Origin of the sequence: Klebsiella sp. CTHL.F3a (genome assembly GCF_019890895.1) — a bacterium.
Lineage (GTDB): Bacteria > Pseudomonadota > Gammaproteobacteria > Enterobacterales > Enterobacteriaceae > Klebsiella > Klebsiella grimontii.
The window spans coordinates 623,357-736,114 of record NZ_CP082360.1; the positions used below are offsets into that span (position 1 = coordinate 623,357).

At 56.4% G+C, this 112,758-nt stretch carries 106 protein-coding genes, 1 tRNA gene, 1 other RNA gene and 1 pseudogene (2 of these 109 only partly in view); 35 read left to right on the forward strand and 74 right to left on the reverse strand.

Annotation, left to right across the window (positions count from 1 at the left end):
• From mdcE to ubiU, 9 genes are all read right to left on the reverse strand, one after another.
• On the reverse strand, positions 1-667 hold the 5' portion of the coding sequence (mdcE, locus tag K7H21_RS02980) for a biotin-independent malonate decarboxylase subunit gamma (RefSeq protein ID WP_223035561.1). 215 nt of this gene lie to the left of the window's left edge; only the first 667 of its 882 coding nucleotides appear in the window; its start codon is at positions 665-667; its stop codon lies off the left edge, out of view.
• On the reverse strand, positions 667-1,596 hold the full coding sequence (locus K7H21_RS02985) for a biotin-independent malonate decarboxylase subunit beta (RefSeq protein WP_049112248.1): 930 nt from the start codon (positions 1,594-1,596) through the stop codon (positions 667-669). Before K7H21_RS02985 ends, mdcE begins: the two co-directional genes overlap by 1 nt.
• Positions 1,589-1,921, reverse strand: coding sequence for a malonate decarboxylase acyl carrier protein (gene mdcC / locus K7H21_RS02990; RefSeq protein WP_004125618.1), 333 nt, complete (start codon positions 1,919-1,921; stop codon positions 1,589-1,591). The genes K7H21_RS02985 and mdcC overlap by 8 nt, the downstream gene beginning before the upstream one ends.
• Before the next feature lie 11 nt (positions 1,922-1,932).
• On the reverse strand, positions 1,933-3,600 hold the full coding sequence (gene mdcA, locus K7H21_RS02995; protein ID WP_049112250.1) for a malonate decarboxylase subunit alpha: 1,668 nt from the start codon (positions 3,598-3,600) through the stop codon (positions 1,933-1,935).
• A 12-nt stretch (positions 3,601-3,612) separates the two neighbouring features.
• Positions 3,613-4,821, reverse strand: a complete 1,209-nt coding sequence (gene madB, locus K7H21_RS03000; RefSeq protein ID WP_004125613.1) for a Na+-transporting malonate decarboxylase, carboxybiotin decarboxylase subunit — start codon at positions 4,819-4,821, stop codon at positions 3,613-3,615.
• Between the two features lie 155 nt (positions 4,822-4,976).
• A complete protein-coding gene (locus K7H21_RS03005) occupies positions 4,977-5,867 on the reverse strand; it encodes a triphosphoribosyl-dephospho-CoA synthase (protein WP_223035562.1) in 891 nt (296 codons plus the stop codon).
• Positions 5,868-6,069: 202 nt separating this feature from the next.
• Positions 6,070-7,077: a luciferase-like monooxygenase gene (locus K7H21_RS03010; RefSeq protein ID WP_223035563.1), complete on the reverse strand. Its 1,008-nt coding sequence runs from the start codon at positions 7,075-7,077 to the stop codon at positions 6,070-6,072.
• A gap of 143 nt (positions 7,078-7,220) precedes the next feature.
• Complete coding sequence (locus K7H21_RS03015) at positions 7,221-8,099, reverse strand: U32 family peptidase (RefSeq protein ID WP_004125600.1); 879 nt, start codon at positions 8,097-8,099, stop codon at positions 7,221-7,223.
• An 8-nt stretch (positions 8,100-8,107) separates the two neighbouring features.
• On the reverse strand, positions 8,108-9,103 hold the full coding sequence (gene ubiU, locus K7H21_RS03020) for a ubiquinone anaerobic biosynthesis protein UbiU (protein WP_004125598.1): 996 nt from the start codon (positions 9,101-9,103) through the stop codon (positions 8,108-8,110).
• Positions 9,104-9,324: 221 nt separating this feature from the next.
• Here ubiU and ubiT point away from each other — a divergent pair, with 221 nt between their 5' ends.
• A complete protein-coding gene (ubiT, locus tag K7H21_RS03025) occupies positions 9,325-9,849 on the forward strand; it encodes a ubiquinone anaerobic biosynthesis accessory factor UbiT (RefSeq protein WP_004125595.1) in 525 nt (174 codons plus the stop codon).
• Positions 9,843-10,346 carry a GNAT family N-acetyltransferase gene (locus K7H21_RS03030; RefSeq protein ID WP_223035564.1) on the forward strand — a complete coding sequence of 168 codons (504 nt, stop codon included), beginning with the start codon at positions 9,843-9,845 and terminating at the stop codon, positions 10,344-10,346. The genes ubiT and K7H21_RS03030 overlap by 7 nt, the downstream gene beginning before the upstream one ends.
• On the opposite strand, the gene K7H21_RS03035 is transcribed toward K7H21_RS03030, so the two are convergent.
• Positions 10,333-10,617 (reverse strand): GIY-YIG nuclease family protein, encoded by a 285-nt coding sequence (locus tag K7H21_RS03035; protein WP_004125589.1) that lies wholly within the window; start codon positions 10,615-10,617, stop codon positions 10,333-10,335. The two genes, K7H21_RS03030 and K7H21_RS03035, sit on opposite strands and share 14 nt — an antisense overlap.
• 55 nt (positions 10,618-10,672) lie before the next feature.
• On the opposite strand from K7H21_RS03035, the gene K7H21_RS03040 reads away from it, so the two are divergent.
• The gene (locus K7H21_RS03040; RefSeq protein ID WP_004139879.1) at positions 10,673-11,116 is read left to right on the forward strand and encodes a YhbP family protein; all 444 of its coding nucleotides are present in this window, start codon (positions 10,673-10,675) and stop codon (positions 11,114-11,116) included.
• On the opposite strand, the gene K7H21_RS03045 is transcribed toward K7H21_RS03040, so the two are convergent.
• Positions 11,096-11,614 carry a type 1 glutamine amidotransferase domain-containing protein gene (locus K7H21_RS03045; RefSeq protein ID WP_004125585.1) on the reverse strand — a complete coding sequence of 173 codons (519 nt, stop codon included), beginning with the start codon at positions 11,612-11,614 and terminating at the stop codon, positions 11,096-11,098. The two genes, K7H21_RS03040 and K7H21_RS03045, sit on opposite strands and share 21 nt — an antisense overlap.
• A gap of 128 nt (positions 11,615-11,742) precedes the next feature.
• Between K7H21_RS03045 and K7H21_RS03050 the strand changes: the two genes are divergently transcribed.
• Both K7H21_RS03050 and K7H21_RS03055 read left to right on the forward strand, forming a co-directional pair.
• The gene (locus K7H21_RS03050; RefSeq protein ID WP_004125583.1) at positions 11,743-12,390 is read left to right on the forward strand and encodes an NAD(P)H-binding protein; all 648 of its coding nucleotides are present in this window, start codon (positions 11,743-11,745) and stop codon (positions 12,388-12,390) included.
• Between the two features lie 72 nt (positions 12,391-12,462).
• Positions 12,463-13,503, forward strand: coding sequence for a permease (locus K7H21_RS03055; protein WP_004125581.1), 1,041 nt, complete (start codon positions 12,463-12,465; stop codon positions 13,501-13,503).
• Between the two features lie 106 nt (positions 13,504-13,609).
• Here K7H21_RS03055 and dolP read toward each other — a convergent pair whose 3' ends face one another.
• From dolP to K7H21_RS03075, 4 genes are read right to left on the reverse strand one after another with little or no spacing between them, the layout of a single operon-like run.
• Entirely contained in the window at positions 13,610-14,185 is a 576-nt protein-coding gene (gene dolP / locus K7H21_RS03060) for a division/outer membrane stress-associated lipid-binding lipoprotein (protein ID WP_004125578.1), read from the reverse strand.
• A gap of 9 nt (positions 14,186-14,194) precedes the next feature.
• Positions 14,195-14,785, reverse strand: a complete 591-nt coding sequence (diaA, locus tag K7H21_RS03065) for a DnaA initiator-associating protein DiaA (RefSeq protein ID WP_002918211.1) — start codon at positions 14,783-14,785, stop codon at positions 14,195-14,197.
• Positions 14,786-14,807: 22 nt separating this feature from the next.
• Entirely contained in the window at positions 14,808-15,194 is a 387-nt protein-coding gene (locus K7H21_RS03070) for a YraN family protein (RefSeq protein ID WP_049115747.1), read from the reverse strand.
• A complete protein-coding gene (locus K7H21_RS03075) occupies positions 15,152-17,233 on the reverse strand; it encodes a penicillin-binding protein activator (RefSeq protein ID WP_004125572.1) in 2,082 nt (693 codons plus the stop codon). Before K7H21_RS03075 ends, K7H21_RS03070 begins: the two co-directional genes overlap by 43 nt.
• A gap of 63 nt (positions 17,234-17,296) precedes the next feature.
• On the opposite strand from K7H21_RS03075, the gene rsmI reads away from it, so the two are divergent.
• Positions 17,297-18,157: a 16S rRNA (cytidine(1402)-2'-O)-methyltransferase gene (gene rsmI, locus K7H21_RS03080; protein WP_004125570.1), complete on the forward strand. Its 861-nt coding sequence runs from the start codon at positions 17,297-17,299 to the stop codon at positions 18,155-18,157.
• A gap of 34 nt (positions 18,158-18,191) precedes the next feature.
• On the opposite strand, the gene K7H21_RS03085 is transcribed toward rsmI, so the two are convergent.
• The 9 genes from K7H21_RS03085 to kbaZ all read right to left on the reverse strand — a co-directional run bounded on the left by K7H21_RS03085 (position 18,192) and on the right by kbaZ (position 27,533).
• Entirely contained in the window at positions 18,192-20,081 is a 1,890-nt protein-coding gene (locus K7H21_RS03085; RefSeq protein ID WP_123828728.1) for an alpha-galactosidase, read from the reverse strand.
• Between the two features lie 99 nt (positions 20,082-20,180).
• Complete coding sequence (gene kbaY / locus K7H21_RS03090; RefSeq protein ID WP_004125566.1) at positions 20,181-21,053, reverse strand: tagatose-bisphosphate aldolase subunit KbaY; 873 nt, start codon at positions 21,051-21,053, stop codon at positions 20,181-20,183.
• A 12-nt stretch (positions 21,054-21,065) separates the two neighbouring features.
• Entirely contained in the window at positions 21,066-22,220 is a 1,155-nt protein-coding gene (locus K7H21_RS03095) for an SIS domain-containing protein (protein ID WP_223035565.1), read from the reverse strand.
• A 304-nt stretch (positions 22,221-22,524) separates the two neighbouring features.
• Entirely contained in the window at positions 22,525-23,658 is a 1,134-nt protein-coding gene (gene nagA, locus K7H21_RS03100; protein ID WP_223035566.1) for an N-acetylglucosamine-6-phosphate deacetylase, read from the reverse strand.
• Positions 23,655-24,089: a PTS galactosamine/N-acetylgalactosamine transporter subunit IIA gene (gene agaF, locus K7H21_RS03105; protein WP_004125557.1), complete on the reverse strand. Its 435-nt coding sequence runs from the start codon at positions 24,087-24,089 to the stop codon at positions 23,655-23,657. Before agaF ends, nagA begins: the two co-directional genes overlap by 4 nt.
• 17 nt (positions 24,090-24,106) lie before the next feature.
• On the reverse strand, positions 24,107-24,985 hold the full coding sequence (gene agaE, locus K7H21_RS03110) for a PTS N-acetylgalactosamine transporter subunit IID (RefSeq protein WP_223035567.1): 879 nt from the start codon (positions 24,983-24,985) through the stop codon (positions 24,107-24,109).
• Positions 24,975-25,754, reverse strand: a complete 780-nt coding sequence (gene agaW / locus K7H21_RS03115; RefSeq protein ID WP_004125551.1) for a PTS N-acetylgalactosamine transporter subunit IIC — start codon at positions 25,752-25,754, stop codon at positions 24,975-24,977. The genes agaE and agaW overlap by 11 nt, the downstream gene beginning before the upstream one ends.
• A 10-nt stretch (positions 25,755-25,764) precedes the next feature.
• The gene (gene agaV / locus K7H21_RS03120) at positions 25,765-26,238 is read right to left on the reverse strand and encodes a PTS N-acetylgalactosamine transporter subunit IIB (protein ID WP_004125548.1); all 474 of its coding nucleotides are present in this window, start codon (positions 26,236-26,238) and stop codon (positions 25,765-25,767) included.
• A gap of 26 nt (positions 26,239-26,264) precedes the next feature.
• Complete coding sequence (kbaZ, locus tag K7H21_RS03125) at positions 26,265-27,533, reverse strand: tagatose-bisphosphate aldolase subunit KbaZ (protein ID WP_261365926.1); 1,269 nt, start codon at positions 27,531-27,533, stop codon at positions 26,265-26,267.
• Positions 27,534-27,801: 268 nt separating this feature from the next.
• Here kbaZ and K7H21_RS03130 point away from each other — a divergent pair, with 268 nt between their 5' ends.
• Positions 27,802-28,611 carry a DeoR family transcriptional regulator gene (locus K7H21_RS03130; RefSeq protein ID WP_004125543.1) on the forward strand — a complete coding sequence of 270 codons (810 nt, stop codon included), beginning with the start codon at positions 27,802-27,804 and terminating at the stop codon, positions 28,609-28,611.
• Between the two features lie 59 nt (positions 28,612-28,670).
• Here the strand turns inward: K7H21_RS03130 and garD are convergent, their stop codons facing one another.
• Positions 28,671-30,242 carry a galactarate dehydratase gene (garD, locus tag K7H21_RS03135; RefSeq protein ID WP_112167200.1) on the reverse strand — a complete coding sequence of 524 codons (1,572 nt, stop codon included), beginning with the start codon at positions 30,240-30,242 and terminating at the stop codon, positions 28,671-28,673.
• 518 nt (positions 30,243-30,760) lie between these two features.
• Between garD and garP the strand changes: the two genes are divergently transcribed.
• The 6 genes from garP to K7H21_RS03165 all read left to right on the forward strand — a co-directional run bounded on the left by garP (position 30,761) and on the right by K7H21_RS03165 (position 37,131).
• Complete coding sequence (garP, locus tag K7H21_RS03140; RefSeq protein ID WP_004125538.1) at positions 30,761-32,095, forward strand: galactarate/glucarate/glycerate transporter GarP; 1,335 nt, start codon at positions 30,761-30,763, stop codon at positions 32,093-32,095.
• A gap of 28 nt (positions 32,096-32,123) precedes the next feature.
• Positions 32,124-32,894, forward strand: coding sequence for a 2-dehydro-3-deoxyglucarate aldolase (gene garL / locus K7H21_RS03145; protein ID WP_223035569.1), 771 nt, complete (start codon positions 32,124-32,126; stop codon positions 32,892-32,894).
• A 28-nt stretch (positions 32,895-32,922) separates the two neighbouring features.
• Positions 32,923-33,813: a 2-hydroxy-3-oxopropionate reductase gene (gene garR, locus K7H21_RS03150; protein WP_004105999.1), complete on the forward strand. Its 891-nt coding sequence runs from the start codon at positions 32,923-32,925 to the stop codon at positions 33,811-33,813.
• Between the two features lie 65 nt (positions 33,814-33,878).
• The gene (garK, locus tag K7H21_RS03155) at positions 33,879-35,024 is read left to right on the forward strand and encodes a glycerate 2-kinase (protein WP_223035570.1); all 1,146 of its coding nucleotides are present in this window, start codon (positions 33,879-33,881) and stop codon (positions 35,022-35,024) included.
• A 32-nt stretch (positions 35,025-35,056) separates the two neighbouring features.
• Positions 35,057-35,435: RNase P RNA component class A (rnpB, locus tag K7H21_RS03160), an RNA gene on the forward strand.
• A gap of 1,285 nt (positions 35,436-36,720) precedes the next feature.
• Complete coding sequence (locus tag K7H21_RS03165) at positions 36,721-37,131, forward strand: Spy/CpxP family protein refolding chaperone (RefSeq protein ID WP_004125527.1); 411 nt, start codon at positions 36,721-36,723, stop codon at positions 37,129-37,131.
• Positions 37,132-37,164: 33 nt separating this feature from the next.
• Here K7H21_RS03165 and K7H21_RS03170 read toward each other — a convergent pair whose 3' ends face one another.
• Both K7H21_RS03170 and K7H21_RS03175 read right to left on the reverse strand, forming a co-directional pair.
• A complete protein-coding gene (locus K7H21_RS03170) occupies positions 37,165-37,326 on the reverse strand; it encodes a hypothetical protein (protein ID WP_004125524.1) in 162 nt (53 codons plus the stop codon).
• A gap of 24 nt (positions 37,327-37,350) precedes the next feature.
• A complete protein-coding gene (locus K7H21_RS03175) occupies positions 37,351-38,052 on the reverse strand; it encodes a pirin family protein (protein WP_142445274.1) in 702 nt (233 codons plus the stop codon).
• Between the two features lie 104 nt (positions 38,053-38,156).
• On the opposite strand from K7H21_RS03175, the gene K7H21_RS03180 reads away from it, so the two are divergent.
• Positions 38,157-39,053 carry a LysR family transcriptional regulator gene (locus tag K7H21_RS03180; RefSeq protein WP_049113438.1) on the forward strand — a complete coding sequence of 299 codons (897 nt, stop codon included), beginning with the start codon at positions 38,157-38,159 and terminating at the stop codon, positions 39,051-39,053.
• Between the two features lie 37 nt (positions 39,054-39,090).
• Here K7H21_RS03180 and K7H21_RS03185 read toward each other — a convergent pair whose 3' ends face one another.
• The 11 genes from K7H21_RS03185 to K7H21_RS03235 all read right to left on the reverse strand — a co-directional run bounded on the left by K7H21_RS03185 (position 39,091) and on the right by K7H21_RS03235 (position 46,713).
• Positions 39,091-39,459, reverse strand: coding sequence for a DUF805 domain-containing protein (locus tag K7H21_RS03185; RefSeq protein WP_004105984.1), 369 nt, complete (start codon positions 39,457-39,459; stop codon positions 39,091-39,093).
• A 126-nt stretch (positions 39,460-39,585) separates the two neighbouring features.
• Positions 39,586-40,572, reverse strand: coding sequence for a glutathione S-transferase family protein (locus K7H21_RS03190; protein WP_142468353.1), 987 nt, complete (start codon positions 40,570-40,572; stop codon positions 39,586-39,588).
• A gap of 263 nt (positions 40,573-40,835) precedes the next feature.
• A complete protein-coding gene (locus tag K7H21_RS03195) occupies positions 40,836-41,228 on the reverse strand; it encodes a DoxX family protein (protein WP_004125512.1) in 393 nt (130 codons plus the stop codon).
• A 324-nt stretch (positions 41,229-41,552) separates the two neighbouring features.
• Positions 41,553-41,852 (reverse strand): YqjK-like family protein, encoded by a 300-nt coding sequence (locus K7H21_RS03200; RefSeq protein WP_004125510.1) that lies wholly within the window; start codon positions 41,850-41,852, stop codon positions 41,553-41,555.
• The gene (locus K7H21_RS03205; protein WP_004125508.1) at positions 41,849-42,247 is read right to left on the reverse strand and encodes a phage holin family protein; all 399 of its coding nucleotides are present in this window, start codon (positions 42,245-42,247) and stop codon (positions 41,849-41,851) included. The genes K7H21_RS03200 and K7H21_RS03205 overlap by 4 nt, the downstream gene beginning before the upstream one ends.
• Positions 42,248-42,249: 2 nt before the next feature.
• Positions 42,250-42,555: an ElaB/YgaM/YqjD family protein gene (locus tag K7H21_RS03210; protein WP_004125506.1), complete on the reverse strand. Its 306-nt coding sequence runs from the start codon at positions 42,553-42,555 to the stop codon at positions 42,250-42,252.
• 46 nt (positions 42,556-42,601) lie between these two features.
• Positions 42,602-42,970: a DUF1090 domain-containing protein gene (locus K7H21_RS03215; RefSeq protein WP_004125504.1), complete on the reverse strand. Its 369-nt coding sequence runs from the start codon at positions 42,968-42,970 to the stop codon at positions 42,602-42,604.
• Positions 42,971-43,120: 150 nt separating this feature from the next.
• Positions 43,121-43,498 carry an EnvZ/OmpR regulon moderator MzrA gene (gene mzrA / locus K7H21_RS03220; protein WP_162626098.1) on the reverse strand — a complete coding sequence of 126 codons (378 nt, stop codon included), beginning with the start codon at positions 43,496-43,498 and terminating at the stop codon, positions 43,121-43,123.
• An 8-nt stretch (positions 43,499-43,506) separates the two neighbouring features.
• Entirely contained in the window at positions 43,507-44,169 is a 663-nt protein-coding gene (yqjA, locus tag K7H21_RS03225) for a DedA family general envelope maintenance protein YqjA (protein WP_004125499.1), read from the reverse strand.
• Between the two features lie 338 nt (positions 44,170-44,507).
• Positions 44,508-45,284 (reverse strand): transcriptional regulator ExuR, encoded by a 777-nt coding sequence (gene exuR / locus K7H21_RS03230; RefSeq protein WP_004125496.1) that lies wholly within the window; start codon positions 45,282-45,284, stop codon positions 44,508-44,510.
• A gap of 127 nt (positions 45,285-45,411) precedes the next feature.
• Positions 45,412-46,713 (reverse strand): MFS transporter, encoded by a 1,302-nt coding sequence (locus tag K7H21_RS03235; protein ID WP_004125495.1) that lies wholly within the window; start codon positions 46,711-46,713, stop codon positions 45,412-45,414.
• A gap of 482 nt (positions 46,714-47,195) precedes the next feature.
• On the opposite strand from K7H21_RS03235, the gene uxaC reads away from it, so the two are divergent.
• The 3 genes from uxaC to K7H21_RS03250 all read left to right on the forward strand — a co-directional run bounded on the left by uxaC (position 47,196) and on the right by K7H21_RS03250 (position 50,863).
• Positions 47,196-48,608: a glucuronate isomerase gene (gene uxaC, locus K7H21_RS03240; protein ID WP_087828343.1), complete on the forward strand. Its 1,413-nt coding sequence runs from the start codon at positions 47,196-47,198 to the stop codon at positions 48,606-48,608.
• 18 nt (positions 48,609-48,626) lie between these two features.
• A complete protein-coding gene (locus tag K7H21_RS03245) occupies positions 48,627-50,114 on the forward strand; it encodes a UxaA family hydrolase (protein WP_004125490.1) in 1,488 nt (495 codons plus the stop codon).
• Positions 50,115-50,308: 194 nt separating this feature from the next.
• Positions 50,309-50,863, forward strand: a complete 555-nt coding sequence (locus tag K7H21_RS03250) for a YgjV family protein (RefSeq protein ID WP_049112058.1) — start codon at positions 50,309-50,311, stop codon at positions 50,861-50,863.
• An 18-nt stretch (positions 50,864-50,881) separates the two neighbouring features.
• Here the strand turns inward: K7H21_RS03250 and sstT are convergent, their stop codons facing one another.
• The 6 genes from sstT to K7H21_RS03280 form a co-directional block, all read right to left on the reverse strand.
• Positions 50,882-52,129 carry a serine/threonine transporter SstT gene (sstT, locus tag K7H21_RS03255; RefSeq protein WP_004125486.1) on the reverse strand — a complete coding sequence of 416 codons (1,248 nt, stop codon included), beginning with the start codon at positions 52,127-52,129 and terminating at the stop codon, positions 50,882-50,884.
• Positions 52,130-52,383: 254 nt separating this feature from the next.
• Positions 52,384-53,352, reverse strand: a complete 969-nt coding sequence (locus K7H21_RS03260; RefSeq protein ID WP_004125484.1) for a TerC family protein — start codon at positions 53,350-53,352, stop codon at positions 52,384-52,386.
• A gap of 250 nt (positions 53,353-53,602) precedes the next feature.
• Entirely contained in the window at positions 53,603-54,592 is a 990-nt protein-coding gene (locus tag K7H21_RS03265) for a Gfo/Idh/MocA family protein (RefSeq protein ID WP_049112061.1), read from the reverse strand.
• Positions 54,593-54,661: 69 nt separating this feature from the next.
• Complete coding sequence (locus K7H21_RS03270) at positions 54,662-55,165, reverse strand: M48 metallopeptidase family protein (RefSeq protein ID WP_009651851.1); 504 nt, start codon at positions 55,163-55,165, stop codon at positions 54,662-54,664.
• A gap of 78 nt (positions 55,166-55,243) precedes the next feature.
• On the reverse strand, positions 55,244-56,887 hold the full coding sequence (locus tag K7H21_RS03275; RefSeq protein ID WP_223035571.1) for a glycoside hydrolase family 43 protein: 1,644 nt from the start codon (positions 56,885-56,887) through the stop codon (positions 55,244-55,246).
• 128 nt (positions 56,888-57,015) lie between these two features.
• Entirely contained in the window at positions 57,016-57,882 is an 867-nt protein-coding gene (locus K7H21_RS03280; protein WP_087828347.1) for an AraC family transcriptional regulator, read from the reverse strand.
• A 107-nt stretch (positions 57,883-57,989) separates the two neighbouring features.
• Here K7H21_RS03280 and K7H21_RS03285 point away from each other — a divergent pair, with 107 nt between their 5' ends.
• Both K7H21_RS03285 and rlmG read left to right on the forward strand, forming a co-directional pair.
• The gene (locus K7H21_RS03285) at positions 57,990-59,333 is read left to right on the forward strand and encodes a glycoside-pentoside-hexuronide (GPH):cation symporter (RefSeq protein WP_049112065.1); all 1,344 of its coding nucleotides are present in this window, start codon (positions 57,990-57,992) and stop codon (positions 59,331-59,333) included.
• A gap of 104 nt (positions 59,334-59,437) precedes the next feature.
• Positions 59,438-60,568 carry a 23S rRNA (guanine(1835)-N(2))-methyltransferase RlmG gene (rlmG, locus tag K7H21_RS03290; protein WP_223035572.1) on the forward strand — a complete coding sequence of 377 codons (1,131 nt, stop codon included), beginning with the start codon at positions 59,438-59,440 and terminating at the stop codon, positions 60,566-60,568.
• 65 nt (positions 60,569-60,633) lie between these two features.
• On the opposite strand, the gene K7H21_RS03295 is transcribed toward rlmG, so the two are convergent.
• From K7H21_RS03295 to lsrR, 3 genes are all read right to left on the reverse strand, one after another.
• Entirely contained in the window at positions 60,634-62,655 is a 2,022-nt protein-coding gene (locus K7H21_RS03295) for an NADPH-dependent 2,4-dienoyl-CoA reductase (RefSeq protein ID WP_142468362.1), read from the reverse strand.
• Positions 62,656-62,812: 157 nt separating this feature from the next.
• A complete protein-coding gene (lsrK, locus tag K7H21_RS03300) occupies positions 62,813-64,399 on the reverse strand; it encodes an autoinducer-2 kinase (protein ID WP_049123015.1) in 1,587 nt (528 codons plus the stop codon).
• Positions 64,400-64,436: 37 nt separating this feature from the next.
• Positions 64,437-65,408, reverse strand: a complete 972-nt coding sequence (gene lsrR, locus K7H21_RS03305) for a transcriptional regulator LsrR (protein ID WP_004125457.1) — start codon at positions 65,406-65,408, stop codon at positions 64,437-64,439.
• 219 nt (positions 65,409-65,627) lie between these two features.
• On the opposite strand from lsrR, the gene lsrA reads away from it, so the two are divergent.
• From lsrA to lsrG, 6 genes are read left to right on the forward strand one after another with little or no spacing between them, the layout of a single operon-like run.
• Positions 65,628-67,115: an autoinducer 2 ABC transporter ATP-binding protein LsrA gene (gene lsrA / locus K7H21_RS03310; RefSeq protein ID WP_223035876.1), complete on the forward strand. Its 1,488-nt coding sequence runs from the start codon at positions 65,628-65,630 to the stop codon at positions 67,113-67,115.
• Entirely contained in the window at positions 67,112-68,146 is a 1,035-nt protein-coding gene (gene lsrC / locus K7H21_RS03315; protein ID WP_004125452.1) for an autoinducer 2 ABC transporter permease LsrC, read from the forward strand. Before lsrA ends, lsrC begins: the two co-directional genes overlap by 4 nt.
• Positions 68,147-69,139: an autoinducer 2 ABC transporter permease LsrD gene (gene lsrD / locus K7H21_RS03320; protein WP_049113935.1), complete on the forward strand. Its 993-nt coding sequence runs from the start codon at positions 68,147-68,149 to the stop codon at positions 69,137-69,139.
• A gap of 2 nt (positions 69,140-69,141) precedes the next feature.
• Positions 69,142-70,143, forward strand: coding sequence for an autoinducer 2 ABC transporter substrate-binding protein LsrB (gene lsrB, locus K7H21_RS03325; RefSeq protein WP_004125447.1), 1,002 nt, complete (start codon positions 69,142-69,144; stop codon positions 70,141-70,143).
• Positions 70,144-70,154: 11 nt separating this feature from the next.
• Positions 70,155-71,042 (forward strand): 3-hydroxy-5-phosphonooxypentane-2,4-dione thiolase, encoded by an 888-nt coding sequence (gene lsrF / locus K7H21_RS03330; RefSeq protein WP_004125444.1) that lies wholly within the window; start codon positions 70,155-70,157, stop codon positions 71,040-71,042.
• Positions 71,039-71,335 carry a (4S)-4-hydroxy-5-phosphonooxypentane-2,3-dione isomerase gene (gene lsrG, locus K7H21_RS03335; RefSeq protein ID WP_223035573.1) on the forward strand — a complete coding sequence of 99 codons (297 nt, stop codon included), beginning with the start codon at positions 71,039-71,041 and terminating at the stop codon, positions 71,333-71,335. The genes lsrF and lsrG overlap by 4 nt, the downstream gene beginning before the upstream one ends.
• Positions 71,336-71,437: 102 nt before the next feature.
• On the opposite strand, the gene ygjK is transcribed toward lsrG, so the two are convergent.
• The 7 genes from ygjK to ebgR all read right to left on the reverse strand — a co-directional run bounded on the left by ygjK (position 71,438) and on the right by ebgR (position 82,924).
• Positions 71,438-73,789: an alpha-glucosidase gene (gene ygjK / locus K7H21_RS03340; RefSeq protein WP_049123016.1), complete on the reverse strand. Its 2,352-nt coding sequence runs from the start codon at positions 73,787-73,789 to the stop codon at positions 71,438-71,440.
• A 17-nt stretch (positions 73,790-73,806) separates the two neighbouring features.
• Positions 73,807-74,865 carry a protein YgjJ gene (gene ygjJ, locus K7H21_RS03345; RefSeq protein WP_049114633.1) on the reverse strand — a complete coding sequence of 353 codons (1,059 nt, stop codon included), beginning with the start codon at positions 74,863-74,865 and terminating at the stop codon, positions 73,807-73,809.
• Positions 74,866-74,911: 46 nt separating this feature from the next.
• The gene (locus K7H21_RS03350) at positions 74,912-76,345 is read right to left on the reverse strand and encodes an amino acid permease (RefSeq protein ID WP_087828354.1); all 1,434 of its coding nucleotides are present in this window, start codon (positions 76,343-76,345) and stop codon (positions 74,912-74,914) included.
• Between the two features lie 227 nt (positions 76,346-76,572).
• Positions 76,573-78,006, reverse strand: a complete 1,434-nt coding sequence (locus tag K7H21_RS03355; protein ID WP_004125433.1) for an amino acid permease — start codon at positions 78,004-78,006, stop codon at positions 76,573-76,575.
• 93 nt (positions 78,007-78,099) lie between these two features.
• Complete coding sequence (locus K7H21_RS03360) at positions 78,100-78,549, reverse strand: beta-galactosidase subunit beta (protein ID WP_004125430.1); 450 nt, start codon at positions 78,547-78,549, stop codon at positions 78,100-78,102.
• Positions 78,546-81,638, reverse strand: a complete 3,093-nt coding sequence (ebgA, locus tag K7H21_RS03365; RefSeq protein WP_139529346.1) for a beta-galactosidase subunit alpha — start codon at positions 81,636-81,638, stop codon at positions 78,546-78,548. The genes K7H21_RS03360 and ebgA overlap by 4 nt, the downstream gene beginning before the upstream one ends.
• Before the next feature lie 302 nt (positions 81,639-81,940).
• A complete protein-coding gene (gene ebgR / locus K7H21_RS03370; RefSeq protein WP_004125422.1) occupies positions 81,941-82,924 on the reverse strand; it encodes a transcriptional regulator EbgR in 984 nt (327 codons plus the stop codon).
• 219 nt (positions 82,925-83,143) lie between these two features.
• On the opposite strand from ebgR, the gene K7H21_RS03375 reads away from it, so the two are divergent.
• Positions 83,144-83,476 (forward strand): tRNA-binding protein, encoded by a 333-nt coding sequence (locus tag K7H21_RS03375; RefSeq protein ID WP_004125420.1) that lies wholly within the window; start codon positions 83,144-83,146, stop codon positions 83,474-83,476.
• Between the two features lie 37 nt (positions 83,477-83,513).
• Here the strand turns inward: K7H21_RS03375 and ygjG are convergent, their stop codons facing one another.
• Both ygjG and K7H21_RS03385 read right to left on the reverse strand, forming a co-directional pair.
• Entirely contained in the window at positions 83,514-84,893 is a 1,380-nt protein-coding gene (gene ygjG / locus K7H21_RS03380; RefSeq protein WP_004125417.1) for a putrescine aminotransferase, read from the reverse strand.
• Positions 84,894-85,133: 240 nt separating this feature from the next.
• A complete protein-coding gene (locus tag K7H21_RS03385; RefSeq protein WP_049114550.1) occupies positions 85,134-85,688 on the reverse strand; it encodes a PadR family transcriptional regulator in 555 nt (184 codons plus the stop codon).
• Between the two features lie 238 nt (positions 85,689-85,926).
• On the opposite strand from K7H21_RS03385, the gene K7H21_RS03390 reads away from it, so the two are divergent.
• Positions 85,927-86,700 (forward strand): siderophore-interacting protein, encoded by a 774-nt coding sequence (locus K7H21_RS03390; RefSeq protein ID WP_223035574.1) that lies wholly within the window; start codon positions 85,927-85,929, stop codon positions 86,698-86,700.
• Positions 86,701-87,039: 339 nt separating this feature from the next.
• Here the strand turns inward: K7H21_RS03390 and K7H21_RS03395 are convergent, their stop codons facing one another.
• The 4 genes from K7H21_RS03395 to dhaK form a co-directional block, all read right to left on the reverse strand.
• Entirely contained in the window at positions 87,040-88,689 is a 1,650-nt protein-coding gene (locus K7H21_RS03395; RefSeq protein ID WP_049114274.1) for a glycerone kinase, read from the reverse strand.
• A gap of 67 nt (positions 88,690-88,756) precedes the next feature.
• Complete coding sequence (dhaM, locus tag K7H21_RS03400; RefSeq protein ID WP_004125408.1) at positions 88,757-90,178, reverse strand: dihydroxyacetone kinase phosphoryl donor subunit DhaM; 1,422 nt, start codon at positions 90,176-90,178, stop codon at positions 88,757-88,759.
• A 10-nt stretch (positions 90,179-90,188) separates the two neighbouring features.
• Entirely contained in the window at positions 90,189-90,821 is a 633-nt protein-coding gene (dhaL, locus tag K7H21_RS03405) for a dihydroxyacetone kinase subunit DhaL (RefSeq protein ID WP_004125405.1), read from the reverse strand.
• Between the two features lie 10 nt (positions 90,822-90,831).
• Positions 90,832-91,902, reverse strand: a complete 1,071-nt coding sequence (gene dhaK, locus K7H21_RS03410; RefSeq protein WP_049114281.1) for a dihydroxyacetone kinase subunit DhaK — start codon at positions 91,900-91,902, stop codon at positions 90,832-90,834.
• Positions 91,903-92,498: 596 nt separating this feature from the next.
• Between dhaK and K7H21_RS03415 the strand changes: the two genes are divergently transcribed.
• The 3 genes from K7H21_RS03415 to K7H21_RS03425 all read left to right on the forward strand — a co-directional run bounded on the left by K7H21_RS03415 (position 92,499) and on the right by K7H21_RS03425 (position 96,077).
• Positions 92,499-93,596 carry a glycerol dehydrogenase gene (locus K7H21_RS03415; RefSeq protein ID WP_004125400.1) on the forward strand — a complete coding sequence of 366 codons (1,098 nt, stop codon included), beginning with the start codon at positions 92,499-92,501 and terminating at the stop codon, positions 93,594-93,596.
• Between the two features lie 104 nt (positions 93,597-93,700).
• Positions 93,701-95,614, forward strand: a complete 1,914-nt coding sequence (gene dhaR / locus K7H21_RS03420; RefSeq protein ID WP_432649066.1) for a dihydroxyacetone kinase operon transcriptional regulator DhaR — start codon at positions 93,701-93,703, stop codon at positions 95,612-95,614.
• Positions 95,615-95,753: 139 nt separating this feature from the next.
• Positions 95,754-96,077: a DUF1889 family protein gene (locus K7H21_RS03425; protein ID WP_071988240.1), complete on the forward strand. Its 324-nt coding sequence runs from the start codon at positions 95,754-95,756 to the stop codon at positions 96,075-96,077.
• An 86-nt stretch (positions 96,078-96,163) separates the two neighbouring features.
• Here the strand turns inward: K7H21_RS03425 and K7H21_RS03430 are convergent.
• Positions 96,164-96,239, reverse strand: a tRNA-Ile gene (locus K7H21_RS03430).
• 124 nt (positions 96,240-96,363) lie between these two features.
• Here K7H21_RS03430 and mug point away from each other — a divergent pair.
• The gene (gene mug / locus K7H21_RS03435) at positions 96,364-96,870 is read left to right on the forward strand and encodes a G/U mismatch-specific DNA glycosylase (protein ID WP_004125394.1); all 507 of its coding nucleotides are present in this window, start codon (positions 96,364-96,366) and stop codon (positions 96,868-96,870) included.
• A 63-nt stretch (positions 96,871-96,933) separates the two neighbouring features.
• Here mug and K7H21_RS03440 read toward each other — a convergent pair whose 3' ends face one another.
• The 4 genes from K7H21_RS03440 to rpsU all read right to left on the reverse strand — a co-directional run bounded on the left by K7H21_RS03440 (position 96,934) and on the right by rpsU (position 102,150).
• Complete coding sequence (locus tag K7H21_RS03440) at positions 96,934-97,596, reverse strand: TetR/AcrR family transcriptional regulator (protein WP_123828757.1); 663 nt, start codon at positions 97,594-97,596, stop codon at positions 96,934-96,936.
• Positions 97,597-97,837: 241 nt separating this feature from the next.
• Positions 97,838-99,682 carry an RNA polymerase sigma factor RpoD gene (gene rpoD, locus K7H21_RS03445; protein WP_004125383.1) on the reverse strand — a complete coding sequence of 615 codons (1,845 nt, stop codon included), beginning with the start codon at positions 99,680-99,682 and terminating at the stop codon, positions 97,838-97,840.
• A gap of 273 nt (positions 99,683-99,955) precedes the next feature.
• The gene (gene dnaG, locus K7H21_RS03450; protein ID WP_223035576.1) at positions 99,956-101,701 is read right to left on the reverse strand and encodes a DNA primase; all 1,746 of its coding nucleotides are present in this window, start codon (positions 101,699-101,701) and stop codon (positions 99,956-99,958) included.
• A 233-nt stretch (positions 101,702-101,934) separates the two neighbouring features.
• Entirely contained in the window at positions 101,935-102,150 is a 216-nt protein-coding gene (gene rpsU, locus K7H21_RS03455; protein WP_001144069.1) for a 30S ribosomal protein S21, read from the reverse strand.
• Between the two features lie 441 nt (positions 102,151-102,591).
• Here rpsU and tsaD point away from each other — a divergent pair, with 441 nt between their 5' ends.
• A complete protein-coding gene (gene tsaD / locus K7H21_RS03460) occupies positions 102,592-103,605 on the forward strand; it encodes a tRNA (adenosine(37)-N6)-threonylcarbamoyltransferase complex transferase subunit TsaD (protein ID WP_223035577.1) in 1,014 nt (337 codons plus the stop codon).
• A 46-nt stretch (positions 103,606-103,651) separates the two neighbouring features.
• Here the strand turns inward: tsaD and K7H21_RS03465 are convergent, their stop codons facing one another.
• From K7H21_RS03465 to K7H21_RS03500, 8 genes are all read right to left on the reverse strand, one after another.
• A complete protein-coding gene (locus K7H21_RS03465; protein WP_223035578.1) occupies positions 103,652-105,259 on the reverse strand; it encodes a purine-cytosine permease family protein in 1,608 nt (535 codons plus the stop codon).
• 151 nt (positions 105,260-105,410) lie between these two features.
• Positions 105,411-106,028, reverse strand: a complete 618-nt coding sequence (gene ureG / locus K7H21_RS03470) for an urease accessory protein UreG (RefSeq protein WP_004105899.1) — start codon at positions 106,026-106,028, stop codon at positions 105,411-105,413.
• 8 nt (positions 106,029-106,036) lie between these two features.
• Positions 106,037-106,711, reverse strand: a complete 675-nt coding sequence (locus K7H21_RS03475) for an urease accessory protein UreF (RefSeq protein WP_004125365.1) — start codon at positions 106,709-106,711, stop codon at positions 106,037-106,039.
• On the reverse strand, positions 106,712-107,182 hold the full coding sequence (ureE, locus tag K7H21_RS03480) for an urease accessory protein UreE (RefSeq protein WP_123828759.1): 471 nt from the start codon (positions 107,180-107,182) through the stop codon (positions 106,712-106,714).
• A 9-nt stretch (positions 107,183-107,191) separates the two neighbouring features.
• Positions 107,192-108,895 (reverse strand): urease subunit alpha, encoded by a 1,704-nt coding sequence (gene ureC / locus K7H21_RS03485; protein ID WP_223035877.1) that lies wholly within the window; start codon positions 108,893-108,895, stop codon positions 107,192-107,194.
• Complete coding sequence (locus tag K7H21_RS03490) at positions 108,888-109,208, reverse strand: urease subunit beta (RefSeq protein WP_049112561.1); 321 nt, start codon at positions 109,206-109,208, stop codon at positions 108,888-108,890. The genes ureC and K7H21_RS03490 overlap by 8 nt, the downstream gene beginning before the upstream one ends.
• 9 nt (positions 109,209-109,217) lie before the next feature.
• Positions 109,218-109,520, reverse strand: coding sequence for an urease subunit gamma (locus K7H21_RS03495; protein WP_223035579.1), 303 nt, complete (start codon positions 109,518-109,520; stop codon positions 109,218-109,220).
• Between the two features lie 9 nt (positions 109,521-109,529).
• A complete protein-coding gene (locus K7H21_RS03500) occupies positions 109,530-110,354 on the reverse strand; it encodes an urease accessory protein UreD (RefSeq protein WP_004125353.1) in 825 nt (274 codons plus the stop codon).
• Here K7H21_RS03500 and K7H21_RS28880 point away from each other — a divergent pair.
• Positions 110,344-110,427, forward strand: a pseudogene (locus K7H21_RS28880) (short-chain dehydrogenase); the annotation flags it as partial. The gene K7H21_RS03500 and the pseudogene K7H21_RS28880 sit on opposite strands and share 11 nt — an antisense overlap.
• A gap of 210 nt (positions 110,428-110,637) precedes the next feature.
• Here the strand turns inward: K7H21_RS28880 and plsY are convergent.
• Positions 110,638-111,258, reverse strand: a complete 621-nt coding sequence (gene plsY, locus K7H21_RS03505; protein ID WP_004125351.1) for a glycerol-3-phosphate 1-O-acyltransferase PlsY — start codon at positions 111,256-111,258, stop codon at positions 110,638-110,640.
• A 212-nt stretch (positions 111,259-111,470) separates the two neighbouring features.
• On the opposite strand from plsY, the gene folB reads away from it, so the two are divergent.
• A complete protein-coding gene (gene folB / locus K7H21_RS03510) occupies positions 111,471-111,854 on the forward strand; it encodes a bifunctional dihydroneopterin aldolase/7,8-dihydroneopterin epimerase (RefSeq protein ID WP_004125349.1) in 384 nt (127 codons plus the stop codon).
• A 203-nt stretch (positions 111,855-112,057) separates the two neighbouring features.
• Positions 112,058-112,758, forward strand: partial view of an undecaprenyl-diphosphate phosphatase gene (bacA, locus tag K7H21_RS03515; protein ID WP_004125333.1) — the 5' portion only. The gene runs 121 nt beyond the window's last position; only the first 701 of its 822 coding nucleotides appear in the window; the start codon lies at positions 112,058-112,060; the stop codon falls past the right edge of the window.

A 112,758-nucleotide genomic window follows, 5' to 3' on the forward strand; every position in this document is an offset into this window, starting at 1 on the left:
CTTCAACACCGCCTAGCTGCCAGAAGAACTCTGGTCCCGCCGCAAACACCGGGTTGCTGCGGGCAAGTTCGCTCAGGCGCTCGACGTCCTGACGCGTAATGCGCGCGATGCTGCTGAGCGGCATCACGTGGATCATGGTGCCGAATTCCGAGGTCAGGCTGAGAATATGGTCGGCCTGCAGGCCGTGGCAGAGAAACGCGCCGCTTATTGCGCGACCAATGACCATGGCGACGATCGGGTGCCCTGCATGGCGTGCTTCGGCCAGCGCCAGCTGATATGCGCCGGTGGCCTTATTCATGCCGATAATCTCTTCCAGCTTGCCCGGCCCATTCCCTGGCGTATCGACAATCAGCACCAGCGGACGCTTTTCGGCAGCCGGTTTGTCTTTATCCATCGCCAGCGTACGGTAGACCGCCAGCGCCATTTTATACCCCTCCTCCAGGCCGATAACGCCCGCGTAGACGACGGGGAAGCGGGGGTTGAAGGTCATGGCGTCGTTGGCGATCGTCGTGCAGATTTCGCCGTTAATCCGTGCGCTGCCAACCACCGCGCCGGGGCCGTAGTCGTCGCAGGGGAGATTGAGTCCCGCCAGCGCGTTTTCGGCAAAGCTGCCCTCATCGACAATCAGGTCGATAGCGGCGCGCCCCTGGCCAAGTAAATTTTCCATTATGCTTCCTCCACGGACAGGCGTTGGACATTGCTCAGGAAGGTTTCCAGATCCATATCAACCAGCGATTGCGGCGCTGAATTTCCTGCCGCAGCCCAGACATCGCGCGCATCGACGGGAGCAAGCTCGTTGATTTTTTGCGTCAGCGCCATTTGGGTGCGGACTTTCGCCTCGCTGCCGATCCGGCGCATCGCTTCAATCTCAGACCACGGCAGGTCGGCAATCAGTGAAGCCTGCTGGTGGAAGGCGGCCAGCGAATCGGCAACCAGGTAGTTGCAGTCGCCGACGATATATTTGTGCTTGCCGCCGGTGGTGCGGAACACCAGTGCGCGATCGGAGGCGTCGAATTCGCTTCGGCCCATCTCCTGCTCAATGACTTCCGGGCCGGTAAGTCCGAGACGGCCTGATTCGCTCATGACGATCAGGTCGGTCGCGGCGGCGACAAAGCCCATACCGCCGAAGCAGCCGATCTTGCTGCCGATCAGGGCGACGACCGGTACGCGGCCGCGCAGGGTTTGCAGCATATCCATGCACTCGGCATGCGCCAGCAGCCCGGCGTTGGCCTCGTGCAGGCGTACGCCGCCGGTTTCAAACGAGATAAGCACGATTGGGCGGCGTGCCGGGTCGTGAGTCTGTGCTGCCAGCTTATCCGCCAGCATCAGCGCGCCAACCATCTTTGCGCCGCCAACCTCGCCAACGGAGCCGCCGATAAAACGGCCTTCCTGAGAGATGACGATGGTCGGATGCTGGCCGAGCAGGCCAACTCCGGTGACCATGCCATCATCGAACTCCACGGCTTCGCCCAGTACCGGCAGGTGGGGGCTAATCCATTTTGCCGCCGGGCCGATCAGCTCGGTAAATGTGCCTTTATCCACCAGACCTTTGGCGCGCTCGCGGGCGCTGGCTTCCAGAAAACGCAGATCATTCATAATGGTTTTCTCCCGGCATGGCCTGTTGTAATGCTTGCTGAAGTCGCAGCGCCACGACGGCGGGCGTCGCGCTATTATCGTTAATGCTGACCTGCATATCGCCCAGCGGGCCATTATCGAGAAAACGGGTGAGGACGATTTCCCAGATAGCGTCGAAGCCGGTGACCGGCGTACAAATGCTGATGTCGATTCCGCCTGCCAGGGTTTTCGGTTCCAGTAACACTTCCAGATCGCCGGAACCGACGATGCCGCAGTGCACGGTGCGCGGCAGAGACGGACGGTCGCTTTTGCCGCTGAAATGATGTGATATTTGATGTAGAGCCATTTGCTATTCCCTTACCAGTTACGGAATCGAGCAGGAGGGTTGTACAGGCCGCCGGACCACTCGACCAAATCGCGAATACTCTTCGCCGCCAGCATCTGGCGGTTGGCGCGGCGTCTGTCGATGCCTAAATCCTCCGGCGTTTGCACAATGCCTGCATCGCGTAGCGCTTGTGTTTGCGCTGGGTCGGCGGCGAGGCCGATATCGGTGTAGCCCGCGACGGCGCGAATGGCCGCCATCCGCTGCTCCAGCCCTTCGCAGCGGTGCAGGTGGGCGAGCCCCTCTTCGGTGAGCACGTGGGTAACGTCATCGGCGTAAACCATCACCGGTGGCAGGGCGAGACCGGCTTTTTCCGCCAGTTTCCAGGCATCCAGTTTGTCAACGAAGGCCGGCTGGCGCTTCTCGCGAAAGGTCTCCTGCATCTGGACGACCAGGCGTTTGCCGCGCGGCATCTCGCCAATAAGCTGCTGCTGAGTGGCGTTGAACTCTTCTCCGCACTTAAGCCAGGAGCGGGTTACGTGGCGACGGCCTTTGGCATCGCAGCCCATATTCGGCGCGCCGCCAAAACCGGAAACGCGGCTGGCTGTGGCGGTGCTGCTGTTGCCGTACTTATCGATTTGCAACGTGCCGCCGATAAACATATCCAGCGCGTAGTGCCCGGCGGCCTGGGCGAAGGCGCGGTTCGATCGCAGGCTGCCGTCCTGGCCGATGTAAAACACGTCCGGGCGTTCAGCGACGTATTTTTCCATACCCAGTTCGCCGCCGAAGCAGTGAACGGACTGGATCCATCCGCTCTCGATCGCCGGGATCAGCGTCGGGTGCGGGTTCAGCACCATGTGGGTACAGGCTTTGCCTTTTAACCCCAGCTCTTCGCCGTAGGTGGGCAGCAGCAACTCAATGGCGGCGGTGAAGAAGCCGATGCCATGGTTAATGCGCTCGACGCCGTATTCGGCATAAATGCCTTTGAGCGCCATCATCGCCATCAGCACGTGGGTATCGGTGATCAACGCCGGATCGCGAGTGAACAGGGGTTCAACGTAGAACGGGCGCGGCGCTTCAATAACCGCATTTACCCAGTCGCCGGGAATATCGACGCGCGGTACTTTATCGACAATCTTGTTCACCTGGGCGATGACGATCCCCTGGCGAAAATGGGTGGCTTCGGCGATCACCGGCGTATCTTCGGTGTTAAAACCGGTGTAGAGATTGCCGTCTTTGTCCGCCTCAAAAGCAGTGATTAACGACACTCGCGGCGTGAGATCGACAAAATAGCGGCTGAACAGCTCAAGGTAGGTATGGATGGCGCCGAGTTTGATCTTACCCTGCTGAATAAGCTGCGCGAGGCGGCCATCCTGCGGGCCGGCGTAGGCGAAGTCGAGCTTTTCGGCAATGCCCTTCTCGAACAGATCGAGGTGCGAACTGAGCGGCACGGACGACTGCACCATATGCAGGCCAGAGATTTTTTGCGGGTCGACTTTGCACAGGCATTCGGCGAGAAAGTCGGCCTGCTTCTGATTGTTACCTTCAATATTGACGCGATCAAAGCTGCGGATCGCCGCCTCCAGCACCGCGACGGTATCGTTAGCATCGACGATCTTTCCAGTGCGGAAATACGGAGCCAGCAGCTTCAGGCGCTGCGCCGTGTCATCCTTAAGTTGATGCCAGTTGTGCTCTTTAAGCATGTTTTTACTCCCTTATTTCAGCAGGAATAGCGTGGAGATAAAGACCCCGGTGGCGATGGCCGAAACGATCAGGCCGCTGACGCCTGCGCCCATCGCCAGCGGCAGAATGACGGCATAGGGGTTTTCATGGCTGACTTCTTTCTGCGCGATTTTGGCGGTGGTCGGCAGGCACGAAACCCCTGCGATGCCGATGGCCGGGTTGTAGCGTCCTTTCGAGATAAGCCAGATAAACCAGCCGCCGAGCAGGGCGCCGATTGCCGATATAGCCAGCGCGCCAATACCGAGAACCAGAATGATGCCGACTTTCGGGTCGAGAATGGTTTGCGCTTCGCACAGCGTGCCGAGCAGGAGGCCGAGAAACAGCGTCGCGGTATAAGTCAGGGTGGTCTCAAGCAGCTTCTGGAACGGTTCGATCTCCGCTTCTTTAATCGCGATCCCGAGAAAGAAAGAGAGGATCAGCGGCGCGGCGACCGGCAGCAGCAGACACAGCAGCAGGCAGGCGCAGATGGTGAAGATAAACTTCGCTTTTTTGGATACGGTGGGATATTCGATATCCACTTCCATCCCGCGGTACTTTTTCGGTACCAGCAGACGCACCAGATACGGATAGCCGGCGTAGGTCAGGCTCAGATACAGGTAGGCGATAATGGCGATGGGGACAAACAGATTCGGCGCCAGAATCAAGGAGGCGAAGAGCACCATCGGACCATCCGCGCCGCCGATGGTCGCAATAGAAGCCGCTTCGTTAGCCGGGAGGCCAAATACTTCTATTCCCAGCAGCAGCGCGGCGAAGGTACCCGCTTCGGCGAACAGCGCAACGATGATGCTGGCCCAGGGGCGGAGCAGAATAAAGCTGATATCGCTCATCGCGCCGATGCCGAAGAAAACGATACAGGCGATCAGACCGTTACTGAAGGTCAGGTTATAAACCGGCTGCAGGAAGTTAATCTGCATGATGTTGACCAGCTCAACGGGGTCGCTGACCATCGGGTCGAGAATTAAGGTGCCGGTTTGCCCGCCGGCGAGAAACAGTACCCCGGCGTTAACGGCAATCATGCCTAAGCCCATCGGCACCATAATCAGCGGTTCGAGGGTGCGGCGAAAACCCATCCACGCCAGGATAAAACCCAGAATGATTAATAATATTCGCGCAATGGCTATTTTGGGATCTTCAATAAAAAAGGTACCAATACCCGAAAAGAGCTTAATAAAGATATCCATAAAATATATTCCTGATAACGCATAAACCAAGGCGTATTAGTCGTCGGTAATATTCAGCTTGTTCATTACTCTATTAACGCCAACAATTACTCCAACCACGGCAAACGAAATAAAAATCGTCATGGCATAAGTTAATAATGTATATAAATAGATACTCATATATCTTCCTCGTTAGGGACCTCTTGCAATTGATAGCAAAGAAAATACATCGCCAGGGTCAGCGCTAATAAATCTGCCGACCCGCCCGGACTGACCCATTTGTCCACGCACCATGCATTAAATTCGTTGAGCTCATGTTCTATGCCGGGGTGGCTCATTCCTCCCAGGTTGACCAGGCGCTGCGCGCGATGTTTCATTTCGTGCAGCGCAGGGGGGCCTGCGCGCGAAAGTACCGTCGTATCATCGCAGTGCGCCATTAGCGCGAGCAGCGTATGTACCAGTGCTTCACGCCAGCTAAATCTCAGCGAGAGCGCCTGGCGCAGGGTTGGGAGACCAATACGGCAGACCAGCGGAAAGCCCCGTTCGGCCTCGCCGCGCACGCCTGTGACACCAAACGCCAGATACAGTTTTTCACCGTGGGTTCTCGGTGAACGATGAGCGAGCGCCGCAAAATCGTTGCGGCAGAGATCGAGGCAGAGCCCGGCGACGCACTGACTTAATGAATCGCTGGAAAGCGGCTGTCTCTGACCTTTCAGCCAGCCTGCGGCGGCTGCCAGAACGGCTCCGGCAAAGAGTATGCCGCGCTGAGTATTTATCTGGCGGGTGGATTGCAGCAGCCTGGATTCGTATTCAATACCGATAAGACGTATTTGGGGAAATAAATCTTCCAGCGCACCCTGATGATATTCACCGGCCTGCGCGCAAGCATAAAAACAGGGCGCTATGGCAGAACTACTGGTAATAAAAAGCCATATATCCATATCGTCATGCGCGCCCTGTGAGTGCGGCGTCACCAGGCCGGGTTTCGGCCAGGCGCAAACTTCCATTAATAGCGCTTTTAATAAGCACTCACCGATCCTTATCGCACTGGCAGTTGGTTGGCTCATGGCGGTTCTCTTTGAGGCGTGCATTTATGAAAAGTAAAACAAGAGAGAAAGTAACATCGCTCTTTTTAGAGAACAATTACGCTCGGGGTAACGTAATTACGCTTAACGTAACCAGATGAGGGAAATGGCGCGAGAAGAATGAGGTGGGTCACAGATTGTCATTCAGGCGGAAAAAAATGCGGCAAAAATGCCGCATTGCTCACTATCCGAGAAGCGCTTCTTTCACCTGCATCGCCAAATCAAATGAATGCAGGCGCGCCTGATGATCGAAGATTTGGCCGTTGACCATGATTTCATCGGCCTGGGTTTCCCGCAGGATCGATTCCAGCCCGTGGCGGATTTTGGTTTTATCGCCGACCAGCGACATGCTCAGCGCCTTTTGGACGCCATACTGCTCTGAAGCGGACCACAGTTGATGCATATTTTGCACCGGCGGCGGCAACTGCCCGGTTTCGCCGCGGCGCAGTTTGACGAACGCCTGCTGCATAGAGGTAAACAAAAACTCCGCATCTCTGTCGCTGTCTGCGGCAATAATATTAATGCACACCATCGCGTACGGCTTCTCTAACCGTTCTGACGGCTGGAAGTGGGTGCGGTAGAGGTACAGGGCCTGGAAAAGCATATCCGGGGCGAAGTGCGAGGCAAAGGCGAACGGCAGCCCAAGCTGCGCCGCCAGCTGGGCGCTGTACAAGCTTGAGCCGAGCAGCCAGACCGGGATCTTCTCGCCATAGCCGGGAACCGGGCGCACGTGGGGATTAGGATCGCGGGCGTCGAACCAGTCCACCAGCTCCGCGACGTCGCGCGGGAAGTTATCGACATCGCCGCTCATATGGCGACGCAGCGCGCGCATGGTTGGCTGATCGCTGCCCGGCGCGCGGCCAAGGCCGAGATCGATACGTCCTGGGTACAGCGTATTGAGCGTGCCGAACTGCTCGGCAATTACCAGCGGCGAATGATTCGGCAGCATCACGCCGCCGGAGCCAAGATGAAGAGTGGTGGTATTCGCGGCAAGGTAGCCAATCAGCACCGAAGTCGCGGCGCTGGCGATACCGACCATATTATGGTGCTCGGCCAGCCAGTAGCGGTGATAACCGCGCTTTTCCGCCAGCTGCGCCAGGTCTAAAGAGTGGGAGAAGGCTTCCTTTGCGGAAGAACCTTGCGGGATCGGCGCCAGATCGAGCACCGAGAACGAAACAGGTTTGTCAGTCATAAAGGCTCACTTTGCTACAGCATCGTCATCAGATTGAAGGTCTTCTTCCAGCCAGGCGTATCCGTGATACGCCTGCCAGAAAAGCTGCATCTTTAATAGTGCATTAAAAAGCAGCGATAGCCATTAACAAAGTGAGCGGTTAATCAGCTCTGCAATTCCAGTCCGGCCAGCCGTCGCCAGTAGCCGTTGCAGTCGCTGTTCGCCGTCAGCGGCAGCGGCGCAGCGCCGTTTTCATTGGCGCGGAAGGCCTCCAGCATCGCGAAGGTCTCGCTGCCAAGCGGCGACAGGCGAACCATATCCACCAGCCCGTTCATGGTGCTGAGCTCATTCCCGAGGTTGTAGACGTAGCCGCTCATGGTCTGAATGCCGTTGAGGACGAATACCTGCTGCTGCTCCTGCGAGAGCACGTCGCGCCCATTAGGGTATTTGATGCAGCAGGTTTCACATTCATCTTTAGGCCGGTCTTCCGAGCGCGCGGTAAAGCAGCGGGCGGAGTAGGCCAGCGGCAGGTGGCCATAGCTGAGCACCTCCACTTCAAACTGATGGCGGATGCCCAGGTCGTCACACTGGGTCAGCAAGTTCGCCAGCCAGTCACGGGAAAGCTCAACCGGCATACACCAGCGCACCATGCCTTGCTTGAGCAGCAGGCGCAGGGTGACGGCGTTGTAGCAGTTGAGCGCATGGCCGGCGACGAACGGCAGCTTACGTTCCGCACACAGGTTGACGACCCCGAGATCGCTGGCTTCAATCAGAAACTCGCCGTTATCGACATAGCGTTTAAGTTCGCCCAGCTCAGAGGAGGCCTGCACTAGCGCGAGGGTAGAAAGCACCACCTGTTTACCGCTTCCCGCCAGCGCTTTTGCCATGTCGATCCAGTCGCCGACTTTGGTGGCGCGACGTTTGCTGCATACCGCTTCGCCGAGGTAAATCGTATCCGCGCTGCAGCTTGCCGCCTGCTGATAAAAATTTTCCAGCGTCTCTTTTGGCCAGTAATAAAGCACCGGCCCTAATGAATATTTCATTGCTGTTCTCACTGCCATTTACGGTGATAGGCGCCAAGGGTGGTTTGCGTCCCCTCGGACATGGAACCGAGGGTTTCCATCCACGCGGACTGCGGCACGAAGTTTTGCGGATCGGCTTTGCAGCGATCGATCGCCTGACGCCAGACTTTCGCCACTTGGGTAACGTAGGCCGGGCTGCGCTGGCGGCCCTCGATTTTCACCGAGGCAATATTTGCCGCCATCAACTCCGGCAGCAGCTCCAGGGTATTCAGGCTGGTGGGTTCTTCCAGCGCGTGATAGCGCTCGCCGTCGACCAGATAACGCCCTTTACAAAGAGTGGGATAACCGGCGTTTTCACCATCCCGGTAGCGGTCGATCAACACTTCGTTAAGGCGTGATTCCAGGCCCTGCGGCGTTTGTTGCCAGCGCACGAAGCGCGCCGGCGAACAGGCGCCGACGGTATTCGGCGATTCGCCGGTGAGGTAGGAGGAAAGGTAACAGCGTCCTTCCGCCATAATGCACAGGCTACCGAAGGCGAAAACCTCCAGCGGCACCGGCGTGACGCGCGCCAGCTGTTTGACCTGGTGAATCGACAGCACGCGCGGCAGCACCACGCGGGCGACGTCGAAATTGCGATGATAAAACTTCACCGCCTCTTCGTTGGTGGCCGAAGCCTGAACGGAAACGTGACGCTCAATATGCGGGTAACGCTCGGCGGCGTATTCCAGCATCGCGATATCGGCGAGGATCAGCGCATCGGCGCCCAGCTGCGCCGCCATGTCGACCGCGCGCTGCCAGCGGGCATAACCATCAGGATGAGCGAAGGTGTTAATGGCAATATGCAGTTTGCGACGATGCTGGTGCACAAAGCTGACGGCTTCCTGCAGTTTCTTTTCGGTGAAATTAAGGCCGGCAAAGTGGCGGGCGTTGGTGTCATCTTTCAGCCCGATATAGACGGCATCGGCGCCGTTTTCGATGGCCGCCTTAAGCGCCGGAAGGTTACCGGCTGGGCAGAGCAGCTCCATAATTTTTCCTGAAAAACGCGGCCCGTCAGGGACGCTGGATGGTTAATGAGCTGGGATTTTAGTTAACCTTCTGGTGACAATTTTTGATTTGAGGCAGTTAAAAGCGTATTGGCGGGATCAATACCAGCGGCCCGGCATCGTGATTTTGTTGATTTACGCCGCTATGTCGTTTATTTGATATGGCACAATAGATGAACTATTGCATTCATGGAGTAAAGCTTGTGTTGGATAAACTGCGTTCCAAACTGGTTCACTTTGGCCCGTCGATGATGAGCGTGCCGGTTAAGCTGGCGCCATTTGCCCTCAAGCGCCAGGTGCTGGAACAAGTATTAAGCTGGCAATTTCGCCAGGCGCTGGCGGATGGGGAACTGGATTTTCTCGAGGGGCGCTGGTTAAGTATTCATGTGCGTGACATCGGTCTGCTGTGGTATACCTCGGTGGTTGATGGGCGTCTGGTGGTCAGCCCTGCAGCCGAAGCGGACGTCAGCTTCAGCGCTGACGCCAGCGACCTGCTGATGATTGCGGCGCGTAAGCAGGATCCGGATACGCTGTTCTTCCAGCGTCGCCTGGTTATCGAAGGCGATACCGAGCTGGGACTGTATGTAAAAAACCTGATGGATGCCATTGAGCTGGAGCAGATGCCAAAGGCGCTGCGCATCATGCTGCTGCAGCTGGCGGACTTTGTTGAAGCTGGTCTGAAAGGCCCGCAGAAACCTGAACAGACATCGGTAGGTGAGGCATGCTGATTCGAGTAGAGATTGGGATTGATGCGCCGGGAATCGATGCTTTATTGCGTCGTACCTTCGGCGGCGACGCGGAAGCGCAGCTGGTGCACAGTCTACGTGAAGATGGTCTGATCACGCTGGGCGTGGTGGCGACGGATGACGAAGGTCAGGTCGTAGGCTACGTGGCTTTTAGCCCGGTCGCCGTCGAAGGCGAAGAGCTGCAGTGGGTCGGACTGGCTCCGCTGGCGGTCGATGAAAGCTACCGCGGCCAGGGCATCGGGCGTCAGCTGGTCTATGAAGGGCTCGATTCCCTGAACGAGTTTGGCTATGCCGCCGTCGTGACGCTTGGCGATCCGGCGCTCTATGGCCGTCTGGGCTTTGAACCCGCGGCGCGTTTCTACCTGCGCTGCCGCTGGCCCGATAGCGCCGAGGCTTTCCAGGTTCATCGTCTGGCCGATGACGCGCTGAACGGCGTGAGCGGGCTGGTCGAATATAGCGACCACTTTAACCGCTTCTGAGGCTTTCCAGCAGAGCCTCAAATGATCCGTCCCCGGCAACGAGGCGCTCTTTCTGGCGCTTCGTTAGCTGCTTGATACGATATTCAAGACGCAACGCTAGTGAGCGTTCACCAACTTCTTTGCTAAAGGCCAGCTGAAGCTCTCCTTTGCCACGCAGCGCTTTCGCGCCCTTGCCGTCCTGATGCTGGCAAAAGCGGCGTGCAACATCGGTGGTAATCCCGGTATAGAGGCGATTATCGGCGGTACGAATCAGATAGAGAAACCAGCACACGGTACAGAGATCGCTATGTTAAGGTGTGAGCACCATAACATACTGGAGAGTAAAGATGGATACGCTCGCTGCTATCAGCCGCTGGCTGGGCAAACAGCACGTCGTGACCTGGTGCGTCGCCCGCGATGACGAGCTGTGGTGCGCCAACGCCTTTTACGTCTATGACCCGCAGCAGGTCGCATTTTATCTGCTCAGCGATGAAAAAACGCGCCATGGCCAAATGACCGGGGAAGGCGCCAACGTAGCCGGGACGGTCAACGGCCAGCCGAAGACCGTCGCGCTGATCCGCGGCGTGCAGTTTAAAGGCAAAATTCGCCGCCTGGCCGGGGAAGAAGAGGCGGCGATGCGTAAGCGCTACGTCAGCCGTTTTCCGGTGGCCCGCATGCTATCGGCGCCCGTCTGGGAGATTCGTCCCGATGAGATCAAGTTCACCGATAACACGCTGGGCTTTGGTAAAAAGCTGCACTGGCTGCGTGAATCAGGCGCCGAGCAGGCGTAAGGCCTCACGATTAAACGCCGGCAGGTCGTCCGGGGTTCGGCTGGTCACCAGCTGCTCGTTGTCGATAACCACTTCCTGGTCATAGAATTCGCCGCCGGCGTTTTTCACGTCGACAACGATAGGCTTCACGGCCGTCAGCTTACGCCCGCGAATCACATCGGCGCTAATCAACAGCTGCGGACCATGGCAGATGGCGAAGACCGGTTTGCCGCTGTTGACAAAGTCGCGGGTGAAGGTGACAAAGCGTTGGTCGCCGCGCAGCGAGTCCGGTGAATATCCGCCCGGCAGCAGCAGGGCGTCGAAGTCGGCAGGGCTGACGTCATCAATAGCTTTATCGATAACAACTTCGGCTTCCCCTTTTTTCCCTTTTACCTTCTTCCCCGCCTGTTTTTCAATCGTGACCACCTCGTGGCCGGCCAGACGGTAGGCGTCAGCCGGTGAGGTAAACTCTGAATCTTCAAAGTCGTCGGTAATTAATACGGCTATCTTCTTACTCATTCTTCCTCCAGTGTTTCGGTGTGGAATGAGGCATTTCCTTGATGATGATGGATAATTACCTCGTAGAGTATTAAGTCTGGAACATGAGGCTGGGATCGCAACATAGAAAAGTCTGCAAAGGAGTTTCGATGAGTCAGGTACTGTTAACAGGGGCGACCGGGTTAGTTGGTGGTCACTTACTACGAATGCTGCTTAACGCGCCGGCGATTAAATCCATTGCCGCGCCCACGCGTCGACCGCTGGCCGATATCGCCGGCGTGTTTAACCCGCACGATCCGCAGCTCACGGATGCTCTGGCGCAGGTGATCGATCCGATCGATATCGTTTTCTGCTGCCTGGGAACTACCCGCCGGGAGGCGGGGAGCAAAGAGGCGTTTGTGCATGCCGATTATACGCTGGTTATTGATACCGCGCTGGTGGGGAAAAGGCTGGGCGCGCAGCATATGCTGGTGGTCAGCGCGATGGGGGCGAACGCGCATTCGCCCTTTTTCTACAATCGGGTAAAAGGCGAGATGGAAGAGGCGCTGATTGCGCAGCAGTGGCCGCGGTTGACCATTGCTCGCCCGTCCATGCTGATAGGCGAACGCGAAAAGCAGCGGACCAGCGAGACCCTGTTTGCGCCGCTCTTCCGCCTCCTGCCGGGGAACCTGAAATCGATAGACGCGCGGGACGTGGCGAGCGCATTGCTCGCGGAGGCGCTATCGCCAACGCATGAAGGCGTACAGATTCTCTCGTCATCGCAGCTTCGTGAGAGAGCGGCGCGGTCAGGGGATTAATAATTTCCAAAATTTCCCTGAAAGCGTAGTATTCATGGCCTCAATTTAACATGACACTCCCTGGGGAATGCTATGGCTGGTCAGTCTTCATCTCAGGCGGCAGCACCGTTTCAATGGTGGAAGCCCGCGCTCTTTTTTCTCGTCGTTATCGTCGGCCTGTGGTTCGTCAAATGGCAGCCCTACTATGGCAAAGCTTTTACCGCCGCCGAGACGCACAGTATCGGTAAATCTATCCTCGCTAATGGTGACGCAAATCCTTTCGCTGCGGCCTGGGATTACGCGCTGGTCTATTTTCTGGCGGTATGGAAAGCAGCGGTATTAGGCGTGCTGCTGGGATCGCTTATTCAGGTGCTGATCCCACGTGACTGGCTGCTGCGCACGTTGGGCCAGTCGCGCTTTCGCGGCACGCTGCTAGGGGCCGCGTTCTCTCTGCCGGGGATGATGTGTACCTGCTGCGCCGCGCCGGTGGCGGCGGGCATGCGTAAACAGCAGGTATCTATGGGCGGCGCGCTGGCATTCTGGCTGGGCAATCCGTTGCTCAACCCGGCGACGCTGGTGTTTATGGGCTTCGTGCTGGGCTGGCAGTTCGCGCTAATTCGCCTGCTGGCCGGACTGGCGACCGTACTGGTGGTCGCCACGCTGGTGCAGAAATGGGTGAAAGAAGCGGCGACGCAGCCCGCAGATGTGCCGGAATTGTCTGCGGAAACCGCGCAGGGCGCCTTCTTCAGCCGCTGGCTGCGCGCGCTGTGGACGCTGTTCTGGAATACCATCCCGGTTTATATTCTGGCGGTTCTGGTGCTGGGCGCCGCGCGTGTGTGGCTATTCCCTCACGCTGATGGCGTGGTGGATAATACGCTGTTCTGGGTGATTGCCATGGCGATTGCCGGCTGCCTGTTTGTCATACCGACGGCGGCGGAGATCCCAATTGTGCAGACCATGATGCTGGCTGGAATGGGCGTGGCGCCCGCGCTGGCGCTGCTGATTACGCTGCCTGCTGTTAGCGTACCGTCACTGATTATGCTGCGTAAAGCGTTCCCGGCGAAGGCGCTGTGGCTGACCGGCGGGCTGGTGGCGCTGTGCGGTGCGGTGGTTGGGGGCGTCGCTTTACTCTGATGATCTTACCGGAGGCGGCGCTGCGCGCCTGTCCGGGCTACCGGCCCACAGCCAACGCTGAACCCGTAGCCCGGCTCAGCGTAGCGCAGGCCGGGAGGCAGAACGCTTACTTGATATAGGTAAAGGCGGTGGTGACGCGAGACACGCCGCTCACCCGGCTGGCGATATCCGCCGCCGCGCGACCTTCACGGTCGGTAACCAGCCCCATCAGGAACACTTCACCGTTTTCGGTTGTCACCTTCACGTTAGAGGATTTCACCTGGTCGGTACCCAGCAGTTGGGAGCGGACTTTGGTGGTGATCCAGGTATCCGAAGACGCGGTGCCTAAGCCGATCGGCTGGCCCTGACGCACTTCGTTAAACACCTCCGTTGTCCCTTCTACGCCCATAGCGATTTGCTTCGCGCGCGCGGAGAGATCGGACGTTGGGGACTGCCCGGTCAGCAGGACTTTGCCCTGATAGGCGGTCACGTTGATGCGAGCCTGTTTCTTGATTTGTTCATCTTTCGACAGCGCGCTGTTGACGCGCAGCTCCAGCGTGCTGTCGTCCACCTGAGTACCTACCGTACGCGGGTCCGTCGCGGCTTTAGTGCCGACCGCTGCCGTTCCGACTACCGCGGCAGCAACGCATCCCTGAAGCAGTAGCGCAGACAGCAGAATGGCGAGGGGCGAGAGAGCCTTCATGTGTTCTCCTTAATCGTCCTGGTGTGGAAAAAGCGTGTTATCGATCAAATCGCACAGACAGTTGACGGTGAGCATGTGCATTTCCTGAATTCGCGCGCTGCGATGCGAGGGAATGCGGATTTCGACGTCCTGCTGCCCTAACAGGCCAGCCAGTTCACCGCCGTCATAACCGGTTAACGCCACGATAGTCATATCGCGGGTGACCGCCGCTTCCACGGCTTTCACGATGTCCCGGCTGTTGCCGCGCGTAGAAATCGCCAGCAGCACATCGCCGGCGTGTCCCAACGCACGCACCTGCTTAGCATAGATTTCGTCATGCAGGCGATCGTTGGCAATTGCGGTTAAGACCACATTATCGGTATTTAGTGCAATGGCGGGTAAACCAGGACGCTCTGTTTCAAAACGGTTAATCATACTGGCAGCAAAATGCTGTGCGTTGGCGGCGGAAGTGCCATTACCACAACAGAGGATTTTGTTGCCGTTCAGCAGCGACTGAACGAGCGTCATCGCCGCACGGGAGATGGCGTCCGGGAGTGCTTCCGCTGCTGCAATTTGGGTTTGAATGCTTTCGGTGAAGCAGGCTTTGATTCTGTCGAGCACGGGATCCCTTAATTCGTTTACGCTATTCGCCAAAGGCGTTTTTTAGCCACTGGATGTCGTTTCCGGTGAAGGCTACCACATCGAAACGGCAATCCACAGTCTCAAAGCTCCCATTCTGTCGGCAGAGCCACAGACGCGCGGCTTTGAGCAGTCGTTGTTGCTTTTGCGGCGTGACGCTGGAGGCGGCATCGCCGTAGTTTGCGCTGCGACGATAGCGTACTTCGATAAAGACGGTGATGCTGCCGTCGCGCATGATGAGGTCTATCTCGCCGCCGCGCTCGCGGACGTTGGCGGCGATAAAACGCAGACCCTGGCTCTCCAGCCAGCGGCGCGCCTGGATTTCCCAGGCATCGCCGGTCTGTTTACTTAGTTGGCCGCGACGATTTGCCCACCCTGGTATTTGAGCCATGACAGTTTCCTGTTGATCACGCAATCCTGCGTGGCCGTGAGATCGCCAGTATTGCCGTTCAGTTCAAAGCCGGGAACCTGGCGCATCTGCGAGAAATGGTTGGCCAGCGACCAGGCGTCGGCGCCCATGGCGTACAGACGCGCCAGCGAGTAATCGTTACGAACGGCGGCCAGCGCCTGCTGCTGCAGGGCCGGGTTACTTCCTGCCAGCATCGGGATCTCGCTATATTGCAGGCCTTCCATTTCCAGGCGGAAGTCCGGGCCGGAAGTCCCCTGGGCGCTGCGAGAGCTGGCGTACAGCGTAACGCCGCTCTGGCTGCCGTTACGCAGGGCGATCATCGGCTTGATGTAGGCGATTTGTTCCGGCGTGGCCAGAATATACGCGGCGTCGACGCCGCCAGTGCTGCTGACCGGCATATCGCTCGGGCTGCCCAGGGCGCTGTCCTGCCCTGACGGTAGGGTTGAGACCGGCGTACCGCTTAGCGAAATACCGCTGTTGACGCTGCCGCGCAGCTCGGCGGTGGAGCCCAGACGCTGTTGCAGCACCGTACCGCCCCCCAGCTTCAGCCACTCGTTGGCGAAGGCGGTAACGACCCGATCGCCCAGGGCGCCGCGCGGCACCAGCAGCAGCGGAGTCTGTTTGCCTTGATCGTGAATGTGATGCGCCGCGTCACGGGCTTCATCTTCCGGCGAGAGGGCGAAATAGCAGATATTGGCTCGGCTTTCGACTTTCTCCGGCTGATTGAGCGCCAGCACGTTCAGCGAGGTATTACTCTTGATGACATCTTCGACGTTATCTTTCAGCAGCGGACCGACAACGATGGTCGCGCCGTCCTGCTGCACCTGGGCCAGCAGCTGGCTCATTGGCTGAGTGGTCGTATCGTAGATTTTCAGTTCTGCCGAAGGGTTGGCTGGCGTTGCGGCGACGGCCTGAGCCTGCGGCGCTTCCGTCGGTTGGCTGGTAGCCTCCGGCGTCGGGGCTTGTACTGCAGCTGGCGCGGTGACCGGCGCCGCGGGTTGCGCCTGGTCGGCCGCTGGCGCCTGTACCGGGGTCTGGGCGTTATTGGTCGTCGTCAGATCGGTAACCTCCGCCTGCGATGGGCTGATCACCGTGCTTTCGGCAACATTCGCCGCCTGGGCGACCTGGGCGGGAACCGCGCTTCCTGCAACGGCAGGCGCGCCGTTCTTCGCCGCTTCAAAGCCCTGCTGGATGGTGCGGCCAAAAATCGCCGCCTGGCCGTTTAGCGGCAGCAGCAGGGCGATTTTATTGGTCGATGCGGCCTGGTAGTTCTGCATATTCACTAACTGCGTCGGGAGCATCTTCGCCCCCGGGTTTTGCGGATAGCGGGTCTGCCAGTCTTTCACACCCGCCTTGAGCATCGTCGGGTCGTTGCGGTTATCAAACCACATGCGCTGCAGGTCCAGCCAGCCCTGCAGGACGTTCTCGTCGGCGTTAATGACCAGCGCGTTGGCCTGATCTTTGGTCATGGCGGTGAGCGCTTTCCAGGTCGCGTCGATGTTTTTCTGCTTTTGCGCAGGCAGGCTTAACAGCGACTGCTGGGCAATCAGGGCCCGCAGCAGGTTCAGCGAGGGTTGACCCTGGCTGGCGTCAATTTGCGCCTGCCAGTAGCGGGGCTGCTGATTCTGCTCAAGGCTTGCCGGGTCGAGCTTGCTGAGCAGCGTCTGCGCGCCCTGGAAATCGTTCTGCGCCAGCTTCACTTCAACCGCCAGCAGCGATCTTTCGCGGCTTTGCGCGGCGTTGAGATTAGATGGCAGCTGATTGAATAGATCAATCGCCTGCGGTTTCTTACCTTCCTTCAGCAGTGCACGAATGGCAAGTAATTGCCAGTTGGTCTTGCTATCATTCGCGCTTTGCTGCATCTGTTGCAGATAGTAACTGGAGTCAGCCTGGGCCGTACCCTGCAAATACGCCGTGCTTTGGTCCGGGGTATGGGTACCGCAGCCAGCAAAGATCAGAGCGGCCAGCAGTACGGGCAGACAACGCACGGGTTTAGAACGAAGAAATGTTGACGGTACCATATGTATCCAGTGATATTTTTTTGGCTCAATGCTCAATATTAATTCGGCAATACGGACGAGACAATGAAACAACACGAATCAGCAGATAATTCTCAGGGACAGCTCTTTATTGTACCCACTCCGATAGGGAATCTGTCTGATATCACGCAGCGCGCGCTGGAAGTGCTGCAAGCCGTTGATTTAGTTGCGGCGGAAGATACCCGTCATACCGGTTTGCTGCTGCAGCATTTTGCGATCAACGCCCGATTATTCGCGCTTCATGACCACAATGAGCAGCAAAAGGCGGAAACGCTGGTCGCGAAGCTTAAAGCGGGGCAAAACATCGCGCTGGTTTCCGACGCCGGAACGCCGCTGATTAATGATCCCGGCTATCATCTGGTGCGCACCTGCCGCGAGGCCAATATCCGCGTGGTGCCGCTGCCCGGACCCTGTGCGGCGATTGCGGCGCTAAGCGCAGCCGGCCTGCCTTCGGATCGTTTCTGCTATGAAGGCTTTTTGCCCGCCAAATCCAAAGGGCGTCGCGATACGCTGAAGGCGCTGGAAGAAGAGCCGCGGACGATTATTTTTTATGAATCCACCCACCGCCTGCTGGAAAGCCTGGAAGATATTTGTACCGTGCTGGGCGAGTCCCGCTACGTGGTACTGGCGCGCGAGCTGACCAAAACCTGGGAATCGATTCACGGGGCGCCAATTGGCGAGCTGCTGGCATGGGTGAAAGAGGACGAAAATCGCCGTAAAGGCGAGATGGTGCTGATCGTAGAAGGTTTTAAAGCGCAGGAAGAGGCGCTGCCGGCGGTAGCGCTGCGTACCCTGGCCCTGCTGCAGGCCGAGCTGCCGCTAAAAAAAGCGGCCGCTCTGGCCGCGGAAATCCACGGCGTGAAGAAAAACGCCCTGTATAAGTATGCCCTGGAGCAGCAGGGGTAAGCAGAATGCCCGGGCGATTGCCCGGGCCAATACCTTATTTAGCGGGGGTTGCTTCGAATACAAGCATCTGTAATGGCTGCAACGTGACGACAATTGGGGCCTGGTATTTATCAGGGAATGTCGAATTGCTCCCGTAGATGCTTTTTAACGTGAAGTTTGAGGTTGCCCCATGCGGAAGCTCAAATGCTTTCGTCAGGTCGAGATAGTATTGCTGCGGTTTATCCGATGGGTTACGTATCCCCAGGATAGCTTTTTCTTTGCTCCAGGATGCCCAACCATACACTTCCAGCGCAGTCGGATCGCCGCCCACCCAGTGGGTATCGACTAATATATTGGCGTTAGCGCGGGACCATTTTGCCGCCTGCGCCAGGATATCCCATTTCGCTTTATTGAGCATGGACGGTGTGATGTAAAGCTCTTGTAGCTGGGTGCCGGTAGCGAAATAGCTCCATACTTGATCGGCAAAGTCGCTATCCGTTTGTACCTTCTCAAGCCCGTAATAGGCGTTTTCAGCGCTAACTATGCCGTGGTACATCAGTGAGTTAAGTGGAAATAGTGGACCTTTTCGTACGATAGAGCGCCAGGTTTCTGCATCCCGATAAGTCATCCATTGCTGTACTGGCGTGCCGGGACCGTAGAGATTAATGTCATCACCCTGACGCCAGATAGCGTCAGCATAGAACAGCCATGAGGGGCTGGCGTTGGTCCCGGTGGTTAAATTAATAAACTGATTTGGGTTGGCGCTACGCATATTATGAAGTAGGGCAATTGACGCATCGAAGTCAGATGCGAACTCACTACCTTTAATATGTGAATTTGCGTTCCCCATACCATCCAGTTTAAATGAAGTGATATGCTCTTTTTTAATTAGATTAATAACCTGTGCATTAAAGTTTTTAAAATAGTTAGGGCCGGAGAGCGCAAATTTTCCATCGACGGTTTCGAAGCCATATTCTTTAGCATGGGATACGCGAATATCCCGCGGCTTGTTATATCCGCCCCAGGGAGAAAGCCAGAGTCCGATTGAACTATGCAAACTATCGGCTTTTTCTCTTACCTTACTGAATCCGTTGCTAAAAGCCGGGCCAAATAACCATCTTCCGGTCCGATCATCCCAGCCATCATCTAACAGGAAGGCATCCAGCATTACACCGCGTCCGGTAATGAATTCCTTATTCCATTCATCCATACGCTGTAGCACTTCGGGTTCGGTATAGGTGGTAAAGAATCCAATATCCATCCAGCTGTTGTAGTGCAGATAGGGCTTATAGGGCCGCGGGCGAACCGCATCGATAAACTGGTTGACGCTTCGGCGTAGCTGATTGATTTCCGGGAATGTACCGAACCAGGTGGTATAGCTAACGGCGGTGCCTGGCTGTAAAGGTGTTTTTAGTTCAACATTAAGATTGGTGGTTGCTTCATAAGCCCAGGTGTTCACTACAGGTTTATTCGGCAATATAAAAAATGAATCAGCAATAATCGGCGAGCTATTTATTGAACCTTCTACCCACGGGGCTTGTGACTGTTTTCTGGTGGGGAAAAACGTGATTTTCGAGACCTCTTGCGCCTTCCCGAGGGCGGTAATCGTATAATCAATGCTGGCGTATTTATCTTTAACCAGATTCAGTTTTACCTCGACGTTAAAATCCGGATGAGCATAATCAATGATAATGGTGTTATCTTTCTTATCCACATGCTTTATTTTAAAGTCAGCGGCGTGAATGACCGTTTCATCCGGAAGAGTAAGAAAGAAAAGCTCTTCGGGTGAAAGCTGATGCTGTGATTTAACGTCTTTAAGCGCCATCACAGAATTCGCATCGTTAAATGAAACGGCAAGGTATTCGCTATCCAGTGCATATTGGGCGGCGAAAGCCCCGTTGGAAATAAGCAGAGCCAGTAACGAAACATTGAGCATTTTTTTCATGAGAAAAGTCCTTGTTTTCGTTTTTTTCAGAGGTAAGCAGCGTTAGCCTCCATTGGGTTAACGCTTTGGTAAGGGGGAGGTGCTGGGGGCTGGCTACACTCAGGCTTCGGCGATTTGTAAAAGGCGGTTGGCCGACCCGCATACGGCGATCTTACTGCGTACCACCTCTTTCATCGCGTTCATGCCAACGCGCATGTAATAACGCGGATCGTTACCTTGCGGGTTTTCGGCAAACCATTTTTTCACCGCAGCAGCAAAGGCGATTTTCAGTTCAGTAGCGACATTGACTTTGCACACACCCAGTTCGATGGTGCGGCGAACATACTCATCAGGCACATCGCTTGCGCCATGGAGTACCAGCGGAATATCCACCACTTCACGGATTTCCGCCAGACGCTGGAAGTCGATTTTGGGTTTTTTGGTGTAAAGGCCATGAGCAGTACCAATCGCTACGGCCAGGCTATCTACGCCCGTTAGCTCAATAAAACGTTTGGCTTCTTGCGGATCGGTCAAAAACGCGCTTTCCGCATCCACACTCATGTCGTCTTCTACTCCACCCAGGCGTCCGAGTTCTGCTTCTACGCTACAGTCGCGGGCATGGCAAAAATCCACCACCGATTTTACTAGTTTCACATTCTCTTCAAACGGGAAATGGCTGCCGTCGATCATGGCGCTGCGTACGCCTGCGTCCACTTTCCGGCGAATATCTTCCAGCGATTCATGGTGATCGAGATGCAGAGCCAGCGGAATGCCGAAACTGGTGGAGTAGGCGCGGCATAGCGCGTAGATCTCCTCCAGCGCAATATGCTTAAAAGTACCCGGGGTTCCGGCGAGGATCACGGGTGATTGCATTTCGCTGCACACTTCCAGAATCGCCTGGATCGTTTCGGCGTTATGGATGTTGAACGCGGGTACCGCGTAGCCTTTTGCCTGGGCATCCTGCAGGAGATACTTGGTAGAAATAATGCTCATGATCGGATCCTCTTAAGCCAGCCATGGATGAATAACGACGCCCTGCACTACGCGGTTAACCGTGCCGCTGGCGGAGGGGGTATCCGGCGTATTTCCTACGGCGATCGACTGCGTAAGGGCGAATACCTGGGCGTACATCAGGAAGCAGAAGGCCAGTTCTACATCAACGAAGTGACGCGCTGGCGGCAGAAGGATATGTGGGCCAGCTTCAATAACGGCATCGCTCTCCGCGGCGATGGCCACCACACGTAAGGCCTGCCGATCGCGCCGTAGTTCTGCCAGCAGGTCGAGATCGTATTGGCGGGTGTAAGGGTGGCTAGATATATACACCACAACCAGCGTTTCGTTATCGACCAGTGATTTTGGTCCATGGCGGAAACCGGTCGGTGAGTCATAGAACGCTGCCAGCTTACCCGCCGTTAGCTCCAGGACCTTTAACGCCGATTCACGCGCAGCGCCCTGTAACCCACCGCTGCCGAGATAAACGATCCGCTTCCAGGGCTCGCTGCCAAATACGCCGTGGCTGAAATCGCCGAGTGAGGTCAGTATTGCGTGGCAGCGATCGTCCACATCGCGGAATGTCTGACTGTTAATAACTTCTGGCGCAAAGGCCGCCAGGCAGCTGGCCATCATTGTGGTAATACTGCTGGTCATCGCAAAGCCGCGATCGTGCGTTTCTGCTGGCATCAATAGCGCAAAGGCATTCCCGTTCTCAAGAGCGTTTTGATAAAGGCTACCCGCTTCGTTGCAGGTAATTGAAAGGTGATAGCACTCCGGGACGAACTGGTTTGCCAGCTCAACGGCGGCTACGCTCTCCGGGCTGTTGCCGGAACGGGCGAAGGAGACCAGCAGTAGCGGATGCGCCGGGTTCAGGTAATCCATCGGATTGGTAACCAGATCGGTAGTTGGTACCGCGCTAATGTTTTTGGCGCTGTGATTAGCAAGCCATGGAGCGATGATTTCGCCGATAAATGCCGAAGTGCCAGCTCCGGTCAGGATGATCCGCAGATCGTTTTTACGCAGCAGTGGCGTGAGAAAGTTGTCGATCGCCGGACGAATACTGTCGATGTTTTTCAGTGAGTGCATCCAACAGACAGGCTGCTGACGGATCTCTTCTTCTGTCCAGGTTCCGGTCGCCGCGGCAGCAGGGGTATAAATTTCTGACATAACGTAAGTCCTTATCTTGTGAACTCCACATCAGACGCTGGCAAATTGTCGCTATCTTTCGTTTTGTTTCACTTGTTCATGTGATCGATTGATTAAAATTTATAGGAAAGAAATCGAAAGTTCAATGATGCAAAATGAAATAAAACGAAATTTGTGATCGAGGGAGCGACGGTTTTATATATGTAATTGATAAATGAATAATAAATCCCATGAAAGCAACGTGAGAGTTTTGTTTTACGAAAGGAAAAGAAAGTAAAGGCCTTGCGATCGTAAGTCGAAGGCCACTATGACGTTTAATGAAGGGCTATAGAGGGAAAACCTGGCCCTGAATCCATATCCTTTGTAAATGCAGTCCACCGTTGAGGGCGATGGCGCTGGCGCGTTTACCGGCCTTTAGCGAACCTAACTGATGGTCGATTCCCAGCAGACGGGCTGGGTGTAGTGAAGCCATATGGATAGCATTCTCAGGGGAAATACCGGTGAGTTCGACCATATTACGAACCGCCGTATCTACCGAAAGCGTACTGCCCGCCAGACTACCGGAAGCGGTCCGCACAATACCACCACGCATCTCTACCTTTTGGCCGCATAAGGTATAGCTCCCGTCAGGCATTCCCGCGGCCTGCATAGCATCGGTAATTAGTACTATCCGCTCTTGCGCGCAGCAGCAGCATAGCTTCATGGCAGTGGGGTGAACGTGGTGTCCGTCGGCGATAAGTTCCAGCCATGCACGTGCGTCGGTTAACCCTGCGCCAACCATGCCCGGTTCCCTATGGTGTAATCCCGTCATACCGTTATAGCAATGCACCAGCCCGTCCGCACCGGCATCAAAAGCGCTCCGGGTTTGCTCGCTGGTCGCCGCGCTATGCCCCAACATTACCCGCAGACCTTGATGCTTCAGATGGTTAATCGCCTGAAGTGCTCCGGTTTTTTCCGGTGCCAGCGCAACCACGCGCAGGGTATCGCGAGAAATGGCTATCATTTCATCCAGTTCTACGAGATCCAGTTCGCGGAACCATTCCGCAGGATGAGCGCCTTTGTTCTGCGGCGTAAAATAAGGACCTTCCAGATAGCTTCCCAGCACCTGCGCTCCGGGACCTCCGGAATAGCAGCGTTGCGCTATACGCGCCAGCACTCGGTGTATCGTCTCTAACGGAGCCGTAACGGTGGTGGGGAGCCAGCCGGCAACCCCTTCACGTGCTTTGTGCATGGCTAGTTTATCAAGTACATCCGGAGCATCGTCCATCACATCGACCCCGGCGCCACCGTGGACGTGAGTATCGATGTAAGCGGGAGCGAGTAGCTCAGCATCACGGAGCATGGTTCCCATGGAGATAGGCTCTATTGCCGTAATGACACCCTCTTCAATACGCAGTTGATGATCGTCCAGCCAGCCTTGTTCCGTCAGCAGACGTCTGGCGCGCAGAATTTGTGTCATATCCCTTCCTCGGCGGTGCTCTCTTCGCGACAGCGTCCTAGCTCGTCCACCAGACTGGTCAAGCCACGGTGCCCGCACTCCAGGGCCTGTATGCGAAACGCTTCGCCGCTGAGTTCATCGCGATCCAGCACCATTTCCAGCAGTAGCTGCAGGTTGGTGCCGGTAATCACTTCACGACCGGTTTTTTGCATCGCCAGTGTTGATGCAACGCGGAATGGCGTCCCGCCGAGCAGGTCGGTCAGGAATATGAGGCCTTCTTCGCCGTCCAGTTCTCCAACAGCCTGCTCAAGCTGCGAGGTAAGCAGCGCGGTGGTGGAAGTCTCAGGAAAATCGATAGCGATAAAGTGAGACTGCTCGCCGAGGATCTGCTTCATCGCTTTTTCCATGCCGCTGGCAAATCCGCCATGCCCCGTCAAAATGATACCTAACATCTCTGACCTCTTTTGCTTTACAGGAAGTGACAGAATTTACCGACGACGCCCAGAACCACGGTGATGCCAATAAGGCGCAGCGGACTCCAGCCTCTGCGTACCAGCCAGTACATGGTCAGGGTATAGACCAGCGGCAAAAATGCGGGCATCAATTTATCAATAACGTCGGCCTGCAGTTTAACCACCGCATCGCCGGCTTTGATTTCGAGCGTCGTATTCAGGCGAACATAGGTTGCTACCAGCGCCCCAATGACCGTCATCCCTACGATTGACGCCGCATGACCCACTTTCTTTGTGTTCGCTTTGATAAGAGGAATTGCTGCGACGCCCATTCGATATGCATAGTGAGCCAGACCAAAGCGTAGACCGAGATGGACGAAGTTAAACAACACGATAAAGACTATTGCGCCAAGGATAGAGCCTTGCAGCGCCAGGCTGGCTCCTATCCCGCCGCAGATCGGCAACAGCGTCAGCCAGAACATGGCATCGCCAATCCCACCGAGCGGTGCGCCAACGGCGATTTTGGTGCTTTGGATGCTGTTGACATCCTGCTTGGAGCGTTCCATTGCCAGAATGATGCCAATAACAAACGTCACCAGGAAAGGATGGGTATTAAAAAATCCCATATGGCCTTTCATGGCTCGGGCCAAATCGCGTTTGTTGGTATGGATCTTTTTCAACGCGGGTAGCAGACCGTATAGCCAACCAGATGCCTGCATACGCTCATAGTTAAAAGAAGCCTGCAGCAGCATGGAACGCCAGGCCACGCGGTTAATGTCTTTTTTAGTGAGATCGGCGCCAATATTCTGATCTTCATAGACGTTTTCATTCACCCCGGTGAGCAGCGTTTCTTCATTTTCAGTCGTATTCGACAAGGTATGTTGGTTAGATGCCATCTTCGAATTCCTCTTTCTGTGCCGCTGGTTTAGTCGGTTCGGGAGATTTACGCAGCAGATCGATCAGCGCCATTGCCAGCGCGGCCGCGGCGATAGCCAGAACCGGAAGCTTGAGCCAGGCCGCGGCAACGAAACCGATGATGAAGTAAGGGATGTAGACGTTTTTCATCATGATCTTCAGCAGTACGGCAAAACCGATGGCTGGCATGATGCCGCCTGCAACGCCCAGACCGTCAATCAGGCGCTCAGGCAGAACATCAATGGCGGTTTTCGCGTGTTCCGCTCCGAAGTAAATCGGCAGGAAAGCGCAGAGGAAATAGAAAATACCTAACGCCAGCAACGCCAGATAGTTAACTCGTTCAATACCCGCGGTATCCGCATTTGCAGCCATGCGATCGCAGCGGGACATCACGCCGGACATGACGGAGAACAGGAAGGTAATGCCCATTTGTACGGCGACGGCAAACGGTACGGCGACACCTACGGCGACATCGGGCTTAACGCCGGTGGTTATGGCGAAAGTTGTGCCTACGATGGTGCCAATAATGACGTTTGGCGGCTGAGCGCCAGCTAGTGGCGCCAGACCCATCCACACCAGTTCCAGCGTGCCACCGGTTAAAATACCGGTATGCAGATCGCCCAGAATCAGACCAACCAGCGGCCCAAGCACTACTGGACGGTGCATGTGCGTTAACCCGTTGAACATATCGAGGCCAGCAATAAAGGCGAGAATACCTAATGCAAAAGCCTGCAACAGACTAATTTCCATTGTGAATCCCTCAAAGTAGTTTAAAGAGATCCAAAGCAGGTTCTGTTGGAACGCCCTGAACGAAGCATTCCACTCCTGCTGCTTTCAGACCGTTAAACGCAGAGATATCGTTCGCGTCGACAGAAACCGTTTTGGCAATTTGTTTTTTACCTTCGGCGTAATGCATGTTTCCCACGTTGATGCGTGTGACGGGTACGCCGCCTTCAACCAGCTTGAGAAAATCAGTCGGTGTCCTGCATACCAGCAAAATTTTCTGCCGATCGGCAGCGCGATGAATGTTATCGATCGCTTTCTGCAGCGACCAGAAACGTACGGCAATCCCTTCAGCCAGAACCATTTCCATCAAGTTCTGCTGCACGGTGTCTTCCGCTACTTCGTCATTGGCAACCAGTACCAGGTTTGCCCCCGCAAATCCGACCCACTGTACGCCGACCTGACCATGAATGAGTCTTTCGTCGATACGGCTAAGTACGATATTTGGCATAGCGTTTTCCTCTTAGTTGTTATCCGTTATGGAGTAACGCCCTGACAGGCGGCATGGTACTGCTGCAGTATGTCCTGAATGTGGCTCATGATGAGTTCCCGCGGCGTGGCACTGAGAGCTCCCTCGCGTACTTTTACGTACTGCAAAGGTAAATACTGGCTGATAAGCGGTAGCGGGATTGGCTCACCCGCCAGATTGCGAACCAATCTTTCGAATGCGTCATCAATCTGGCTGTCAGGCCAGTAATAACGAACGCGATCGGAATAGCTGTAGCCGCGGGCCAGACGACGTGCGTTGCCATCGCCGTGATAGTGGCTTTGCCAGTATTCCGGGCGATCGAGCATTACGCTCTCAAGTACGTGACGCAGGCCAGAGCAGGCTTTGGCCGGCAACAGCTCCTCCTCAATGGCTGCTAGCGAGAACAGCGCTTCGCGCAGGGCGAAAGTCAACGCCGGACCAACTTTCAGAATGGCGAAGTGATCTTTCACTAGCTGGCGCAAAGATTGCGGCGTCTGGTAATCCGTGGAGTGTGCTTCGAATACCAACGTGTCGTAAGCTTCAACCATTTTGCTCAGAGCGACGGCTTTTTGCGGTTGATAATCTATGATGTGCGTATGATCGAACTCGACGCCGGGTTGCACAACCAGGGCAATGATGCGGGACCAGATGGCATCCAGACCCAGTTTTTCAAACGCATGGCGATGGGCTTTCAGCGTGGCGCGTGCCGCATCGGGTGTAGTGACCTCTAGCTCGGCTAATGTTTCGTGGGCACCGCCTGGCACAGGCACTTCGGTGCCAATGACGTAGACGAGATCCGATTCGCCGAACTGCTCCACGCAGGTTTCCTCGGCAATCTTTGCCAGACGTGCAGCACGTTCCGCGACGATAGCATCGGTTAGCGGAACCGGATCGCCCAGACAGGACATGCTGCAATCAAGATGGATTTTTTTAAATCCAGAAGCCACGTAGCTTTTGATCAAACCGTCAGCATTGGCCATCGCCTGCTCCGCTGGCAGATGCTGCCAACGATTTGGGCCGAGATGGTCGCCGCCCAGAATTAACTGCTCTTCGGGGAAATCAAGCGAGTTGGCCAGTTGGCAGACAAAGTGGCGAAAATCAGCTGGGGTCATTCCCGTATAACCGCCAAACTGATCAACCTGATTGGAGGTTGCCTCGATTAGCAGAGGAGTTCGGTTAGCATGTGCGTAGCGTATTGCAGACTCCAGAACCAGTGGATGCGCCGAACAAACGGCATATATACCGTTTGCTTTCCCCCGTTTATGCTGTTCCACCATAGTCGTCAGATGTTTCACTTTCCTCTCCAGGTTGGATGGTTATGATGATTATCTTTCGTTTTGTTTCATTTTATACTGCATTATGGTGTTATAAAAATAAAACGAAAGATAATGGTTTTCCGATCTGTTTCACAAAAGAAATATAATGAAAGTGTTTTGCGGCGAGTTTGTGGGCTGAGATACCTATCGCGGGGCTTGCATTCGGGTAAAAGAAAGGCCTTAATAAGGAAAACGAAATAAAACGAAAGAATTAGTTAAAGGATTTCTTATGAGCAACACAGACCATTCTGCAGATAAGCGGGTACCCGGTACCAGCGAAAGACGTGAGCAGATCATCCAGCGGTTGCGGCAGCATGGAAGCGTGCAGGTGAACGATCTTTCTGAATTGTTCGGCGTTTCTACGGTGACGATCCGAAACGATCTTGCGTTTCTAGAAAAGCAGGGGATCGCCGTTCGGGCTTATGGTGGTGCACTGATTTGCGACAGTAATATCCCCGGCGGAGAGCCTTCTGTTGAGGATAAAAGCTCGCTGAATACGGCGATAAAACGGCGTATCGCCGGAGCTGCTGTTGCGCTGATCGGGCCGGGGCATCGCGTTATTCTCGATTCCGGTACCACGACATATGAGATCGCCCGTCTGCTGCGCGAGCATACTGATGTTATTGCTATGACCAACGGTATGAATGTTGCTAATGCATTACTTGAAGCGGATGGTGTTGAGCTGTTGATGACCGGTGGGCACTTGCGCCGTCAATCGCTTTCGTTCTATGGCGACCAGGCAGAACAGTCGTTGCAAAATTACCACTTCGATATGCTGTTTCTCGGTGTTGATGCGATCGATCTGGAGCGGGGCGTCAGCACCCATAATGAAGACGAGGCCAGACTAAATCGTCGGATGTGTGAGGTTGCGGAGCGCATTATCGTGGTCACCGACTCGACAAAATTCAACCGTTCCAGCTTGCATAAGATCGTCGACACTCAGCGGATCGATACCATCATCGTTGATGATGGTATCCCGCCAGAAAGCCTGGAGGGGCTGCGTAAGAGCGGCGTTGAAGTCATTCTGGTGAATGCGTAAATATTGATACGCCGGGGCGATGCTCATTCACCGCCGACCGGCTTTTCTGCTAAGGATTATCACGTCACTGGCGCCGGGTTAAACACCGCCAGCTGATTGTGCAATCCCCACTGATCCGAGAAGGTCTTCTTGCGGCCGCTGGCGACATCAAGAATAAACTCAAACAGCTTCAGACCCACCTCTTCGATGGTCTCTTCCCCGGTGGCGATGGTTCCCGCGTTGATATCCATTAAGTCGTACCAGCGGTTTGCCAGCTCGGTTCGTGTCGCCATTTTAATGACCGGCACGGCGACCAGGCCATACGGCGTACCGCGACCGGTAGTAAACACCTGCACGGTGATCCCGGATGCCACCTGCTGAGTACCGCAGACAAAGTCGCTAGCCGGCGTCGCGGCGTAAATCAGACCGCGTTTGGTCGGGCGCTGCCCCGGAGAGAGCACTTCGGCAATCGCGCTTTTCCCGGACTTGGCGATAGAACCCAGCGCTTTCTCTACGACGTTCGCCAGACCGCCTTTCTTGTTGCCCGGGGAGGGGTTGGCGCTGCGGTCGGTTTTGCCCATATCGAGATAGTTGTCATACCAGGCCATCTCTTCCAGCAGACGTTTGCCCACTTCTTCGTTGACGGCGCGTGGCGTCAGCAGATGGATTGCATCGCGTACTTCGGTGACTTCCGAGAACATAACGGTCGCCCCGCAGCGCACCAGCAGATCGGATGCGTAGCCCACTGCCGGATTGGCGGTGACGCCAGAAAACGCATCGCTGCCGCCGCACTGCATACCGACCACCAGCTCGGAGGCCGGGCAGGTTTCACGTTGGCGCTGGTTTAGCTTCTCCAGATGACGCTCGGCAACTCGCAGAATATCGTCGACCATCGATTTAAAACCGACGTGCTTTTCGTCTTGCAGGCTGACGATGCTGGCGCTATCCACGGGGATGCTTTTCACATCATCGGTACCTTCCAGCAGACGCTCCGGCTGCAGTTTTTCGCAGCCGAGGCCAATTACCATCACTTCGCCGCCGAAGTTTGGATTGAGCGCCAGGTTATGAATGGTACGGATCGGGACAACCGCCGCCGGGGCGTTAATCGCCACGCCGCAGCCATACAGGTGGTTCAGACCCACAACACCATCGACGTTGGGATACTTCGGCAGCAGATCGCGTTCGATGATTTTCACCACATAATCGACGACGCCCGCCACGCAGTGCACGCTGGTGCTAATGCCGAGCAGGTTTTTGGTGCCCACGCTACCGTCGGCGTTGCGATAGCCTTCGAAGGTATAGCCTTCCAGCGGCGGCAGCGGCGCCGGGACTTTGGTCGCCAGCGGTAAGGTATGCAGCGGCGGCGCTTTAGGTAGTTCGACCAGTGATTCGTCAATCCAGCTGCCCTGCGGGATATCGCGTACCGCATAGCCAATCACTTCGCCATAGCGGATGATTTCACCGTGGACGGGAATATCGACCAGCGCGACTTTATGGCCTTGCGGGATATGTTCAACCAGCGTGAGCCCGTCAGGGAAACGCGTTCCGGCCGTTAAACCTCGATCGTTAACAATAATCGCCACGTTATCCGTTTCGTGTACTTTTATATAAAACGCCGTTGGCGATTCTTGTCTAATTTCAATGTCAGCCATTGTCCAGTATTCTCCAGCAAGGTGCGAATAATAAAATAAAACGTTTATACCCGTCATATTTCAAGCTGCATGTGCGTTGGCTTTCCTCGCTCACCCCGGTTACTTACTTTAGTAAGCTCCTGGGGATTCCCTGCGTTGCCGTCTTCATGCAACTCGAAATATTTAGGGTATATTCAATTTCTGATGCTCAGATTTATGGAATTAAGAATGTCAGGTGTTTAGATTTAAAAATGTGATCTAAATCACTCGCTTTTGCGAGAGGGCATCAGGTATAGAAGGAAATCACTGGAATTGTGCATCAGCGCCCACTGATTATTGCATTTGCACAATTAAAATGGTTTTTGTTATCTCTTTGTGGGGGTTATGCACAGTGATTAAATACCATGAGCTGATTATACTGAGTCATGCTTGCAATGCGCCGGATAGGTAAATCGATACTTCCTGATATTGATTTATGAATAATGAAGAATCACGCCAAAATAAATAATGGAAGGTGTGTTGTACCTGAGGAATATTAGATGAGTCTGGATGCAATGATAGAACAGAAAAAGGAAGTGCCAACTCGATATTTAATTCTGTTGATCATTTTCATTGTTACCGCCGTTAATTATGCCGACCGGGCGACGCTCTCGATCGCCGGTACAGAGGTGGCGAAAGAACTGCAGCTGAGCGCGGTCTCAATGGGGTATATTTTCTCCGCATTCGGCTGGGCCTACCTGCTGATGCAGATCCCCGGCGGCTGGCTGCTCGATAAATTTGGCTCGAAGAAAGTCTACTCTTACAGCCTGTTCTTCTGGTCGCTGTTTACCTTCCTGCAAGGCTTTGTGGATATGTTTCCGCTGGCGTGGGCGGGTATCTCAATGTTTTTTATGCGCTTTATGCTGGGTTTCTCTGAAGCGCCATCTTTCCCGGCAAACGCCCGTATCGTCGCTGCGTGGTTTCCAACGAAAGAGCGCGGCACCGCATCGGCGATTTTTAACTCTGCGCAGTATTTCTCTCTGGCGCTGTTCTCGCCGCTGCTGGGCTGGCTGACCTTTGCCTGGGGTTGGGAGCACGTCTTCACCGTCATGGGCGTGATTGGTTTTGTGCTGACCGGCCTGTGGGTAAAACTGATCCATAACCCCACCGAGCACCCGCGCATGACGCAAGAGGAGCTGAAGTTTATCTCCGAGAACGGCGCAGTGGTTGATATGGACCATAAAAAGCCCGGCAGCGCGGCGGCCAACGGACCTAAACTGCACTATATCAAGCAGCTGTTGACCAACCGCATGATGCTGGGGGTGTTCTTCGGCCAATATTTTATCAATACCATCACCTGGTTCTTCCTCACCTGGTTCCCGATTTATCTGGTGCAGGAAAAGGGCATGTCGATTCTGAAAGTGGGTCTGGTCGCATCGATTCCGGCGCTGTGCGGTTTTGCCGGCGGCGTGCTGGGCGGGGTGTTCTCCGACTATCTGATTAAACGCGGTTGTTCCATCACCGTGGCGCGTAAGCTGCCGATCGTCCTCGGAATGCTGCTGGCTTCCACCATCATTCTGTGTAACTACACCGATAACACCGCGCTGGTGGTGACCCTGATGGCGCTGGCTTTCTTCGGTAAAGGGTTCGGCGCGCTGGGCTGGCCGGTGATTTCCGATACCGCGCCGAAAGAGATTGTCGGCCTGTGCGGCGGCGTCTTTAACGTCTTTGGTAACGTCGCTTCCATCGTAACCCCGCTGGTTATCGGTTACCTGGTGAGCGAGCTGCACTCATTCAACGCAGCGCTGGTCTTCGTCGGATGCTCGGCCCTGATGGCGATGGTTTGCTATCTGTTTGTGGTCGGCGACATCAAACGTATGGAACTGCAGAAATAATTAACGGTTAAGTGACAAGGTATAAGTGATGAATAACGATATCTTCCCGAATAAATTTAAGGCGGCCCTGGCGGCGCATCAGGTTCAGATTGGCTGCTGGTCCGCGCTGGCGAGCCCAATTAGCACCGAAGTTTTAGGCCTGGCAGGTTTCGACTGGCTGGTACTGGACGGCGAACATGCGCCGAACGACATCTCCACCTTTATCCCGCAGCTGATGGCACTGAAAGGCAGCGCCAGCGCGCCGGTCGTCCGCGTACCAACCAACGAACCAGTGATCATTAAGCGCCTGCTGGATATCGGTTTTTATAACTTCCTGATTCCGTTTGTCGAAACGGAAGAGCAGGCAGTTAACGCCGTTGCCTCAACCCGCTATCCGCCTGAAGGCATTCGCGGTGTATCCGTTTCGCACCGCGCCAATATGTTTGGCACCGTGCCGGATTACTTCGCGCAGTCGAACAAAAATATCACCATTCTCGTGCAAATCGAGAGCCAGCAGGGCGTGGAAAACGTTGATGCGATAGCCGCCACGCCGGGCGTGGACGGTATTTTTGTCGGCCCAAGCGATCTGGCCGCTGCGCTGGGTCATCTGGGTAATGCTTCCCATCCGGAAGTGCAGAAAGCGATTCAGCACATTTTTGCCAGCGCGAAAAAGTACGGTAAGCCGAGCGGTATTCTGGCGCCGGTTGAAGCCGACGCGCGGCGCTATCTGGAATGGGGCGCGACCTTTGTCGCCGTCGGCAGCGACCTGGGCGTATTCCGCTCTGCCACGCAAAAACTGGCTGATTCCTTTAAGAAATAACCACCACCGAAACTAGAGAGATAAAGACATGACAATGAAAGTTGGTTTTATTGGCCTCGGTATCATGGGTAAACCAATGAGTAAAAACCTCCTCAAGGCAGGTTACTCGTTGGTGGTTGCTGACCGTAACCCGGAAGCAATTGCCGAGGTGATTGCCGCAGGCGCAGAAACTGCGGCATCAGCGAAAGCGATTGCCGAGCAGTGCGATGTGATCATCACCATGCTGCCGAACTCGCCGCACGTGAAAGAAGTGGCACTGGGCGAAGGCGGCATTATCGAAGGCGCGAAGCCAGGCACCGTGCTGATCGATATGAGCTCCATCGCGCCGCTGGCGAGCCGCGAAATCAGCGAAGCGCTGAAAGCGAAAGGCGTCGATATGCTGGATGCGCCGGTCAGCGGCGGCGAACCGAAGGCCATCGACGGTACGCTATCGGTGATGGTGGGCGGTGATAAAGCGATTTTCGACAAATATTACGATCTGCTGAAAGCGATGGCGGGTTCCGTGGTGCATACCGGCGAGATCGGCGCGGGCAACGTGACCAAGCTGGCTAACCAGGTGATCGTGGCGCTGAACATTGCGGCGATGTCCGAAGCGCTGACGCTGGCGACCAAAGCGGGCGTGAACCCGGATCTGGTATATCAGGCCATCCGCGGCGGGCTGGCCGGAAGTACCGTGCTGGATGCCAAAGCGCCAATGGTAATGGACCGCAACTTCAAGCCGGGCTTCCGTATCGATCTGCATATTAAGGATCTGGCGAACGCGCTGGACACCTCCCACGGCGTGGGCGCCCAGCTGCCGCTTACCGCCGCGGTGATGGAGATGATGCAGGCGCTGCGCGCCGACGGTTTGGGTACCGCCGACCATAGCGCGCTTGCATGCTACTACGAAAAACTGGCGAAAGTGGAAGTCACTCGCTAACAAGAAGGGCGCGGATGCGCGCCCTGTAATTCTTGCCTTGCGCGGCACTGTCAGGCTACATAACTATGAAAATCGTAATCGCCCCAGACTCTTATAAAGAAAGCCTCTCGGCTACCGAGGTTGCCCAGGCTATAGAAAAAGGTTTTCGGGAAATTTTCCCCGATGCGCTCTACGTGAAGGTTCCTCTCGCCGATGGCGGCGAAGGGACCGTTGAGGCGATGATTGCCGCGACGCAGGGTACCGAGATGAGCGCCTGCGTGACGGGGCCGCTGGGCGTCCCGGTGGATGCCTGCTGGGGGCTTTCCGGCGATGGCAAAACCGCGTTTATCGAAATGGCTGCGGCCAGCGGGCTGGGGCTGGTGCCGCCTGCTCAGCGTAACCCGCTATTGACGACGTCGCGCGGTACCGGCGAGCTGATTTTGCAGGCGCTGGATCATGGGGCGAAAAATATCATCATTGGCATTGGCGGCAGCGCCACCAACGACGGCGGCGCGGGGATGGTGCAGGCGCTGGGCGCGCGTCTTTGCGATGCCAATGGCGCGGAGATCGGCCACGGCGGCGGTAGCCTGTGTAGTCTGAATTCGATAGATATTACCGGTCTCGATGCGCGGCTGCATGATTGCGCCATTCGGGTGGCCTGCGATGTCACCAATCCGCTGATCGGCGATACCGGCGCATCAAGGATATTTGGCCCGCAGAAAGGGGCTACCGAAGCGATGATCCGCGAGCTGGACAGCAACCTGGCGCACTATGCGGACGTTATTAAGGCCGATCTGCATGTCGATGTGAAGCAGGTTGCCGGTGCGGGCGCGGCGGGCGGTATGGGCGCCGCGCTGATGGCGTTCCTGAACGCTGAATTACGCAGCGGGATTGAAATCGTGACCCAGGCGCTGAATCTGGAAGAGCATATCCTCGATTGTTCGCTGGTGGTGACCGGCGAAGGTCGGCTGGATAGCCAGAGCATTAACGGTAAAGTGCCGGTTGGCGTGGCGAGCGTGGCGAAAAAGTATCATAAACCGGTAATTGGCATTGCCGGTAGTCTGACCCGCGACGTGGGCGTGGTTCACCGGTATGGAATTGATGCGGTATTTAGCGTGCTGACCAGCGTAACAACGCTGGAAGAGGCGTTTCGCGGCGCGGCGGACAATATTTATCGTGCGTCGCGTAATATTGCGGCGACATTGCAGGTCGGAATGGCGACGGAAGGATGACAACCGCTGGCAAACCCTCTATACTGCGCGCCGAAGCTGACCAGACAGTCGCCGCTTCGTCGTCGTCCTCTTCGGGGGAGACGGGCGGAGGGGAGGAAAGTCCGGGCTCCATAGGGCAGGGTGCCAGGTAACGCCTGGGAGGCGCAAGCCTACGACCAGTGCAACAGAGAGCAAACCGCCGATGGCCCACGCAAGTGGGATCAGGTAAGGGTGAAAGGGTGCGGTAAGAGCGCACCGCGCGTCTGGTAACAGTTCGCGGCACGGTAAACTCCACCCGGAGCAAGGCCAAATAGGGGTTCACAAGGTACGGCCCGTACTGAACCCGGGTAGGCTGCTTGAGCCAGTGAGCGATTGCTGGCCTAGATGAATGACTGTCCACGACAGAACCCGGCTTAACGGTCAGCTTCAACTTTTCAGAAAACCCTCGTCAGCGATGGCGGGGGTTTTTGCTTCCTATGGCAGGTTGAAACACAGGACAGATGAATGCCTGTCCACGACGCTATACCCAAAAGAAAGCGGCTTAACGGTCAGCTTCAACTTTTCAGAAAACCCTCGTCAGAAATGGCGGGGGTTTTTGCTTCCTATGGCAGGTTGAAACACAGGACAGATGAATGCCTGTCCACGACGCTATACCCAAAAGAAAGCGGCTTAACGGTCAGCTTCAACTTTTCAGAAAACCCTCGTCAGAAATGGCGAGGGTTTTTTCTTCCTATGGCAGGTTGAAACACAGGACAGATGAATGCCTGTCCACGACGCTATACCCAAAAGAAAGCGGCTTAACGGTCAGCTTCAACTTTTTACATAAACCCTGCCAGCGATGGCGGGGGTTTTTGCTTCCTATGGCAGGTTGAAACACAGGACAGATGAATGCCTGTCCACGACGCTATACCCAAAAGAAAGCGGCTTAACGGTCAGCTTCAACTTTTCAGAAAACCCTCGTCAGAAATGGCGGGGGTTTTTGCTTCCTATGGCAGGTTGAAGCACAGGACAGATGAATGCCTGTCCACGACGCTATACCCAAAAGAAAGCGGCTTAACGGTCAGCTTCAACTTTTCAGAAAACCCTCGTCAGAAATGGCGGGGGTTTTTGCTTCCTATGGCAGGTTGAAACACAGGACAGATGAATGCCTGTCCACGACGCTATACCCAAAAGAAAGCGGCTTAACGGTCAGCTTCAACTTTTCAGAAAACCCTCGTCAGAAATGGCGGGGGTTTTTGCTTCCTATGGCAGGTTGAAACACAGGACAGATGAATGCCTGTCCACGACGCTATACCCAAAAGAAAGCGGCTTAACGGTCAGCTTCAACTTTTTACACAACCCCTGCCAGTGATGGCGGGGCGTTTTGCTTCCTATGGCAGGTTGAAACACAGGACAGATGAATACCTGTCCATGACGCTAGCGGGCATAGGAGGCGGGGGGAGTAGGTCAGGTAAGGCGTTAGCCGCCACCTGACAAGAAAGCGGGCACAAGGTGGGGAAGCAGGCCTGCCATCAACCGCATTATGACTCATGCGGTTATGCGTTATCCTCGCTTATTTTATATATTTTAAATAAATGAATTTAATTATAGCATTCGTGCCTTTTATATATTTCCTGATTTACATACATTTATGCGAACTATTTTTTACATTTCTTCATCTGCTTCTGAAAAATAATGGCCAGCCACATCGGTGATAATTAATCAGGATATAACTAAAATGAAATTAATGACTCGCATTGCAGTGACAACCCTCCTCGCCACGGGCTTCTCAATGGCGGCACAGGCTGCGGATGTTAACGCTGCGCCAGCCCCGGCGCAGGATCCGATCGTCCAGCACTTAAAACTGACCAACGATCAGGTAACGAAAATTAAAAACCTGCATCAACAGCTGGAGAAAAGCGTTCAGCAGATCTCCCAGAAAGATATTAAAGACGGCGTATTATTTGATGTGATCGATTCCGGAAAATGGAATGAAAAAGCGGTCAAAGATCAGCTGGCGGCGTTTAGTAAAGTCGAACAGCAGGTTCGCTATTATCGCGTGAAGTACTATTTTGATGTCAATCAGGTCCTGACGCCAGAACAGCGTAAGCAGGTACAAAAAGATTTAGCTCAGGCGCTGAGTGAGTAAATCTATCGGCCCCGGCTGGGGCCGATATTGACGTCAGGCGACGCTTTCTTCTTCCTGGAGCCGTATCTCCGCTTCTGCGACGATCGCCTCCAGTTCGCTCAACATCTCTTCATAACCAAAGCTAACCGTTGTCATGGTTTCTGGCTGCGGCTGCGACGCTGCTAGCGCCGCTTTTTTTGTTTTCTTCTTGCCCACTGACACACTCCCTTACCGCCGTTGTTACACAGGTAAATCTATCAGCAAAGCGCGCAGCGGCGTATCGGCAACGAGGGTAATGTTAGCTTCGTCACGAATAAACGCGCCATCGCCGCAGGTCAGTGCCTGTTTCTCTTCTTCCTGTACCCGCGCATGCACCGTGCCGTGAATCGACTGCAGGTAGGCCCGTGGGCCGTGGAGCTGCACGCTAAGCTGCTCGCCTTTCGCCAGATTGATATGGTGGATCCATACCTGCTGGCGCAGCTGGAGACTCTTCTGGCTGCCGTCCGGCGAAGCCAGCAGCTGCTGCGCTCCCCCGGCGATAGCGATTTTTTGCACCAGCGGATTTTCATGCTGCGGACAGGCATCCAGCCACAGCTGGATTCGCGTCAGCGAGCGCTCTTTGCTCAGGTTGTACTCGCTGTAGCTCACGCCGGGCTGGGTAGAGATCAGCAGCGCTTCGCCAGCTTTAGCCTGGATATGGTTGCCATCGCTGTCGCGGTATTCCGCTTCACCTTCCAGTATCAGGTTCAGAATGTCGACTTTCGGATAGGTACGCGGCTGGAACGACGCGCCGGGCGCCAGAACTTCCTGGTTGAGCACGCGTAGCGACGCGTAACCTAGCAATTTCGGGTCGAAGTAGTGGCCAAAGGAAAAGGTGTAGCGGGCCTGCAGCCAGCCGAAGTCGGCTTGACCGCACTGTTTGGCTGTTCGGGTTGTAATCATCTTCTTGACCTCTCTTTACACTAAATCAATGGTAAAGGTATGGACGCTGTATTGTTAGCCAGATATTCTGCCCGGTATGTTCAAATTTCCTGAATGAGAGAACGATGGCTAAAGAGAGAGCATTAACGTTGGAAGCGTTACGCGTTATGGATGCGATTGACCGGCGCGGAAGCTTTGCGGCGGCGGCTGATGAGCTTGGTCGAGTGCCTTCAGCGCTCAGCTATACCATGCAAAAGCTGGAAGAAGAGCTGGATGTCGTTCTGTTTGACCGTTCAGGTCATCGAACAAAATTCACCAACGTTGGCCGGATGCTGCTCGAGCGCGGGCGCGTTCTGCTGGAAGCGGCGGATAAGCTGACAACCGATGCCGAAGCGCTATCGCGCGGCTGGGAAACGCACCTGACCATCGTCACCGAGGCGCTGGTACCCACCACCGACCTGTTTCCGTTAATTGAAAAGCTGGCGACCAAATCGAACACTCAGCTGTCGATTATTACCGAAGTGCTGGCCGGAGCATGGGAGCGCCTTGAGCAGGGGCGGGCGGATATTGTCGTTGCGCCGGATATGCATTTTCGCTCTTCCTCGGAAATTAACTCCCGTAAGCTCTACTCGGTCATGAGCGTCTACGTTGCCGCGCCTGACCATCCCATTCACCAGGAACCGGAGCCGCTCTCTGAAGTGACGCGCGTTAAGTACCGCGGCGTGGCGGTGGCGGACACCGCCCGCGAACGTCCGGTGCTGACGGTGCAGCTACTCGACAAACAGCCGCGATTAACAGTGAGCTCGATCGAAGATAAACGCCAGGCCCTGCTGGCAGGACTGGGCGTCGCCACGATGCCGTATCCGCTGGTTGAGCAGGATATTGCCGAAGGGCGCCTGCGGGTGGTCAGCCCGGAGTACAGTAATGAGATCGACATTATTATGGCCTGGCGCCGGGACAGCATGGGGGAGGCGAAATCATGGTGTCTGCGGGAAATTCCGAAGCTATTTATGGCTAGATAAAACAAAATGCGCCCCTTTTTGACGAGGGGCGCATTATTCAGTAGGAGGTCGGTTTGGGATCCGGCCCGAAGCGATTATTGCCGGGAGTGCCGTTCTGACAATTGAAGACCAGGATCACTAGCCAGCCGATCACGGGGATCAGCAGTAATAACAGCCACCATGCCGAGCGGTCGGTGTCGTGCAATCGACGAAACTGCACCGCCCACCACGGTAAGAAGATCAGCACGCCATAGATGGTCGTCAGAATGCCTTCTCCTCCTGCGCGCTGCCATCCGAGCATTTTATCAATAATGCTGAGTACGCCGGTCAGGATGATGTTGACCAGAATAAACATCCAGTACTCTTTGCGCCGGGCGCGGCCGCCAAATCCAATGTAATTTTTTAATACTTTAAGATACCAGTCCATTTTTACGCCTCGATTAGCCGTCAATCACTTGTTTTTAAAGCGATCGAAATAAGAATAGACGTGAATGAAATGGCGGTAAATATTTGTTTTGTGAATTATTGGGCGCGGTAAATCGCGCCCAATCGCTTAGCGGAAGAGAAGATCGCGGCCGTGCGGTTCGTTAAGATCCTGCTGCGGGCCGACGGAGATGATCCCGGTCGGGTTGATCGTCTTATGGCTACGGTAGTAATGGTTGCGAATATGGGCGAAGTCCACCGTTTCCGCGATGCCCGGCATCTGGTAGATGTCGCGCAGGAAGCCATAAAGATTGAGATAATCGCTGATGCGGCGTTTGTCGCATTTAAAGTGGGTCACATACACCGGGTCGAAACGAACCAGGGTGGTCCACAAACGAACATCGGCCTCCGTCAGTTGATTGCCGGTCAGGAAGCGGTGTTGGCCAAGGATTTGTTCCAGACGCTCCAGAGACGTAAATACCCCATCGACCGCTTCGTCATAGGCCTGCTGGCTGGTGGCGAATCCGGCTTTATAGACCCCGTTGTTGACGTTGTCATAGATCCAGCCGTTCAGCTCATCAATTTGCGCGCGCAGCTCAGGCGGGTAGTAATCCCCTGCGCGGGCACCCAGTCCGTCAAACGCGGTATTCAACATGCGGATGATTTCCGCCGACTCATTGCTGACGATGGTTTGCTGTTTTTTGTCCCACAATACCGGCACCGTAACGCGCCCGCTGTAGTGCGGATCGGCATGCAGATAGAGCTGATAGAGAAATTCGTGCTGGTAGAGGGTATCGCCCGTGGCTGCCGGGAAGCTATCGTCGAAAGTCCAGCCGTTTTCAAACATCAGGGGGTTGACCACTGAAACGGAAATAAACGGCTCCAGCCCTTTCAGGCTGCGCAGAATTAAGGTGCGATGCGCCCATGGACAGGCAAGAGAAACGTACAGATGGTAACGGTCTTTTTCCGCAGCGAACCCGGCTTCGCCGCTTGGGCCCGGCGCGCCATCGGCGGTTAGCCAGTTGCGAAAGGCAGAAACAGAACGCTTGAATCGCCCCCCGGTGGATTTGGTGTCATACCAGGTATCGTGCCAGACGCCGTCAACTAATTGTCCCATTATTTCCTCCTTTATACCCGTCATACTTCAAGTTGCTTGTGCGTTGGCTTTCCTCGCTCACCCCAGTCACTTACTAGAGTAAGCTCCCGGGGATTCACTGCGTCGCCGCGTGATTCGCCCCTACGGGACTCACCCTTTCAGGGCCAGCGCAAGCGCTGTTCAAAACGGTTAACCGTTTTGTCCTGCAACTCGAATTATTTAGGGTATAGATAATAAAAGCGAGGAGAAGTCCCCTCGCTTTTTTATTTACTAGTATAGTGCGCTTACCACTTTTTATTCAGTACGCGGTCGATACTAAACGCGCCCGGACCGGTGATAGCCAGCAGCAGGAAGCCGCCTGCGATGCTCAGGTTTTTCATGAACATCAGCGAGTTCACGCCCTCAGCAAAGTTGCTGTGGAACAGAAACGCGGTCAGCACGGTGAAGCCTGCGGTGAACAGCGCGGTGGTACGGGTCAGGAAACCGAACAGGATTGCCAGACCGCCACCGAACTCAAGCAGGATAACCAGCGGCAGCATAAACCCAGGGACGCCCATGGCTTCCATATATTGTTGAGTACCCGCATAACCGGTGATTTTTCCCCAACCTGCGGTGATAAACAGAATGGGCATCAGAATGCGCGCTACCAGTACACCAACATCTTCTAATTTTTTCATTTCTTACTCCAGGAAACCCAAAGGGCGGCGATTTCGTTTTTTGGTGCAATCCTGCGTAGTTACGCGGGCTTGCTGTCGATGGAGAGGATATTAGCGAGGATGAGATGTGATTGTTAGCAAGGAAAACTGTAGATCTTTTTCAAAGTTTCTGAGCAATTATTGATAAACGAAATGAATATAAAGGATGTTATAGCGGCGTAGCGTAAGAGTGATGAGGGCGGCGAGCAGAAGGGAAAATCTGATGGGTACAGCATGACGATATTGATGCCGGGCGGCGGCTGGCACCTGACCCGGCTGACATAACCCAGACGTGAGAAATCAGCCTTAGCGCGATGCGGTCTGCTGCAACAGCTTGCGGGCCATACGCCAGGTGCTCCAGATACCGAGGCCGCGTTTTGTCCAGCGGAGCAAAAAGCGCGGATGGCGAACGGACCATACGGCGACGAGGCCGCTGCCAACCATTGCCCATGAACGCAGGTTGAGCAGGGTGTTCCAGCCACGGTCGATAGGCGCGGTCGCCTCAAGCCAACGGCGGCGACTGGCGTTGAGATCCAGCCGCTGCTGTTGGATTTGACGTAGCAAAAGCGCCTTTTGTCGTTCGCGTTCCTGCTGGTCGCGGCTCATGACTTGTCATCCTCCAGCAATGCCCGGTCATTAGCCAGCTCCTGGCGGGTCAGGCGCAGGAACGTTGAACGACGTGCTTTGCGTAACGTCCAGACCCCGCCAATGAGCGCCGCCAGCAGCAGAATCACGGTGGTAGCGATCATCACGTTTAACCGATATTGCGCATCGACGGCCCAGATGATGAGTACCAGCATGCTCATCAGGCCGAACGCGGCGAACAGCAGCGTCAGCCCAAGCATCAGGAATAGCTGGACGAGATTGGCCTTCTCCTCTTCCAGCTCCACGACGACGAGGCGCAGGCGCGTTTCGACCATTTCGACCAGCAGGGTGACTATCCGCTGGCCAATGCCGAAAACGCTTTGCCCCGGCCCTTGCGTGTTTTGAGAGTTCGCCATAATTAACGACGCGTCAGCAGGACACCCAGCACCAGCCCGACGGCAGCACCAATCCCTACGCCGGTCCACGGGTTTTCACGGACATATTCATCCGCACGCGCAGCGGTTTCGCGCGTTTGCTTCACAATGGCGTCGCTGGTTTCACCCAAGCGAACGCGGCTCTCTTTCAGCGCGCTTTCGGCTTTACTGCGCAGTTTACCAATCTCTTCTTTCGACTTATCCGTGGAGGAGTTCAGCACTTCTTCCAGGGTATCAGCCAGCGTTTTCAGTTCCGCACGCAGGTCTTCTGCAACGTTATCTTTAGCCATGTTTTATCTCCTGTGAAAGTGGTCCATATTGGTCTTGCTTAATCGATTAGTACTCGCGAGACTGTAGCGCTTTCAGTTCTTGCTGCGCTTCATCAAGTTTACGTTGACGCTTGCTGATTTTATCAGCATCGCCTTTCTGTTCGGCTTCGCGCAGGTCATTCTGGCGTTCGCTTATTTCTGCCTGCTGTTTGGCGATTTTTTTCTGGTGATCGGCTTTGAGCTGGCTGTCGCTACAATTTGCCTGCACTTCGCTAAGCGCCCGTTTCAGACCATCAATACGGTGCTGGTTATGATGTTTTTCGGCGTAGCTGATCTCCCGCTGAATATCTTGTTCTTTTTCCTGACAAGGGGAGATGGCAAAGGCACTGGCGCTCAGTGAAGACAGAACCAGGATCAAAGCAATGCGGTGTTTCATGGATAAAACCTTCCATTGTGTGAGGGGATATCTGGAGGATATACCCTATCCAGTTGATTAACGTGAGCCTGGTGACTCCCGCAGACTTAATGATAGTAAGTAAAACGGGAAATCACCAAACAGGGTGAAAATATTCGGAATTTTCGTGCATTAGCCGAATCTGTGCGGGGTATCGCGCAGGCGTGAAATCCAGGCGGTAGGCGAATCATCATCTTCCAGTAACGCGATAATATAGCCATGCGGCAGGGCGCGGCCCAAAACTTCTTTTGCCGCGGCTCCCTGAGCGCTGGAGTCAAACTTGATGATCAAGCCGTCATTTTGCGGCGTAATGCTTTTAAAGCGGATGCCGTTAGCGTCGAGATGATGCCAGACGGAAAAACCGTCCGGCATGCTGATACCCTGGCTGACGGGACGAATAGCCAGGGTCGACTCCTGCTGTTGCACGGTGAGCCAGAGCCAGAACAGGCCGCACAGGAGTAGCGAACCGCCCAGCACCCAACTTATCTGACGCAGAGAGGATCGTTGCATCGCCATTGTTAGCCCCGGCTTCTGTATTTTTTCTTCCACAGGACAATCAGCGAACCAATCAGGCCAAATACCAGCAGCGCGACGGGCAGCAGCATCAGGCAGGACATCAGCTGATCTTCATACTTCAAGAATACCGGCGTTTTCCCCAGCAGGTACCCCAGGGAGGTCAGAATCAGGACCCATAGCAGACCGCTCATCCAGTTAAAAAACTGGAAGCGTGCGCTGCTCAGGCCGGATAGTCCGGCGATGGTCGGCAGCAGCGTACGAACGAAGGCGATAAAACGGCCAATCAGCAGCGCGGAAAGCCCGTGCTTATGGAACAGATGATGCGCGCGCTGGTGGTAGTGCGAGGGGAGGTGCGATAGCCAGTTTTGTACGATTCGCGTATTACCCAGCCAGCGGCCCTGGATATAGCTTAGCCAGCAGCCGAGACTTGCCGCCGCGGTAAGCAGCAGCAGGGTTTCCGGAAAGCCCATCGCGCCTTTGGCAATAAGGACACCGACCAGCACCAGCAGGCTATCGCCGGGCAAAAAGGCGGCAGGCAGTAAACCGTTCTCAAGGAACAAAATCATAAATAAGACAAAGTACAACATGCCAATCATGGATGGATTCGCGAGAGTTTCGTAATCCTGAGCCCACAAGGCATTCAATAATTGAGTTAATAGTTCCATTCACGATTCCTGGTACATCGGTTAACGGCACGTCTGAACGCGGTATATGCACGGCGACATAGCTTTTTATTAGATTAGGGTCGCTGCTGCGCTCTGAACGGTTCCCTGTTTAAAAGTGAAGTAAGCCAAAGCTAACTCTCAGAACGACAAAATGCATCTAATTGTAACAAACCCGCTGACTTTACGTCAGAGAAATTGCAGTTTGTTGCATTCTGATTTTGCTGATTGCGAAGGAGGGTGGCGAGTGTATTTACACAGGCTGACACTATATATGCTTTGCTTACCCTGAGGGCGTTGCGGGCAGTGAAGGAATCGCTGCCCGGTATGAGGATAAGCGTCTATTTTACGCCGTTGGCGGCCGTATCGAGGTGAACCACTGGATTATCGGCAAAGAGGTAGCGATCGGCATTGAATTCAAAGTCATCGCTGGTTTCGTTGAATAACATCAGCTTAGTATTTTCCAGATGCTGCCACATGGCCAGCTTCGCTGCATGCGGATCTTTGCGAATCAGCGCCTTAAGAATTTGGTCATGATCGTCGCACCAGTTATCGACGGTACGCGAGTCGATATGGTCGTGCAGTTTTTTCCAGTACGGGTTATGCACGCGCTGGGTCCACATTTTTTCTACGATCGCGGCTAACGCGGTGTTTTGCGTCGCCAGCGCTACCTGGACATGGAACTGAAGATCCCATTCGGAATCGCGAAAGCACTTCTCTTTACGCGCTTTTTCCTGGATTTCCATCAGCTTCATGATGTCCTGCTTGGTCACCTGAGTCGCCGCGAATTCGGCTATATTGCTTTCTATCAGCTGGCGGGCCTGCAACAGCTCAAAAGGACCATAATTGGCGAATTCCAGCGATTCATCGGCAATTTGCTGATGTTTTGGATGATTGGAGATAACGTGGATGCCGGAGCCTTTGCGAACCTCAACGTAGCCTTCAACTTCCAGCATAATGATGGCTTCGCGAACCACGGTACGACTCACGCTTTTTTCATCAGCGATAAACCGCTCTGCGGGTAGCTTATCGCCCACAAGGTAGACGCCTTGTTCAATGCGCGACTTAAGCTCAGCGGCAAGCTGCTGATACAGACGACGCGATTCAGTGATTTCCATATTCGCTCCCGGGAGATGGCGACAATATTGGATTTGTTATACCACTTTTACGCGCTTCTCACCATAAAAACAGACGAAAAAGCCGCCTGTATCAAGGCGGCTTCGGGTGGAGGCAACTCGCCTGCGTCTAGCTTTGCGTGGCGGGTTTACTCGTCTCGAGCGGCGTACTGTCGTCATCCGCTGATTTATTTTTCAGCACGGTCCAGATAACCACGGCGCCCAGCACATCGAAAACCGCCAGCACGGCGAACAGCGGGCTAAAGCCGATAGTGTCCGCCAGCGCGCCGACCACCAGGGCGAACATGGTGCTCGCCAGCCAGGCGGCCATACCGGTCATGCCGTTCGCCGTCGCCACTTCGTTACGCCCAAATACGTCGGAAGAGAGGGTGATTAACGCGCCGGACAGCGCCTGGTGAGCAAAGCCGCCGACGCACAGCAGGGCGATGGCGACAAACGGGCTGGTGAACAGACCGATCATCCCCGGGCCAATCATCAGCAGCGCGCCCATGGTCACCACCATTTTACGCGAAACGATCAGGTTAACGCCAAACCAGCGCTGGAACAGCGGCGGCAGATAGCCCCCAACGATGCAGCCGAGGTCGGCAAACAGCATCGGCATCCACGCAAACATCGCAATCTCTTTCAGGTTAAAGCCGTAGACTTTAAACATGAACAGCGGGATCCAGGCGTTGAAGGTCCCCCACGCCGGCTCGGCAAGGAAACGCGGTAGGGCGATACCCCAGAACTGACGGTTGCGCAGAATCTGCCACGGCGACATTTTCTTGCCGTTGTTGGTCTGATGCTGAGATTCCTGGCCGCCGATAATGTAGTCGCGTTCTTCTTCCGTTAATTTTTTCTGATCGCGCGGGTGTTTGTAGAAAACCAGCCACGCCATCGCCCAGGCAAAGCTCAGAACGCCGGAGATGATAAACGCCATCTGCCAGCTGTGCATCACGATGGCCCAAACCACCAGCGGCGGGGCAATCATGGCGCCGATCGAGGAGCCGACGTTGAAGTAGCCAACGGCGATAGAACGCTCTTTTGCCGGGAACCATTCGGAGCTGGCTTTCAGGCCCGCAGGGATCATTGCCGCTTCGGCGGCACCCACCGCGCCGCGCGCCAGCGCCAGACCGCCCCAGCTTCCCGCCAGCGCCGTAGAGCCGCAGAACACCGCCCAGGCGATCGCAAAGAAGGCATAGCCGATTTTAGTACCTAACACGTCCAGCACGTAGCCGGCAACGGGCTGCATGACGGTATAGGCAGCGGAATAGGCCGCGATGATATAGGAATACTGTTGGGTGGAGATGTGTAATTCTTCCATCAGAGTCGGCGCAGCTGCCGCCACAGTGTTACGCGTCAGGTACCCCAGCACGGTACCTAACGTCACCAGTGCGATCATGTACCAACGTAACCCTTTAATTTTACGCATGTAAACCTCATCGTTTGTTATATATCCGCAGCGGGTGCGGCTATCTTCCAGCCCTGTAACTGAGGCGAAGAAGGTGAAACGGAGGGTTCAGGAGAGGAAACCTCGTATGGCCCGAACCTTGCCATCAACTGTTGTGTCTAAATTCGGTGTCCATACCGGTAAATCCGACGTGATTATTCGTCGGTAATGCATTCCGTCGGTTTATATGTTTTGACGGCAGCAAGATAACTTGTCATACAACTTCAAAAGTTGAGTGACGTCACAAAAGTGGGAAAGTTTGTGTGGGCATTCATTCTTGCGACAAAGGCCAGAGCTGGCGCGCTTTGGCGGGGAGTTTACTCTTTTGATGGTACTTTTTTTGTCGTCGTTTATTGATCTAACTCACGAAAAATACTTCGGTCTGTGGAAATTGGTGTGATAACTTTGTCAGCATTATAGTCAATCATCTGATGGGCTCCTTCGGGGGCGAAGAGGACACGAAAATGACACCGTTTATGACCGAAGATTTCCTGCTTGATACCGAGTTTGCCCGCCGCCTGTACCACGATTACGCGAAAGACCAGCCGATTTTCGACTATCACTGCCACCTGCCGCCGCAGCAGATTGCCGAGAATTATCGCTTCAAAAATCTGTATGACATCTGGCTGAAAGGCGATCACTACAAGTGGCGCGCGATGCGCACCAACGGCGTAGCAGAGCGTCTGTGCACCGGCGACGCCTCCGATCGCGAGAAATTTGACGCCTGGGCGGCCACCGTACCGCATACCATCGGTAACCCGTTATACCACTGGACCCATCTTGAGCTGCGCCGCCCTTTTGGTATTACAGGTAAGGTGCTCTCGCCGGCAACGGCGGATGAAATCTGGAATCAGTGCAACGATCTGCTGGCGCAGGAGAGCTTCTCCGCTCGCGGCATCATGCAGCAGATGAACGTGAAAATGGTCGGCACCACCGACGATCCAGTCGATTCGCTGGAGCATCACGCCTCCGTGGCAAAAGACAGCTCATTCTCCGTCAAAGTGCTGCCGAGCTGGCGCCCGGACAAAGCGTTCAATATTGAGCAGGCAACTTTCAACGACTACATGGCGAAGCTGGGCGAAGTGTCTGACACCGATATTCGCCGCTTTGCCGACCTGCAGTCCGCACTGACCAAACGTCTGGATCACTTTGCCGCTCACGGCTGTAAAGTTTCTGACCACGCGCTGGACGTGGTGCTGTTCGCGGAAGCCAACGAAAGCGAACTGGATAGTATCCTGGCGCGCCGTCTGGCCGGTGAAACTCTCAGCGAACGTGAAGTCGCGCAGTTCAAAACCGCGGTTCTGGTGTTCCTCGGCGCGGAATATGCCCGCCGCGGCTGGGTACAGCAGTATCACATCGGCGCGCTGCGCAATAACAACCTGCGTCAGTTCAAGCTGTTAGGGCCGGATGTGGGTTTTGACTCCATCAACGACCGTCCGATGGCGGAAGAGCTGTCCAAACTGCTCAGCAAACAGAACGAAGAAAATCTGCTGCCAAAAACCATCCTCTACTGTTTGAACCCGCGCGACAACGAAGTGCTGGGCACCATGATCGGCAACTTCCAGGGCGAAGGCATGCCGGGCAAGATGCAGTTCGGTTCCGGCTGGTGGTTTAACGATCAGAAAGACGGTATGGAACGTCAGATGACCCAGCTGGCGCAGCTTGGCCTGCTGAGCCGCTTTGTCGGTATGCTGACCGATAGCCGCAGCTTCCTCTCCTACACCCGTCATGAATACTTCCGCCGCATCCTGTGCCAGATGATTGGCCGCTGGGTTGAAGCGGGAGAAGCCCCTGCGGACATTCAACTGCTGGGTGAGATGGTGAAAAACATTTGCTTTAACAATGCGCGTGACTACTTCGCCATTGAACTGAACTAAGACCAGAGGTCGGTTGATATGCAATACATTAAAATCCATTCGCACGATAACGTCGCGGTAGCGTTGGCGGATATGGCGGCAGGCTCGGTAGTCACCATTGACGGCGATACGGTCACGTTGGCTCAGGATATTGCGCGCGGGCATAAGTTTACGCTGCGCGGGATTGCGAAGGGAGACAACGTCATTAAGTATGGTCTGCCGATAGGACATGCGCTGGCGGATATTGCGCCGGGGGAACATATTCACTCCCACAATACGCGTACTAACCTGAGCGATCTCGACGCGTATAGCTATCAACCGGATCTTAGCGAGCCCGCCGCGCAGCCGGCGGATCGCGACATCCAGATTTATCGTCGCGCTAACGGCGAAGTCGGGGTGCGCAACGAACTGTGGATCCTACCGACCGTCGGCTGCGTCAACGCCATGGCGCGCCAGATGCAGAACCGTTTTCTGAAGGAAACCAACGACGCGGAAGGTATCGACGGCGTTCACCTTTTCAGCCACACCTACGGCTGCTCGCAGCTCGGGGACGATCACATTAACACCCGCACTATGCTGCAAAACATGGTGCGTCACCCGAACGCCGGGGCGGTATTGGTGGTCGGTCTGGGCTGCGAAAACAATCAGGTTGACGCCTTCCGCGAAACGCTGGGTGAGTTCGACCCTGAGCGCGTTCACTTTATGGTCTGCCAGCACCAGGATGATGAAGTGGAAGCCGGGCTGGAGCATCTGCGTCAGCTATATGACGTCATGCGTCACGACAGGCGCGAGCCGGGTAAACTGAGCGAACTGAAGTTTGGCCTTGAGTGCGGCGGCTCTGACGGTTTGTCCGGCATTACCGCTAACCCGATGCTGGGTCGGTTCTCGGATTATCTGATTGCCAACGGCGGCACCACCGTCCTGACCGAAGTGCCGGAAATGTTCGGCGCCGAGCAGCTGCTGATGAGCCACTGTCGTGATGAAGAGACGTTTGGCAAGCTGGTGACGATGGTTAATGATTTCAAACAGTACTTTATCGCTCATGACCAGCCGATTTACGAGAATCCATCGCCGGGCAACAAGGCGGGCGGTATCACGACGCTGGAGGATAAGTCGCTGGGCTGCACGCAGAAAGCGGGCTCCAGCCAGGTGGTCGATGTCCTGCGCTACGGCGAGCGGCTAAAAGTGCACGGCCTGAACCTGCTGAGCGCCCCGGGCAACGACGCGGTAGCGACCAGCGCCCTGGCCGGCGCGGGCTGCCATATGGTGCTCTTCAGTACCGGGCGCGGCACGCCGTACGGCGGTTTCGTGCCGACGGTAAAAATTGCCACCAACAGCGAACTGGCGGCGAAGAAAAAGCACTGGATCGACTTCGATGCCGGTCAGCTGATTCACGGTAAAGCGATGCCGCAGCTGCTGGAGGAGTTTGTCGATACCATTGTGGCCTTTGCGAACGGTAAGCAGACCTGCAATGAGCGTAATGATTTCCGCGAGCTGGCTATTTTCAAAAGCGGCGTCACCCTTTAATTACTCGTCATCTTTCGCACCACCGCTGTGTTGGCAGCATTTATCCACCCCGGTCACTTACTTCAGTAAGCTCCCGGGGATGTCTAAACTTGCCGCCTTGCTGTGGCGCGAAATCTTTAGAGTAATAAAAGGGCGGTATTCCGGAAGCGGCGTTTCAGATAATGATGCGCCGTTTTGTTTTATAAGGACTTTTCATGACCGCGTATTGGCTTGCCCAGGGCGTCGGCGTTATCGCCTTTCTGATCGGGATTACGACCTTTTTCAACCGCGATGAGCGCCGCTTTAAGCTGCAGCTGGCCGTCTACAGCGCCACCATTGGCGTACATTTCTTTTTGATGGGCGCGTATCCGGCGGGCATGAGTGCTGAGCTCAATACCGTCCGAACCCTTATCTCTATGCATACCCGTAAGCTGTGGGTAATGACCGTGTTTATTGTCCTCACCCTGGTATTGGGGCTGGCAAAGCTGCAGCATGCTATGGAGCTGCTGCCAATTATTGGCACGCTGGCCAGCACCTGGGCGCTCTTTCGCTGCTCGGGGTTAACCGTCCGCTGCGTCATGTGGTGTTCGACCGCCTGCTGGGTTATCCACAACGCCTGGCTGGGTTCGATCGGCGGCACCCTGATTGAAGGCAGCTTCCTGCTAATGAATGGTATGAACATCATCCGTTTCCGGCGGATGCAAAAGCGCGGTATCGATCCGTTTAAAGCGGAAAAGGCGGTGCAGGAAGAGAACCCCTCCGCGCGTTAGCGGAGGGGAGGGGAGAGATTAACTGCGCAGGGCGTTTTTCGCCAGCTGATCGTCTTCAGCGATACAGGCGGCGGCGGTGAACAGCGCATCGGTCGAGGAGTTCAGCGCGGTTTCGCAGGAGTCCTGCAGAACGCCGATGATGAAGCCCACGGCGACCACCTGCATGGCGATATCGTTCGGGATACCAAACATATTACAGGCCAGCGGGATCAGCAGGAGCGACCCGCCCGCCACGCCGGAAGCGCCGCAGGCGCACAGCGAGGCGACCACGCTCAGCAGCAGCGCGGTCGGCAGATCGACCGGAACATTAAGCGTATGCACGGCGGCCAGGGTCAGAACCGTGATGGTAATCGCCGCGCCGGCCATGTTAATGGTCGCGCCCAGCGGAATAGAGACCGAATAGGTATCGCGATCCAGATTCAGCTTTTCGCACAGGGCCATATTCACCGGAATGTTGGCGGCGGAGCTGCGGGTAAAGAAGGCGTATACGCCGCTTTCGCGCAGGCAGGTCATCACCAGCGGATACGGGTTGCGGCGGATTTTCCAGAACACCAGAAGCGGGTTAATCACCAGCGCCACCAGCAGCATACAGCCAACCAGTACCAGCAGCAGCTGGGCGTAGCCCCACAGGGTTTCAAAACCGGTCGTCGCCAGCGTGGAGGCGACCAGGCCGAAGATACCCAGCGGCGCAAAGCGAATCACCACTTTAACAATAAAGGTTACCGCGTGGGACATGTCGTTAATCAGATTTTTGGTGGTTTCATTGCCGTGGCGCAGCGCGAACCCTAAACCGACGGCCCATACCAGAATCCCGATATAGTTGGCGTTCAGCAGCGCGTTAATGGGGTTAGAAACCATGCTCATCAGCAGCCCGCGCAGGACTTCGACGATACCCGACGGAGGGGTGATGCTCTCTGCCGCCGCGCTCAGGTGCAGCGTTGACGGAAAAAGGAAGCTAAACAGCACCGCGGTTAACGCGGCAGCAAAAGTCCCCAGTAGATAGAGGAACAGAATCGGGCGGATGCTGGTCTTTTGCCCCTGCTGATGGTTGGCGATGGAGGCCATGACCAGCATCAGCACCAGCACCGGCGCTACCGCTTTCAGCGCGCCGACGAACAGCGTACCCAGCAGTCCAACCGCCACGGCGGCCGGTTTTGAGACCGTCGCCAGCAGTACGCCGAGTACCAGACCAATTAAAATTTGTTTGACCAGACTGCCCTGAGCCAGTCGCCGTAGCAGGGTCGATCGGGGTGATGGGGTTGCCATAATTCATTCCTTCCAGTGATGTCGCTTTTCGTCCCGGCTACGTGTTATTTGTAACGTTTATGTCCGGATGTAAATAGATGTTTGCCTGGTTGAGTATACGGAAAGAACGCTGTTGTGGAAGGGTAAAATGCTGTTTATCGCGTTGGGATCTTATTTTTTAACTATGTATTAACTATTTTGTGACATGAGTAAGAATAATGCGCGGTGAACGTTGCCGACCGGGTGAAACGGGTCTTCACCCGGCCGTTTATTTCTTACTGCAGCTGTTTTTTCCGATCGTTCTGCTTATTGACCCAGGCGTTGATAAGCAGCGTCAATGTCAGAATACCACCGACCACGCCCAGCGAAATGCCGATGGGAATATGGTAAAAATCGACGATCAGCATTTTGATCCCGATAAACACCAGAATTACCGACAGGCCATACTTCAGCATGGAGAAGCGCTCCGCAACCCCAGCCAGCAGGAAATACATGGCGCGCAGGCCGAGAATCGCGAACAGGTTTGAGGTCAGCACGATAAACGGATCGGTGGTCACGGCGAAGATGGCGGGAATACTGTCGACGGCAAAGATAACGTCGCTCAGCTCAACCAGGATCAGCACCAGCAGCAGCGGCGTCGCGTAGAGCACGCCGTTTTGGCGGGTAAAGAAACGCTCACCCTCGATTTTATCCGTCATGCGCAGATGATTACGGATCCAGCGCACCAGCGGTTTATCGCCGATGCCGGAATCATCCTCTTTCGCCAGCGCCATCTTCACGCCGGTAAACAGCAGGAATGCGCCGAAGACGTAGAGCAGCCACTCAAACTGAGAAATCAGCCAGCTGCCGGCGAAGATCATGATTGTACGCAGTACGATCGCGCCCAGTACGCCATAGACCAGTACTCTGCGCTGTAGCGCAGGCGGAACGGCAAAGTAGCTGAACAGCATCAGCCAGACGAAGACGTTATCCACCGCCAGCGCTTTCTCGATCAGGTAGCCTGTGAGGAACGCCAGCGCTTGCGGGTCGGCCACGGCGCGACCTTCGGTCTGCACCAGGTACCACCAGAAAGCGGCGTTAAACAGCAGCGAGAGGGTAACCCAGAGAATGGACCAGCCAGCGGCCTGCTTCATGGTCATGCTATGCGCACCACGCCGTCCCTGCAGCAGCAGATCGATAGCCAGCATGATGACCACGACCACTGCGAATCCGCCCCATAACAACGGTGTGCCGACAGTATTCATTACGATATTCCTTACATAAAAACAAAACGGCTGACGTCGGAAGACGGCAGCCGCTGCGCTTTTATGCATAGACCTCGCCTTCCGGCAAGGTCTCACTTACAACAAGAATCTGTTGCCCGGCGACCGGATGCGGTTTTTCACGCATCGTAATGACGATCGGCCGGCAAGGAAGTTACTCCCCTTTGCGCGTAACAAAGTATTACAGGTTATAAATGGCGTCAATGGAGGTCGACGGACCATTTACACAGCTTTACGCCACCGATTGACTATCCGCCGGGAAGACCACGCCGGTCTGGCGACGAATTTCGCTCAGCAGCTTCGCCGTGATGCGGCTTACTTCCAGACCCGGATGAGCCACCTCGTTGGCTTCGACCAGACGAGCGAACTCCTCCGCTTCATACAGCATAGTATTGATATGCTGCGGCTGGGTGAGTTCCTGAGACTTGCCGCCCCGCGGCACGAAGCAGACTTTCTGACATTCGGAGATTTTTTCGATCACCAGCGCGCCGGCTTCGCCCTGAATTTCGCTCGGGATGGCCGAATCGCTTACCTTCGAGTGATGTAGGGTGACATCGAAATCTCCGTAGCTCAGAACAACCGTGCCCTGGCCGTCAACGCCGCTCTCCAGCAGGCTGGCGGTTGCGTGCACCGCGCGAGGCTCGCCCCACAGCGCCACCGCGGAGGCCAGGCAGTAAAAGCCGATGTCCATGATCGAGCCGTTAGAGAAGGCCGGATTGAAAGTATTGGGATTTTCGCCATCGAGATAGCGCTGATAGCGGGAAGAGTACTGGCAGTAATTAATAAAGGCTTTGCGCAGCTTGCCGATCTTGTCGAACGACTGTTTAAGCAGCAGGAAGTTTGGCAGGCTGGCGGTTTTGAACGCTTCGAAGAGGACCACATTATTTTCCCGCGCCGTTTTAATCGCGGCTTCGACTTCCTGCAGGTTCGAGGCCAGCGGTTTTTCGCAAATCACGTGCTTTTTATGGCGTAGAAACAGGCGGGTTTGCGGGAAGTGCAGCGAGTTTGGGCTGGCGATATAGACCGCGTCAACGTCAGGGCTTTGCGCTAAATCTTCCAGCGAAGTGAACAGATGTTCGACGGGATAGTCACTGGCGAAGGCCTGGGCTTGCTCAAGGCTGCGGGAGTAGATGGCGGTGAGTTTATATTTGCCGGTTTCATGGGCGGCATCGACAAACTGCTTGGTTATCCAGTTTGTGCCAACAACTGCGAAACGTATCATAAACGTTGACGAACTCCGTAAAAGGGACCTTTCGTCACTGTAGCACGCCATCATGACAAAACCAGTGCGCTATGGCGCAGAACGCTCTAACGAAAGCTGGGTCAGCCACAGGCGAGTATCAAACTCCAGCTGATGGTACTGCGGCTCCATATGGCAGCACAGCTGATAGAACGCTTTGTTGTGCTCTTTTTCCTTCAGGTGCGCCAGCTCGTGCACCACGATCATCCGCAAAAAATCCTCCGGTGCGTCGCGAAAGACGGTGGCGACGCGAATTTCGGCTTTGGCCTTCAGCTTGCCGCCCTGAACGCGGGAGATCGCGGTATGCAGGCCGAGCGCGTTGTTGAGGACGTGGATCTTGTTGTCGTACATCACCTTGTTAATGGGCGCCGCGCCGCGCAGATAGCGCGACTTTAGATCCTGGGTGTACTGGTACAGCGCTTTATCGTTGTTGATATCGTGACCCTGCGGATAGCGCTTTTTCAGCACCTCGCCGAGACGGTTCTGTTCGATTAACGTGGTGACCTGCGCCAGCAGGGATTCAGGGTAGCCCTGGAGATAGGTTAAAGTGCTCATGCAGCCTGTTTGGGTCATTCAGCGACAACTGCCGGGGATTCTAGCACCCCGCGCGGGCAGGATGCCAGAAAGGCGGCGTTACTCGATCATCGCGTCTTCTACCGCCCGGTAGCTAAAGAAGTCAAACAGCGCCTCTTTACGATGCAGCATGCTATCCACGCAGGCCATACCGACAAACGCGCCGGTAAACTCGCCGTAGCCGCTGTATTCATCGGAAAAGCGCGAGGTGTCGTAGACCGCGCCGATATTTTGATATTTCTCGCCATTGACGGACCACGAGCACTGTATCTCCCGGCCGTTAATCGCCATCGCCAGATAGACTTCTCCCTCCGCAAGGCGGATTTTCTGCGGGTCGTCGTGACGCTCGCCGTTATCCATATAAATGATGGCCAGCTGCGCTGCACCGGCGGCCTCATCCCAGGTTTTATGCAAAAACAGATAGTTCATGTTGTCGTAGTAGAGCGTCAGGCCGGCGCTGTGCTGATAAATCTCCGGGCTGAAATCCATCTTCGTAACGATAGTGGCGTATACCGAGGTGAGCTTTTTCGCCAGCAGGCTGACTTTATTGAGCGAGCTCAGCGACTCCTGACCGCGTAAGGCCAGGTAACCCGCCTTACGCTCAAGGCTGGTAAAGCGCTGAAAGCGGATCCGCGGCGCATAGAAGGCGTTATCCAGCGTCTGCCCATCAAAATCATCCCTGGCTGGTTTAGCCGGAAACGGCTGAGAAGGCAGATTCGACTCTTCCACCTGGTACTGAGCGAGGTTCCCCCCGGCCGCCAGCCGCAGCCAACCATCGTCGCTCCATACCATCTTTTGTATCGCCGTCTCGCGGCCTAGCGGGCAGCGCAGCTCCTTGCGGAAGGGTCTGCTGCAAAGATGGGTTAACCAGACTTCGCCCGTTGGGGTCTCGACGTAGCTGCCGTGCCCGGCTTTTTGCAGATAGGTTTGCGGATTGAAGTAGTGTGGTTTGAGATGGCCTGCGTCGTGGCGAGCGTTAAAGTTCTCCGGCCAGGAGGTGATTATGGGGTTTTGCGGATCGCCCTCATAGGGGCCGGCGACCTGCGTTGCGCGCGCCATGGTGACCGCATGGCCGTAGCCGGTACCGCCTTCGGCGACCATCAGGTAGTAATAGTCGCCGCGGCGCGTCAAATGCGGTGCTTCAATACAGCCGCGATCGGTACCACCGCGCCAGATCCGCTGCGGATAGCCGACAACGCTTCGCGTTTGCGGCGAATACTCCACCAGGCAAATGGCGCCCGGTTTTTCGTAACCTTCGCGGGTTTCCCACTCCAGGGAAACGATCCATTTTTTACCGTCGCTGTCGTGCAGGATAGAAGCATCGAATCCGGCAGAGTGGAGATAAACCGGCTCACTCCACGGGCCTGTGATTTCACTGGCAGTAATAAGATAGTTATCTACATCGAAATAACGTGAATTCATGGAATTCATCACACCATAAATAACGTAGAACAGCTTTTCCTCTTCACACCAGGTCAGGCTCGGGGCCCAAATGCCTTTGGCGGAGGGCAGCTTTTTTAAATCCGGATTATTATCATCGGTAAGAACGTGGGTGAGTAATTGCCAATGTTTGAGATCTCTCGAATGGTAAATCGGCAGGGCGGGAAACCATTCAAAGGAAGATACAGCCACATAATAATCATCGCCGCGCCGACAGATACTGGGGTCAGGATTAAAACCTTTAAAAACAGGATTCTGAATCATCGTATTTACCCTTAATGCGCAAAATATAGCGATGATTGTAAATAGGCGAAGGCGACGGGGATATATAGACTCTGGCTATTTATATAATAAACGTCTACTTATCTGGTGATACGGCTCACAAAAACGCGTTATTTCTCCGCCCGACGCCCTACGGCATCGGTGCTTCTGACTTTGTGACGGAAGGCCAGCGGGGTGTCGTTCATCATCTCCTTAAACTTGAGGCAGAAGTAGGCGCTGTCGGTGAAGCCGGCGCTTTGCGAGATATCGCTAATCTTCAGGTCGGTGTTGGTCAGTAGATTGATAGCGATATTCAGTTTGCGCAGCAGCATAAATTTTTTGAAGCTGATGCCGAAGGCGGATTTAAAGGTGCGGGAAAACCAGGATTTCGACCACCGGCAGCGGCGGGCGGCTTCTTCGGTTGTCATCTCAAAATTTTCATTCTCATCAATAGATTGCAGCAGTTCGATCAGCTCGCTCAGATAGCGGTGGTTGGTGCGTTCAGTAATGGGGACGGAATCTTTCAGGCTATTAAAGGCGTGCAGCAGCACGGTCTGCATCAGGGAGCGAAACAGCGAATCGGTAAAGTCGCTGAACTCGCCGCACCAGCTCAGCAGCAGCTCCAGGCGCTCGGCTTCCTCGCCGGAAAGGTAAGCGACCGCGCCGCAGTGGGCGGCGGGGAGCGACAGGTCGTATCCCTCGAGCCACTCTTTTTCGAATTGCATAAGATAACGCTTGTGGCTGGCAGCGGCCGGGAGCGTCATTTCATGGATCAATAAGGCGGGGACGAAAATCAGGGTATTGTTTTTTATCGTAAATTTCTCATCGCCAATCGAATAGCTGCCCTCCGACTCTCTGAACCACATCAGTTCGTCCATCATATGAAAATGAGGGACTACGCTTATGCCGTTGAAATTATTAATGTTATCTACCCGCAGGGTAAATAGCTCGCCGGCGCCCACGGGGATCTTTTCGAAAACGGGAGATTCGTCACTCATCGGGTACACTCTTCTTATATTTAACAGGATGATTTATACATAATTGGTAAGCCCTAAGCAATAACGTACAGAGGACAAATATTAACGATCTTTCTGGCGGAGGCGCGATGAACACTGCCCGTATCAGTATTAAAGAAAAATTTAGCTATGGGTTAGGGGATACCGGTTGTAATTTAGTCTGGCAGACGGTCATGCTGTTTATGGCCTGGTTTTATACCGACGTATTTGGTTTAAATCCGGCGCATATGGGAACCATGTTTCTCGCGGTAAGGGTATTAGACGCGGTGACCGATGTATTAATGGGGGCGGTGGCGGATCGTACCCGGACTAAATATGGGCAATTCCGCCCTTATATTTTATGGTTCGCGATTCCTTTTGGCGTACTTTGCTGCTTAACATTTTATACGCCGGATTTCGGTTATACTGGCAAGCTGATTTACGCCTATGTTTCTTATACCTTATTATCACTGGTCTATACGGCGATTAACGTTCCGTATTGCGCGATGATCAATAATATCTCTAACGATTCCCGCGAGCGCGTTTCGCTTCAGTCCTGGCGCTTTGCGCTCAGTACGCTCGGTGGTCTGATTGTCTCGCTGACCGCGCTGCCGCTGGTGGCCTGGCTGGGTCAGGGTAACGTGCAAAACGGCTATTTTTACACCATGATTGTGATGGGGTGCCTGAGCATCATCCTGTTCTTTATCTGCTTCGGCTTGACGAAAGAGCGCTACACCACGGATATCGCGGTCAACAACCAAAGCAGCATTCTTGACGATCTGAAAACTCTGCTCGCCAATAAGGACTGGCGCATTCTCTTCGCGCTCAACGTTGTTAACCTGATTGCGGTGCTGTTTAAAGGCGGGACCACGCTCTATTACGTCAACAACATTATGGGGCGGGCGGATCTGGGCAGCCTGCTGCTGACCACCACCCTGGCCTCCGGCGTGCTGGGTGCGATGCTCTCCCCGTTTATCTTTAAAAATATTGATAAAGTGAAAGGGTTTAAAATCTCGATGTCCATCGAGGCGGTGCTGCTGATAGGCATGTACTTCGTCCCGGCGGGGAACGTGGCCGCTATCTTTGCGCTGGTAATTATCATCAATATTATTCAGCTGGCCGCCACGCCGCTGCAGTGGAGCATGCTGTCCGATATTATCGATGCGGAAGAGAAACGCAGCGGCAAAAAACTCAGCGGGATCGTTTTTTCAACAAACCTGTTTGCCATCAAGCTGGGGATCGCCATCGGCGGCGCGCTGGTGGGCTATATGCTGGCATGGGGCGACTACGTTGGCGGCGCAGCGCAGCAAACCGACTCCGCGCTGCAGATGATCAAGCTGCTGTTCACCGTCTTCCCCGGGGTACTGGTGGCGCTGCTGATTGTTATCATGAGCAAGTACAGTCTGGACGATAAACGCCTGTCGCGCCTGGCGCAGGACGACCTCCCGGCGTAACGAGCTATCGCCCGGCAGAAGGAGATAATCGGCGCATCTCTATTCTACTGGGCGAAGTTTGCGTATAAACTCGCGGGTTTTAGAGTTCCGGAGGCACAAAGGCGATGAGCCAGGTAGAGTTAAACGGTGAGTTATTCACATTAGAGCGGTTCCCGCCAAATGCTGAAGAGGAAGCGCTTCAGGCGTGGGAAGCGGCGGATGAATATCTGCTGCAACAGGTGAATGATGTCGACGGCCTGACGCTCATTTTCAATGACAGCTTCGGCGCGCTGGGCTGCGCGCTCGCGGAACGCAATCCGGTCAGCATCAACGATTCCTACGTATCTGAGCTGGCGACCCGCTACAACCTGCGGATGAACGGCATTGATGAAGAGAGCGTACGTTTTCAGGATCCCCTGAGCGAACTGCCCGCAGCTCCGAAACTGGTGCTAATTAAAGTACCAAAACAGCTGGCGCTGCTGGAGCAGCAGCTGCGCGCGCTGCGCGCGGTTGTCACGCCGGAAACCCGCATTATTGCAGCCGCCAAAGCGCGGGATGTGCATAATTCCACCCTGGCGCTGTTTGAGAAGATCCTCGGCACCACCACCACATCGCTGGCATGGAAAAAGGCGCGGCTGATTTTCTGTACCTTTACCGCGCCTGAGGTGGCCGATGCGCCGCAGACCCATAGCTGGCAGCTGGACGGTACGCCGTGGACGATCCACAACCACGCCAACGTGTTCGCCCGCAGCGGCCTGGATATTGGCGCGCGCTTCTTCCTGGAACATCTGCCGGCAAATATCGAAGGCGAGATCGCCGATCTCGGCTGCGGCAACGGCGTGATTGGCCTGAAAGCGCTGGCCTTAAACCCGGACGCCCGGGTGATGTTCACCGATGAGTCCTATATGGCGGTGGCCTCCAGCCGGCTGAACGTTGAAACCAACCTGCCGGATGACATCGAGCGCTGCGAGTTTGTGGTGAATAACGCGTTGTCTGATATTGAGCCGGACCGTTTCGCCGCCATCCTCTGTAACCCGCCGTTCCATCAGCAGCATGCGATCACCGATCATATTGCCTGGCAGATGTTTAACGATGCCCGCCGCAGCCTGAAGTACGGTGGCGAGCTGTACGTTGTCGGCAACCGCCACCTTGATTATTTCCGCAAGCTGAAGCGCGCGTTCGGTAACTGCACGACGATCGCCACCAATAATAAATTTGTGGTGTTGAAAGCGACAAAGGTGCGCAAGCAGCGCTAAGCCTTATCGGCTTCCCCGGCTTGCGGCTGACGCCTTAGCCGGGCTACCGGTCGGGTCTTCTTTCCCTAAATTGATAGCGCCAGCCTGGTGCCCTGAGCGATTGCCCGCCGGGCGTCCAGCTCCAGCGCCACATCGCAGCCGCCAATCAAATGCGCCGGTTTACCCGCCGTCCGAAGCGGATCGGCCAGCTCGCGGCGGGGATCCTGACCGGCGCAGATAATCACATGATCGACGTTAAGCACCTGAGATTCGCCGCCGATCGTCACATGTAAGCCGGCATCATCGATCCGTTGATAGCTGACGCCGGGGATCATTTTGACGCCGCGGGCCAGCAGGGTAGCACGATGGATCCAGCCGGTGGTTTTCCCCAGCCCGTCGCCGGGCTTGCTGGTTTTGCGCTGCAGCATCACGATCTGGCGCGGGCTTTTAGCCAGCTGCATCCCTTCCGGGCGTAATCCGCCCGCGCTCTGCAGGCTGGTATCGATCCCCCATTCTGCACAGAACTCGCCGATATTCTGGCTGGTGGCGATGCCAGACTGGCTAAGGTACATGGCGGTATCGAAGCCGATCCCGCCGCAGCCGATAATCGCCACCTTCTCGCCGACCGGCGCTTTATCGCGCAGGACATTGAGATAGCTCAGCACCTTGGGATGATCGATCCCCACGATATCCGGCATCCGCGGGGCGATCCCGGTAGCGAGGATAACCTCATCAAATGCCAGCAGATCGTCCGCTGTCACCAGAGTTTCAAGCCGCAGCGCGACGCCGGTAAGATCCAGCATTCGACGGTAATAGCGCAGGGTTTCATAGAACTCCTCTTTGCCGGGGATCTGTTTGGCGATATTAAACTGGCCGCCAATCTCGCGGTGACCATCAAACAGGGTAACCTGATGTCCGCGCGAGGCGGCGTTAACGGCAAAGGCCAGCCCGGCAGGGCCGGCGCCGACCACAGCCAGCCGCTTCGGCGTCGCCACGGGCACTATAGGCATCAGGGTTTCATGGCAGGCGCGCGGGTTGACCAGACACGAGGTGACTTTGCCGGCGAAGATCCGATCGAGGCAGGCCTGGTTGCAGCCAATACAGGTATTGATCTCCTCCGCTCGTCCGCTCTGCGCTTTAGAGAGAAATTCGCTATCGGCGAGAAAAGGGCGAGCCATCGAGACCATGTCAGCGTCTCCGCGGGTCAGGATCGCTTCCGCCACGTCGGGATCGTTAATCCGGTTGGTGGTGACCAGCGGGATCGACACCGCGCCCTTCAGCTTGCGGGTGACCCAGCTAAACGCGCCGCGCGGTACCGGGGTGGCGATGGTGGGAATGCGTGCCTCGTGCCAGCCAATACCGGTATTGATAATCGTGGCCCCCGCGGCCTCAATCGCTTTCGCCAGCGCGGTGACCTCCGCCAGGGTGCTGCCGCCGCTGACCAGGTCGAGCATCGACAGGCGGTAGACAATAATAAAATCGCTGCCCGCGCGCTCCCGCACGGCTCTGACCACCTCGACGGCAAAACGCATACGTCGGGCGTAGTCGCCACCCCACTGGTCGTCGCGCAGGTTGGTGCGCGCCGCAAGGAATTCGTTAATCAGGTAGCCTTCCGAACCCATCACTTCGACGCCGTCGTACCCGGCTTCCCGCGCCAGCTGGGCGCAGCGGGCAAAATCATCGATCAGCTGCAGGATCTCTTCGTGGCTCAGCGCGTGAGGCATAAAGGGGTTGATCGGCGCCTGCAGCGCGGAAGGGGCCACCAGCTTCGGCTGGTAGCTGTAGCGCCCGGTATGCAGGATCTGCAGGGCGATTTTGCCGCCCTCCTCGTGTACCGCATCGGTGATATGGCGATGATGAGAGAGATGGCTGGCGTTGTTAAGCACCGCGCCGCCCGTCATGGTGACGCCGGAAGGGGCGGGGGCAATTCCGCCAGTGACGATCAGCGCCACCCCGTGGCGGGCGCGCTCGGCGTAAAAAGCCGCCAGCCGCTGCGCGCCGTCCGGCAGCTCCTCCAGGCCAGTATGCATCGAGCCCATCAACACGCGGTTTTTGAGCGTTGTGAACCCCAGGTCAAGCGGGGCGAAAAGCGACGGGTAGCGGCTCATAATCTCTTCCAGTGTAAAATTATTGTTATGTGGTCGGATGAGTTACTAATTTAGCCGTCGCGGGCGAAAAGGGAAAAGGGGAGTGCGGCGATTGTGATGGGATTCAAAGAACGGTGAAGAGTTCCTCCTCCCTCGGTGGGGAGGAGAAGAAGAGGGGCTATGGCGTTACGCGTTGGCGATGCGCCAGACCCGGCGCCTGCCACATTGAGGTTGTCAACCCGCTATCCACCAGACCGAGCTGCTCGGCGTACACCGACTGCCATTTGGCCATCATCTCCTGATACAGCTCGCGGTGCGCCGGATTGGGCGTAAATTCCCGATGCCAGTTCACCAGCTTCTCGCCGGTCGCCGCCATATCGCTGTATAGCCCGGCGCCAGCACCGGCGGCGATCGCACAGCCCAGCGCCGTCGCCTCGCGGACCTCCGGCACCCGTACCGGCAGGCCGGTAACATCGCTGAGGATCTGGCTCCACAGCGCGCCTTTTGAGCCTCCGCCCGCAAAGACCAGGCCGTCAAACTTCACGCCGGAAAACTGCGAAATTTGCGCCAGGTTACAGGCGGAAACAATCGCCGCGTTCTCTTCCAGCGCGCGGAAAAGGGTGGCTTTATTGCATTTTTCCGGGTCGATGGAGAGGTTAATAAACGACGGCGCGGCGTGGTACCACTGCTTAAAGTGCATGGCGTCAGAGAAGATCGGCATCACCCCGTGAGAACCCGCCGGCACGCGGCTGGCCATCTCTTCCAGCAGGCTGTAGGCGTCGACGCCGAGGCGTTCGGCAATCAGCTTCTCTTCCGCGCAGAAGGCATCGCGGAACCAGCGCATGGTCAGGCCGGTGAAGAAGCTGATGGACTCCGCCTGCGCCATACCGGGAATGACGTGCGGGTTAACGCGAATATTCATCTCCGGATCGGTGCGCACTTCCGGCAGGTTCACCACCTGCTGCCAGAAGGTGCCGCCGAGCACCGCGGTCTGCCCGGCGCGCACCACGCCTAGCCCGAGGCAGCCGAGCTGGACGTCACCGCCACCCATCACCACCGGCGTGCCGGCGCGCAGCCCGCTTTGCGCCGCCGCCGCGTCGGTTACTGCCCCCAGCACGCTGCCGGTCTCTTTTACCGGCGAAAGAATGTCGGCCCGCAGTCCGGCCATATCCAGCAGCGCCGGCCGCCAGTCGCGGCTGAACAGATCGAGCATGCCGGTGGTCCCGGCGTTAGAGGGGTCGACCGCCAGCTCGCCGGAAAGCTTCGCCGCCAGCCAGTCGCTGATCATGGTGATGGTCGCCGCGCTGCGGTAAATATCCGGGCGATGATGGGCCAGCCACAGCAGGCGCGGCATGGCGCTTAGCGCCAGGGTCTGCCCCGACACGCCGTACACTTCCGATTCAAAATGGTTGTCGTGGATCTCTTTGAGCTCCGCCACCTCCCGGCTGGCGCGGGCGTCAACGTTGGCGCAGGCCCAGATGGCCTCGCCGTTGCGGTCGTAAAGCACGATGCCTTCACGCATCGAGCAGCAGGCGACGGACTGAATATCCCCCGCAGAGAGATGGGCGGCGGCCAGCGCCTGGCGGATACACTGGCAGGCCAGCTGCCAGTTGGTGCCAAGGTCGAACTCCATCGAGCCGGGGACATTGTCCACGCTCAGGTGTTTCCATTCGGCCTGGCCGACCGCAATCTGGCGGCCGTTGAGATCGAAAATTACCGCCCTAATGCTGCCGGTCCCGGCATCTAACGCTAACAGGTAACTCATGACATGCGCCTCGCTCGTGTTGCGCGGCGCAGAGCCGTTATGAGGCCAGCGTGAGCACCGCGCGTGCTGTTGTCTCTTCCGTTACCAGGCCATTAATCCGCTTGCCGATAAGGGCCGCGTAAATCGCCTGCGCTTTTTCTGTGCCCCCGGCGACGCCAACGATGGTCGGCAGCTGCGCCAGCTCATCAAGGGTGACCCCGAGCAGTTCCCGATGGATCTCCAGCCCTTCAACCGGTTTACCGTCGGCCTGCAGGAAATAACCTAAAATGTCGCCCACCGCGCCTTTGCGGGCGTACATCAGCTGCTCGCCCTCGCTGATATAGCCGGAGCGCAGGATGGTGGCGTCGCGGCGCTGATCGATGGCGCCGATGCCCACCACCGCCGCATCCGCCGCCGTGGCGGCGAGGATCACGTCGCGAACGCTCGATTCCCGGCGCAGGATCTCCGCCACATCGGCCGATGATACCCTCAGCGGCGCGGGGATCATGCTGACGCTACAGGCGGCGTCAAGCTGGCCAATACCGGTCATATACGGGCCCACGCCGCCGGAAAGCGTCACCAGCCGAATCTGCTGGGAGCCGATAAACCCGCTCAGGTGCTGCAGGCAGCTCATGGTCGCTTCGCCAAAGCCCACCGCCAGCAGTTGTCCCGGCTCCAGCACGCCCATTAACGATTGCGCCGCGCCAATCCCCAGGCGGGTGTTCATCGGGGGCGTATTCAGCGCCGGCAGCACGCGGGCGATTTTCAGGCCAAAGCGCTGCTGAAGTTCGGTTTCCAGCGCCAGGCAGCCTTCATAGCGCGAATTAATCTGGACGCGGATCACCCCCGACTGGCGGCCCTTCTCCAGCAGGCGGGAGATCTTTAACCGCGGCAGTCCTAAACGCTCGCCGATGTCGTTCTGCGTCAGGCCGTCGTGGTAGTAACACCACGCCACCCGAGCCACCAGCTCCTCCTCGGCTAACGCCAGCCCGGCGTAGCGGCTCTCTTCCGTAATGCGTTTTTCGCTCATAAAGTGAACTCTTATAAAAATTTAGATCATATGTTCGTTATTGCGCGGTCGGAAAATGTGAGCCGACTGGCAAAACCGATCTTTCATTGTTCGCTGGTTTTATTCAAACGATCTAAAGCATAAAACTGTGATCGTTGCACGGTTGTAAATATAGTTCACCGTCTACGCTTTTGAACATTATTAATTTAAAAAATCTTTTGTTCAAAACGAGGCGCGATGATGAAGCCACTGCTTAAAGCTCGCCAAATCTGCAAACAGTTCTCCGGCGTCACCGTGCTGAAGCAGATTGATTTCACGCTGCTTTCCGGCCAGGTACACGCGCTGATGGGCGGCAACGGCGCCGGGAAATCGACGCTGATGAAGATTATCGCCGGCGTGGAAACGCCCGACAGCGGTGAGCTAATCCTCGGCGAACGCGCGTTTGCGCGCCTCACTCCCGCCCAGGCCCATCAGCAGGGTGTGTATCTGGTGCCGCAGGAACCGATGTTATTCCCCAATCTGACGGTGCGGGAAAATATTCTTTTTCGTCTGCCGAAGCGGGCCGATAACGAGACCCGCCTGTGGGAAAAGCTTCAGCAGCTTAACTGCCAGCTTAACCTTGAGGCGGCGGCCAGCACTCTGGAAGTCGCCGATCAACAAATGGTGGAGATCCTGCGCGGGTTGATGCGCGACGCGCAGATCTTGATCCTCGATGAGCCCACGGCCTCATTAACCCCGGGGGAAACCGAACGTCTGTTCCGTCAGATCCGCTCTTTACAGGCGCTCGGCGTCGGGATCGTGTTTATCTCGCACAAACTGCCGGAGATCCGCCAGGTCGCCAGCCACGTCTCGGTAATGCGCGATGGCGCGGTGGTGCTGAGCGGAGAGACAGCGCAGTACGGCGACAATCAGCTGATCGGCGCGATGACGCCCGTCAGCCGCGATCGCGCGCTGAGCGACACGCAAAAGCTGTGGCTGGCGTTGCCGGGTAATCGCCGCACTCAGGCGCAGGATTTCCCGGTGCTGCGGGTGGAGGATCTCACCGGGGAGGGATTTATCGATCTCAGCCTCGAGATCCGCGCCGGAGAGATCGTCGGCCTCGCCGGGCTGGTCGGCTCCGGGCGCACCGAATTCGCCGAAACGCTCTACGGTCTCAGGCCAGCGCGCGCCGGGCGGGTGTGGCTGGAGAACCGCGATATCAGCCTCGACAATACACGCGCCAGGCTGGCCAGCGGACTGGTCTATTTGCCGGAGGATCGGCAGGTTTCCGGGCTGTTTCTCGATGCGCCGGTGCGCTGGAACACGGTGATGTTTAACCAGCCATCGCTGTGGCAGCAGAACAGGCGCGAAGCGGCGGTGGTTGAGCGCTATCACCGGGCGTTGGGGATCAAAATGGCCGATGGCGATCGCCCGGTGCGTACGCTCTCCGGCGGCAATCAGCAGAAAGTGCTGCTGGCGCGCTGCCTGGAAGCTAACCCGCTGCTGCTGATCGTTGATGAGCCAACGCGCGGCGTCGACGTTTCCGCCCGCGCTGATATCTATCAGCTGCTGAAAAGCGTCGCCGCGCAAAACGTGGCGGTGCTGATGATCTCCAGCGATCTCGACGAGTTCGTCGGCCTGGCCGACCGGGTACTGGTGATGCATCAGGGCAGGCAGAGCGGCGAGCTGGCGCAGCAAGCGGTCAGCGTTGACCGGATGATGACCCTGGCCTTCGGAGGGCAGGCATGAAAACGTTACTGAAAAATCGCGAACTGAGCGCCTTTCTCGCCATCGTGGTGCTGTTTGCCGGGCTGGTGGCGCTCAACCCGGCCTATTTCAGCTTACAGACCTTGGGCATGATCTTCGCCAGTTCGCAGATCCTCTGCCTGCTGGCGCTGGGGGCAACCCTGGTGATGCTGACCCGCAATATTGACGTTTCGGTGGGGTCCACCGTCGGCCTGAGCGCTATCGCGGTGGGGGTGGCGCTGAATAGCGGCTATGGCCTGATGACCGCTATCGCCTTCGCGCTGGCGATCGGCGCGCTGGCCGGCGCCTTTAACGGTCTTCTGGTGGTGGGGCTGCGGATACCGGCGATTGTCGCCACCCTCGGCACTCTCGGGCTTTATCGCGGAGTGATGCTGCTGTGGACCGGCGGCAAGTGGATTGAAGGCTTGCCGAACAGCCTGAAGGCGCTGTCGGAACCGGCGTTCATCGGCATTTCGCCGCTGGGCTGGCTGGTGCTGGCGCTGCTGCTGGCGGGCGGCTGGATACTGTCGCGCACCGCCTTTGGTCGCGATTTTTACGCCGTTGGCGATAACCTCGCCGCGGCCCGCCAGCTCGGGGTGGCGGTGAACCGCACGCGGATGCTGGCATTCACCCTTAACGGTATGCTGGCGGCCTGTGCCGGGATTGTGTTCGCCGCGCAGATTGGCTTTGTGCCCAATCAGACCGGCAGCGGCCTGGAGATGAAGGCCATCGCCGCCTGCGTGCTCGGCGGGATCTCGCTGCTTGGCGGTACCGGCACGCTGCTCGGCGCTTTTCTCGGCGCCTTCTTCCTCACCCAAATCGATACCGTGCTGGTGCTGTTCCGTCTCCCGGCGTGGTGGAACGACTTCATCGCCGGCCTGGTCCTGCTCGGCGTACTGGTGCTCGACGGGCGTCTGCGTCAGGCGCTGGCCCGCCATCAGCGGGCGCTGAAGTACAGCCGCTTTCAGCCCGGCAACAAAGGGGGCAAGCGCGTGGCCCCGTTTCCCCAACGCAAAAACAAAGAGGTGGCGTAAATGAAGCTCAACTGGGAAAGCGCGCTGCTGGCGTTACTTGTGCTGGAGATCCTGCTGTTTGGCGCCCTGAATCCGCGCATGCTGGATCTCAATATGCTGCTGTTCAGCACCAGCGATTTTATCTGCATTGGCATCGTGGCGCTGCCGCTGACGCTGGTGATCATCAGCGGCGGGATTGATATTTCGCTCGGTTCCACTATCGGCCTGTGCGCCATCGCGCTGGGGGTGATGATGCAGGCGGGCTGGCCAATGAGCCTCGCGATCCCCCTGACGCTGCTGCTCGGCCTGTTGTGCGGGCTGCTGAACGCGGCGCTGATTCACTACACCGGCATTAGCCCGCTGGTGATTACCCTTGGCACCTTGTACCTCTACGGCGGCGGCGCGCTGCTGCTGTCGGGCATGGCCGGGGCGACCGGCTACGAAGGCATCGGCGGATTCCCGGATAGCTTTACCGCCTTCGCCAATTTGACCCTGTTCGGCCTGCCGATACCGCTGGTGCTGTTCGCCGTTATCACTTTTTTCTTCTGGCTGCTGGCCCACCGCGGGCGCTTTGGGCGGCACCTTTTTCTGCTTGGCCAGAACCCGCGCGCCGCGCGCTACGCCGCGCTTTCCGTTAACGGGATGCCCTACGCGCTGTATGGCCTGGTGGGCGTGGCGTCGGCAGTGGCGGCGCTGGTGATGGTCTCCTATTTCGGCTCGGCGCGCTCGGACTTAGGCCGCGACCTGCTGATGCCCGCGCTGACCGCCGCGGTACTCGGCGGGGCCAATATCTACGGTGGTTCCGGCTCGATCATCGGCACGGCGCTGGCCGCGCTGCTGGTGGGCTATTTACAACAAGGTTTGCAAATGGTCGGCATCCCCAACCAGGTGTCGAGCGCGCTGTCAGGGGCGCTGTTGGTTGTGGTGGTGATGGGGCGTTCGCTGAGTCTGCACCGTGAATGGGTGCGGATGAGCTGGCGGCGTCTTTTCTCGCGTAAAACAATCGGAGCATAAAAATGAAAACAAAACTGATCGTGCTGGCAATGGCGCTGGGTATGGCATCGGCCCAGGCGGCTGACCGCATCGCCTTTATTCCTAAGCTGGTCGGCGTCGGTTTCTTTACCAGCGGCGGCAACGGCGCGAAAGAGGCGGGCAAAGCGCTCGGCGTGGACGTCACCTACGACGGCCCGACCGAACCAAGCGTTTCCGGCCAGGTACAGCTGATCAACAACTTCGTCAACCAGGGCTACAACGCGATTATCGTCTCCGCCGTATCGCCGGACGGCCTGTGCCCGGCGCTGAAGCGGGCGATGCAGCGCGGGGTCAAGGTCCTGACCTGGGACTCCGATACCAAACCGGAGTGCCGCAGCATCTATATCAATCAGGGGACGCCGCAGCAGCTCGGCGGTCTGCTGGTGGAGATGGCGGAAAAGCAGGTGACGAAGCCTACCGCCAAAGTGGCGTTTTTCTACTCCAGCCCGACGGTGACCGACCAGAACCAGTGGGTAAAAGAGGCGAAGGCCAAAATCGAAAAAGCGCATCCGCAGTGGGAAGTGGTGACCACCCAGTTTGGCTATAACGACGCCACTAAATCGCTGCAAACCGCCGAGGGGATCTTAAAAGCGTACCCGGATCTCGACGCCATTATCGCTCCGGATGCCAACGCGCTACCGGCGGCCGCCCAGGCGGCAGAGAACCTCAAGCGCCAGGGCGTGGCGATTGTCGGCTTTAGTACCCCGAACGTGATGCGCCCCTACGTGGAGCGCGGCACGGTAAAAGCCTTCGGTCTGTGGGACGTGGTGCAGCAGGGTAAGATCGCGGTTAACGTCGCCGATCGTCTGCTGAAAAAGGGCGATCTGAACGTCGGCGACAGCGTCGATGTGAAAGATCTTGGCGCCCTGAAAGTCGAGCCCAACAGCGTGCAGGGCTACCAGTATGAAGCGAAAGGCAACGGCATCGTGCTGCTGCCGGAGCGGGTGGTGTTCACCAAAGAGAATATCAATAACTACGATTTCTGATGGAGGATGAGATGGCTGATTTAGACGATATCAAAGAGGGAAAAAACTTCGGCTTAGACCGTCCGCAGCAGAACACGCTCTACACGCTGAAGGGCTGCGGTTCGCTGGAGTGGGGGATGCAGTCGCGGCTGGCGCGTATCTTCAACCCGCAGAGCAACCGTACGGTGATGCTGGCGTTCGACCACGGCTATTTTCAGGGGCCGACTACCGGGCTGGAGCGGATCGATCTCTCTATCGCGCCGCTGTTTGAGGAGACCGACGTGCTGATGTGTACCCGCGGCGTGCTGCGTAGTCAGGTGCCGGCGGCGACCAACAAACCGGTGGTGCTGCGCGCTTCCGGCGGCAACTCGATCCTCAGCGAACTTTCCAACGAGTGCGTGGCGGTGGCGATGGAGGACGCGCTGCGCCTGAACGTCTGCGCGGTGGCGGCGCAGGTCTATATCGGCAGCGAACATGAGCATCAGTCGATCAACAACATCATCAAGCTGGTGGACGCTGGCAACCGCTACGGTATGCCGGTGCTGGCGGTAACTGGGGTGGGCAAAGAGATGACCCGCGACGCCCGCTACTTTTCGCTGGCCAGCCGCATTGCCGCTGAAATGGGGGCGCAGTTCGTGAAAACCTACTTTGTTGAGGAAGGCTTTGAGAAAGTCACCGCCAGCTGCCCGGTGCCGATCGTCATCGCCGGGGGCAAAAAGCTGCCGGAGCAGGAGGCGCTGGAGATGTGCTGGCGGGCGATCGACCAGGGGGCTTCCGGCGTGGATATGGGGCGGAATATCTTCCAGTCCAGCGCGCCGCGCGCGATGCTCAAGGCGGTGAAAAAAGTGGTGCATGAGAACTTAAGCGCCCGTGAGGCTTATCAGTTCTGGCAGGAGGAAAAACAGGGAGAGCTGCAATGAACGTAACGCTGGTGGAAATCAATATCAAACCGGAACGGGTCGACGAGTTTCTTGAGGTGTTCCGCGCCAACCACGAAGGGGCGCTGCAGGAGCCGGGCAATCTTCGCTTTGATGTCCTGCAGGACCCGGAGGTGAAGACGCGCTTTTTTATCTATGAAGCCTATAAAGATGATGAAGCGGTGCTGGCGCACAAGAAAACCCCGCACTATCTGGCCTGCGTGGCGAAGCTGGAGGAGCTAATGTCGCAGCCGCGGAAGAGGCGCAGCTTTATCGGCCTGCTGCCGGAGGCGTAAGACGAGTCCTCACCCACGGGAAGAGGGGAAAAAGAGGAGCCATCTGTTAAATAGGGGGTTGGACAGTTCCCTCTCCCTGTGGGAGAGGGTGAGGGCAATATCCTATGGCTTACGGAAAAACTCGTTATACAGCATGTACAGATGCGCCGCGCTCCAGGAGAAGTTCGGCGCGCCCTGCTGAGCGCCGGTGAGCGGATTGTAGTTCTCCTGAATCGGGCCATCGGAGGTTAGACCCCGGGCGTGCCTGAAGAAGGCGTCCGCCAGCTGCAGCGCCTCTTCGCGGTGGCCGTAGCGCTCCATCCCTTTCAGACCGAACCAGAACTGGTCCACCCACACGCGGCCGCGCCAGTAAATATCCGCGCCAAACGCCGGATTCGTTAATGCGGCGGTACCCAGCGGTACGAAAGTGTTGAACTCTTTGGCGTCCAGCATCACCGAAATGACGTCATCGGCATGCGCCTGAGTGGCCGCGCCGTTGAACAGCGGCGACCAGCCCTCCGGCCCTTTGCCGCGCTCGACGATCGGCCTACCGGCACAGCCGTTTGCCAGCGGCTGCGCTTCAATGCGAATGTCATAATAGAATTTGCTCTGCGGGTCGAACATGCAGGTGTTGATATAGTCGGCGAGCTTTTGCGCCAGCGCCCGGTAGCGTTTTGCCTCCTCCGGCTTGCCGAGAAGGGTCGCCATTTCCGCCAGATAGTGGTTGTCGCTGTACATGTAGCTGGCCTGATCGACCGACTCCTGCAACAGCGAATAGCCGAGCAGGCTGCCGTTCTTACCCCGGTTTTCAGCAAATTTCACCGCCCAGTCGCTACGCTTACCGCCGCCGGCGATGTACTTATCCAGCTGATCTTTATCGATAAAGCCGAAAACAGCCGCGTCATCGCGCCCCGACTCCCAGGAGGCGGCCACCTGCGCCGGGATCTCCAGACTGTCGTAATCGCCTTTCGCCGTCACCTGCTCGTAGGTTTTCAGGCCGGAAAGCGTCCATTCTTTATCGCCCTTTTTCACGGTAAACAGCATCGCGCCGTCGGCGGTGTTGTGCGCTTTATCGCGGGTCGCGCCGTACTCAGGCACGCCGTTGCCGTTGTGGTCGCGGTTGCGCAGCCACCAGCCATGGTAGGCCACCAGCTTCGGATACATCTCCGCCAGCCAGGCTTTATCTTTGGTGACGTTATAGACTTCCATCACCGACCAGGCCGCCAGGCTCGGTTTGGTATTTCGCTCGTTCCAGTTGCTGCCGTCGCCGCCGCGCTCCGGGCTCAGGTTCCAGGCGATCAGATCCGGAATGAACCCGGCATCCTGTGGACGCACTTTATCGTCGGCGGCAATTTGCCAGGAGAAGACGGCGCGGATGTTCTCTTTCGCGATCTCCGGGTTGAAGTGGGCCATAGCGTAGGCCTGCTTCCAGGTATCCCACGGCCAGGTCTGGTTGCCGGAGAACCAGCGCCCGGTTACCGATGGCGTGACGGTGTTGTGCTTAACGGCGCCGCCCGGCGCGCGCCAGTTGCCGTTAAGGGTTTCGATCGCTTTCACCGCCACCCGGGTTTGTTGCTCAGTGGCGTCAGGGTTAGTCAGCCCCTTTTGCAGATAGCCGTTCCAGCGCGCCTCGGAAGCGCGCAGATAGTGCGCCGGTCGCGCCAGAATATCGCGGATTTGCGCTTTCTCGAGACGAACCTGCTCGGCGTTCAGCAGGTGCGAGTAGGTGGTATAAAGCGTGGTCGAGCCGTTGATGTGCGCGCTGCTGGTAAATCGATGGCCGTCGATTTGGGTGACCGTCGGCAGGGAGCGATGGATCTGATACTGCGATTCGCCGGAGGTCATTAAATCCGATGCTGAGCGGACTTTGCCGAAGCTGACGGTCAGACCGTCGTGGGTCGCGCTCAGGCGGCGCTGATAGTCCGGGAAAGCCTGGTCGATGGTTTGCGTTGACTGCGGTTTCCCCTCTTTGGCGGAGAGCTTCTCCAGCAGCTCGCCGTCCCAGACCAGCTTAAGCGGACCGCTGCTGGTGATTTTAGTCTCCAGTAAAGAGGTGTGGGCGCTGGCAAAGCGCAGGGTCATCTCGACCCGTACGCCGGGCGCGGAGAGCGTTTGCGCCAGCGCCCCGGGCAGGCTCCAGGCCTGCAGGGTGAAGGCGACTTTTTTGCCGTTCTGGTACACCGTCAGGCGATCGAAATGGGTCGCCATAAAGTTGATGTACTCCTCGGTGAGCAGGGCGGGCCCCGGAAAGCTGCCCATGGTGGCCGGACCGTCCGGCAGCAGATGCCCATGCCATGCGCCCAAATCAAAAAACGGGTTGAAGCGCTGGTGATCATCGTAATCAAAATCCTGCATCGCCTGCGGCGCGCCGCTGCGGTTGATAACATTTTTAAAGTCATCCGCAGTGAGCGCGTGGGCGGAAAAGCTTAGCAGCAGGGCGCAGGCCAGCGGCGTCAGAGTGGTGATGATTTTCACGGTATTGATATCCCTTTTTACCAGTAGAAATATTGCATCAGGAAAACCTGATCGCTCGGGTCGCCGGAGGCGTTTTTCATGTAGAAGCGGCTGTCCGCAGCGGTGGCAAAACGTCCGCCTCCGTACTCGTACCAGACGCCGAACTGCATAAACGAGGTGGTTTCCTCGGCAGCGCGATCCGGGCGGTGTTTGGCGTAGCTATAGGCGGTGGAGAGATACACGCCCTTGAGCGCTTCATACATGGCGCTGGCCATAAAGCCGGTTTCCGTTCCCGGCACGTCTTTTCCCCTGGCGCGCCCGGTATGGTGCCAGGCGCGGGCGGCGAGGTTGGGAGTGAGAATACCGGTTAAAAACAGCTGTCCGGTACCATCGGTCACCTCCAGACCGTTCATCCAGGTGACCTCTTTGGCGATATCGTACTGGACGTAGCCGTTAACCATCGCTGGGTAGGTATATTTATCGTCGTAGCGGTCGTATTTGCCGAAGTGGAGCCACGCTTTGCTTTCATCGTGGTGCCCGGACGGCGTGGCGGTCACGCTATAGCGAAAATCTCCCGCCAGGTTCTGCACCTTGAGTGCGTACATAATGTCGCGGGTATTGGGGATCACGTAGCCGAGATCGGGCGTGAAATCGCCCCACCACTGCAGATCGTCGAGCGAGGAGTCCTGGCGCAGGCTGAGCATAATTTCGGTGCTGCTCTCGGTTTTATATCCCCCGTAGAGGCGGTTTATTCCGCCTTCAAATCCACCCCAGCCGTGGTCCGGTACCCAGGCATTACCCTGACGATCGGCCTGAACCGTCCAACCTTCGCCATAAATTAAGCCAAACCAGCTGCCGTGCTTTATTTCCAGCCCGCCTTCAATATAAGTGCCATCGCTATATTTATGTTTATCCTCGCCTTCTAAATCCATATATCCGCCGACCCCCAATTCACCGTAAAAACGGTATGAAGTGGCGCTCAATTCAGGCGTTTTCATGTCATCATGTTCCGCCGGGTGAGCAACATCGGCCGCTACGGCAGGTGTGCAGAAGGCCAGGGCGGCAAGCGCCCCGTAAATCGAATTATTATTTTTCATCGTGTTATTAAGAGGTATTGGGGTTTATTGTTTTCAGTAAAATGGCTTATGACGCATCAGAGGCTGGCGCCGCTTCAATTCTTTTTTCTTCCTGAGTTAATCCCTTCACGTATTGGCTGTATTTCCACCACGCAAATCCGAGAAAGATAACAATGCCGCCGACGTTATAAAAAATAATGGTCAAAATATTGCCGCCGGTCGGGAACGTTGAGGCGACGAAGCCGATGGCGAAAATAACAATCAGCATCGAGACCACCGTAATGCCGGTAGTGCGTGAACCCATTTTAAAATCGCGCGGCAGATGATCGAGCTTACGGCGCAGGTTGAGGTATGCCAGCATGATAAACAGCGGCGGCAGCATTGAGGCGGCGGCGGTCATGTTGATAATGGTGTTCATTAAATCCTGCACGGTACTGGAACCCATCATCGGGATAATCATCAGTGGAATCACAATCAGGAACTGAATCCACGCCGCGCGCGCCGGTACGCCGTTTTGATTGAGCTCGACGGTTTTTTTACCAAATATTCCGGCCGGGATTTCGGAGAAAAAGATTTTGACCGGCGTCGCGGTCCACATTAATAACGAACCAAACATGGCGGTAAAGGAGACCAGGCCGACAAAACGGTTGACCACGATTTCCGGCAGGCCAAACCAGACCGCCATACCGTGGAAGACCTGTACCGATCCGCCGGTATATTTCAGCTCTTTGCTGCTGATAAACACGTTAATCAGCACCGAGGAAATAGAGTACAGCACGCCAATTACGATCCCGGCGAGGATGATGACCTTAACGAAGGATTTCGATCCGCCTTTCACGTCATTGACGTACACCGCGACGGACTCAGCTCCGCCGGCAGCCATAAAGATCCAGGTGGTGATGCCGAGGAACGCCCAGTTGAAGTTCGGGATCATCGCATCCACGGTAATCGGATCCGCTGGCTGAATACCGCCCGCCAGCGCGCTGCCGGAAAGCAGAATGTAGGAAAGCGTCAGCAGCAGCATTAACGACGAGGTCACCGAGGTAATAGGACCCAGCATTTTTGCGCCGTTGGTGGACACCCAGGTCGACAGGGCGAACAGCGCCATGCTCAACATCGTGGTGGCGACGGGGGTCAGAATGTACTCGTAGCCGAGGAAGGCGTAGGAGGCATACGCGATGACCCTCGGCAGCAGTGAGGTAAAAAAGAACAGATTCACAAACCAGTAGGTATAGGCGGTAATAAAGGCCCAACGTCCGCCCAGCGAGCTTTTCACCCAGGCATAAACGCCCGCTTCAGAGTTTTTATTCAGCGAAACGAATTCCGCGATGATCAGACAGAAAGGAACGAAATAGAGCAGGGTGGCGAGGAAGAACATCGGAGCAGAGGCCAGTCCCAGCTCAATATTGTTATTGATCACGTTGTTAAAACTGAAGACGGCAGCGAAGGTCAGCGACAGCAGGCCGAACTTGCCGATGGTATTACGTTTGATATCAGACATAACACATCTCCACACATTGTCCTTCAGAGAATGGCCGAAGGGGATTGTGTTGTTTGTAGGGTAGAGGTAGTTAAGTATCGTGGTTAATTTTAGTAAAATATTTAGTAAATAAAAGCGGTAAAAATGAATTGCTTTAACTCGATCACGAAAATGGTCGGGTGACAGAGCTTGGCTTGTGGGTAAAAAAATCCCGCCAGGGATATCCCGCTGGCGGGAGCAACGGTGGCTTATTTCACCGTATTTGCCGCTGATTTCAGGGGTGTATGTTGGTTCTTGCGCTGTTTTTTCTCAAAGCGGGTTATCCACCACCATGCGAGCCCGGAGAAGACTGCGGTCATAAAGACGTTAATGAAGAAGGCATTCACCAGGTCGACTCCTGGCGGGAAAGCGGAGGCGGTCATGCTGACCAGGAAAATAACGATAAGCATCGACACCACGGCCATCCCAACCTTTCTTGAACCCATGCGGAAGTCGCGCGGCGTATCGTCATGTTTCCAGCGGAAAACAAAGTAGGCGGCCATGATAAACAGCGGCGGTAGCATCGCGGTACCCGCGGTCAGGTTAATCGCGGTGTTCATCATTTGCTGAACGCTGGCGGAGCCGAAACCGTTCACGATGAGCATCAAGAAGACGAAGAGAAATTGCCACCAGGCAGCGCGCACCGGCACGCCGTGGACGTTCAGTTCGGTAGTTTTTTTGCCATAGATGCCCGCAGGAATTTCCGAGAAGTGAATTTTTACCGGTGCGGCGGTCCACATCATCATGCTGCCGAAAATGGCGATAAACAGAATAATGCCGACGAAGCGGCCCATCAGCGCTTCCGAAATATGGAAATAAGCGCCGAGACCGGTGAAAATTTCCACCATACCGGCCGCATAGGTTAGATCTTCACGTGCCACAAAGACGTTGACCAGCAAAGATCCCAGCGCGTACATGCCGCCAATCAGGATCCCGGCGGTGATGATGACTTTAATAAACGATTTCTGCCCGCCTTTAGTGTCGTTCAGGTACGCGGCGACGGTTTCAGCCCCGCCAGCCGCCTGGAAAATCCAGCACATGATCCCCAGCGTCGCCCAGTTGATGGTAGGCGCCATGGCGTGCAGCGTAATCGGCTGCGCGGGAACATGGCCTGCGCCCAGCGCGGTAAAAGCGCCGACCACGTAAATCGCAAATAGCGCGAAAACGCCATACGCTACGCATTCGGAGATTTTTCCCAGCCAGGTCGCACCTTTGGTGGAAATATGGGTGGCCATGGCGAACAGGACGATAGAGATCAGCGAAGTGACCATCGGCGAGAAAGGAATGGCGTAACCCATAATGGCGTACGAAGCGTAGGCCACCACGTTCGGCAGCAGCGACAGGAAAAAGAACAGGTTCACAAACCAGTACAGGAACGAGCCGAGATAGGCCGCGCGGGTACCTAAAGGCTGCTTCAGCCAGGCGTACATACCTGATTCGGAATTTTTATTCGCTGAAACGAATTCGGCGATGATAAACACAAACGGAATAAAATAGACCACCGTGGCAAACAGAAAGATAGGGGCGGAACTGAGCCCTAACTCGATGTTGTTATTAACGATGTTTCGTACGTTAAATACGGCGGCAAACGCCATCGACAGTAAGGCGAATTTGCCTATTTTGGCACGAACTGATTCGGACATAGGTCCTCCGAAAAATGATCTGGCCCGCATTGAGGGCTGGGACCGGGAAGGCCAACGAATAAACCCGCTGGCCTCATCTTGCTTCACGCGGGCTTACTTATTCAGGAAGTAGCCGTCTTCGATAGTCACTCTGAGCACCACCTTTTTGACCGGCGAGTCGCAGATAAAGCGATAAGCTTCATGGGTATCGCAAATCACCATCTGACCTTCGTGAACCTGCACGGTTTCACCGATGCCTTTGAGATATTCACGGTCGGTTTCATCGCGATAGCAGGCCACGGTCTGCAGCTGCTCTTTGGCGGCAAACTCAATTTTTTGCTGACCCTGAAGGTAGTAATGCACCTCGAAATAGCGGCGGTTGCCAACGAACAGCGCATCCGTGGTGCTGTCGCTTGCCACGCGATAGGAGAGCGAATCGCCGATAGAGTGGGCAACTCCTGGTTGAATATTATCGATATTATTGATGGCCTCCACGCAGCGCTGCCATTTACGTCCGCTGTGATAGATTTGCTTAAACTGTTCTAAATTATCGAGAATTCTCATTTTTCAGCCTCGCTGTGTGAATCGGAGGAAAAGAAACCAGCGTCAAAGCTATGATTCGCCAGCGTCTGCGAGGAAGCGCTCCCGCCTTCCAGCGGCAGCAGCGTAAAGCCATAGTTGAACGGTTTGAGCCAGACGCGCCAGCTATCCAGCACCTCGCTCCCCCAGGAGTTAGACCCCAGACCGAGCACACGGGCGTCGATATTCAGGGTGATGTCATCGCTGCGGTGCAGTTCGTTACAGTGCTGCGCTGCGTGCAGATTCTCCGCCGTATAGTGCCAGGCGCTGATGTTAAGCGGATCGCGCGGGACCACCATCAGACCGCTGCCGTGACGGTCGGTAAACGCGGCCCAGCGTACGTGCTGCCGGTTGCCGTTGTTCTGCGGGAACGGATAGTTCACGAACATGTCGTCCACGGTGGTTCGCCAAAGGTCAATGATGTTGCTCTGCTGGCTGTCGGCGTAGTTTTCGCCGGGACCGCGACCGTAGTAATTCACCTGTTCAAACTGGCCGTTAATGCCCAGCATAAAACCGATGCACGGCACAATATGCGGATAGTCGCCGTAACGTTCACCCGCAAGCTCAACGTTAATATGGCCCTGCGGGGTAATCTGCCAGCGATAGGTGCAGCGCATGCCAAAATCGAAAACCGGCGGCGCGATGATGCTGCGGGCGGTGATAATCACCGTGTCACCGCGCTGCTCGGCGCTGAATTCGCGCAGATGCTCCTGCATAATTTGCAGATGATTGGGTTGCCACAGCCCCTCGTATTCCTGCTTGTGGTTATCAATCATCGGCTTGAAGAAGTTGATCTTCGGCTCGCGGGTCACCTGGTCGATGCCGTTCACCTGCCATTCGCTCAGTTTGCCGCTGACTTTCGAGAACACTACGCGGAAGTTGTGCCCGGTGATGCTGTAGCTCAGACGTTCATCGGCAATGCGCAGCGAGGTGGCGCTGGTGTTAATCAGCGGTGTTTTTGCTGCGGTCTGCTCTTTAAGCTGGAACTGGTAGACGGCGATTAGGTGGTTGGCTTCGCTGTACGGCGTACGGGAATCTTTGGTCACCATGATGTTGACGAAGGTTTCGCGGTCGTCGAGCGCCGGCAGGTCGATTTTGATATCGCGACTGCTGTTTGGCGCAAGATCGCGCACCTTAAGCTGCTGGCTGGCAAGCGTAGTCCCCTCGGCGCGTACTTCCACGCGCAGGGTGTAGTCATCAAGGGTCGAGAACCAGAGCTTATTATCGACGCGCAGTTCGCCTTCGCGGATGTTTATCGCCTGCACTTTTACCGGGGCGATAACCTGCTTGTACTCTCTGAGCCCGGGTCCAGGCGTCTGATCGGAGAAAATCAGCCCGTCGAGGCAGAAGTTGTAGTTATTGGGATAGTCGCCGTAGTCGCCGCCGAATTTGTACCACACCGCGCCGCTGTCGTCGGTGGCCTGGATTCCGTGATCGCACCACTCCCACACATAGTGGCCCTGAATACTGTCATGTTGATAGAATACGTTCTGGTATTCGCTCAGCCCGCCGGGACCGTTGCCCATCGCATGGGCGTATTCGCAGATAATTCGCGGCTTGGCATGCGGATATTCCCCGAATTCGTTCATCAGCGGCACACGGGTATACATGGTGGAGATGATATCCACCACCTCCGCGTCACGATCCTCTTCGTAATGCACCAGCCGCGTATCATCGATCGCTTTCGCGGCGTGATACATCGCCCGAATGTTGCAGCCGTAGCCGGACTCGTTGCCCAGCGACCAGATGACGATCGACGGATGGTTTTTCTGCGCATGGACGTGGCGGACGATCCGCTCAACGTAAATATGCTCCCATTCTGGGTCATCGGTGATGGCGCTCAGGTTGCCGACGTTGGCGAAGCCGTGGGATTCGACATCGGTTTCCGCCATCACGAACAGGCCGTAAATGTCGCACATCTCATAGAAACGCGGGTCGTTGGGATAGTGGGCGGTACGTACCGAGTTGATATTGTGCTGCTTCATCAGCAGCAGATCTTTCTCAACGCGATCCATCCCCACGGCGCGGCCCTTCAGATGGTCGTTGTCGTGACGATTAACACCGTGCAGCATTACGTAGCGGTTATTGATGTAGAACAGGCCGTTGCGCACTTTGATATCGCGAAAGCCGACGCGCTGCGGAATGACTTCGATAATCTCTCCGACGTCGTTTTTCAGCGTCATCACCAGGTGATAGAGGTACGGGTTTTCCGCCGACCACTGCTGCGGCGCCCTCACGTCGATCGCAAAGTCGACGTTCAACTGCTCGCTGACGGTCAGGCGCTGCGTTGTGCCTTCATACAGCGCCTTTTCGCCGTCGAACAGCGCGTATTCCAGCGTCGCTGCGCCCGGCTGCGCATTGAGATTTTCCAGCACCAGCTGGCAGGAGAGCGTGGCGTCGATGTAGTCATCGTTAAAATCGGTGCGCAAAGTGAAGTCCTGGACGTGAAGCGGGTTTTTGCCCACCAGATACACGTCGCGGAAAATACCCGCCGACCACCACATATCCTGATCTTCAATATAGGTGGAGTCCGCCCACTGCATGACGCGAACGCAAAGCAGGTTGTCGCCGGTTTTTACCGCGCGGCTGATATCGAACTCTGCCGTCAGGCGGCTGCCTTTACTAAAACCGATGTACTGACCGTTAACGTAAACTTCAAAATAGGTCTCGACGCCATCAAATTTAATGATGGTCTGCTGGCCCTGCCAGCCGTCGCTGAGGGTAAAGATACGCTGATAGGCGCCGGTTGGGTTGTCGGTCGGAACGTAGGGCACGTCAATCGGGAAGGGGAAGCCTTCGTCGGTGTACTGTAGCTGGCCGTGGCCTTCCATCTGCCACATTCCCGGCACGGTGATCGGTCCCCAGTCGCTCATGTACTGCGAGGTGAACGCTTCCGGCACCCGCAGCGGGTTATTAAAGAAGCGGAAGTTCCACTGTCCGCTAAGGGACAGAAAGCGGCTGCTGATTTCACGGGCGAAGGTTCGCGCCTGGGCCTGCGAATCGTAAGAGAAGAAATAGGCGCGCGGAGGCAGCCGGTTTTCATGAGTGAGTTGAAGGTTTTCCCAGCGATTCATATCGCCTCCCTGAACGGACTAAACGGATAAGGTGTATTTTAGTAAAAGTTTTACTAAATAAAACCGGCGAGAGTGATTTACTTTAACTCGATCACAAAATGAGCGTTACCGGGCGCCTGCGGTTGGCGTTGGGAGAGGGATATTTCCGGAGGCGGCGCAGAGACGCTGAATTTCCCGGGGCGATGCTGCGCATCTGTCCGGGCTAACGTTTTGCAGATGGCGGTGCGCCCGTAGCCCGGGTAAGGCGCGTCAAGCGCCGCCCCCGGGAGCCAGGCGCAGAGGATTCAGCGCCAGAAACGAGATTAGCGGGTGGTGCCGCGCAGCTTCAGCACGCTGGGGACAAAGACGTTTAGCGGCAGCGCGCGGCCATCGCGGGCTTTCTCAACCAGCAGGTTGACGCCCTGGCTGCCCATCATTTCAGAATGAATGCGCACCGTAGAGAGCGGCGGAAAGGTAAAACGCGCGGTTGGGATATCGTTAACGCTAATGAGCGAGATATCTTCCGGGATAGAGAGACCGCGTTCATGTATGGCGCGCAGCACGCCGATGGCGATAGAGTCTGACGCGACGAACAGCGCGGTGGGGAAATCCGCTTTTGCCAGCATCGTTTTTGCCAGCTCATAGCCGGAGGAGCTGGAAAACCCTCCGCGCCAGATATCTTCTTCCGAAACCACCCCCTTCAGGCGGCCATACTCGACGAAGGCCACTTCGCGGATGTCGGCTTTACCCGGCTCATCCTGGCCACCAATAAAGCCGATGCGCCGTGCGCCCTGGGCGATAAAAAAGTCGATAACTTCTTTGGCGATGCGCACCAGATCGATATCGACGGCGTCATAGCTGCTGCCGGGTTCATGGAAATCAATAAAGCAGACGTTGTCGGTTAACGCCGTGGCGGCTTCGCGAATCGCCCGCGAAGGCTGGCCGACAATCAGAACGCCGGTCACTTTTTTCAGCTCGGGTAGCGCATTGTTAAAGTAGCAGTTGGTCAGCTCGATACCGAGCTTCTCACATTGCGTTTCGATGCCGTGGCGGATCGCCAGATAGTAGGGATCGTTGATTTCCAGATCCTGCTGATAGCTATAGATGGCCAGAATATGATGGTGGCCTACGGTATGAACCTGAGCCTTACGCGAGCTGGTACTTTTATATTCCAGCTTTTCCGCCACCTCAAGAATGCGATGTTTTGTCTCTTCTTTGACGTTCAGCGTGGGGTCGTCGTTTAAAACGCGAGAAACCGTCGCCAGTGAAACGCCTGCTTCGGTCGCGATATCTTTTAGTGTGGCCATTGTTTTCCTTATCTGACGTTGCCCCATCGACGCAAACCATTGTAAAGCAAGCGCGGGCTGCTGCATCTCTTTTCAGTAAATTTCCGCCGTATTATTCATCACTGTCACCGCGATCCTGCCGCGAAAAAGAGTGATGAATCTAACATTACTCGCACTATTATGCGGAAACCTCGACGGCATTTGTTATATTTTACTAAAATTTTACTTGAGGAGTGCAAGATGGAAACGGTGCTTTATGATGATTTTGCCAGACTTGAAATGCGTACGGGAAAAATTGTGGCAGTGCAACGGCATGCGAATGCCGACAAGCTCTATATTGCCCGGATTGATGTTGGCGATCGCACGTTGCAGACGGTAACCAGCCTTGTGCCGTACTACAGCGAAGAAGAGCTGCTGGGAAAAACGGTCGTGGTCCTGTGTAATCTGGCAAAAGCCAAAATGCGCGGTGAAACGTCGGAGTGCATGCTGCTCTGCGCCGAAACCGACGATGGCAGCGAAAGCGTCCTGCTCACGCCGGAAAGGCTGATGCCTGCCGGCGTGCGGGTGGTATAGCGTAATACCCTCTCCCACGGCGGGAGAGGGCAGGTTACTATGCCTCTTCTACCGAAACCCGTAGCGCCGCCAGGGCCAGGCGGGCCGCTTTTAGTACCTGTTCACACTGCTCCAGTGTCAGCGTCAGCGGCGGTTCTACGCGGATCGTCCTGGCGTTGTTCAGCGTTCCGGCCACCAGTACCCGCTGGCGGAACATCTCGCTGGCAAAGTCATAGCCGATTTCGTTATCGACAAACTCAATCGCCATTAGCATGCCTTTGCCGCGCACGTCATTCACCAGATCTGGATATTCGCGGGCCAGCTGACGGAAGCCGTCCAGCAGCATGTCACCTTTCTGCTCCGCCTGCGCGGGCAGGTTTTGCGTCAGCAGCACGTTGATGGTCGCCAGCGCCGCCGCGCAGGCCAGCGGGTTGCCGCCGAACGTGGTGGTATGCAGGAACGGATTGTCGAACAGCACCGAGAATACCTCTTCGGTGGCGACCGTTGCGCCAATCGGCATCACCCCGCCGCCCAGTGCTTTAGCAAGGCACAGAATGTCCGGCTGGACGTTTTCATGCTCGCAGGCAAACATCTTGCCGGTGCGCCCCATACCGGTTTGCACCTCATCGAGGATCAGCAGCGCGCCAAATTCGTCGCACAGCTTGCGCACCGCGGGCAGGTAGCCCGGCGGCGGCAGAATCACCCCGCCTTCACCCTGAATAGGCTCAAGGATCACCGCCGCGACGTCATCACCGGTCTTTTTGCACTCGCTCAGCAACGTACGCATGGCGTTAATATCGCCGAACGGTACGTGCCGGAATCCCGGCAGCAGCGGCATAAAAGGCTTACGGAAAGTCGATTTCGCGGTGGCGGAAAGCGCACCGAGCGATTTGCCGTGAAACGCGCCGCTGGTGGCGACGAAGGTAAATTTGCCGCGCGGAGACTGGTAAGCTTTCGCCAGCTTTAGCGCCGCTTCGACCGATTCGGTGCCGCTATTGCTAAAGAAGCTGTATTTCAGTTTGCCCGGCGTTAAGGCCGCCAGGGTTTTAGCCAGCATGGCCCGCAGCGGGTCCAGCAGTTCCTGACTATGAAGAGGTTGTTTAGCGAGTTGATTTTCGACGGCGGAAACGACAACTGGATTACGGTGCCCTACATTAAAAATCCCAAACCCACCCAGGCAGTCAATAAACTCCTGTCCCTGAGTGTCGACAAGCGTATTTAACCCTCCCGCTTGCCACTCTACGGCTCCGTAATCCCCGCCAGCAGTGACCGATTTTCGATACGCTAAAAACCCTGGGTTCACATGCTCTTTAAAGTATTCTCTGACCTCCTGATTAAGAGATTTCATCTCCTCATGATCGAGCGTTCGCTTCTCAATGAGATTCAGTGCGTGCGCGCTGCAGGCCAGAGCCGATGCGCTGGAAGGTAACCTGTTCAAAATGTGCTCCTGGGAGGGGCGTATCACATGATACTGAATTAAGTATTGCAGGGATTACGCCACTTCGGCGCGGGCCAGGAAAATCGGGATAAACGCAACGTGAAATTGCGATTGAGCAAAATTTAATCTCACGACGCTATTATTGGCATGTTTTACTCCTGAAGGCGTAAAACCCGGTGAGTAAGGGCTTCCGCCGCGCGCGCCGCGGCGGTGCAGGCTGCCCAGCGATGGGGCAGAGGATTAGTCGAGCTGGGAAATCTCCATTGCCGCGCGATCAATCACGCCGACGATCTGCTTTAGCTGAGCTTCGGTAATGGCCTGCTGGTTAACCCTTAAATCCAGTACCGCCTTAAAATTCTCCAGCGCGCGCTTCATCTGCGGATTTTTACGCAGTTCACAACCCACCATACGCGCCTGCAGCCTGGCCTGAATCTGCTCCAGCTGTTGCTGGTTTTCCGCGTGCAGCTGGCTGCCGTCGGCGGTAATGGCGATTTTTTTACGACCGTTTTCGTCAGCCACGCTAATTAAGCCCTGATCCTGGAGCAAGTCTAGCGTCGGATAGATGACGCCGGGGCTCGGGCTGTAGTTGCCCTGGGTCATGGTTTCAATCTCTTTGATAAGCTCGTAGCCGTGGCTGGCGTTACGGGTGAGGATGTCCAGAATCACCAGGCGTAGCTCGCCGTGGCCAAAGAAGCGCTGCCGACGTCCGCCGCCCCTGCGGCCATGCTCGCCGTGTTCGCCATGTTCATCGTGGCGTCCGCGTGGCCCACGTCCTTCTTCGTGATGATGTCTCATGTTTTGTTCCTGTGATTATTTGATATATCTAATTTATATCTAAAATTAATAAAGTAGCAACACAGTAGTGAGTATATTTTTTATTTAATTGATATTTAACGATTTAATTTTTGATTTTGGCTTTTTTGGCGTTTTTCTATGACTATATCAAAAAATGCTTGCATTCTTTTTTAATAGCAATCATTATCATTTGCAAGATTTTTAGATATATCTATTCCGTTCACGAAGGCGATGAAAGATGACAACGACCAGACACCCCAAATACCCGCAGCGCGTACGTAATGAACTGCGCTTCCGTGAGTTAACCGCATTGCGCGTCGAGCGTATCGGCAGCGCATTCCAGCGTGTCGTGCTGGGCGGAGAGGCGCTGGAAGGCTTTGTTTCCCAGGGGTTTGACGACCACACCAAGCTCTTTTTCCCGGCCGCGGGCGCTGCGTTCACGCCGCCGGAGGTGACGGATGAAGGTATTAACTGGGGCGATGGCGTGCGTCCGGCGACCCGCGACTATACGCCGCTGTACGACGCCGGGCGTCATGAGCTGGCGTACGACTTTTTTATTCACGATGGCGGCATTGCCAGCAGCTGGGCGCTGGCGGCGAAAACGGGCGATAAGCTGGTGATCGGCGGCCCGCGCGGTTCGCTGGTGGTGCCGGAAGATTACGCCTGGCAGCTGTACGTGACCGATGAGTCCGGAATGCCCGCGCTGCGCCGCCGTCTCCTCGGATTGCAGCAGCTTCCGACGCGCCCGCAGGTCACGGCGATCGTCACCATTAGCGATGAGTCTTATCAAGATTACCTGGCCGATCTTGATGGCTTTAATATCGAGTGGGTGGTGGGGCATAAACCAGCCGCCGTGGCCGAAAAATTGGCGCAGGTGGTGGTTCCGGCGGACGATTATTTTATCTGGCTGACCGGGGAAGGCGCGGCGGTGAAGTCGCTGCTGGCGCGCTTTGAAGGCGAAGAGATTGATCCGCAGCTGGTGCGTTCGCAGGCCTACTGGCACAACAAGTAAGAGCAGAGAAAACCCGGGTTGCGGCTGGCGCCTTACCCGGGCTACCGGCCCGCAGACGGGGGTGAACCCGTAGCCCGGGCAAGGCGCGTTAAGCGCCGCCCCCGGGAGCAGAGCGCAGAGTGGCCGATTTTCCCGGAGGCGATGCTGCGCATCTGTCCGGGCTACCGGCCCGCAGACGGAGGTGAACCCGTAGCCCGGGCAGGCGCTTTGCGCCGCCCGCGGGAGCAGAGCGCAGAGCGGCTGATTTTCCCGGAGGCGATGCTGCGCATCTGTCCGGGCGACCAGCCCGCAGACGAGGGTGAACCTGTAGCCCTGCTAAGCGCAGCGCGAGCAGGGGGATTATCTCTGCGTCAGCGCTTTAAACACCATCGCCACCGCATGGGCGCCGGGGTCCATATTGCCGCGCAGGCTATCGCTGTTGAGATACGACGCGCGCCCGGCGTTGGCTTTGCTGGCGTGAAGCGTACGATCCGCCCCCGCCTGGGCCGCTGCGAAAGCCGCCCGCAGATTATCCGGCTCGGCCTGCAGCGCCGCCAGCGCCGGCTGTAGGGCGTCAATCATGGTCCGATCGCCTTCATCGGCGCCGCCGTAAAACTTCATCTGCGCCAGCCCGGCGTTTAGCGCTTCGGCGACGCTTGCTCCCTGTTCCAGTTTCTGCCCGGCGGCGGTAAAGAAAATCGACATCAGCACGCCGCTGGAGCCGCCCATCACCACGGTCAGACGCTCGCCAATCAGCGCGAATAGCGTAGCGAGGTTAGCCAACGGCAGCTGGCGACGCTGTAGCAAGTCGGCGATGTCGCGCGCGCCGGCGGCGAAGGTGGAGCCGGTATCGCCGTCGCCGACTTTGGCATCCAGCGCGTTGAGGTCCGCTTCAAGATCGGACAGCGTGCCGGTCACCCGCTCAACGTAGTCCGCAACCACGCTATTCTCCGAGGGAGCAAACTCCACCCGCGAGCTGCGCAGCGAGGACGGCATCACGCTGATTTTGCGCGGCTGCACCGGCGTCTGCCAGCCGGCAGTTTCTACCGCGGAAAGCAGCGCCTTCTCAATACTCTCTTCCAGCACGATGGCGGTGAGGGAGAAACCTTTCATATCCAGCGCGGTCACCAGCGAAGCCGGGCCTATCAGCCAGTCGATACGCTGATGCAGCGGCGTATGCGCCAGCTCGCGGGTCAAAATCGCCATTTCGGCAACCGATACGCCGCCGAGATTATTGATCATCACCGCCAGACGACCGGTTTCCGGCAGGGCGGCGCTGAGCTTCTCCGTCATCAGCGTAACGATTTCCGCGCTGTTCTGGGTAGCGATGACCGATGCGCCCGGTTCACCGTGGATCCCCATGCCCAACTCGGCCTGGTCCGCATGATGGCGCGGGGCCGCTTCCGCATCCTGCGGCAGATGGCAGCTGGCAAGGGCCAGCCCGAGGCTGAAGGTATGTCCGGCGGCATACTGCGCTTCGCGCAGCACGGTCGCAAGATTGTGCCCGCGTTCGGCGAAGTAGCCAGCCACTTTATGCACCAGAATTGTCCCGGCGATGCCGCGCGGATGTTTATTATCCGGCAGCGAAATATCATCGCCAACGATCAGCATTTCAACGTTATAGCCCATGCGGCGCGCCTTCTCCGCGGCGAGACCGAAGTTCAGACGATCGCCAGTGTAGTTCTTGACGATCAGCAGACAGCCTGCGTCGCCAGTCACCGCCTGGATAGCGGTCAGCACCGCATCGACGCTCGGCGAGGCAAACAGATCGCCGCAGACGGCGGCGGTCAGCATGCCTTTACCGACAAAGCCCGCGTGGGCCGGCTCGTGGCCGGAACCGCCGCCGGAGATCACCGCCACGTTGTTTTTGTCGAGATCGCGACGCACCACCACGCGAATGGCGGGATCGCTCTCCAGCCACGCCAGGTTATTCCACGGGCTGGCGATAATGGTTCCTTCAATCACGTCGTTGACGAGGTTGGCGCGCTGATTAAAAAAGAATTGAGACATAACGGATCCTGAAAGTTAAGCGAGTTCCCGGAGGAGGCAGCCTCCGGGGCGGAAAGATGGGGGCAGGTTAGCCGCGAATCACGCGTTTGCCGGGAATATCAAGGGTGACGGTCTCGCCATTTTGCAGCGTCGTCAGCACATTGCTCTGCTGGCAAAGCATTGCGATACCCGCCTGGCGGGCGATAATGGCGCCGTGAGCGTGCTCGCTGCTCTCCTGCAGACAGATCCCCTTAACCTGACGGGCGTCGAGCTGCACGACGGTAGAGGGAAAGATATCGTCGGCAACGAGGATTGAAGGCGCGCTAAACTGCGGCAGCGCTTCGCTGCTCTCGTTAAGGTGACGCAGCGTGCGGTGCAAAATATCTTCAATATCAATATAGCGGGCGCGAAGGTAGGCATCGTCGAGATGGCGATATTGTTGGCTTAAATCGCTCAGCACCTGATGCCACGCCCACTCCGCGCTGCACTGCTCGTCGCGCACGATCTCGCACGCTGCTGTATATAAATCAGGATCATCGAGCAGAGTATGATGCCCGGAGAAGATCGCCGCGATGTCGGCGGAATATTTCTCCTCCGCCAGGGCCGTCAGCGCGCTAAGATCGTCCAGCGTCCGATCAATAGCCCCTTTCAGGCGCAGCTGCTGCTGACCGATGGCGGCGATCTTTTCCCGCGTAACGCTGTTCTGAGGCCGAGGGTAGAGTACGACCTGGCCCTGAACGCGAGCGGCACGGGTGGGCTGCAAAGCGGGCGTTGCCTCCGTTTGCTCGCCGAAGTTCTCCGCCGCCAGCGCCTGGAATGCCGCCAGCGCGGCGTCGGCGTCCGGGCCGCGGGCCAGCAACCTTAAGGTATCGTTCCGGCGCACCTGAAGCAGGGCGATTTGGTTGAGGCTATCCGGCGTGACGCACTTTCCCTCTTTCTCCAGCACCAGGTCGGCGTTGAATCCCGCCAGCGCGGCGACCATCTTTGACGCCGGGCGAACGTGCAGGCCGTTAGGGTTTTGAATCACTACGGAAACCGAGCGCGCGTCGCGGTCATCGGCCAGCGCGGCGGTCAGCGAAGGGGGCTGCGGTTGCGATGGTAACCCGAGCTGTACGCGCTTTGCCTCCAGCGCATTCATGGCGTCCTCGATCACCTTGTCGATGTCGGCTCCGGCTGCGGCGCTCACCGTCGCCGCCAGCGTCCCTTCAACCAGCGGCGCCGCGCACAGCCTGACCTTCGCCGCAATCACCGGATCGAGCAGATCCAGCGCGGTTTCGGCGCTCAGCAGGGCGCTGCCGATATCCATCATCACCAGCACATGATCGGCGTCGGCGACGGATTCAATGGCTTCCATTACCTTAATCGGATCGGTGCCGATCGGGCTGGCGGGATCGTCAATGCCGGCGGCGATCGCCAGCTTGCAGCCATCGTTCATTAACATCTGCCGGGCCAGTTCTCCGACACCTTCGCCCAGACGGGCGCTATGAGAAACAATAACCAGGTTTACCATCGCGTTTTCCTTACTCTTTAGCTGCAGCAGCCAGCATCTGAACCATAAACATCACCGAGGTTGCGCCCGGATCCTGATGCCCGATGCTGCGTTCGCCCAGATAGCTGGCCCGCCCTTTACGGGCCTGCATGGCGATGGTGGCGTGGACGGCGGTTTGCGCCTGTTCGCAGGCAGCATCAAGGGCGCTTTGTATCGACAGGTGCTGTTCGCTGGAGTGGCGCAGCGATTCCACCACCGGCAGCCAGACGTCGCACATGGTTTTATCCCCCGGTTCGGCTTTGCCGCGATTCACCACCCCTTCCGCGCCTTCGCGGAAGGTCTGATAAAGCTCTTCCAGGGTCAGGCTCTGATGGGCCTGGGTCACCTGGGCGGCGCGAATAAAGAAGGTGCCGAACAGCGGGCCGCTGGCCCCGCCGACGTTGGAGAGCAGCGTCATACCGGTATTTTTAAGAATGAAACCAATGTCTTTATCGGCAATCGACGGCAGCTTTTCCACCACCTTGCTGAAACCACGATGCATATTCAGGCCGTGGTCGGCATCACCGATTTCCCGGTCCAGACCGGTCAAAAAATCGCTCTCTTTTGTGAAGATATCGCCGCAGCGATAGAGCCAGTCTACGATTTGCGTTCTGCTTAATGACATGTCGTGCTCCTTATTTTCCCCAGTTCAGCGCCGGGGTGTGAACCGGGGCGTCCCATAATGCCAGCGTCTCGTCATCGGCTTTTAACAGAGTGATGGAAAAACCCACCATATCCAGAGAGGTACAGTAGCTGCCGATAAGATTGCGTTCGATAACGATGCCGGTTTCCTCGCAGCGCTGCGTCAGACGGTTATAGACACCGTAGAGTTCGGACAGCGGCGTGGCGCCGAGATTGTTGACCAGCGCGATAACCCGATCGCCTTTTTGCAGCGCCTGCTTGGTTTGCGATACCTCCTGCCACGCGCCTTTCACGTTGTCCCAGTGGCGCAGCGTGCGGCTATAGGCGCCGTTTTCCAGCAGGGTATCGAACATTTCGTCAACGGTGCGATCGAGGGAGGTGAATCGGCGGCGGTCGATGCCCGGTTCGCCGTGAATGCCGACGCCGAACTCCATCTCATCGTCCTGCAGTTCGAATGAGGGCTGCCCGGCGGCCGGCACGGTGCAGGCGTCGAGCGCGATGCCGATAGAGTGGCCGTGGTTGTTGAGCTTGCGCCCCAGTTCGGCGCAGGATTCCAGCGAGTCGCCGCGTTCGGCGGCCGCGCCCACCAGTTTTTCAATCAGCACGGTATTGGCCACTCCGCGCCGTCCGGCGGTGTAGAGGCTATCTTTCACCGCCACGTCGTCATCGACCACCACGGTGGTGACCTTAACGCCGCTTTCGTGCAGCAGCTCGGTGGCGGTTTCGAAGTTAAGAATATCGCCGGTGTAGTTTTTGATAATCAGCAGCACGCCTTCGCCGCCGTCGATAGTCATGGCGCACTCAAACATTTTATCCGGCGTCGGGGAGGTGAATATTTCCCCCGGGCAGGCCCCGGAGAGCATGCCATGGCCGATATAGCCGCAGTGCATCGGCTCATGACCGCTGCCGCCGCCGGAGAGCAGCGCCACTTTCCCGGCCACCGGCGCATCGGCGCGGGTAACGTAGAGCGGGTCCTGGTGCAGCCTCAGTTCAGGGTGCGCTTTTGCCAGACCAGCCAGTTGTTCGCTCAGGACATCTTCGACACGGTTAATCAGTTTCTTCATTGTTTATTCTCCGTCGGAGTTTCGATGCGGCCTCTCTGCTGATGGAGGCGGTCATCGTGTAGGGGTACCGCCTGACGATGTGCGATATCGGGCGATGTAATGATTCTGGCTGAGTTAGCGGGGAAAAAAACTGCGATAAAAGGAGTTTCATTACGAAACGTAATTATTCATTTTTGTTCCGAAATGAAACGCTTTTGCGCCGGGAAATGAAAAAATGCGAGCTAAAGCGGCTATTTCATCTCGCTTCACCTGCCTGCAAGACCTGCGTAAAGAAATAATTTTGCCCTTTCTTGCCGCCCATGACGGTGAAAAACGCCGACGCTCGCCCGCTTAGTGGCCTTCTTTTGCGTCGAAGGGGCGGATCGAGATCGCAATCCCACCGTTTCATGTGAATTCATGTTCCAATATGGAACAATAAAATTTATGTGCTGTTTCAAATCGGGACAAAAAGGGGAAAGATTTTTTTGCCCGCGGCTCGCCCTACAGTGATGGCATCGCTCAGGTAGCGCTTTCGTTCCCGCCTTTAATACATGGCCGGACGGGGAAATACCGGGGCCCATCATGGCAAAACATGCACTTATTTGAGGGTGAACGGAATGCTAAAAGTTATTCAATCTCCAGCCAAATATCTCCAGGGACCAGATGCATCCACGCTGTTTGGGCAATACGCCAAAAACCTGGCGGACAGCTTTTTCGTGATTGCCGATGACTTCGTAATGAAGCTGGCGGGAGAAAAAGTGCTGGAAGGTTTACACAGCCACAACATCAGCTGCCATGCGGAGCGCTTCAACGGCGAGTGTAGCCACGTTGAGATCAATCGCCTGATCGCCATTCTGAAGCAGCACGGCTGCCGCGGCGTGGTGGGTATCGGCGGCGGCAAGACGCTCGATACGGCGAAAGCCATTGGCTACTACCAGAAGCTACCGGTGGTGGTGATCCCGACGATCGCCTCCACCGATGCGCCAACCAGCGCGCTGTCGGTTATCTACACCGAAGCCGGTGAGTTTGAAGAGTATCTGATTTACCCGAAAAACCCGGATATGGTGGTGATGGATACGGCGATTATCGCCAAAGCCCCGGTGCGCCTGCTGGTGGCCGGGATGGGCGATGCGCTTTCAACCTGGTTTGAAGCCAAGGCCTGCTACGACGCCAGAGCCACCAGCATGGCGGGCGGCCAGTCGACGGCGGCGGCGTTGAGCCTGGCGCGCCTGTGCTATGATACGTTGCTGGCGGAAGGCGAAAAAGCCCGCCTCGCCGCCCAGGCCGGGGTGGTGACCGATGCGCTGGAACGCATCGTTGAAGCGAATACCTACCTCAGCGGTATCGGCTTTGAAAGTAGCGGTCTGGCCGCCGCGCACGCCATTCACAACGGTTTCACCATCCTCGAAGAGTGTCACCATCTGTACCATGGCGAGAAAGTGGCCTTTGGTACCCTGGCGCAGCTGGTGCTGCAAAATAGCCCGATGGAAGAGATCGAAACGGTGCTGAACTTCTGCCATACCGTCGGCCTGCCGGTCACGCTGGCGCAAATGGGCGTTAAAGAGGGCATCGATGAGAAAATTCAGGCAGTTGCTAAAGCGACCTGTGCGGAAGGGGAAACCATTCATAACATGCCGTTCCCGGTCAGCGTGCAGAGCGTACATGCGGCGATTCTGACCGCCGATCTGCTTGGACAGCAGTGGCTGGCGCGTTAATTTATCGTGGTCCTGTCCCGCTTCGTTAATGAGAAGGGGCGTTTTATCCCCCTCTGGCGGTCGCCGCCGGAGGGGTTGTCGTTTATGTAACAGCGGAAATGGATATGACTGCGCAGACTCAGAGCTTTCCCCTGGTGATAACCCAGTCGTGGCATCGCTGCAGTAAGTTTATGCAGCGGGAAACCTGGCAAACGCCGCATCAGGCGCAGGGGCTGACCTTCGAATCGATTTGCCGGCGCAAGACCGCGCTATTGACGATTGGCCAGGCGGCGCTGGAAGATGCCTGGGAGTTTATGGATAACCGCCCCTGCGCGCTGTTTATCCTTGATGAGTCCGCCTGTATTCTCAGCCGTTGCGGCGATCCGCAGACCCTCGACCAACTGGCGGCGCTGGGATTTCGTGACGGCAGCTACTGCGCGGAAAGCATTATCGGCAGCTGCGCGCTCTCTCTGGCCTCCATGCTCGGGCAGCCGGTCAAAACGACGGGCGAGCAGCATTTTAAACATGCGCTGCACGGATGGTCGTTTAGCTCCACGCCGGTGTTTGATAACCACGGGCGCCTGTTCGGTTCCATTTCCCTGTGCTGCCTGGCCGAAGAGCAGGCTTCGCCGGATCTCTCCCTGACACTGGCTATCGCGCGGGAAGTCGGTAACTCACTGCTCACCGACAGCCTGTTGTCAGAGTCGAATCGCCATCTTAACCAGATGTACGGTCTACTGGAGAGTATGGATGACGGGGTGATGGCGTGGAATGAGCAGGGAGTTTTGCAATTTCTTAACGTGCAGGCCGCGAGACTGCTGCATCTTGATGCCCAGGCCAGCCAGGGGAAAAACATCAATGAGCTGGTGACGCTGCCGGCCTTGCTGCGCCGGGCTATTAAGCACGCGCGTGGGCTGAATCATGTGGAAGTCACCTTTGAGAGCCAGCATCAGTTTGTCGACGCCGTAATTACGCTCAAGCCAATCGTCGAAGAGCAGGGCAACAGCTTTATTCTGCTGCTGCATCCGGTCGAGCAGATGCGCCAACTGATGACCAGCCAGCTTGGCAAAGTGAGCCATACCTTTGAACAGATGTCGGCGGACGACCCGGAAACCCGGCGGCTGATTCACTTTGGTCGCCAGGCGGCGCGTGGCGCTTTCCCGGTGCTGCTGTGCGGTGAAGAGGGGGTGGGCAAAGAGCTGCTCAGCCAGGCGATTCACAATGAGAGCGAGCGGGGCGGCGGGCCGTATATCGCGGTCAACTGCCAGCTGTATGCCGACAGTGTCCTGGGCCAGGATTTTATGGGCAGCGCGCCGACGGACGATGAAAACGGTCGCCTTAGCCGTCTTGAGCTGGCCAACGGCGGGACGCTGTTTCTTGAAAAAATCGAATATCTGGCGCCGGAGCTGCAGTCCGCGCTGCTGCAGGTAATCAAGCAGGGGGTATTAACCCGTCTGGACGCCCGTCGCTTGATCCCGGTGGACGTCAAAGTGATCGCCACCACTACCGTCGATCTTGCCAATCTGGTGGAGCAAAACCGCTTTAGCCGCCAGCTTTACTACGCGCTGCACTCTTTTGAAATCGTTATTCCCCCGCTGCGAGCGCGGCGCAACAGTATTCCCTCGCTGGTGCACAATCGCCTTAAGAGCCTGGAAAAGCGCTTCTCCTCGCGGCTGAAGGTAGATGATGATGCGCTGGCGCAACTGGTGGCCTACTCCTGGCCGGGCAATGATTTTGAGCTGAAAAGTGTTATCGAGAATATCGCCATTAGCAGCGATAACGGCCATATCCGCCTGAGTAATTTGCCGGAATATCTGTTTGCCGAGCGGCCCGGGGTCGACGCGGGTTCTTCGCTGCTGCCCACCAGCCTGACCTTCAGCGCCATTGAGAAAGAGGCGATTATCCATGCCGCCCGGGTGACCAGCGGTCGGGTGCAGGAGATGGCGCAGCTGTTGAATATCGGCCGCACCACGCTGTGGCGCAAAATGAAGCACTACGATATCGACGCCGGTCAGTTTAAGCGCGGACGTATGGAGTAGTTTCCTGTGGGGAGTGATACGGAATAGTCGAGCAGAAAAGCAGCACGCAAGCGTTTAGCTGCGGTCTGAATCAAAGAAAGGCAACGATCTCTTTGATATCCCGGCAAAGATGGGTCCATAGTGTAAGCATGTTCATTACGTGGTTAATTTTAAGGATAAGAGCATGCCAACAGCAATCGATAAAGCCCTGGATTTTATTGGTGGTATGAACACCTCGTTGTCGGTGCCAAATACTATGGATGAAAGTACCGCTAAGGGAATTTTGAAGTATTTGCATGAACTAGGCGTACCGGCGAACCCTGCCGAGGTCACGGCCCGGGGTGAAAAGGAGGGATGGGATGTCGGGTTCACGGAAAAAGTCGCCGGATGGGCGGACAAAATTGCCTCTGGTAAGCGGATCGTCATTAAAAACCCGGAATACTTCACCGTCTATATGCGCGAACAGCTGCAGGCGCTGGTGTAACCTGACCTCATTTTAAGCTGTGGCGCCCCGATGGGGCCGCATAATGCAAAAAGGGCTGACGATTTCTCGTCAGCCCTTGCTGTATCTGGTGGCCCCTGCTGGACTTGAACCAGCGACCAAGCGATTATGAGTCGCCTGCTCTAACCACTGAGCTAAGGGGCCGTGGCGAAGGATTATAAAGTAACTGTTCCCCGCAATCCAGCCTAAAACGCACGCCTGCTGTTTTTATAAACAACGCATTTTCAATCCTTTATAATGACCTTTTAGGTATTGAGCTGGGGAAAACATGATTAACGATATTTTGGCGCCGGACCTGAGGGTCGTTTTTTGCGGTATCAATCCGGGGAAGTCTTCCGCCCATACCGGTTTTCATTTTGCCCATCCGGGAAATCGCTTCTGGAAGGTGATTCACCAGGCCGGCTTTACCGACCGTCTGCTGAAGCCCGAGGAGGAACTTCAGCTGCTGGATACTCGCTGCGGGATCACCATGCTCGTCGAGCGCCCAACGGTGCAGGCCAGCGAGGTCGAGCTGCTGGAGCTCCGAGACGGTGGCCGGGAGCTGGTCAGGAAAATGGAAGAGTATCAGCCGCGTGCGCTGGCGATCCTCGGTAAACAGGCCTTTGAGAAAGCGTTTCAGGCGCGTGGCGTAAAATGGGGCAAGCAGCAGGTGACCATTGGCGCGACGGAAGTGTGGGTGCTGCCGAATCCCAGCGGCCTCAACCGGGCGACGCTGGATAAGCTGGTGGAGGCCTACCGGGAACTCGACGAGGCGCTGGCCACGCGAGGGCTATAATGAGCTGCGGACGACTCCGGGGGGTTGGTCGTCGCGTAGCCGCGCTGGCTAAAGTCCGTGGCTTTAGCCAGCTTTTACATTATCGCTAACATTCCCTTTTTCTATCATTAATAATATTGAGTCAAAAGCGAAGTCGAGAAAGGATTTTCGGTCTTTCTCAAGGTGACGTAAAAAATAGGATTCTCTATGCGAGGATTTTTCCACGAGTCCGGTCAGGCAGAGCCAGAACAGCATTGTGACGTCCGCGGCGGAAGCATTCAGCCCGATCTCTTTTTTTTCGGCGGCGCCGGTGATTTGCGCGGCGATAATATGGTTTATCTGTTCACCAATCATAGAGATACTCTTCAACGCTTTATTGTTTTTAGTGATTTTTTCATAATTCGCGATTTGCCCTGTGATAGCGGGAAAATAGGCAATGCTCGTTTCGTGGAGAGCGATCAGCGCATGGCATAGCTCGCGATAAAACTCGCGGAATGAATTTTGCCGACTGGCTATTTTTATCACCTCCTGATAGAAACGCTCCATTCCCTCCAGGATAAGATGATCCAGAATGTCTTTTTTATTTTCAAAATAGGTATAAAGCGTTGTTTTGCTAAAACCCGCTTCATGGGCGATCTCATCCATGGTGGTACTTTCTATTCCGCGGTTGAGAAATAAGGTATTAGACGTGGTTAAAATAACCTTTCTATTAAAATCAACCAACTGAATTTTACGCTTGCTATTCATTTAATTTCCCTATGATTTATCTTCCGTTTTATGCTCTCCGGGCCATCCATAAACCCATGGTACAAACGTAAAACGATGAGTCCAGTTGTTTATATGCCGATAAAGAAGTAATTAAGAATATAGCCTGAATGTATTTTTAGGGGTTTTCGAATGGGGTTTTAATATTTCTTAAATAAATATGTTTTGTTCAGACATAAAAAAAGCCAGTCATATGACTGGCTTTTTGCGGCACGCGGCGAAATTAATCGTCGAGGAAGCTACGCAGCACTTCAGAGCGGCTTGGATGGCGCAGTTTACGCAGCGCCTTCGCTTCGATCTGACGAATACGTTCGCGGGTAACGTCGAACTGTTTACCCACTTCTTCCAGCGTGTGATCGGTATTCATGTCGATACCGAAGCGCATACGCAGGACTTTCGCTTCACGGGCGGTCAGGCCAGCCAGAACGTCATGGGTGGCGGCGCGCAGGCTCTCGGTGGTGGCAGAGTCCAGCGGCAGCTCGAGGGTGTTATCCTCGATGAAATCTCCCAGATGCGAATCTTCATCGTCGCCAATTGGCGTTTCCATGGAGATCGGCTCTTTGGCGATTTTCAGCACCTTACGAATTTTATCTTCCGGCATCAGCATACGCTCGGCCAGCTCTTCCGGCGTCGGCTCGCGGCCCATCTCCTGCAGCATCTGGCGGGAAATACGGTTGAGTTTGTTGATCGTCTCAATCATATGCACCGGAATACGGATGGTGCGCGCCTGGTCTGCGATAGAACGGGTGATCGCCTGACGGATCCACCAGGTTGCGTAGGTGGAGAACTTGTAGCCGCGGCGGTATTCAAACTTATCAACCGCTTTCATCAGACCGATGTTGCCTTCCTGGATCAGGTCGAGGAACTGCAGACCGCGGTTGGTGTATTTCTTGGCGATCGAGATAACCAAACGCAGGTTCGCTTCAACCATCTCTTTCTTCGCACGGCGCGCTTTCGCTTCACCGATAGACATACGACGGTTGATATCTTTTACCTGCTCAATGGTCAGGCCGGTCTCTTGCTCAATCTGCTGCAGTTTCATCAGGCCGCGCTGAACGTCTTCTTTCACGTCAAGCAGCTTCTCTGACCACGGCTTGTTCATGGCGATGGCCGCATTGAACCAGGTTTCGCTGGTTTCGTTGCCGGTGAACAGAGTGATGAAGTTTTTCTTCGGCATTTTGCACTGTTCAACGCACAGCTTCATGATGATACGTTCTTGAGTACGAACGCGATCCATCATGACACGCATGCTGTTAACCAGATAATCGAACTGCTTTGGCACCAGACGGAACTGTTTGAACACTTCAGACAGCTTGAGGATCTCTTCCTGCGCTGCGGCGTGGCTACGACCTTTCGCTTTGATGGTGTCGCGGGTCAGTTCGTACTGCGTACGCAGCTCGGCGAATTTCTCGCGCGCCAGCTCAGGGTCGATGCTGTTGTCGTCATCGCTGCTGTCGTCGTCTTCTTCTTCATCTTCGTCTTCGTCGTCATCCATCTCTTCCTGAGAGAGTTCAGAACCGACGTGAGTGGCGGTTGGCGCCAGATCTTCTTCAGCGTTCGGGTCGACAAAGCCGGTGATCAGATCGGACAGGCGTGCTTCTTCCGCTTCAACGCGATCGTACTGCTCCAGCAGATAGGTGATCGCTTCCGGGTATTCCGCAACTGAGCACTGGACCTGGTTAATCCCGTCTTCGATGCGTTTAGCTATGTCAATTTCGCCTTCGCGCGTCAGCAGTTCGACGGTACCCATTTCACGCATGTACATGCGCACCGGGTCGGTTGTGCGTCCGATTTCAGACTCAACGCTGGAGAGAACCTGCGCGGCAGCTTCTTCCGCATCTTCGTCGGTATTGTTGTTCGTTTCAGCAAGCAAGAGATCATCGGCATCCGGCGCTTCTTCCATCACCTGAATGCCCATGTCGTTGATCATTTGGATGATGTCTTCGATCTGGTCGGAGTCGACGATATCTTCCGGCAGATGGTCATTGACCTCGGCATAGGTCAGATAGCCTTGCTCCTTACCACGTTGGACAAGAAGCTTCAGCTGTGACTGCGGGTTTTGCTCCATAAGACGGTATCCACACTTAATTCGTTTGATTGGTGTAAGCAGGCGAACTGCCAACATTTAAAGCGAGGGCGTACTTATATTATTGCCGCTGCGCCTCGAGCGGCTGTCGGGGTCTTCCCGAACGATATTCGGCACTTAAGCCGTTAAATACTTCATCCTTCAAGTTGTCTCTGCGTTAGCTACGTTCCCTCATCCTGCCCATGGGCTTATGTTGCCTTCCTGGGGGACGTTCTCTTGCTGCCTTGATACAACTTGAATGATTTAATCTTTCGTTTATTTTTTGGCCAGTTCCTGGCTGATAGTCCAGAGTTCCCGGCGTTCTTCACTGCTTAAACCGTGAGTGCGGTCGCGAGCTATCAACTCTTCTTGCCGCAGTTCCAGCAGTGAATCAAACATATGGTTGAGCGAGTCGGTGAAGGTTTTTTCAGCAATATCCTTATCTGCTATATCGTCCCACATCGACAGTTTTTCAAGGGTTGCGGCTTCATTTGTGCCGCGATATTGCTCTAAAAGCAGTCCGGTAGTCAGGCCCGGCTGTGCCAGGCAGGTGTTAACCAGTTCGCTGAACAAACCAAGTCCAGGCATTTTACGCGGGTCCAGCCCTTCGAGAGGCGGTACCAGCGGGGCCAGGTCCGGGTTTTGTACCAGTAACCCTATCAGTATACGCATGGTCGTGCGTTTTAGCTGCGGAGCGGGGCGCTGGATGCCATTTTCAGACTGTTTTGGCATTAAACGTTCAAGCTGCGCATCATCTAAAATCCCCAGCTTATTGCCTAACTCCTGGCGCAGGTAAATGCGCAGCGTTTCACCCGGCACCTGCGTTATCAGCGGCAAGGCTAACGTACTCAGCTGCGCGCGGCCGTCCGGGGTGCTCAAATCCACCTGCGGTAACAGGCTGTTGAACAAAAACGTGGAGAGCAGCTGAGCCTGCTCCATCCGCGCTTCAAATGCGTCTTTCCCCTCTTTGCGCACCAGCGTATCCGGATCTTCGCCATCCGGCAGAAACATAAAGCGTAGCTGACGCCCGTCGGTCATATACGGCAGCGCCGTTTCCAGCGCGCGCCAGGCGGCATCGCGGCCAGCCCGGTCGCCGTCGTAGCAGCAAACCACCTGATTGGTGACCCGGAACAACAGCTGAATATGGTCAGCTGTCGTCGACGTTCCTAACGACGCAACGGCATAGTTGATGCCGAATTGCGCCAGCGCCACCACGTCCATATAACCTTCGACCACCAGCAGGCGGGACGGTTCAGCATTGTCCTGCTGCGCTTCATAAAGACCGTACAACTGGCGGCCTTTATGGAAAATATCGGTCTCCGGGGAGTTCAGGTACTTCGGCAGGGCGTCACCCAGCACGCGACCACCAAAACCAATCACCCGGCCTCGCTTATCGCGGATGGGAAACATCACCCGTTCGCGGAAGCGGTCGTAACTGCGCCCCTGATCGTTCGTGACCAGCATGCCTGCATCAATCAGCGACTGGCGATTTTCTTGATTACCGCCAAAACGTTTTAAGACGTTATCCCAGCCGGGAGGGGCGTATCCAATCGCAAAGCGCGTAATGATCTCACTGCTTAAGCCGCGTTTTTCCAGATACTGGCGCGCGGGGTCGGCGGCGGGTTGCATCAGAGACTGTTGATAAAACGTGTTCAGACCATCCATCAGCTGATAGAGATTTTGCCGCTGATGGCGCTCGATCTGGCTGGGTCCGCTACCTGCTTCATACGGCACGTCAAGATTATGCATGGCGGCCAGCTCTTCGACGGTTTCCACGAACTCGAGCTTGTCGTAGTTCATCAGGAAGTCGATAGCGTTGCCGTGCGCACCGCAGCCGAAGCAGTGGTAAAACTGTTTTTCACCGTTGACGGTGAAAGAGGGGGTTTTTTCGTTATGGAACGGACAGCACGCGTGATAATTCTTGCCCTGCTTTTTCAGCTTTACCCGGGCATCGATCAGATCGACGATGTCGGTGCGCGCCAGCAGGTCATTGATAAATACTCGTGGGATTCGTCCAGCCATATGCCCCGTTTTATACACTTGAGCCTTCAGCTTGCCTCTGCGTCGGCTGAGTTCGTTCACCCCTGCCACTTACTTGAGTAAGCGCCGGGACTCACTCCCTTGCTGCCTGAGAGCATCCTGAATGGTGTAGTGTATATGCTAATGCATAAACGAAAATAAGCCGCGCATTCCTTTCGGAAGCACGGCCTTACAACTACAACTCGGTCTGAATTGAGAGCCTGGCTCCCAACAGATTAGTACAGACGAGTGCGGCGTGCGTTTTCGCGAGCCAGTTTCTTCGCGTGACGTTTCACTGCAGAAGCTTTAGCGCGTTTACGTTCGGTAGTCGGTTTTTCATAGAACTCACGACGACGAACTTCCGCCAGAACACCTGCTTTTTCGCATGAACGTTTGAAGCGACGCAGCGCTACGTCGAACGGCTCGTTTTCACGTACTTTAATTACCGGCATGTAACTCTCACCTTTGATAAATTCGGTTTGCCGCTGGCATCAGCGCCAGCTTATTTCAAAATGGTGCGGAATTTTACTGCAATTGCTGCTGCTTTGTAAAGCACCGACGCGATTTTTGAAAGGGACTTTTATAAGGACAGGGAGTATACACGAAGTGAACGCCAGGGGTGAGGAAAGTTTTATGCCCGTCGTCTTTCAGCCCGCAGGGGCGTTGGCTTTTGAGTTACGAGTCTCATCCATGAGACTCGCCCTTACGGGCCGTCGTTCCACGACGTTCAAATCTGTTCCTGACAGATTTGTCGCTTACCCCAGTCACGTACTTTCCGTACGCTCCGGGGGATGTGCTGCGTCGCCGCCTTCCCGCGACCTGAAATTCTTAGGGTATACATCAATTCGCATTGGTCCTACACTGCGCGGTATTGAAACGAGGTAAAACTAGCCATGCGTGTACTGGGAATTGAAACATCCTGCGATGAAACCGGCATCGCCATTTATGACGACGAAAAAGGTCTGTTAGCCAACCAGCTGTATAGTCAGGTGAAATTGCACGCTGATTACGGCGGCGTGGTGCCTGAGCTGGCCTCGCGCGACCACGTGCGTAAAACTGTCCCCCTGATTCAGGCGGCGCTCAAAGAAGCGGGGCTGACGGCAAAAGAGATTGATGCCGTTGCGTATACGGCGGGCCCGGGCCTGGTTGGCGCGCTGCTGGTCGGCGCAACGGTTGGCCGATCGCTGGCGTTCGCCTGGAACGTGCCGGCGATCCCGGTACACCATATGGAAGGGCACCTGCTGGCGCCGATGCTGGAAGATAATCCGCCGCAGTATCCTTTTGTCGCGCTGCTGGTTTCCGGTGGCCATACCCAGCTGATCAGCGTCACCGGCATTGGCCAGTATGAACTGCTAGGCGAATCGATTGACGACGCGGCGGGCGAAGCCTTCGATAAGACAGCGAAACTGCTGGGGTTAGATTATCCCGGCGGCCCGATGCTGTCGAAGATGGCCTCCCTGGGCACCGAAGGGCGCTTTGTCTTCCCGCGCCCGATGACCGACCGCCCCGGGCTGGATTTCAGCTTTTCTGGCCTCAAGACTTTTGCCGCGAACACCATCCGCAGCAACGGCGATGACGACCAGACCCGCGCCGATATTGCCCGCGCGTTTGAAGACGCGGTCGTGGATACGCTGATGATTAAGTGTCGCCGCGCGCTGGAACAAACCGGCTTTAAACGGCTGGTGATGGCGGGGGGCGTCAGCGCTAATCGTACGCTGCGCGCGAAGCTGGCGGAAATGATGCAAAAGCGCGGTGGGGAAGTCTTCTATGCCCGTCCTGAATTTTGCACCGATAACGGCGCGATGATTGCCTATGCCGGGATGGTTCGTCTGCACTCCGGGGCGAAAGCGGAGCTCGGCGTCACCGTTCGTCCGCGCTGGCCGCTGGCTGAGCTCCCGGCGGCATAACGTCTGATGTTTCACAGGCCGACGTCCTGTCGGCCTGCCTTCCTGCTTATTCCATACTCTTACATAGCGAACAAATCGCCCCCTGGTGCTTGTGCGAATGCATCACGTCAGGACGTTCGTACTCTTCCCGGCAGCTCAGGCAGCTGTAAACGGTGATCGACGCGTTACCCTGCGCATCGTAGCGCGGCTCGGCAATACCATCATCGTACTGTTTAATGTAATAGCGCCCGCGGGTAGCGATCCCCATGACCGGCGTCATCACGAAAGCCACCACCAGCGCAATCAGCGGCGAGAACGGCGCCAGCGTTTCGCCCAACAGGCCGAAGAAGGCGCTAATCGACAGGCCTGCCGCGAGGGCAAAAGAGACCACGCCTACCGGGTTGACGTTGTAGATCATCCCGCGGCGATACTCCGGCTGCGCCGGGGCCAGCTTCAGTACCCCTTTGTTGAGGGTGATGTCGGTGGCGACCACCACCACCCAGGCGATGGCAAAGTTAGAATAGAAGCCGAGGATCCACGCCAGAGCGCTAAACATGTCGCCTTCCATCAGGGCAAGGGCAATCGTCAGGTTGACGATGACGAAAATAATCCGCCCCGGGTAGCGCTTGGTGGTGCGTGTCCAGGCGCTGGTCCACGCCAGCGAGCCGGAATAGGCGTTGGTGACGTTAATTTTAATCTGCGAGATAACCACCAGCACCACCGCGAGGGTGAGCGCCAGCCAACCGGGGACCAGGTTATCGAAGACGCTGACGAACTGTTGCACCGGTTCGGTGTTGTGCACCGCAGGGAAGCGGGTCAGCAGATAGAAGCCGAGGAAAGCGCCGATAATTTGTTTAATCGCGCCTAACACGACCCAGCCCGGACCGGCGGAGAACACCGCCAGCCACCAACTTTTGCTGTTTTCCGCGGTTTTTGGCGGCATAAAGCGCAGATAGTCGATCTGCTCGCCAATCTGCATGATCAGCGACAGGCACACCCCCGCGCCGAGCATAATGGCGGTTAAATCTACCGTTGCAGCGTTGTTTTTACCGGCGAAGTTCATAAATCCATCCACCAGATCCGGGTCTTTGGCGATAAGCCAGGCCACCGGAACCACCATCAGGACCAGCCACAGCGGCGTCGTCCAGACCTGAAGGCGAGTCAGCGCCTTCATGCCGTAGACCACCAGTGGCAATACCATCAGCGTAGCGATGAGGTAGCCCATCCACAGCGGGATCCCCAGGCCTACCAGCAGCCCCTGCGCCATGATCGAGCCTTCAAGTGCGAAGAAGATAAAGGTAAATCCGGCGAAGATAATGCTGGTGATCACCGAGCCAAAGTAGCCGAAACCGGCGCTGCGGGTGATCAGGTCAAGGTCGATGTTATAGCGCGCGGCGGTAATCGCCAGCGGGATACCGGTAAGAAAAATAACCAGCGCCGCCAGCAGGATCGCGTAAATTGCATTGGTGGTGCCCCACGCCATGCCGATGCTGGCGCCAATAGAAAAGTCAGCCAGATAGGCGATGCCGCCTAAGGCGGTCACCGCCACAACCCCCGGTCCCCAGCGGCGAAAGCTCAGCGGAGCATAGCGAAGGGTATAATCTTCCAGCGTTTCTTTGGCGCCGGAGGCACTGGTTTGCGCAGGTAAATCAGTTTTTATATCCAGTGATGACATAGTCATTCCTTAATGGTTAGGCATGACTGGAATTAGCAAACCTTATGCCACATCGCAGGGCAGGCGCTATCAGGGCTTCATGAAGGGTATGGCTAAAGAGAGGGCAGGGCGTGCACCATCCCGACACCTCTGCGCCGGGATGGTGCAGGGGTTACTTGCCGAGCATGCCTTTGTCTTCGATAAAGGCGATGATATTTTGCAGGCCGTCACCGCTTTTCAGGTTGGTGAAGCTCCACGGGCGTTCGCCGCGCATGCGCAGGGTATCGCGCTCCATCACTTCCAGAGACGCGCCCACGTACGGTGCAAGATCGGTTTTGTTGATCACCAGGAAGTCGGATTTGGTGATCCCTGGTCCGCCTTTGCGCGGGATCTTTTCCCCTTCCGCCACGTCGATCACGTAGATGGTAAGATCCGCCAGCTCCGGGCTGAAGGTGGCGCTCAGGTTATCGCCGCCGCTTTCCACAAAGATGAGATCGAGATTGCCGAATTTCTCGCTCAGCGCTTCCACCGCGGCAAGGTTCATCGACGCATCTTCCCGAATAGCGGTATGCGGGCAGCCGCCGGTTTCGACGCCGACAATTCGTTCAGGCTCCAGGGCACCGGCTTCGGTGAGAATGCGCTGATCTTCTTTGGTATAGATGTCGTTGGTGACCACCGCCAACTGCCAGGTGTCGCGCATGGCTTTACAGAGGGCTTCCAGCAGCGCGGTTTTTCCGGAGCCGACCGGGCCGCCGACGCCGACGCGCAACGGTTGCTTAATCATGTTCATACCTTCTCCTAAGAACGGAATAATCGGGAATACTGGGTTTCGTGCCGGGCGGAAGCGATAGCCGCAAGCGGCGTCGCCGAACCGAGGGCGTCGTCCGGGGCGGCAAGGGCGCTGTCCATGTCCGCCGCGTAGCGGTCGCACAGGCGCAGAATCAACTGCTGGGCCGCCTGCTGGCCAAATGGCACCAGCTTGACGCCCGCCATCACCGCGCTTTCAATCCAGCTATAGCCAAGGCTCAGGGCCAGGTCAGGAATAGCGATTTGCCAGCGTACGCCGAGCCACGCCATGCCGGTTAGCTGACTTTGCTGGCACAGCTTGCGCCACTCGGGCGGGCAGTCCGGCTGCCAGTCGGCCAGCAGCCGGGTGAAGGCCGCGCCGCGGTTGCGCTCTTCATCGCGCAGCTCGCGAGTTTCCCGGCAGGCGAGAAGATAAGCGGTCCAGCGCCGGGCGCAGGCCAGATCGCCCGCTTCGCAGGCCCGGTAGAGGCGGGCAAACAGCGGCAGGTCGACGGTAAAAAAGCTCTGCTCCATCTGCCGCAGCTGCCAGTGCTCAAAGGCGGCGGTATCTGCTACCCAGCCCGCTTCCACTGCCCACTCCAGCCCCTGGGACCAGCTGTAGCCGCCAACCGGGAGGCTGCTGCTGGCAAGCTGCATCAAGCGCAGACGTTTTTCCGGCGTCGGCATTTAGTGGCTGTGCTCATGATGGTGATGATGGTGATGGCCATGCGACTCGCTGGCGTAGGCACCGGCTTCCGGTTCAAACGGCAGATGCGCGAAATCCACGGCCAGACCAAACTGGCGCAGCATCTCGTCCAGGACGTGATCGTGATGATAGCGCAGCTCGCCGGGCATAATTTGCAACGGTACGTGGCGATTGCCAAGGTGATAGCAGGCCTTCGCCAGCACAAAGGGGTCATCGCAACGTACGACCGAAACGGCTTCATCGGCGGCGATCACTTCAATGAACTCGCTGCCGTTTTCGTTGCTGAGAATATCGCCGCCGCGCAGCAGCAGGCCGCGCGGTAGCAGCAGGCCCGCCTGACGACCATCGTTAAGCGTGACTTTTATGCGGCTTTTTACCCGCACGTCAATCGGCAGGGTAACGCTGGCGGTGGCCTGCGCCGGTGTCTCCACCCGTTGGGTTAAATAAAGCATGTGCGCTCCTTAAAACAGGAAATAACGTTGCGCCATTGGTAGCACGTCCGCCGGTTCGCTGGTAATCAGTTCGCCGTCGATGCGCACCTCGTAGGTTTGCGAATCCACGGTAATATTGGGCAGCAGACCGTTGTGGTGCATATCGGCTTTTTGTACCGCGCGGCAGCCTTTCACCACCGCCGTCGCGCTGTGCAGGTTCAGCCGTTCAGCGATGCCGTTTTCCGCCGCCGCCTGCGACAGGAAGGTCAAACGGCAGCTGTGACGGGCGCTGCCCAGCGCGCCGAACATCGGGCGATAGTGTACCGGCTGCGGCGTTGGGATAGAGGCGTTGATGTCGCCCATCGGCGCCATGGCGATCATGCCGCCTTTAACGAGCGTTGCCGGTTTCACGCCGAAGAAGGCCGGGGACCACAGCACCAGATCCGCCAGTTTACCGGCTTCAATCGAGCCGACTTCGTGGGCGATACCGTGGGTCAACGCCGGATTAATGGTGTATTTAGCGATATAGCGCTTCACGCGGAAGTTGTCGTTATCGCCGCTCTCTTCCGCCAGCGGTCCGCGTTGAACTTTCATGCGGTGCGCTACTTGCCAGGTGCGTAACACCACTTCGCCGACGCGCCCCATCGCCTGCGAATCAGACGAGGTGAGGGAGAAGGCGCCGAGGTCGTGCAGGACGTCCTCCGCGGCGATGGTTTCACGCCGAATGCGCGATTCGGCAAACGCTACGTCCTCGGCGATATCCGGGTCGAGGTGATGGCAAACCATCAGCATATCCAGATGTTCGTCAATGGTGTTGACGGTATAGGGCAGCGTCGGGTTGGTCGATGACGGCAAAATATTGGGGTGCGCGCAGGCGGTAATAATATCCGGCGCATGGCCCCCGCCCGCGCCTTCGGTATGGAAAGTATGGATAGTGCGTCCGCCGATGGCCGCCAGGGTATCCTCAACGAATCCGGACTCATTGAGGGTATCGCTGTGCAGCGCGACCTGCACGTCCATTTCGTCGGCCACGGTCAGCGCGCAGTCGATTGCCGCCGGGGTCGCGCCCCAGTCTTCATGAATTTTCAGGCCGATAACCCCGGCCGCGACCTGCTCACGCAGCGCGTCGGGATTCGAGCCGTTGCCTTTACCCAGCAGGCCAATATTGACCGGCAGGCTGTCCGCTGCCTGCAGCATCCGCGAGATGTACCACGGCCCGGGCGTGCAGGTCGTGGCGTTGGTGCCTGCCGCCGGGCCGGTCCCGCCGCCGATCATGGTGGTAACGCCGGAGACCAGCGCTTCTTCCGCCTGCTGCGGACAGATCCAGTGAATATGCGTATCGACGCCGCCGGCGGTGACGATCTTGCCTTCCGCCGCAATAATTTCCGTGGCCGCGCCGATAGGGATCGTGACGTTGGGCTGAATATCCGGGTTGCCGGCTTTGCCGATCGCGAAGATCCGTCCGTCTTTGACGCCGATATCGGCTTTGACGATCCCCCAGTAATCGACGATCAGGGCGTTGGTCAGCACCAGATCCACGCACTCGGCGGAAAGCATCTGTCCTTGTCCCATTCCGTCGCGGATCACTTTACCGCCGCCAAATTTGACCTCTTCGCCGTAGGTGGTCAAATCATCTTCGACTTCGATCCACAGCTCGGTGTCAGCCAGGCGAACTTTATCGCCGGTGGTAGGGCCGAACATGTCAGCATAGGCCTGACGTGATATTTCACTCATCATTTGCCTCCAGCGCGCCCATCACCTCACCGCGAAAACCGTACACCGCGCGGGTTCCGGCCAGCGCCACCAGCTCCACCTCGCGTTTTTGGCCCGGCTCGAAGCGCACTGCGGTGCCGGCGGCGATATTCAAGCGATAGCCGGTCGCCTGCTGGCGATCGAACTTCAGCGCCGGGTTGACCTCGGCGAAGTGGTAATGCGAGCCGACCTGAATCGGCCGGTCGCCGTGATTTTCAACGATAATGCAGCAGGTGGCGCGGCCGACGTTAATCGCTATCTGGCCGGGTTTTACCTGATATTCTCCTGGGATCATCGCGCTACCTCAGATTATCGGGTTATGGATGGTAACCAGCTTCGAGCCGTCCGGGAAGGTGGCTTCGACCTGGATATCGGGGATCATTTCCGGCACGCCTTCCATGACCTGATCGCGGCTCAGGACGTGGCGCCCCTCTTCCATCAGCTCGGCGACGCTTTTGCCGTCGCGCGCACCTTCCATAATAAAGGCGCTAATCAGGGCCACGGATTCGGGATAGTTGAGCTTCAGGCCGCGGGCCAGGCGACGCTCCGCCACCAGCGCGGCGGTGAACAGCAACAGCTTGTCTTTTTCTCGGGGTGTCAGTTCCATAGCGTTCTCTTAAGTCAGCCAGATTCGGGGAAGTACCGGAGATTTGCCGGTCAGGTGCGGGCGCATAAATTGCCAGATATCGCGCATCGCCCGCTGGCAACGCAGATTATCGTCACTTAGAAAGCGTACCGTCAGCAGGCCGTCGGTGAGCGTCGCGCCGGCGTAGTTTGCCAGCGGCGTAAGTTTTTCGCGTACGCCTTCCAGCAGCGTTTCGTTCGCCGGGTAGAACAGCATCGTTCCCACCCACGGCTGCTGCGCGACGCAGGCCAGCTGTCCATCGGCCAGGCTAAGGCGCTCAATCAGCAGCGGAGAGCCGTCGACCCACACCTCCAGGCGATTGGCAAGCGCGCCGTGGCTAAAGGCTTCGCCGATGACCGGCCGGCCAAGACACAGCAGGTCCCAGGCCAGCAGCGTGCTGGAGGCGGCGAGATGAAATGCGGTATGCAACGAGGCGTTGGCGCCGGGAAAGAAGATCGCGTCCTGCGGCAGCCACTCGAGCGTCGAGTTTTCAGCCAGCGTCAGGGTTTGCTGAAGCCGCGCCTGCGCGCCGCTGCTGCGATAAAACTTGCTGGCGCCGGGCATAGTTATCAGCGTATGGCAATCGGGATCAATGGTCGCGCTAATGGTGAGCTCATCGCCGCCGACGATGCCGCCGGGCGGATGAAGCAGATAGAGGTGGCAGGTCTCTTCTTCGGGGTAAAACGGGCGCTGAACGGTGAGGGGACCGACATGACGACGGGAGGCGAGCGTGGTTTTCCCGCCGAGAAATTGAAACTGGAGGTCCAGCGAGGCCTGCCAGCCTTTTTTATTCTGTGGTAACACGGTGCCGTGCAATGTCGCGCCCCTGCAAAATCAAGATAAAACAGCAGCGAAGAGTATTGATCGGGGGCTAACCATCCCGGTCATATGAAAAGCTTATGCCCGTCATACTTCGGGCCATGGCCGCGTTGGCAACGGGCTACTCGGCCCATCCATGGGCCTCGCCCTGGCGGGCCGTCGTAAGCGACGTTCAAATCTGCTCCCGGCAGATTTGTCGCTCGCCCGAATCACTGACTGGAGTAAGTTCATCGGTACTCACTCACTTGCCGCCTTGCCGCGAGTTGTGGCGAAGCAAAGGCTATTTCTGCTCCGGCGCTTTTTTCTTCTTTTTGAAACGAGACCAGATGCGGGTTTCCTGACGACGCCACAAACGCTGAATGTTGTCATGATGGCGCAGCAGGATCAGGCAAGACAGCATCGAAACGGGGAAAGTGTACTGCGGTTTGAACCACCAGACATAGAACGGCGCAATCAGCGCGCTCACGATGGCCCCAAGAGAGGAGTAGCCGCTAAGTAGAATCGTCAGCAGCCAGGTTCCGGCCATCACGCCGGTAAGATCCCAGCCGATAGGAGCAATGGCGCCGAAGGCGGTCGCCACGCCTTTGCCGCCGCGAAAGTTAAAAAATACCGGCCAGATATGGCCCACGCAGGCGGCGATCGCCACCAGGCCGAGCCAGAACGGCGTCAGGCCTAACGCCCACGCGCCCCAGACCGGCAGCATGCCTTTCAGTACGTCAAAAATAAGCACCGCTACGGCTGCGCCTTTGCCACCAATTCGCAGGACGTTTGTCGCCCCTGGATTGCCGGAGCCGCTGTCGCGGGGGTCGGGAAGGCCAGCGAGGCGGCAAACGAGAATGGCGCTGGAGATTGAGCCGCAGAGGTAGGCGAGGATAACCAGTCCAGGCGCGATTGCACTCATCAGCTGTTCCATTTAGAAAGAGTTGGTTTATCCCCAGCGCCGTCGGCGCGCTGGCCAGCCCGGACGCATCGCAATGCCATGCGCCTGGAGCCTTGCCGCGTCGCGGTCTTACTGCAACGCAAATTATTTAGGGGATGTCTTTGCATCTGTGGATAATACGCATAATTGGCCAGAAGTGGTATCCGGTTTAGTCAAAAAGCAGGCGGGTCGTGATGGATATTGTATTTATAGAGCAACTTTCGGTAATCACCACGATTGGTGTTTACGACTGGGAACAAACCATCGAACAGAAGCTGGTGTTCGATATCGAAATGGCGTGGGATAACCGTAAAGCGGCGGCCAGTGATGATGTCAACGATTGCCTCAGCTATGCTGATATCAGTGAGCTGGTGATCAACCACGTTGAGGGAGCGCGCTTTGCGCTGGTGGAGCGCGTGGCGGAAGAGATAGCCGACCTGCTGCTGGAAAAGTTTCAATCACCATGGGTACGTATTAAAGTCAGCAAGCCCGGCGCGGTAGCGCGAGCGGCCAACGTTGGCGTCATTATTGAACGTGGCCTTAATCTGAAACAAAACTTTTCAGGTCATACTCGTTAAACAAAGTGTGTTTATACCGGTCATAGAATCCGACCATCAGGCTATGCTATTTGCCGTTTTGTTCCAGAACAGCGCTCGAAATCCTTGCGTACAACCTGTACGCTCATTTTTCTGCGCGCTGTCTGCGGCCAAATAAGCACGCCTGATAGCTCGGTTCTTCGTTCCTGGTTTTTTTCATTTTACTTTTTAAAGGGTTTAATTGGATGAGCGATATACACTCGCTGCTGATAGCGGCAATATTGGGTGTGGTTGAGGGTTTGACAGAATTTTTACCTGTCTCCAGTACTGGTCATATGATTATTGTCGGTCATCTGCTGGGTTTTGAAGGCGATACCGCAAATACTTTTGAAGTAGTGATTCAGCTTGGCTCCATTCTGGCCGTTGTGGTGATGTTCTGGCGCCGTCTGTTTGGCTTAATCGGCATTCATTTTGGCAAAAAGCCTGAACATGAAGGCCAGGGCAGCGGTCGCCTGTCGCTTATCCATATTCTTTTGGGGATGATCCCGGCGGTGGTGCTGGGGCTGATTTTCCACGATACCATCAAGTCGCTGTTTAACCCGATTAACGTGATGTATGCGCTGATTGTGGGCGGCGTGCTGCTGATCGCGGCGGAAGTGCTGAAGCCAAAACAGCCGCGCGCGGTGGGCATTGATGATATGACCTATCGTCAGGCGTTCGTCATCGGCTGCTTCCAGTGTCTGGCGCTATGGCCGGGCTTCTCGCGTTCCGGAGCGACGATTTCCGGCGGGATGCTGATGGGCGTAAGCCGCTATGCGGCCTCTGAGTTCTCGTTCCTGCTGGCGGTGCCGATGATGATGGGGGCAACCGTACTGGATATGTACAAGAGCATCGGGTTCCTGAACGCCAGCGATATTCCGATGTTTGCCGTCGGTTTTGTCACGGC

What these genes read in the sequence shown, in the direction of transcription:
- K7H21_RS03360 (WP_004125430.1), bottom strand. Translation starts at nt 78,549, where the DNA reads ATGAGAATTCTCGATAATTTAGAACAGTTTAAGCAAATCTATCACAGC.
- lsrG (WP_223035573.1), top strand. Translation starts at nt 71,039, where the DNA reads ATGAACGTAACGCTGGTGGAAATCAATATCAAACCGGAACGGGTCGAC.
- lsrB (WP_004125447.1), top strand. Translation starts at nt 69,142, where the DNA reads ATGAAAACAAAACTGATCGTGCTGGCAATGGCGCTGGGTATGGCATCG.
- K7H21_RS03270 (WP_009651851.1), bottom strand. Translation starts at nt 55,165, where the DNA reads ATGAGCACTTTAACCTATCTCCAGGGCTACCCTGAATCCCTGCTGGCG.
- madB (WP_004125613.1), bottom strand. Translation starts at nt 4,821, where the DNA reads ATGGATATCTTTATTAAGCTCTTTTCGGGTATTGGTACCTTTTTTATT.
- K7H21_RS03175 (WP_142445274.1), bottom strand. Translation starts at nt 38,052, where the DNA reads ATGATTACAACCCGAACAGCCAAACAGTGCGGTCAAGCCGACTTCGGC.
- K7H21_RS03385 (WP_049114550.1), bottom strand. Translation starts at nt 85,688, where the DNA reads ATGAGACATCATCACGAAGAAGGACGTGGGCCACGCGGACGCCACGAT.
- lsrA (WP_223035876.1), top strand. Translation starts at nt 65,628, where the DNA reads ATGAAGCCACTGCTTAAAGCTCGCCAAATCTGCAAACAGTTCTCCGGC.
- K7H21_RS03235 (WP_004125495.1), bottom strand. Translation starts at nt 46,713, where the DNA reads ATGCGTAAAATTAAAGGGTTACGTTGGTACATGATCGCACTGGTGACG.
- K7H21_RS03040 (WP_004139879.1), top strand. Translation starts at nt 10,673, where the DNA reads ATGGATACGCTCGCTGCTATCAGCCGCTGGCTGGGCAAACAGCACGTC.
- agaE (WP_223035567.1), bottom strand. Translation starts at nt 24,985, where the DNA reads ATGGCATCTAACCAACATACCTTGTCGAATACGACTGAAAATGAAGAA.
- garD (WP_112167200.1), bottom strand. Translation starts at nt 30,242, where the DNA reads ATGGCTGACATTGAAATTAGACAAGAATCGCCAACGGCGTTTTATATA.
- rpoD (WP_004125383.1), bottom strand. Translation starts at nt 99,682, where the DNA reads ATGGAGCAAAACCCGCAGTCACAGCTGAAGCTTCTTGTCCAACGTGGT.
- mdcA (WP_049112250.1), bottom strand. Translation starts at nt 3,600, where the DNA reads ATGCTTAAAGAGCACAACTGGCATCAACTTAAGGATGACACGGCGCAG.
- K7H21_RS03205 (WP_004125508.1), bottom strand. Translation starts at nt 42,247, where the DNA reads ATGGCGAACTCTCAAAACACGCAAGGGCCGGGGCAAAGCGTTTTCGGC.
- K7H21_RS03050 (WP_004125583.1), top strand. Translation starts at nt 11,743, where the DNA reads ATGAGTCAGGTACTGTTAACAGGGGCGACCGGGTTAGTTGGTGGTCAC.
- K7H21_RS03075 (WP_004125572.1), bottom strand. Translation starts at nt 17,233, where the DNA reads ATGGTACCGTCAACATTTCTTCGTTCTAAACCCGTGCGTTGTCTGCCC.
- K7H21_RS03045 (WP_004125585.1), bottom strand. Translation starts at nt 11,614, where the DNA reads ATGAGTAAGAAGATAGCCGTATTAATTACCGACGACTTTGAAGATTCA.
- kbaY (WP_004125566.1), bottom strand. Translation starts at nt 21,053, where the DNA reads ATGAGCATTATTTCTACCAAGTATCTCCTGCAGGATGCCCAGGCAAAA.
- ureG (WP_004105899.1), bottom strand. Translation starts at nt 106,028, where the DNA reads ATGAACATGATTAAGCAACCGTTGCGCGTCGGCGTCGGCGGCCCGGTC.
- lsrC (WP_004125452.1), top strand. Translation starts at nt 67,112, where the DNA reads ATGAAAACGTTACTGAAAAATCGCGAACTGAGCGCCTTTCTCGCCATC.
- ureC (WP_223035877.1), bottom strand. Translation starts at nt 108,895, where the DNA reads ATGAGTGAAATATCACGTCAGGCCTATGCTGACATGTTCGGCCCTACC.
- sstT (WP_004125486.1), bottom strand. Translation starts at nt 52,129, where the DNA reads ATGGCAACCCCATCACCCCGATCGACCCTGCTACGGCGACTGGCTCAG.
- K7H21_RS03375 (WP_004125420.1), top strand. Translation starts at nt 83,144, where the DNA reads ATGGAAACGGTGCTTTATGATGATTTTGCCAGACTTGAAATGCGTACG.
- agaF (WP_004125557.1), bottom strand. Translation starts at nt 24,089, where the DNA reads ATGTTAGGTATCATTTTGACGGGGCATGGCGGATTTGCCAGCGGCATG.
- K7H21_RS03295 (WP_142468362.1), bottom strand. Translation starts at nt 62,655, where the DNA reads ATGAGCCGCTACCCGTCGCTTTTCGCCCCGCTTGACCTGGGGTTCACA.
- dhaK (WP_049114281.1), bottom strand. Translation starts at nt 91,902, where the DNA reads ATGAAGAAACTGATTAACCGTGTCGAAGATGTCCTGAGCGAACAACTG.
- K7H21_RS03495 (WP_223035579.1), bottom strand. Translation starts at nt 109,520, where the DNA reads ATGGAACTGACACCCCGAGAAAAAGACAAGCTGTTGCTGTTCACCGCC.
- K7H21_RS03395 (WP_049114274.1), bottom strand. Translation starts at nt 88,689, where the DNA reads ATGTCTCAATTCTTTTTTAATCAGCGCGCCAACCTCGTCAACGACGTG.
- K7H21_RS03215 (WP_004125504.1), bottom strand. Translation starts at nt 42,970, where the DNA reads ATGAAACACCGCATTGCTTTGATCCTGGTTCTGTCTTCACTGAGCGCC.
- K7H21_RS03165 (WP_004125527.1), top strand. Translation starts at nt 36,721, where the DNA reads ATGAAATTAATGACTCGCATTGCAGTGACAACCCTCCTCGCCACGGGC.
- K7H21_RS03440 (WP_123828757.1), bottom strand. Translation starts at nt 97,596, where the DNA reads ATGAATAGCAAGCGTAAAATTCAGTTGGTTGATTTTAATAGAAAGGTT.
- lsrK (WP_049123015.1), bottom strand. Translation starts at nt 64,399, where the DNA reads ATGAGTTACCTGTTAGCGTTAGATGCCGGGACCGGCAGCATTAGGGCG.
- ubiU (WP_004125598.1), bottom strand. Translation starts at nt 9,103, where the DNA reads ATGGAGCTGCTCTGCCCAGCCGGTAACCTTCCGGCGCTTAAGGCGGCC.
- mzrA (WP_162626098.1), bottom strand. Translation starts at nt 43,498, where the DNA reads ATGCAACGATCCTCTCTGCGTCAGATAAGTTGGGTGCTGGGCGGTTCG.
- garK (WP_223035570.1), top strand. Translation starts at nt 33,879, where the DNA reads ATGAAAATCGTAATCGCCCCAGACTCTTATAAAGAAAGCCTCTCGGCT.
- dhaR (WP_432649066.1), top strand. Translation starts at nt 93,701, where the DNA reads ATGACTGCGCAGACTCAGAGCTTTCCCCTGGTGATAACCCAGTCGTGG.
- K7H21_RS03055 (WP_004125581.1), top strand. Translation starts at nt 12,463, where the DNA reads ATGGCTGGTCAGTCTTCATCTCAGGCGGCAGCACCGTTTCAATGGTGG.
- lsrF (WP_004125444.1), top strand. Translation starts at nt 70,155, where the DNA reads ATGGCTGATTTAGACGATATCAAAGAGGGAAAAAACTTCGGCTTAGAC.
- yqjA (WP_004125499.1), bottom strand. Translation starts at nt 44,169, where the DNA reads ATGGAACTATTAACTCAATTATTGAATGCCTTGTGGGCTCAGGATTAC.
- mdcC (WP_004125618.1), bottom strand. Translation starts at nt 1,921, where the DNA reads ATGGCTCTACATCAAATATCACATCATTTCAGCGGCAAAAGCGACCGT.
- K7H21_RS03275 (WP_223035571.1), bottom strand. Translation starts at nt 56,887, where the DNA reads ATGATTCAGAATCCTGTTTTTAAAGGTTTTAATCCTGACCCCAGTATC.
- K7H21_RS03070 (WP_049115747.1), bottom strand. Translation starts at nt 15,194, where the DNA reads ATGGCTCAAATACCAGGGTGGGCAAATCGTCGCGGCCAACTAAGTAAA.
- ygjJ (WP_049114633.1), bottom strand. Translation starts at nt 74,865, where the DNA reads ATGAAAAATAATAATTCGATTTACGGGGCGCTTGCCGCCCTGGCCTTC.
- tsaD (WP_223035577.1), top strand. Translation starts at nt 102,592, where the DNA reads ATGCGTGTACTGGGAATTGAAACATCCTGCGATGAAACCGGCATCGCC.
- K7H21_RS03355 (WP_004125433.1), bottom strand. Translation starts at nt 78,006, where the DNA reads ATGTCCGAATCAGTTCGTGCCAAAATAGGCAAATTCGCCTTACTGTCG.
- K7H21_RS03190 (WP_142468353.1), bottom strand. Translation starts at nt 40,572, where the DNA reads ATGGGACAATTAGTTGACGGCGTCTGGCACGATACCTGGTATGACACC.
- dolP (WP_004125578.1), bottom strand. Translation starts at nt 14,185, where the DNA reads ATGAAGGCTCTCTCGCCCCTCGCCATTCTGCTGTCTGCGCTACTGCTT.
- nagA (WP_223035566.1), bottom strand. Translation starts at nt 23,658, where the DNA reads ATGACACAAATTCTGCGCGCCAGACGTCTGCTGACGGAACAAGGCTGG.
- K7H21_RS03005 (WP_223035562.1), bottom strand. Translation starts at nt 5,867, where the DNA reads ATGAGCCAACCAACTGCCAGTGCGATAAGGATCGGTGAGTGCTTATTA.
- lsrR (WP_004125457.1), bottom strand. Translation starts at nt 65,408, where the DNA reads ATGAGCGAAAAACGCATTACGGAAGAGAGCCGCTACGCCGGGCTGGCG.
- K7H21_RS03010 (WP_223035563.1), bottom strand. Translation starts at nt 7,077, where the DNA reads ATGACTGACAAACCTGTTTCGTTCTCGGTGCTCGATCTGGCGCCGATC.
- uxaC (WP_087828343.1), top strand. Translation starts at nt 47,196, where the DNA reads ATGACACCGTTTATGACCGAAGATTTCCTGCTTGATACCGAGTTTGCC.
- lsrD (WP_049113935.1), top strand. Translation starts at nt 68,147, where the DNA reads ATGAAGCTCAACTGGGAAAGCGCGCTGCTGGCGTTACTTGTGCTGGAG.
- rlmG (WP_223035572.1), top strand. Translation starts at nt 59,438, where the DNA reads ATGAGCCAGGTAGAGTTAAACGGTGAGTTATTCACATTAGAGCGGTTC.
- folB (WP_004125349.1), top strand. Translation starts at nt 111,471, where the DNA reads ATGGATATTGTATTTATAGAGCAACTTTCGGTAATCACCACGATTGGT.
- K7H21_RS03245 (WP_004125490.1), top strand. Translation starts at nt 48,627, where the DNA reads ATGCAATACATTAAAATCCATTCGCACGATAACGTCGCGGTAGCGTTG.
- kbaZ (WP_261365926.1), bottom strand. Translation starts at nt 27,533, where the DNA reads ATGGTGGAACAGCATAAACGGGGGAAAGCAAACGGTATATATGCCGTT.
- K7H21_RS03475 (WP_004125365.1), bottom strand. Translation starts at nt 106,711, where the DNA reads ATGCCGACGCCGGAAAAACGTCTGCGCTTGATGCAGCTTGCCAGCAGC.
- K7H21_RS03030 (WP_223035564.1), top strand. Translation starts at nt 9,843, where the DNA reads ATGCTGATTCGAGTAGAGATTGGGATTGATGCGCCGGGAATCGATGCT.
- mug (WP_004125394.1), top strand. Translation starts at nt 96,364, where the DNA reads ATGATTAACGATATTTTGGCGCCGGACCTGAGGGTCGTTTTTTGCGGT.
- K7H21_RS03465 (WP_223035578.1), bottom strand. Translation starts at nt 105,259, where the DNA reads ATGTCATCACTGGATATAAAAACTGATTTACCTGCGCAAACCAGTGCC.
- K7H21_RS03260 (WP_004125484.1), bottom strand. Translation starts at nt 53,352, where the DNA reads ATGAATACTGTCGGCACACCGTTGTTATGGGGCGGATTCGCAGTGGTC.
- K7H21_RS03285 (WP_049112065.1), top strand. Translation starts at nt 57,990, where the DNA reads ATGAACACTGCCCGTATCAGTATTAAAGAAAAATTTAGCTATGGGTTA.
- exuR (WP_004125496.1), bottom strand. Translation starts at nt 45,284, where the DNA reads ATGGAAATCACTGAATCGCGTCGTCTGTATCAGCAGCTTGCCGCTGAG.
- rpsU (WP_001144069.1), bottom strand. Translation starts at nt 102,150, where the DNA reads ATGCCGGTAATTAAAGTACGTGAAAACGAGCCGTTCGACGTAGCGCTG.
- dnaG (WP_223035576.1), bottom strand. Translation starts at nt 101,701, where the DNA reads ATGGCTGGACGAATCCCACGAGTATTTATCAATGACCTGCTGGCGCGC.
- K7H21_RS03185 (WP_004105984.1), bottom strand. Translation starts at nt 39,459, where the DNA reads ATGGACTGGTATCTTAAAGTATTAAAAAATTACATTGGATTTGGCGGC.
- dhaM (WP_004125408.1), bottom strand. Translation starts at nt 90,178, where the DNA reads ATGGTAAACCTGGTTATTGTTTCTCATAGCGCCCGTCTGGGCGAAGGT.
- agaV (WP_004125548.1), bottom strand. Translation starts at nt 26,238, where the DNA reads ATGCCAAATATCGTACTTAGCCGTATCGACGAAAGACTCATTCATGGT.
- ebgR (WP_004125422.1), bottom strand. Translation starts at nt 82,924, where the DNA reads ATGGCCACACTAAAAGATATCGCGACCGAAGCAGGCGTTTCACTGGCG.
- K7H21_RS03250 (WP_049112058.1), top strand. Translation starts at nt 50,309, where the DNA reads ATGACCGCGTATTGGCTTGCCCAGGGCGTCGGCGTTATCGCCTTTCTG.
- garR (WP_004105999.1), top strand. Translation starts at nt 32,923, where the DNA reads ATGACAATGAAAGTTGGTTTTATTGGCCTCGGTATCATGGGTAAACCA.
- K7H21_RS03095 (WP_223035565.1), bottom strand. Translation starts at nt 22,220, where the DNA reads ATGTCAGAAATTTATACCCCTGCTGCCGCGGCGACCGGAACCTGGACA.
- K7H21_RS03015 (WP_004125600.1), bottom strand. Translation starts at nt 8,099, where the DNA reads ATGAAATATTCATTAGGGCCGGTGCTTTATTACTGGCCAAAAGAGACG.
- K7H21_RS03180 (WP_049113438.1), top strand. Translation starts at nt 38,157, where the DNA reads ATGGCTAAAGAGAGAGCATTAACGTTGGAAGCGTTACGCGTTATGGAT.
- garL (WP_223035569.1), top strand. Translation starts at nt 32,124, where the DNA reads ATGAATAACGATATCTTCCCGAATAAATTTAAGGCGGCCCTGGCGGCG.
- K7H21_RS03085 (WP_123828728.1), bottom strand. Translation starts at nt 20,081, where the DNA reads ATGAAAAAAATGCTCAATGTTTCGTTACTGGCTCTGCTTATTTCCAAC.
- K7H21_RS03390 (WP_223035574.1), top strand. Translation starts at nt 85,927, where the DNA reads ATGACAACGACCAGACACCCCAAATACCCGCAGCGCGTACGTAATGAA.
- K7H21_RS03415 (WP_004125400.1), top strand. Translation starts at nt 92,499, where the DNA reads ATGCTAAAAGTTATTCAATCTCCAGCCAAATATCTCCAGGGACCAGAT.
- K7H21_RS03195 (WP_004125512.1), bottom strand. Translation starts at nt 41,228, where the DNA reads ATGAAAAAATTAGAAGATGTTGGTGTACTGGTAGCGCGCATTCTGATG.
- K7H21_RS03265 (WP_049112061.1), bottom strand. Translation starts at nt 54,592, where the DNA reads ATGATACGTTTCGCAGTTGTTGGCACAAACTGGATAACCAAGCAGTTT.
- garP (WP_004125538.1), top strand. Translation starts at nt 30,761, where the DNA reads ATGAGTCTGGATGCAATGATAGAACAGAAAAAGGAAGTGCCAACTCGA.
- plsY (WP_004125351.1), bottom strand. Translation starts at nt 111,258, where the DNA reads ATGAGTGCAATCGCGCCTGGACTGGTTATCCTCGCCTACCTCTGCGGC.
- K7H21_RS02985 (WP_049112248.1), bottom strand. Translation starts at nt 1,596, where the DNA reads ATGAATGATCTGCGTTTTCTGGAAGCCAGCGCCCGCGAGCGCGCCAAA.
- agaW (WP_004125551.1), bottom strand. Translation starts at nt 25,754, where the DNA reads ATGGAAATTAGTCTGTTGCAGGCTTTTGCATTAGGTATTCTCGCCTTT.
- K7H21_RS03200 (WP_004125510.1), bottom strand. Translation starts at nt 41,852, where the DNA reads ATGAGCCGCGACCAGCAGGAACGCGAACGACAAAAGGCGCTTTTGCTA.
- ebgA (WP_139529346.1), bottom strand. Translation starts at nt 81,638, where the DNA reads ATGAATCGCTGGGAAAACCTTCAACTCACTCATGAAAACCGGCTGCCT.
- dhaL (WP_004125405.1), bottom strand. Translation starts at nt 90,821, where the DNA reads ATGTCATTAAGCAGAACGCAAATCGTAGACTGGCTCTATCGCTGCGGC.
- K7H21_RS03210 (WP_004125506.1), bottom strand. Translation starts at nt 42,555, where the DNA reads ATGGCTAAAGATAACGTTGCAGAAGACCTGCGTGCGGAACTGAAAACG.
- K7H21_RS03280 (WP_087828347.1), bottom strand. Translation starts at nt 57,882, where the DNA reads ATGAGTGACGAATCTCCCGTTTTCGAAAAGATCCCCGTGGGCGCCGGC.
- rsmI (WP_004125570.1), top strand. Translation starts at nt 17,297, where the DNA reads ATGAAACAACACGAATCAGCAGATAATTCTCAGGGACAGCTCTTTATT.
- K7H21_RS03130 (WP_004125543.1), top strand. Translation starts at nt 27,802, where the DNA reads ATGAGCAACACAGACCATTCTGCAGATAAGCGGGTACCCGGTACCAGC.
- K7H21_RS03490 (WP_049112561.1), bottom strand. Translation starts at nt 109,208, where the DNA reads ATGATCCCAGGAGAATATCAGGTAAAACCCGGCCAGATAGCGATTAAC.
- K7H21_RS03350 (WP_087828354.1), bottom strand. Translation starts at nt 76,345, where the DNA reads ATGTCTGATATCAAACGTAATACCATCGGCAAGTTCGGCCTGCTGTCG.
- ureE (WP_123828759.1), bottom strand. Translation starts at nt 107,182, where the DNA reads ATGCTTTATTTAACCCAACGGGTGGAGACACCGGCGCAGGCCACCGCC.